At 61.0% G+C, this 115,343-nt stretch carries 94 protein-coding genes (1 of these 94 running past the window's edge); 29 read left to right on the plus strand and 65 right to left on the minus strand.

Features of this window, described 5'->3' with window-relative positions; genetic code table 11:
* The first annotated feature begins 189 nt into the window (after window positions 1-189).
* Window positions 190-843: an ureidoglycolate lyase gene (locus BM438_RS35385; RefSeq protein WP_093644401.1), complete on the plus strand. Its 654-nt coding sequence runs from the start codon at window positions 190-192 to the stop codon at window positions 841-843.
* Between the two features lie 85 nt (window positions 844-928).
* On the opposite strand, the gene BM438_RS35390 is transcribed toward BM438_RS35385, so the two are convergent.
* The gene (locus BM438_RS35390) at window positions 929-1,777 is read right to left on the minus strand and encodes a LysR substrate-binding domain-containing protein (protein WP_093644403.1); all 849 of its coding nucleotides are present in this window, start codon (window positions 1,775-1,777) and stop codon (window positions 929-931) included.
* A gap of 103 nt (window positions 1,778-1,880) precedes the next feature.
* On the opposite strand from BM438_RS35390, the gene BM438_RS35395 reads away from it, so the two are divergent.
* Window positions 1,881-2,528, plus strand: a complete 648-nt coding sequence (locus BM438_RS35395; RefSeq protein ID WP_093644565.1) for a LysE family translocator — start codon at window positions 1,881-1,883, stop codon at window positions 2,526-2,528.
* Between the two features lie 21 nt (window positions 2,529-2,549).
* On the opposite strand, the gene BM438_RS35400 is transcribed toward BM438_RS35395, so the two are convergent.
* Complete coding sequence (locus BM438_RS35400; protein ID WP_093644406.1) at window positions 2,550-3,404, minus strand: helix-turn-helix domain-containing protein; 855 nt, start codon at window positions 3,402-3,404, stop codon at window positions 2,550-2,552.
* A gap of 248 nt (window positions 3,405-3,652) precedes the next feature.
* Here BM438_RS35400 and BM438_RS35405 point away from each other — a divergent pair, with 248 nt between their 5' ends.
* Entirely contained in the window at window positions 3,653-4,033 is a 381-nt protein-coding gene (locus BM438_RS35405; protein ID WP_244179536.1) for a cupin domain-containing protein, read from the plus strand.
* Between the two features lie 94 nt (window positions 4,034-4,127).
* Here the strand turns inward: BM438_RS35405 and BM438_RS35410 are convergent, their stop codons facing one another.
* Entirely contained in the window at window positions 4,128-5,384 is a 1,257-nt protein-coding gene (locus BM438_RS35410; protein ID WP_093644408.1) for an NADH:flavin oxidoreductase/NADH oxidase family protein, read from the minus strand.
* A gap of 212 nt (window positions 5,385-5,596) precedes the next feature.
* Here BM438_RS35410 and BM438_RS35415 point away from each other — a divergent pair, with 212 nt between their 5' ends.
* Window positions 5,597-6,202, plus strand: coding sequence for a TetR/AcrR family transcriptional regulator (locus BM438_RS35415; protein WP_167378510.1), 606 nt, complete (start codon window positions 5,597-5,599; stop codon window positions 6,200-6,202).
* On the opposite strand, the gene BM438_RS35420 is transcribed toward BM438_RS35415, so the two are convergent.
* A complete protein-coding gene (locus tag BM438_RS35420; protein WP_093644412.1) occupies window positions 6,199-6,849 on the minus strand; it encodes a protein-L-isoaspartate(D-aspartate) O-methyltransferase in 651 nt (216 codons plus the stop codon). The two genes, BM438_RS35415 and BM438_RS35420, sit on opposite strands and share 4 nt — an antisense overlap.
* Before the next feature lie 243 nt (window positions 6,850-7,092).
* Between BM438_RS35420 and fusA the strand changes: the two genes are divergently transcribed.
* The gene (gene fusA / locus BM438_RS35425) at window positions 7,093-9,144 is read left to right on the plus strand and encodes an elongation factor G (protein WP_093644415.1); all 2,052 of its coding nucleotides are present in this window, start codon (window positions 7,093-7,095) and stop codon (window positions 9,142-9,144) included.
* A gap of 63 nt (window positions 9,145-9,207) precedes the next feature.
* Here the strand turns inward: fusA and BM438_RS35430 are convergent, their stop codons facing one another.
* From BM438_RS35430 to betC, 3 genes are all read right to left on the minus strand, one after another.
* Window positions 9,208-10,356, minus strand: a complete 1,149-nt coding sequence (locus BM438_RS35430) for a porin (protein WP_093644417.1) — start codon at window positions 10,354-10,356, stop codon at window positions 9,208-9,210.
* Between the two features lie 325 nt (window positions 10,357-10,681).
* Window positions 10,682-11,635 (minus strand): choline ABC transporter substrate-binding protein, encoded by a 954-nt coding sequence (locus BM438_RS35435; RefSeq protein WP_208620741.1) that lies wholly within the window; start codon window positions 11,633-11,635, stop codon window positions 10,682-10,684.
* Between the two features lie 40 nt (window positions 11,636-11,675).
* A complete protein-coding gene (betC, locus tag BM438_RS35440) occupies window positions 11,676-13,214 on the minus strand; it encodes a choline-sulfatase (RefSeq protein WP_093644419.1) in 1,539 nt (512 codons plus the stop codon).
* A gap of 152 nt (window positions 13,215-13,366) precedes the next feature.
* Here betC and BM438_RS35445 point away from each other — a divergent pair, with 152 nt between their 5' ends.
* Both BM438_RS35445 and purU read left to right on the plus strand, forming a co-directional pair.
* Window positions 13,367-14,281, plus strand: coding sequence for a choline sulfate utilization transcriptional regulator (locus BM438_RS35445; protein WP_093644421.1), 915 nt, complete (start codon window positions 13,367-13,369; stop codon window positions 14,279-14,281).
* A gap of 166 nt (window positions 14,282-14,447) precedes the next feature.
* The gene (gene purU, locus BM438_RS35450; protein WP_093644423.1) at window positions 14,448-15,323 is read left to right on the plus strand and encodes a formyltetrahydrofolate deformylase; all 876 of its coding nucleotides are present in this window, start codon (window positions 14,448-14,450) and stop codon (window positions 15,321-15,323) included.
* Window positions 15,324-15,407: 84 nt separating this feature from the next.
* Here purU and BM438_RS35455 read toward each other — a convergent pair whose 3' ends face one another.
* From BM438_RS35455 to BM438_RS35500, 10 genes are all read right to left on the minus strand, one after another.
* On the minus strand, window positions 15,408-16,265 hold the full coding sequence (locus tag BM438_RS35455) for a glycine betaine ABC transporter substrate-binding protein (RefSeq protein ID WP_093644425.1): 858 nt from the start codon (window positions 16,263-16,265) through the stop codon (window positions 15,408-15,410).
* A 136-nt stretch (window positions 16,266-16,401) separates the two neighbouring features.
* Window positions 16,402-17,670 (minus strand): FAD-binding oxidoreductase, encoded by a 1,269-nt coding sequence (locus BM438_RS35460; protein ID WP_093644427.1) that lies wholly within the window; start codon window positions 17,668-17,670, stop codon window positions 16,402-16,404.
* Window positions 17,671-17,703: 33 nt separating this feature from the next.
* Entirely contained in the window at window positions 17,704-19,014 is a 1,311-nt protein-coding gene (locus BM438_RS35465) for an aromatic ring-hydroxylating oxygenase subunit alpha (protein WP_054038716.1), read from the minus strand.
* 73 nt (window positions 19,015-19,087) lie between these two features.
* Entirely contained in the window at window positions 19,088-19,879 is a 792-nt protein-coding gene (locus BM438_RS35470; protein WP_093644429.1) for an adenine nucleotide alpha hydrolase family protein, read from the minus strand.
* Window positions 19,876-21,054, minus strand: a complete 1,179-nt coding sequence (locus BM438_RS35475) for an electron transfer flavoprotein subunit alpha/FixB family protein (RefSeq protein WP_093644431.1) — start codon at window positions 21,052-21,054, stop codon at window positions 19,876-19,878. Before BM438_RS35475 ends, BM438_RS35470 begins: the two co-directional genes overlap by 4 nt.
* A gap of 4 nt (window positions 21,055-21,058) precedes the next feature.
* A complete protein-coding gene (locus tag BM438_RS35480) occupies window positions 21,059-22,972 on the minus strand; it encodes a (Fe-S)-binding protein (protein ID WP_093644433.1) in 1,914 nt (637 codons plus the stop codon).
* A 2-nt stretch (window positions 22,973-22,974) separates the two neighbouring features.
* Window positions 22,975-25,038, minus strand: a complete 2,064-nt coding sequence (locus tag BM438_RS35485) for an NADH:flavin oxidoreductase (protein ID WP_093644435.1) — start codon at window positions 25,036-25,038, stop codon at window positions 22,975-22,977.
* A 37-nt stretch (window positions 25,039-25,075) separates the two neighbouring features.
* Window positions 25,076-25,612, minus strand: a complete 537-nt coding sequence (locus tag BM438_RS35490; protein WP_093644438.1) for a DUF5943 domain-containing protein — start codon at window positions 25,610-25,612, stop codon at window positions 25,076-25,078.
* A gap of 44 nt (window positions 25,613-25,656) precedes the next feature.
* Window positions 25,657-26,628, minus strand: a complete 972-nt coding sequence (locus BM438_RS35495; RefSeq protein WP_007177107.1) for a dipeptidase — start codon at window positions 26,626-26,628, stop codon at window positions 25,657-25,659.
* A gap of 18 nt (window positions 26,629-26,646) precedes the next feature.
* Entirely contained in the window at window positions 26,647-27,921 is a 1,275-nt protein-coding gene (locus tag BM438_RS35500; RefSeq protein ID WP_093644440.1) for a serine hydroxymethyltransferase, read from the minus strand.
* A gap of 432 nt (window positions 27,922-28,353) precedes the next feature.
* Here BM438_RS35500 and BM438_RS35510 point away from each other — a divergent pair, with 432 nt between their 5' ends.
* On the plus strand, window positions 28,354-29,349 hold the full coding sequence (locus BM438_RS35510; RefSeq protein ID WP_093644444.1) for a GlxA family transcriptional regulator: 996 nt from the start codon (window positions 28,354-28,356) through the stop codon (window positions 29,347-29,349).
* 53 nt (window positions 29,350-29,402) lie between these two features.
* Here BM438_RS35510 and fdhA read toward each other — a convergent pair whose 3' ends face one another.
* On the minus strand, window positions 29,403-30,602 hold the full coding sequence (gene fdhA, locus BM438_RS35515; protein ID WP_093644447.1) for a formaldehyde dehydrogenase, glutathione-independent: 1,200 nt from the start codon (window positions 30,600-30,602) through the stop codon (window positions 29,403-29,405).
* Between the two features lie 252 nt (window positions 30,603-30,854).
* Between fdhA and betI the strand changes: the two genes are divergently transcribed.
* Genes betI through betA form a run of 3 tightly spaced genes read left to right on the plus strand, consistent with a single transcriptional unit; the run spans window position 30,855 to window position 34,643 of the window.
* Complete coding sequence (betI, locus tag BM438_RS35520) at window positions 30,855-31,442, plus strand: transcriptional regulator BetI (RefSeq protein WP_093644449.1); 588 nt, start codon at window positions 30,855-30,857, stop codon at window positions 31,440-31,442.
* Between the two features lie 33 nt (window positions 31,443-31,475).
* Window positions 31,476-32,945 (plus strand): betaine-aldehyde dehydrogenase, encoded by a 1,470-nt coding sequence (gene betB / locus BM438_RS35525; RefSeq protein ID WP_093644451.1) that lies wholly within the window; start codon window positions 31,476-31,478, stop codon window positions 32,943-32,945.
* A 12-nt stretch (window positions 32,946-32,957) separates the two neighbouring features.
* Window positions 32,958-34,643, plus strand: coding sequence for a choline dehydrogenase (betA, locus tag BM438_RS35530; RefSeq protein ID WP_093644453.1), 1,686 nt, complete (start codon window positions 32,958-32,960; stop codon window positions 34,641-34,643).
* 125 nt (window positions 34,644-34,768) lie between these two features.
* On the opposite strand, the gene BM438_RS35535 is transcribed toward betA, so the two are convergent.
* The 7 genes from BM438_RS35535 to BM438_RS35565 all read right to left on the minus strand — a co-directional run bounded on the left by BM438_RS35535 (window position 34,769) and on the right by BM438_RS35565 (window position 43,313).
* A complete protein-coding gene (locus BM438_RS35535; RefSeq protein ID WP_093644455.1) occupies window positions 34,769-36,187 on the minus strand; it encodes an MFS transporter in 1,419 nt (472 codons plus the stop codon).
* A 122-nt stretch (window positions 36,188-36,309) separates the two neighbouring features.
* Window positions 36,310-36,573 (minus strand): SET domain-containing protein, encoded by a 264-nt coding sequence (locus BM438_RS35540; protein WP_093644457.1) that lies wholly within the window; start codon window positions 36,571-36,573, stop codon window positions 36,310-36,312.
* Window positions 36,574-36,636: 63 nt separating this feature from the next.
* Window positions 36,637-37,293 (minus strand): sarcosine oxidase subunit gamma, encoded by a 657-nt coding sequence (locus tag BM438_RS35545; protein ID WP_093644458.1) that lies wholly within the window; start codon window positions 37,291-37,293, stop codon window positions 36,637-36,639.
* The gene (locus tag BM438_RS35550) at window positions 37,283-40,285 is read right to left on the minus strand and encodes a sarcosine oxidase subunit alpha family protein (RefSeq protein WP_093644459.1); all 3,003 of its coding nucleotides are present in this window, start codon (window positions 40,283-40,285) and stop codon (window positions 37,283-37,285) included. The genes BM438_RS35545 and BM438_RS35550 overlap by 11 nt, the downstream gene beginning before the upstream one ends.
* Complete coding sequence (locus BM438_RS35555; RefSeq protein ID WP_093644461.1) at window positions 40,282-40,608, minus strand: sarcosine oxidase subunit delta; 327 nt, start codon at window positions 40,606-40,608, stop codon at window positions 40,282-40,284. The genes BM438_RS35550 and BM438_RS35555 overlap by 4 nt, the downstream gene beginning before the upstream one ends.
* A 19-nt stretch (window positions 40,609-40,627) precedes the next feature.
* Window positions 40,628-41,872 carry a sarcosine oxidase subunit beta family protein gene (locus BM438_RS35560; protein ID WP_054038698.1) on the minus strand — a complete coding sequence of 415 codons (1,245 nt, stop codon included), beginning with the start codon at window positions 41,870-41,872 and terminating at the stop codon, window positions 40,628-40,630.
* 46 nt (window positions 41,873-41,918) lie between these two features.
* Entirely contained in the window at window positions 41,919-43,313 is a 1,395-nt protein-coding gene (locus BM438_RS35565; protein WP_093644463.1) for an L-serine ammonia-lyase, read from the minus strand.
* Between the two features lie 252 nt (window positions 43,314-43,565).
* Here BM438_RS35565 and BM438_RS35570 point away from each other — a divergent pair, with 252 nt between their 5' ends.
* Window positions 43,566-44,648 (plus strand): GlxA family transcriptional regulator, encoded by a 1,083-nt coding sequence (locus BM438_RS35570; protein WP_093644465.1) that lies wholly within the window; start codon window positions 43,566-43,568, stop codon window positions 44,646-44,648.
* A gap of 91 nt (window positions 44,649-44,739) precedes the next feature.
* On the opposite strand, the gene BM438_RS35575 is transcribed toward BM438_RS35570, so the two are convergent.
* From BM438_RS35575 to BM438_RS35590, 4 genes are all read right to left on the minus strand, one after another.
* Entirely contained in the window at window positions 44,740-45,675 is a 936-nt protein-coding gene (locus BM438_RS35575) for a choline ABC transporter substrate-binding protein (protein ID WP_093644467.1), read from the minus strand.
* 113 nt (window positions 45,676-45,788) lie between these two features.
* Window positions 45,789-46,790 carry a GlxA family transcriptional regulator gene (locus tag BM438_RS35580; RefSeq protein WP_093644469.1) on the minus strand — a complete coding sequence of 334 codons (1,002 nt, stop codon included), beginning with the start codon at window positions 46,788-46,790 and terminating at the stop codon, window positions 45,789-45,791.
* A 7-nt stretch (window positions 46,791-46,797) separates the two neighbouring features.
* Window positions 46,798-47,700: a choline ABC transporter permease subunit gene (gene choW / locus BM438_RS35585; protein ID WP_093644471.1), complete on the minus strand. Its 903-nt coding sequence runs from the start codon at window positions 47,698-47,700 to the stop codon at window positions 46,798-46,800.
* On the minus strand, window positions 47,693-48,871 hold the full coding sequence (locus BM438_RS35590) for a quaternary amine ABC transporter ATP-binding protein (protein WP_093644473.1): 1,179 nt from the start codon (window positions 48,869-48,871) through the stop codon (window positions 47,693-47,695). The genes choW and BM438_RS35590 overlap by 8 nt, the downstream gene beginning before the upstream one ends.
* Before the next feature lie 553 nt (window positions 48,872-49,424).
* Here BM438_RS35590 and BM438_RS35595 point away from each other — a divergent pair.
* Window positions 49,425-49,745: a hypothetical protein gene (locus BM438_RS35595; RefSeq protein WP_093644475.1), complete on the plus strand. Its 321-nt coding sequence runs from the start codon at window positions 49,425-49,427 to the stop codon at window positions 49,743-49,745.
* A gap of 120 nt (window positions 49,746-49,865) precedes the next feature.
* Window positions 49,866-50,147, plus strand: coding sequence for a hypothetical protein (locus BM438_RS35600; RefSeq protein ID WP_093644477.1), 282 nt, complete (start codon window positions 49,866-49,868; stop codon window positions 50,145-50,147).
* Between the two features lie 122 nt (window positions 50,148-50,269).
* On the opposite strand, the gene BM438_RS35605 is transcribed toward BM438_RS35600, so the two are convergent.
* A complete protein-coding gene (locus BM438_RS35605; protein WP_093644479.1) occupies window positions 50,270-51,565 on the minus strand; it encodes an MFS transporter in 1,296 nt (431 codons plus the stop codon).
* A 99-nt stretch (window positions 51,566-51,664) separates the two neighbouring features.
* Window positions 51,665-52,759 (minus strand): tartrate dehydrogenase, encoded by a 1,095-nt coding sequence (locus BM438_RS35610; protein WP_093644481.1) that lies wholly within the window; start codon window positions 52,757-52,759, stop codon window positions 51,665-51,667.
* 137 nt (window positions 52,760-52,896) lie between these two features.
* Between BM438_RS35610 and BM438_RS35615 the strand changes: the two genes are divergently transcribed.
* From BM438_RS35615 to BM438_RS35645, 7 genes are all read left to right on the plus strand, one after another.
* Window positions 52,897-53,808: a LysR family transcriptional regulator gene (locus BM438_RS35615; RefSeq protein ID WP_093644483.1), complete on the plus strand. Its 912-nt coding sequence runs from the start codon at window positions 52,897-52,899 to the stop codon at window positions 53,806-53,808.
* 475 nt (window positions 53,809-54,283) lie between these two features.
* On the plus strand, window positions 54,284-55,375 hold the full coding sequence (locus BM438_RS35620) for a porin (protein WP_093644485.1): 1,092 nt from the start codon (window positions 54,284-54,286) through the stop codon (window positions 55,373-55,375).
* A 366-nt stretch (window positions 55,376-55,741) separates the two neighbouring features.
* A complete protein-coding gene (locus BM438_RS35625; RefSeq protein WP_372341972.1) occupies window positions 55,742-56,605 on the plus strand; it encodes a branched-chain amino acid ABC transporter permease in 864 nt (287 codons plus the stop codon).
* Between the two features lie 8 nt (window positions 56,606-56,613).
* Window positions 56,614-57,624: a branched-chain amino acid ABC transporter permease gene (locus BM438_RS35630; RefSeq protein ID WP_093644570.1), complete on the plus strand. Its 1,011-nt coding sequence runs from the start codon at window positions 56,614-56,616 to the stop codon at window positions 57,622-57,624.
* Window positions 57,617-58,381, plus strand: a complete 765-nt coding sequence (locus BM438_RS35635; protein WP_093644572.1) for an ABC transporter ATP-binding protein — start codon at window positions 57,617-57,619, stop codon at window positions 58,379-58,381. The genes BM438_RS35630 and BM438_RS35635 overlap by 8 nt, the downstream gene beginning before the upstream one ends.
* Window positions 58,368-59,075, plus strand: coding sequence for an ABC transporter ATP-binding protein (locus BM438_RS35640; protein WP_093644489.1), 708 nt, complete (start codon window positions 58,368-58,370; stop codon window positions 59,073-59,075). Before BM438_RS35635 ends, BM438_RS35640 begins: the two co-directional genes overlap by 14 nt.
* A gap of 86 nt (window positions 59,076-59,161) precedes the next feature.
* Window positions 59,162-60,346 carry an ABC transporter substrate-binding protein gene (locus tag BM438_RS35645; RefSeq protein ID WP_093644491.1) on the plus strand — a complete coding sequence of 395 codons (1,185 nt, stop codon included), beginning with the start codon at window positions 59,162-59,164 and terminating at the stop codon, window positions 60,344-60,346.
* A 74-nt stretch (window positions 60,347-60,420) separates the two neighbouring features.
* Here the strand turns inward: BM438_RS35645 and BM438_RS35650 are convergent, their stop codons facing one another.
* The 5 genes from BM438_RS35650 to BM438_RS35670 form a co-directional block, all read right to left on the minus strand.
* Window positions 60,421-61,326, minus strand: a complete 906-nt coding sequence (locus BM438_RS35650) for an SDR family oxidoreductase (protein ID WP_093644574.1) — start codon at window positions 61,324-61,326, stop codon at window positions 60,421-60,423.
* Between the two features lie 73 nt (window positions 61,327-61,399).
* Window positions 61,400-62,956 carry a class I adenylate-forming enzyme family protein gene (locus tag BM438_RS35655; protein ID WP_093644492.1) on the minus strand — a complete coding sequence of 519 codons (1,557 nt, stop codon included), beginning with the start codon at window positions 62,954-62,956 and terminating at the stop codon, window positions 61,400-61,402.
* Complete coding sequence (locus BM438_RS35660) at window positions 62,953-64,671, minus strand: long-chain fatty acid--CoA ligase (RefSeq protein ID WP_093644493.1); 1,719 nt, start codon at window positions 64,669-64,671, stop codon at window positions 62,953-62,955. Before BM438_RS35660 ends, BM438_RS35655 begins: the two co-directional genes overlap by 4 nt.
* A 113-nt stretch (window positions 64,672-64,784) precedes the next feature.
* Window positions 64,785-66,020 (minus strand): acyl-CoA dehydrogenase family protein, encoded by a 1,236-nt coding sequence (locus tag BM438_RS35665; protein WP_093644495.1) that lies wholly within the window; start codon window positions 66,018-66,020, stop codon window positions 64,785-64,787.
* Between the two features lie 120 nt (window positions 66,021-66,140).
* The gene (locus BM438_RS35670; protein ID WP_093644497.1) at window positions 66,141-66,914 is read right to left on the minus strand and encodes an SDR family oxidoreductase; all 774 of its coding nucleotides are present in this window, start codon (window positions 66,912-66,914) and stop codon (window positions 66,141-66,143) included.
* 265 nt (window positions 66,915-67,179) lie between these two features.
* Here BM438_RS35670 and BM438_RS35675 point away from each other — a divergent pair, with 265 nt between their 5' ends.
* Window positions 67,180-68,985, plus strand: a complete 1,806-nt coding sequence (locus BM438_RS35675) for an acyl-CoA dehydrogenase (protein ID WP_093644499.1) — start codon at window positions 67,180-67,182, stop codon at window positions 68,983-68,985.
* A 75-nt stretch (window positions 68,986-69,060) separates the two neighbouring features.
* On the opposite strand, the gene BM438_RS35680 is transcribed toward BM438_RS35675, so the two are convergent.
* Entirely contained in the window at window positions 69,061-69,954 is an 894-nt protein-coding gene (locus BM438_RS35680) for an IclR family transcriptional regulator (protein WP_093644501.1), read from the minus strand.
* A gap of 103 nt (window positions 69,955-70,057) precedes the next feature.
* Window positions 70,058-71,350, minus strand: coding sequence for an MFS transporter (locus BM438_RS35685; RefSeq protein WP_093644503.1), 1,293 nt, complete (start codon window positions 71,348-71,350; stop codon window positions 70,058-70,060).
* Between the two features lie 203 nt (window positions 71,351-71,553).
* Between BM438_RS35685 and BM438_RS35690 the strand changes: the two genes are divergently transcribed.
* A complete protein-coding gene (locus BM438_RS35690) occupies window positions 71,554-71,922 on the plus strand; it encodes a BON domain-containing protein (protein WP_093644505.1) in 369 nt (122 codons plus the stop codon).
* A gap of 102 nt (window positions 71,923-72,024) precedes the next feature.
* On the opposite strand, the gene BM438_RS35695 is transcribed toward BM438_RS35690, so the two are convergent.
* The 6 genes from BM438_RS35695 to BM438_RS35720 all read right to left on the minus strand — a co-directional run bounded on the left by BM438_RS35695 (window position 72,025) and on the right by BM438_RS35720 (window position 76,672).
* Window positions 72,025-73,173: a DUF1501 domain-containing protein gene (locus BM438_RS35695; protein WP_093644576.1), complete on the minus strand. Its 1,149-nt coding sequence runs from the start codon at window positions 73,171-73,173 to the stop codon at window positions 72,025-72,027.
* Window positions 73,174-73,178: 5 nt separating this feature from the next.
* Entirely contained in the window at window positions 73,179-74,723 is a 1,545-nt protein-coding gene (locus BM438_RS35700) for a DUF1800 domain-containing protein (RefSeq protein ID WP_093644507.1), read from the minus strand.
* A 74-nt stretch (window positions 74,724-74,797) separates the two neighbouring features.
* Window positions 74,798-75,331: a periplasmic heavy metal sensor gene (locus tag BM438_RS35705; RefSeq protein WP_093644509.1), complete on the minus strand. Its 534-nt coding sequence runs from the start codon at window positions 75,329-75,331 to the stop codon at window positions 74,798-74,800.
* Window positions 75,328-75,747 (minus strand): hypothetical protein, encoded by a 420-nt coding sequence (locus tag BM438_RS35710; RefSeq protein WP_093644511.1) that lies wholly within the window; start codon window positions 75,745-75,747, stop codon window positions 75,328-75,330. Before BM438_RS35710 ends, BM438_RS35705 begins: the two co-directional genes overlap by 4 nt.
* Window positions 75,744-76,304 carry an RNA polymerase sigma factor gene (locus tag BM438_RS35715; protein ID WP_093644578.1) on the minus strand — a complete coding sequence of 187 codons (561 nt, stop codon included), beginning with the start codon at window positions 76,302-76,304 and terminating at the stop codon, window positions 75,744-75,746. The genes BM438_RS35710 and BM438_RS35715 overlap by 4 nt, the downstream gene beginning before the upstream one ends.
* A 47-nt stretch (window positions 76,305-76,351) precedes the next feature.
* A complete protein-coding gene (locus BM438_RS35720) occupies window positions 76,352-76,672 on the minus strand; it encodes a YXWGXW repeat-containing protein (RefSeq protein ID WP_093644580.1) in 321 nt (106 codons plus the stop codon).
* A 380-nt stretch (window positions 76,673-77,052) separates the two neighbouring features.
* Between BM438_RS35720 and BM438_RS35725 the strand changes: the two genes are divergently transcribed.
* The 3 genes from BM438_RS35725 (at window position 77,053) to BM438_RS35735 (ending at window position 81,271) form a co-directional block, all read left to right on the plus strand.
* A complete protein-coding gene (locus BM438_RS35725; protein WP_093644513.1) occupies window positions 77,053-78,843 on the plus strand; it encodes a phospholipase C in 1,791 nt (596 codons plus the stop codon).
* 200 nt (window positions 78,844-79,043) lie between these two features.
* A complete protein-coding gene (locus tag BM438_RS35730) occupies window positions 79,044-80,495 on the plus strand; it encodes a cytochrome-c peroxidase (RefSeq protein ID WP_093644515.1) in 1,452 nt (483 codons plus the stop codon).
* Between the two features lie 83 nt (window positions 80,496-80,578).
* Window positions 80,579-81,271, plus strand: a complete 693-nt coding sequence (locus BM438_RS35735; protein WP_093644517.1) for an HAD family hydrolase — start codon at window positions 80,579-80,581, stop codon at window positions 81,269-81,271.
* A 37-nt stretch (window positions 81,272-81,308) separates the two neighbouring features.
* On the opposite strand, the gene BM438_RS35740 is transcribed toward BM438_RS35735, so the two are convergent.
* Window positions 81,309-81,701 carry a carboxymuconolactone decarboxylase family protein gene (locus BM438_RS35740; protein ID WP_093644519.1) on the minus strand — a complete coding sequence of 131 codons (393 nt, stop codon included), beginning with the start codon at window positions 81,699-81,701 and terminating at the stop codon, window positions 81,309-81,311.
* A 275-nt stretch (window positions 81,702-81,976) separates the two neighbouring features.
* Here BM438_RS35740 and BM438_RS35745 point away from each other — a divergent pair, with 275 nt between their 5' ends.
* The gene (locus tag BM438_RS35745) at window positions 81,977-82,225 is read left to right on the plus strand and encodes a hypothetical protein (RefSeq protein WP_093644521.1); all 249 of its coding nucleotides are present in this window, start codon (window positions 81,977-81,979) and stop codon (window positions 82,223-82,225) included.
* A gap of 85 nt (window positions 82,226-82,310) precedes the next feature.
* On the opposite strand, the gene cysS is transcribed toward BM438_RS35745, so the two are convergent.
* The 15 genes from cysS to BM438_RS35820 all read right to left on the minus strand — a co-directional run bounded on the left by cysS (window position 82,311) and on the right by BM438_RS35820 (window position 106,406).
* Entirely contained in the window at window positions 82,311-83,696 is a 1,386-nt protein-coding gene (gene cysS / locus BM438_RS35750) for a cysteine--tRNA ligase (protein ID WP_093644523.1), read from the minus strand.
* 241 nt (window positions 83,697-83,937) lie between these two features.
* On the minus strand, window positions 83,938-85,365 hold the full coding sequence (locus BM438_RS35755) for a mannose-1-phosphate guanylyltransferase/mannose-6-phosphate isomerase (RefSeq protein ID WP_093644525.1): 1,428 nt from the start codon (window positions 85,363-85,365) through the stop codon (window positions 83,938-83,940).
* A gap of 65 nt (window positions 85,366-85,430) precedes the next feature.
* Window positions 85,431-86,114, minus strand: a complete 684-nt coding sequence (locus BM438_RS35760) for a GNAT family N-acetyltransferase (RefSeq protein ID WP_093644527.1) — start codon at window positions 86,112-86,114, stop codon at window positions 85,431-85,433.
* Between the two features lie 15 nt (window positions 86,115-86,129).
* A complete protein-coding gene (locus BM438_RS35765; protein ID WP_093644529.1) occupies window positions 86,130-87,467 on the minus strand; it encodes an aminotransferase class I/II-fold pyridoxal phosphate-dependent enzyme in 1,338 nt (445 codons plus the stop codon).
* A gap of 41 nt (window positions 87,468-87,508) precedes the next feature.
* Window positions 87,509-88,423, minus strand: coding sequence for a UDP-3-O-acyl N-acetylglycosamine deacetylase (locus BM438_RS35770; protein ID WP_093644531.1), 915 nt, complete (start codon window positions 88,421-88,423; stop codon window positions 87,509-87,511).
* A complete protein-coding gene (locus BM438_RS35775; protein ID WP_093644533.1) occupies window positions 88,423-96,096 on the minus strand; it encodes a type I polyketide synthase in 7,674 nt (2,557 codons plus the stop codon). Before BM438_RS35775 ends, BM438_RS35770 begins: the two co-directional genes overlap by 1 nt.
* A complete protein-coding gene (locus tag BM438_RS35780) occupies window positions 96,093-97,628 on the minus strand; it encodes an LTA synthase family protein (protein ID WP_093644535.1) in 1,536 nt (511 codons plus the stop codon). The genes BM438_RS35775 and BM438_RS35780 overlap by 4 nt, the downstream gene beginning before the upstream one ends.
* Complete coding sequence (locus BM438_RS35785; RefSeq protein ID WP_408284013.1) at window positions 97,629-98,414, minus strand: SDR family NAD(P)-dependent oxidoreductase; 786 nt, start codon at window positions 98,412-98,414, stop codon at window positions 97,629-97,631. It lies immediately after the preceding gene.
* Window positions 98,414-99,616 (minus strand): capsule biosynthesis protein, encoded by a 1,203-nt coding sequence (locus BM438_RS35790; RefSeq protein ID WP_093644539.1) that lies wholly within the window; start codon window positions 99,614-99,616, stop codon window positions 98,414-98,416. Before BM438_RS35790 ends, BM438_RS35785 begins: the two co-directional genes overlap by 1 nt.
* 62 nt (window positions 99,617-99,678) lie before the next feature.
* Window positions 99,679-100,728 (minus strand): polysaccharide pyruvyl transferase family protein, encoded by a 1,050-nt coding sequence (locus BM438_RS35795; RefSeq protein ID WP_093644541.1) that lies wholly within the window; start codon window positions 100,726-100,728, stop codon window positions 99,679-99,681.
* Window positions 100,728-102,032 (minus strand): glycosyltransferase, encoded by a 1,305-nt coding sequence (locus BM438_RS35800; RefSeq protein ID WP_167378511.1) that lies wholly within the window; start codon window positions 102,030-102,032, stop codon window positions 100,728-100,730. Before BM438_RS35800 ends, BM438_RS35795 begins: the two co-directional genes overlap by 1 nt.
* Window positions 102,033-102,109: 77 nt before the next feature.
* Entirely contained in the window at window positions 102,110-103,258 is a 1,149-nt protein-coding gene (locus BM438_RS35805) for a KpsE/RkpR family capsule polysaccharide export protein (RefSeq protein ID WP_143131818.1), read from the minus strand.
* A complete protein-coding gene (locus BM438_RS35810; protein ID WP_093644547.1) occupies window positions 103,245-103,913 on the minus strand; it encodes an ABC transporter ATP-binding protein in 669 nt (222 codons plus the stop codon). Before BM438_RS35810 ends, BM438_RS35805 begins: the two co-directional genes overlap by 14 nt.
* A complete protein-coding gene (locus BM438_RS35815) occupies window positions 103,910-105,205 on the minus strand; it encodes an ABC transporter permease (RefSeq protein ID WP_167378512.1) in 1,296 nt (431 codons plus the stop codon). The genes BM438_RS35810 and BM438_RS35815 overlap by 4 nt, the downstream gene beginning before the upstream one ends.
* Window positions 105,206-105,245: 40 nt before the next feature.
* On the minus strand, window positions 105,246-106,406 hold the full coding sequence (locus BM438_RS35820; protein WP_093644551.1) for a polysaccharide biosynthesis/export family protein: 1,161 nt from the start codon (window positions 106,404-106,406) through the stop codon (window positions 105,246-105,248).
* A gap of 176 nt (window positions 106,407-106,582) precedes the next feature.
* On the opposite strand from BM438_RS35820, the gene BM438_RS35825 reads away from it, so the two are divergent.
* Both BM438_RS35825 and BM438_RS35830 read left to right on the plus strand, forming a co-directional pair.
* Window positions 106,583-107,734, plus strand: a complete 1,152-nt coding sequence (locus BM438_RS35825; RefSeq protein WP_093644553.1) for a glycosyltransferase family 4 protein — start codon at window positions 106,583-106,585, stop codon at window positions 107,732-107,734.
* Window positions 107,735-109,693 carry a capsular polysaccharide biosynthesis protein gene (locus tag BM438_RS35830; protein ID WP_093644555.1) on the plus strand — a complete coding sequence of 653 codons (1,959 nt, stop codon included), beginning with the start codon at window positions 107,735-107,737 and terminating at the stop codon, window positions 109,691-109,693.
* Between the two features lie 79 nt (window positions 109,694-109,772).
* Here the strand turns inward: BM438_RS35830 and cyoD are convergent, their stop codons facing one another.
* From cyoD to BM438_RS35855, 5 genes are all read right to left on the minus strand, one after another.
* The gene (gene cyoD, locus BM438_RS35835) at window positions 109,773-110,129 is read right to left on the minus strand and encodes a cytochrome o ubiquinol oxidase subunit IV (protein WP_093644557.1); all 357 of its coding nucleotides are present in this window, start codon (window positions 110,127-110,129) and stop codon (window positions 109,773-109,775) included.
* Window positions 110,130-110,735, minus strand: coding sequence for a cytochrome o ubiquinol oxidase subunit III (cyoC, locus tag BM438_RS35840; protein ID WP_054038616.1), 606 nt, complete (start codon window positions 110,733-110,735; stop codon window positions 110,130-110,132).
* Window positions 110,735-112,723 (minus strand): cytochrome o ubiquinol oxidase subunit I, encoded by a 1,989-nt coding sequence (cyoB, locus tag BM438_RS35845; RefSeq protein ID WP_093644559.1) that lies wholly within the window; start codon window positions 112,721-112,723, stop codon window positions 110,735-110,737. Before cyoB ends, cyoC begins: the two co-directional genes overlap by 1 nt.
* Window positions 112,724-112,726: 3 nt before the next feature.
* Window positions 112,727-113,626 carry a ubiquinol oxidase subunit II gene (cyoA, locus tag BM438_RS35850; RefSeq protein WP_093644561.1) on the minus strand — a complete coding sequence of 300 codons (900 nt, stop codon included), beginning with the start codon at window positions 113,624-113,626 and terminating at the stop codon, window positions 112,727-112,729.
* A 374-nt stretch (window positions 113,627-114,000) separates the two neighbouring features.
* Window positions 114,001-115,343, minus strand: partial view of an NADH-quinone oxidoreductase subunit M gene (locus tag BM438_RS35855; protein WP_093644582.1) — the 3' portion only. Its footprint extends 211 nt past the window's final position; 1,343 of the gene's 1,554 nt are visible here — the last part of the coding sequence; its start codon lies beyond the right edge, outside the window; the stop codon is at window positions 114,001-114,003.

A 115,343-nucleotide genomic window follows, 5' to 3' on the forward strand; every position in this document is an offset into this window, starting at 1 on the left:
CGGGTAAGCTTATGCCGCCTCGAAGCGGACATTTGAACTTGGCTAAAAGCGGACATTACAACTTAGCCTCTACAACTTAATTGTTGATAATTTATCTTATGTCAAATTACGAATATTCCACGACACCGTCAAGCAAGCCTGGTCCGAGTATCCACCATCAGCACCTTCTGACTCATGTAAACTCCCCGCATGCCCCCAGAAATCGACTACCTCAACCCAGCCCTTCCTTCCGGCCTCCGCCGCGTGCCGATGCCCGTGGTCGACGCAACTCCAGAAACCCTCACCGGATTTGGCAGGCTTGTAACGGACCCAAGCGAGTGCGCGATCGAGATTGTGCAGTGGCCGGCGTTGGGGACAAGACCCATAGACCCCGGAACCGGTAATGAAGCCGGCACAACCGAAGGCACATTCGTGAGCGAATGGCGCGGGGACATTCTCTATGGTCGAAACGAGGCTGTAGGTGGCCACTACATCCTTGCGTACGCAAAGGAGCCTGAAGCAGCCCGCGACGACCACGCCAACGCACCAGAATGCATGTTGCTCTGGCACGCGAACTACCACCCGGACGGCGGACAACTGTTCTTCCCACTCGACCATCGCCCTTTCTACGTTCCATTGGCATTGCCCGGTGACGACATCGCGCCGGAGAAGTTCGTGTGCTTTCGCTTCAATGGACAGCAGGGTCTCTACATCCATCCAAACATCTGGCATGAAGGTGTGTTCACGCTCAGAGGGACACAGCGGTTCTTCGACAAGCAAGGCGCCGTCCACGCCCGCGTCTCTGTCGACTTTGCTCGCGAGTTTAGTTGCCTTCTCGAGGCGCCGATTGCCAGCGACGCCTAACCGTTTGGTCAAGACACCGACCTACAGCGATAACGCCTAGACAATTCGGGCTTTTATGCGACGATTCAGCCATCGAGCGACCAGTTCAAACTCTCAAATCAGCCAGAATCTGTTCAGCGAGAAAATCGCAGGGCGGTCGCCCGGACCGCGCACTGCGCGCCAAAACGACTTCGAGGTCATTCAGCGGCGGCAGCCCGTCGTTCTGCGATAGCTGAACGAGGTGCGCCGGTACGCTGCATCTTGCAAGAGGCGCTATCGCGAGCCCTGCTTCGACCATGCTGATAAGGCCCAATAAACTCGGGCTTTCGTAGGACATCCGGTATTTGATATTTTCCCGCTGGAGCGCGCTGATGGCATAGGCACGCGCAGTACTGCCATGTGCGAAAACGGCAATCGAAAGCGGGCGCTCTTTCCACACTTTTCTTGCGGGCGCCCCGACCCACACCATTGGCTCGAATCGAATGAATTCGCCTGCGATGCCCCTTGTTTTCGTGAAGCAAGCCAGGTCAAGCGTGTTGTCTTTAAGCAATGGAACAAGCTCACTGCTTGGCAAACCGATCACCCGAATTTCTACACGCGGATGAGCAATCGCGAATTTTGCCAGAACCTGCGGCAGCAACGATGAAGCGTAGTCATCCGGAACACCGATGGTTACGCGCCCCTTCATCTCCGGGCGAACTACCGACGCCCATGCTTCCTCGCGCATCGCAAGCATTCGACGGCCATAGTCCAGGAGCGTCCTGCCTTCGGCTGTGATTGCTACGTTGCGGGTGCTTCGCACGAAGAGCGGTTTTCCCAGCGCTTCTTCAAGCGTCTTGATCTGCATGCTCACTGCCGACGGCGACCGACGCACGGACTCCGCACCTCGTACAAACGATCCTGTATCAGCGACCGCCACCAACATTTCAAGCGCATCCAGATCGAGCTTTTTCATTTTAGTCAGAAAATCTGATGAATATGTTCAGTTTAATCCGTTTTACTGGAGTATGCATCAAGGCGATACTGCGACCGATGACCACTTGGCGGAGCCCGGGAAAATGCACGGTACGGTTTCGATTTACGGATTTCTGGCGGTCGGCGGAATGCTTGCTGTGACACCGGGGCCGAACATGATCTACGTGATGTCGCGCTCGATTGCGCAAGGACGCACGGCCGGGCTTATCTCGCTTGCGGGCGTCATGCTCGGATACCTCTTCTATATGTTTGGGGCAGCGTTCGGCATCACCGCCTTCTTCCTGAGCGTGCCTTATGCAGGCAGCGTTCTGGGCGCTGGGGGCGCTGCGTATCTGTTCTACCTGGCGTGGCAGGCTGTAAAGCCTGGTGGCCGCTCTCCGCTGGAGGTTCGCGAGTTGCCCCGCGAACACCCTCGCCGGCTTTTCGCGATGGGCGCAACAACTAGTCTGTTGAATCCCAAGCTCGCGATGATCTTTCTGTCACTGCTACCGCAATTCATCAACTACCAGAACGGCAGCGTTCTCAGGCAATCGCTCGTGCTCGGTTCGTCGTTGATTGTTGCGTTCGCGTCCGTCAACGGTTTCGTGGCGGTCTGCTCCGGCAGTATGGCGAAGTTCCTCTCCAGTCGCCCGGGACTTCTACAGGTTCAGCGCTGGACCATGGGAATTGTTCTGGTTGCCCTCGGCGCACATATGACCATCGATGCATTGAAGCTGACAGGCATCAACTGATGCAACCGCTACGCCCTGCCGTCACCGCCCTTCCCCAGGAACATATTGAACGCTGCGTCTGTATTGGCTGGGTGTCACGCCTTGCTGACGAACAAAGAAGCGCGTGAAATTTCCCGGTGAGTCAAAGCCCAGATCGAGCGCGATATCCTGAAGCGCCATTTCCTGCTGCGAAACACTCTCGATCGAAAGGTCCACTCTCAGCATGCTGCTGAAAGTCGCGGGCGTCATGCCTGTCTGCTTGTGGAATAGGTGGAAGAAATGCGGACGCGATAGCCCTACCTTTTGCGCAAGATTGTCGAAGTCGGGTGTAAGGCCCCTCACCTGTTTCATTGCTTCGATCGCGTGACGAATCCTGATGTCATACGCGATACCGCCAACGAGTCCGGCTGCCGAAAGTACGCTCCCTTGGGGCGATCTGCCGACCAGTTCGCCTGTCATGTCGGCGATCAGCCCCTGGACCGCTTCAAGCGACCTCCCCTCACGGTCGGTCAGAATATCGAGCAGGTCAGAATGAAGGCGGCTGAGCTTCCCCTGCAACAGTACGGAAGAACTCGGAAAGAACCGGGGATGAATACTGTACGCGAAACGCCGGTCGACATCCCTCAACCAATCCGGTTCCAGATAAAGTGCGAGCAGCACCGTCGACTGCGATTGTGGGCGATGCTCATAAAAATGCGGCTCCCACGCATTCACGAGCAGCACGTTCTTGTCTGACAAAACGTACTCACGATTGCGGACCCCGAACTGAATGTCGGGACCGCCTTCCTTGAAGATGACGTGGGAAACCCGATGTGCATGGAGGACCATGCTCTTGTCCAGCAGCAGCAACGCCACTCGTCCGAACGGCCCGTGGATGATTCGTAAGGGTTCCGACATGTAATTACCTCCTGCCGTCCTGATGAATTCAAAGCGTTCGCAGTGTCTCGGCCGCACCGCGAAAAAAAGTCACCATACGCAATGATAAATCGGCCTCGTCTGTGACAAGTCTGCATACGGGCGGAGCCACTACAAGTGGGACATTCGCCTACTCTGCGTACAGGCCCTCTTGCACCGCAGCCATCGAAGTACGGCCTCACGGCCGATCAACACGTTTTGAAGTCCGAACGTGAATGGCGCTTGCTGCAATGCAGGATGCCTCTCGCTACATTCGCACACTCAAGGAGACGATCATGGCTGGTGTCGGCAGTGAAAAGGTATTTGAGAATGACAAAGTTATTGTGTGGAACTTCGTTCTCGCACCGGGCGAGGAAACGCCGGTACATACCCACACGCTTTCATACATGTGGTACGCGATCGAAGGCGCACACTTGCATATCTTTGACGAGAACGGCGGAGACCTCGGCATCTTCGAAGTCCCGACGGGCGCGATTTACTCACTCAAATGCGAGCACGGGTATCTGGAAGTGCTGTCCGAAATCGGCAAGGGCGCCAAGGTTCCCGCGACGCACAAGGCACGCAACGAGGGTAGCAATCCATACCGCGAAGTGCTGGTCGAGTACAAATAGCCGCGCGCCTGACTGAGTCAGTCCTGGCACCTTGCCAGTATCCCCGAACGCCCCGTGGTGCGAGGCGGCGTTCGGGCGACCCCGCAACGATGGCTTAAGCGCGATGCTGCAGCAATGCGGTTATGTTGCGAGTCTCGATCTCAGTGAACTGCTCCACGGCATCGGCACCGTCCAGTGACAGATCCGGGTCGAGTCCGTCCGCCAGACGCTCGAGTTGCATGTTATTCCATGGCAGAAGATGAAACGGATGGAGCGCAGCTTCGGGACTAGGCGCACGATCAACTTCACCAGCGAGAATGCGCTTCGGAATCTCAGGATCGGCAATGATCGGACGGCCGAGCCCGATGACATCCAGTTCACCGCGCTCCAGCGATTCGATCATGGCTGTCGTCGTGCGAAATCCACCGACCACCATCACGGGCATCTTCGCTGCGGCACGAACGGAGGCGGCAAAATCCACGAAAAAGGCTTCGCGCTTGACGGTACTTTCGCGCGGTGCATCTTCTCCCTCGTCCATTAGCGTGAGGCCGGCAATCTTCGGCTGCTCGAGCGAACCACCCTCGAGCGAACCACCCGATAGTTCGAGCAGATCGAGCGAAGAATCGTTGAGCGTCTTCACGAGTTCAACGCACTCGGCATTGGTGAACCCGCCCTTCTGAAAATCAGAAGAATTGAGCTTCAGCGCGACCGGGAAGTCCGGACCAACGGCCGAGCGAACCGCAGCCACCACCTCGAGCACGAAACGGGAACGGTTTTCAAGCGAGCCTCCCCAACGGTCCGTGCGCTTGTTGGCGAGCGGGCTAAGGAACTGCGAAATCAGGTAACCGTGCGCCCCATGCAACGAGACACCGGTGAAACCGGCCTCGCGCACTTTCCTGGCCGCGAAGGCGAATTGCCCAATGGCCTGCTGAATCTGCTCTTCCGTCATTTCGCGCGGCGTGGCGAACGAAAAGCCGGCGCCCCTCATCACGTCGATGTCCACTGAAGAAGGCGCAAGGGGTGACGTGTTGATCGCGTCTTGCACCTGCCGTCCGGTATGACTGAGTTGAGCCCAGAAATGCGCGCCTTCCGACGTTCCCGCAGCGGCGAGCCGTGCGAGTTGCTCCTGTCCACTGTCGTCGTCGATCACGATATTGCCCGGGCGCTCGAGATGCCACCGGTCCACCTGGATATTGCCGGAGAGAAGCAGCCCGGCACCAGAACGCGCCCAGCGCCGGTACAACGCTTCGAGGCGCGGCGTCGAATGATTATTAGCGTCGGCCATGCCTTCGCTCATGGCTGCCTTGACGAGGCGGTTTGCGAGAATCGCGCCGCTGGGTAGCCGCAACGATTGTGAAAGAGGATTGCTCATCTGAATGTCCACCAGGAAACGGTCACGTGTAAGCCGAGCCCTTGCCCAGTAAGGCAAAGTCGATTCGGCACAGTAACGACAGCGATCGCTGTCGTTTGTTGTATAGTGATCGCTGTCGTATCATTCGTCAAGCTGATAAAAGAGGGACACTTATGGTCAAGACCTGGTCGGACGACAATCCGAAAGCCGCGTTGATGTCGCGCAAGCGAACGATGATCGTCGACGCCGCGCTGCGGGCCTTCCTTGAAAGCGGCTATGCCGAAAGCTCGGTCAATCGCATCGCGGCGGACGCCGGTGTGTCCATCAAGACGCTGTACCGTCACTTCGAGAGCAAAGACGATCTGTTCAGTGCAGTGATGCAAGCGGCCTGCTCGCCTAGCGGCACAGAGTCGGCTGACGCGTCGGAACCCGCAGAACCGGGCGAACCAGCCTGGTTTAGCGAACCGCCGGCCGTGGCATTGCCAATTGCGGGTAGCGATTATTTACGACACGCTCTTTCGAAAGAGCAGTTGGACCTTTATCGCGTCGTCACACGGGACGCACCTCGCTTCCCCGAACTGGCGCGCCGCTATCGCGACGAAGTGACGGGCACGCGCGACGCACTGTTCACGAGCTACCTTGATCGCTGGCTGCCTGTCACGGGCTGGGAAGTAAGCGATAAATATGGCGCCGGTGCAACCTTCGCGGCACTTCTGAAAGCCAGGCTTTTCGACGATGCGTTGCTTGGTTTAAAGAACCCCAGCGAAGAAGATATCGCCGAATGTGCGGCTGATGCGACCGTCCAGATGATCGCGCTCATGGAAGCCGGTCGGCTCTAATCCGCCCAACCGTCCTCACCAATTAGCGGTACGAAGCTCACTTCGCCCAACCAGCATTCGTGATAATCCTGTTCGCCGTGCCGCACCAGTTTGATCAATTGCTGATGGTGACGCTCGCGCCCTACCGGCATCACGATCCGCCCACCAATCGACAGTTGCGAACGCCATGCCTGCGGGATACGCGGGCCGCCAGCCCCGGCGATAATCGCGTCGTACGGCGCATAGTCGCTCAAACCGACTGTGCCGTCGCCAAGATAAACGGTCACGTTGAATATGCCCACCCGCGCCAGCGTCTCGCGTGCGATGTCGGCGAGCACCGGATCGCGTTCAACGGAATGGACGTGCGCCACGATTGCCGCCGCAATTGCAGCGGCATACCCCGATCCCGTGCCGACATCGAGAACACGGTCGCGCGGACCCAGTTCGGCCGCCTCTATCATCTGCGCGACAATGGCGGGCTGCGAAATCGCTTGCTGGTTCGCGATAGGCAACGCGCCATCGTCGTACGCGAATTCACGCAGTTGCGCAGGCACGAATTCCTCGCGCGGCACACGGCGCATCGCGGATAGCACGTTGACGTCGCGGATACCCCGCGCAACGATTTGCCGTACAACCATCCGCTCCCGGGCTTCCCTGAAATCGATCATTGTGGCCTCCGTCTGAGGGCCGCGCCGGCTTTACAGCAGGCCGCGCATAACTTCCACCGGACAATTCAATTTTGCGCCTCGTTTGACGCTGGCGAACGCGCATCGGCCTTGCCGTCAACACGTCCTGGCGAATCAGGTATTCGATGGCCGGTCGCTTAAGGGTCAGCACTGATGGCGTCGTATGGCACACCGGTCCGTTTTCGCCAATAATGGCCCCACATCCACTACTGGACGAGGGCGGCCATGCATTACAGCCCCGACGCCATCCGCACCATCGCTCTGGTCGGCCATGCAGGATGTGGCAAGACATCGCTTGTCGAAGCCCTACTCCACCAGGGTGGCGAATTACGCGCGCCCGGCAGCGTGGAACGCGGCAACACGGTCTGCGATTTCGACCCGCTAGAACGCAAATATCACCACTCCCTGAACTCCGCGGTCGCCCACCTGCACTACCGGGATACCCGCGTCTATCTGCTGGATACGCCCGGCTATCCGGACTTTTCCGGGCTGTCGATCAGCGCCCTGCCCGCTGTAGAAACCGTCGCCATTGTCATCAATGCACAGACCGGCATCGAAATGACCACTCGGCGGATGATGGCGTGGGCGGAAAAACGCAAGCTCTGCAGAATGATCATCGTGAACGGTATCGATCGCGACAAAGTCGATCTTCCGGAGCTTCTGACGCAAATCCAGGAGGCCTTCGGCAAGGAATGCCTGCCCATCAACTTACCGGCGCAGAACGGCAGCCAGGTGGTGGATTGCTTTTTCAACCCCGCGGGCGACGCCGACTTCCTGTCTGTTGCGGCGGCGCACAATGCGCTGGTCGATCAAGTGGTCGAGATCGATCCCGCTTTGATGGAGCTTTACCTGGAGCAAGGCGAAGCCATCAGCCCGGAGCAGTTGCATGAGCCCTTCGAGCGGGCGCTGCGCGAAGCGCATCTGGTGCCGATCTGCTTCACGTCGGCAGCAAACGGTGCTGGCATCGCGGAATTGCTCGACGTGTTCGTCCGGCTACTGCCCAATCCCATGGAAGGCAACCCGCCCCTCTTCTACCGCGATACCCGCGGCCGCCAGGAAGTCGTGCGTGCCGAACCGGTCGCCGACAAGCATGTATTGGCCCACGCCTTCAAGATCGTCGTGGACCCTTACATCGGCAAGATGGCCGTTTTTCGCGTCCATCAGGGCACGATCAGGCGGGACAGCCAGCTCTATATCGGCGACGCACGCCAGCCGTTCAAGGTCGCCCATCTGATGATGCTGCAGGGCAAGGAACACGTGGATGTCCCACAAGCCGGCCCAGGCGATATCTGCGCCACGGCCAAGATCGACGAGATCGGTTTCGATGCCGTGCTGCACGACGCCCCCGAGGACGGCAACATCCACCTGACTCCGCTCGATTTCCCCACGCCAATCTACGGACTGGCGATCGAGCCTGCGCGCCGCGGCAACGAGCAGCGCCTCTGGGAGATTCTGCAAAAGTTGAGTGCGGAAGATCCATGTCTGCGCATCGACCACCCGGTCGGCACCAACGAGACGGTGGTGCGCGGACTGGGCGAGTTGCACCTGCGCCTTATGCTGGAGCGGCTATCCGAGCAGTACAAGCTGGAGGTCGTGACGCGCCCACCGAAGATCGCCTATAGGGAAACCATCGGCGCAAAAGCCGAGGGGCACCATCGTCACAAGAAGCAAACCGGCGGCGCCGGGCAATTCGGCGAAGTGATGCTGCGCGTGGAGCCACTGCCGCGCGGTACGGGCTTCGAATTTGTCGACGCCGTCAAGGGTGGCGCCATCCCTGGGCAGTTCATGCCCGCCGTGGAAAAAGGCATCCTTCAGGTTATCGATAGCGGGCCGCTGGCCGGCTTCCCGATGCAGGACGTACGAGTCACCGTCTTTGACGGCAAGAGCCATTCAGTCGACTCCAAGGAAGTGGCGTTCGTTTCCGCCGGGCGCAAGGCCTTCATCGATGCGGTGCTGAAAGCTCAACCCGTCCTGCTCGAACCTATCGTGGACATCGAGGTGATGACGCCTGAAGCCGCAATGGGCGACATTATCGGCGACCTCTCCGCCAAGCGCGGACAAGTCCATGGCACACGCTCGGCCGCGGGCAACGCCGTGGTCGTCGCAGGCCAGGTGCCATTGTCCGAACTCAACGACTATCAGTCGCGGCTGAACGCCATCGCAGGCGGGCACGGCAACTACAGCATCCAGCTCAGCCACTACGATCCGGTACCTCCCGCCCAGCAGGAGCGGATGGCGTCGCAGCACAAGAAACAGGGCGACGGCGCGGCGCAGTGAGTGTTGCACCTGTGTCCCAGGCGCGCTGGCTGGCACTCGAGTGCCAGCCCCGTCGCAGATGCCTCAGAACGAATGCCGCATCCCGATCCGTACATCAGACTGCGTATTCGACGACGACGGCGTGAAGCTGTAGCCGATCACCGCATTCACGCCATTCGACGCACGCAGATAGTCGCCGGAAACATACACATCAGTACGTTTGGACAACAGATAGTGCAGTCCGAGCGAGCCCTGGTTCCAGTGATTGCCTTCGAAGGCCGTGTGTTGATAGCCGCCGTACAGCGATAGCGCAGGCGTGAAGTTATACGACGCGCCTCCTTCGTAAACCTGCATGCGCGAGGTCTGCCCGAAGCCCTTGATCGTCGTGTACGTGAAATCGCCGGTGATCATCAGGTTGCCGATCGTATACGCGGCGCCGATCGCGAACGCACCTTGTTTATCCACCGGGAATGCCGATGAGCTATACAGGTCGGTCACCGCGCCAGTGGCCGGATCGACGGAAACGGTCGGCTGGCCGAGGAAGGTGTGCGTGCCGATCATCGCGTACGGGTCGAACGCATAAATGCCGAACGGATTGTTCAACTGCGTATAAGCAACACCCATGTTGAATGGACCGTGGTCATAATGCGCGCCCACACTCCATGCGCTCTTCTGATGGAAGTCGCCGGCGGTGTTACCGAACGAGTACATGCCGCCGAAGGTGAAGCCGGCAAAATCGTTCGACAGGAACTTCACCGAGTTCGGCAGACGGTCGCCGTTCATCCGGTCGAAGTCGCCCTGGTGAATCGCGTAGCCGCTCGCCCACGCGGAGATGTTGTACAGAAAGACAAACTCTTCGGTCATATCGAGCTGATTGCCGAACGAGAAAGTCCCCCACGAGTTCTTGATGCCGACATACGCCTGGCGCCCGAATTCAGCACCACCGAATGCATATTGCCCATTGCCCAGATGAAAACCCGATTCGAGCACGAAGACCGCTTGCAAGCCGCCGCCGAGGTCTTCCACGCCTTTGAAGCCGATCCGGTTGCCGTACGAAATGCCGTCGTCGAATTTGAACTGGTGTGCGCCGCCGGCGTTGTTCACGTAGGTGATACCGGCGTCCAGAATCCCGTACAAGGTGACGCTGCTTTGCGCATGGACCGCCGTCGGTGCGCATACCGCGCTTGCCGCGAGGGCGAGTCCCGAAAGACTAACGGCATTTTTCTTCTTCATCTAGTTCTCCCCTGCTCTTTGCCTGCGTATTTCGTTAGATAAAGCGATCCCTGCTGCAGGTTGTCTTCCAACGCGCGGCGCTTCTCGCATGACGGGCAGTTCGAAATCGGCTGAGACTGATTGAAACGGATTGAAGCTCACTAACACTGACCTGGCCAGCTAACCCTGAATTAGCCGGCCAGGCTGATCGAAGCTATCGGCACTGCGTACGATCACCTGTATGTCTGCATCGACGGGTCAAGAATAAGTGTCCAGATTTAAGATGATTCGACCGGATGCGACATGAATCTGTCGAGTAGCGACCTCGTAGTCAGGAATGCCGGAGTTATTTCACACCGAGTGCGGTTTGCACCGCTTGCAAACCATTGGCGCCGCTGGCGGTGTTGACGCCGTCAAGCCATGACTTCAGCAATTCGGGGTGGCGCTTGAGCGCTTCGGTGGCGGCCGTGGCAACACCCGTCTTCTTCTCGAGTACCTCGGTGATCACGCCGTTTTCCAGATCGACATTGAATGTGAGTTGCCTGAACAGACGGCCGACATTCGGACACTGCTCGGCGTATCCGCTACGCGCAACGGTATTCACCGTGGCGCCGCCGTAGTTCGGCCCGAAGTACTTGTCACCGCCGTCGAGGTAAGTCAGCTTGAACTTCGTGTTCATCAGATGCGGCTCCCATGCAAGGAACACGATCCATTTTTTCTCACGCACCGCGCGGTCGACCTGCGTGAGCATGCCGGTCTCGCTCGATTCGACGAGCTTCCAACTGCCGAGCCCGTATGCCTTGTCGTCGACCATCTTCTTGATGTTCTGATTGGCCGGCGCCCCCGGTTCGATGCCATAGATCTTGCTGTCGAACTTGTCGGCGTTCTTCGCAAGGTCCGCGAATGAATGCACGCCCGCGGCCGCCACGTAGTCGGGCACCGCGAGCGTGAACTTCGCGTTGCTCAGATTCGGATGCACAACCTCGATCGATCTCTCGTCCTCGAACGGCTTCACGACCGGTGCTTGCGCCGGCATCCAGTTGCCGAGAAACACGTCGATCTGGCCTTTCTTCAAGCCTTGGTAGGTGATCGGCACCGACAGGTTCGATACGTTCTGATGGTAGCCGAGCGCCTTCAACAGCACACCGGTCATCGCATTGGTCGCGTCGATGTCGGTCCAGCCGGGCCCCGCCATGTTGACCTGCGTACAGGACTGCGGCTCGGCAGCCACGGCAAAGGTGGCCGCAGCGCACAGCAGTGCAACGCCGGATACAGCCTGTTTGAAGAGCTTTTTCATCATGTCGGCTTCCTGTAGATGGGTTGAATCGTGAGCGGAGACGTCAGCGCGTTACGGCGGGAAAACGCGCCATCGCTTCGAGCGTGTCGAGGTCGATGTGATTGCGCATGTAACGCTGGCTCGCATCGACATGCGGCTGCCAGTCCCATGACGCGACCGTGCCTTGCGTCGTGGCCTCGAAATGAAAACGGCGGCGGCGCTGGCTTTTCAGTACTTCGTTGTGCAGCGCGGCGAGGTCCCAGCGTTGCGCGATCTCCTCACGAAATGCTGAGACCTGTGATGCATATTCGGCGCGCGCGGCGAGGTTCTCGCGTTCGAGCGGGTCCAATGTTACGTCGTACAGCTGATCAGGATCGGCCGGCGTGTGAATGAATTTTAAGCGTCCGCGTCGCAGCATCACAATCGGCGCTATAGCGCCTTCCGCCAGGTATTCGCCGATCGCTTCGTCGTGGCCAGCTTGTGTGCCGTGCAGATGCGGTACGAGACTTTGGCCATCGAGCGAATCCGGCCAGGTCGCAGGCTGCTCGCCGCGCGCCATCTCTACTAACGTGGGCAGCAGATCGAGATGCGACACCGACTCGTGCACACGATGCGCGTCGAACTGCTGCGGCGCATGAACGATCAACGGTACGCGGCAGCCTCCTTCGAAGAACGTCATCTTGTACCAGAGCCCGCGCTCGCCGAGCATCTCACCGTGATCGGACGTCACCACGATAACGGTGTCTTTCGCGAGCCCTGACTGTTCGAGTGCATCAAGGATCGCACCGAACTGGTCATCGACGTAAGAGATCGCGCCGTAATAAGCGCGCCGTGCGTTGCGGATCTGCTGGTCGGTCGGCGGCGTGCGGTCGGTTTCGCACACGTGGCGCAAGCGCTTCGAATGCGGATCGGCTTCATCGAGCGAATCGCGATGCGCGGGCAGATCGATGTCTTCATCCGCATACATGTCCCAGTACTTCCGCGGAATCGCGTACGGGTCGTGTGGATGCGTCAGCGAGGCGACCATGCAGAACGGCCGTGCATCTTTGCCTGCATGCCGCTCACGTGCGATATCGAAGAGCTTCTGGCGCGTGGTGAACGTAACTTCATCGTCGAAGTCCAGTTGGTTCGTGCGCACGCACGGACCCGCGTCGATCACCGAACTCATGTTGTGGTACCACGTGGGGCGCGTTTCGAAATCGTCCCAGTTCGGGGTCCAGCCAAAATCGGCTGGGTAGATGTCGGTCGTGAGCCGTTCTTCAAATCCGTGCAGTTGATCGGCGCCGCAGAAATGCATTTTGCCGGACAGGATCGTGCGATATCCTTCTGCGCGAAGATAGTGCGCGAAAGTCAGCGTTTGCGACGGAAACTCTGCTGCATTGTCATACGCACCGATCGCCGACGGCAGCTTGCCCGATAAAAAAGAAAAGCGCGACGGTGCGCACAATGGACTGGCGCAATACGCGGAATCGAATACCACGCCCTGCTTCGCGAGGCGATCGAGATTGGGGGTTTTCGTTAGACGATGCCCGTATGCAGCGAGCGCAAACGGCGTCATCTGGTCGGCCATCAGAATAAGGATATTCTGTTTCGTGTCATGCATTGGAGCGTGCCTCGAATAGAATCGCAAATAGGGGTGCGGGTGTCGTTGCAAGCGGAATAACCGGTGTGCCGGTCCTCGCGTGAACACCACTATTGCCGTCCAATTCGCCGCTGTGAAGACGGCAAATCGTTATGTGCCTATAAGGGGGCCTTATGTCGAGGCAGGATCGCTTGCCGCCGATGCAGGCGTTGACGATGTTCGAATCCGCAGCGCGTCTCGCGAGCTTCACGGCGGCTGCACGCGAACTGGGCTCGACGCAGCCGGCGGTTAGTCAGCGTGTGGTGCAACTCGAAGAAGCACTCGGTGTGCCGCTGTTCGAACGCGGCCATCGCGGTGTCACGCTGACGGAAGATGGTGTGCGCCTCTTCGAAGCGGTGCGCAACGCCCTCGACACCATCCGCCTCGCCACCGCCGAGATCCGCGCGCGGCGCACGCCGCAAACGCTCACGCTCTCCACTGACTTCGGTTTCGCGACCTACTGGTTGATGCCGCGGCTTTCGCAATTCAAGGCGCTGATGCCGGACGTCGACGTCAAGATCATCACGTCGCAGAGCGTATTCGATCCATCGCACGACCAGGCGGACATTGCGATTGCGTTCGGCGATGAAGATGCGGACCTGAGCGCGCGAGGCGCGCTCAAGCTATTTCCTGAGCGTGTCACGCCGGTGTGCAGTCCGGCTTTTCTCGCGGCGCATCCGGAATTGCACACGCCGTCGGACTTGTTGAGCTTGCCGCTGCTGCATCTAGAACCGACCCAACCGGCACGCTGGCTGTCGTGGGCCGACTGGTTCGCTGCTCAGGGTCTGGATGCGCCGGCAGCACATCGCGGCATCACGTTTAACAGCTTTACGCTCGTGGCCCACGCAGCGATCATGGGCCAGGGCATCGCGCTCGGTTGGGCGCCACTAGTCGACGAGCTTCTTGCCACGGGGCAACTCGTCGAACTGTTCGACACGCCGGTGGTGACGGAACGCGGCTATCTGCTCGTCACGCAGCGCGCGGCGACACCGGCGGTCAGCGCGTTCCGCCGATGGCTGCTTGGCGAATGTGGCCTCGATGCTGAGTGAGCACGGCAAGCCGTCAATGCCGTGCACCACCGCCCCACCCTCCCCTGACGCTCCCATTCCAGCGCGACGGCGGTTAGCTTCTATCCCCTTGTACCGCTGATTTGCTCTACTGCGATGACGCATGCCGCGCCCCGCGGCGTTGCCCTATTGCCTAAGTGGAGAGCGCATGTCCGCCGATTCCCGTCCCGATCAACTGGTTCTCACGGTCGCCTGTCCTAGCGCGGCGGGCCAGGTCGCCGCCGTCGTCGGCTTTCTCGACCGGCATCATTGTTATATCGACGAACTGACCGTTTTCGATGACGACCTAAGCGAGCGCTTTTTTGTACGCTGCGTGTTTCATGGCGTCGATACCAACGAGACCCTGCACATCGCGGCACTCAAGCGAGAATTCCAATCGATCGCCGAGCGCTTTCAGATGACATGGGCGATGCACGACGTCAGCACGCGGCCGAAGGTGCTGATCATGGTGTCGAAACTCGAACACTGTCTCGCCGATTTGCTGTTCCGCTGGCGCATGGGTGAGTTGAAGATGGATATTGTCGGTATCGGCTCGAACCATCGCGATCTCGAACCGCTCGCGCAGCAGCACGGCTTGCCGTTCCATCATCTGCCGATCAGCGCCGATACCAAACCCCAACAGGAGGCACGTTTGCTCGATCTGTTCGAAACCTCAGGCGCCGAGTTGATGATTCTTGCGCGCTACATGCAGATTCTTTCCGGCGAAACGAGCCGTGCGCTCGCGGCACGTGCGATCAACATCCACCATTCGTTTCTGCCTGGCTTCAAAGGCGCCAAGCCTTACCACCAGGCACATACGCGTGGCGTAAAGCTGATTGGCGCAACCGCGCACTTCGTCACCGACGATCTCGACGAAGGTCCGATCATCGAGCAAGTCGTGGAGCGCGTCGATCATTCATACAGCCCGGAGCGGCTGCTGGCGACGGGACGCGACGTCGAATGCATCACGCTCGCGCGGGCCGTGAAGGCGTTTATCGAGCGACGGGTGTTTATCAACGGCGATCGGACTGTCGTTCTGCAATAAAAAAACGCCGCTGAAAAGCGGCGTTCTCTATCGTACGAGTTGCCGCTCTAAACAAGCGGCAACTCACTCACGTGAAATACGAAATCACTTCACCCAGCTATCCACACGATCTCCGTGTGCGCTGATCCACGCATCGGCAGCAGCCGTCGGCTTCTCGCCGTTCTGCGTCGCCAGCATCACGCTGTCGATCTCGCCCGGTTTCCATTGAAACTTCTTGAGGAACGCGACGACCGTCGGCGCCTTCGTCTCCAGTCCAGGATTGACGACGCTATCCACGTGCTCCGCTTCGCCGAACACCTTCTTCGGATCCTCGAGGAATTTGAGCTTGTACTTTGCGAACATCCAGTGCGGCTTCCAGCCAGTCACGATGATCGGCTTGCTCGCCGCTTCCGAGCGCGCCAGTTCAGCGGTCATCGCGCTGCCCGAACTCGGCATCAGCTGATAGTCGAGCCCGTACGCCTTGATCGCTTCGCTGGTTTTCTGCATTACGCCCGCGCCGGCATCGATACCGACGATACGCGAGCCGAATTCCGTTTTCTTCGCTTCCAGATCGCCAACGCTCTTCACGTCGGCGTTATCCGGCACGATCAGGCCGATCTTTGCATCATTGAAATTGGCACCCAGGTCGACGACTTTGTCCTTGAAGTTGTTCCAGTACGCGCCATGCGTGACCGGCAGCCATGCGGACAGCGTCGCGTCGAGGTCGCCGCGCGCCACGCCTTGCCACATCACACCGGCCGCGACCGGCACGAGCTGCACCTGATAGCCGAGGCGCTTTTCGATCACGCGCGCAGCGACATTTGTGGTTGCAACGCTGTCGTCCCAGCCTTCCACATAGCCGATCTTGATGGTCGGCTTGGTATCGGCCGACACACTCACGCTGCTTGCCGCCAGCGCCGCGCTCAACGCGCTCAACACGAATATCTTTTTGATCAGTCTCATCGCCGTTCTCCCGTTTGCCGTCAAACTACCCATTGAGCATTTAGAATCGCCAACCAGAATTGCCGGGTAGCGTTGTTTTCCGACATCCAGTTGTCCGCATGCGACTTCGACCGAAAGTCCAGGCGCCGCTCTTGTCTTACTTATCGACGACGAGATCGCTCAACGGCTTGCTGCAGCACAGCAGCACCATGCCCTGATCGATTTCGCGCTGACGGATTCCACCGGCGTGTTTCATGGCGACTTCACCGGACACCAGCTTCACCTTGCAGGTGCCGCACATACCCTGCGTGCATGAGGATGGGAGCCGTATGCCGGCTTTCTTCGCCGCCTCGAGTACGTGCTGGCCGCTGCCGCATTCGATCTCGCGATTACTTTTGGCGAAGCTCACCTTGAACGTCGTTTCTATTTCCACCGGTGTGATCGGCACCTGCGCGGGTGCAAATCCAGCCGCGTGCTCACGCGCTTCGACAAAGCTCTCCGCGCTTGCCGTGGGCGCCTGCAACGCATCGGCGACATGCGCGGTCGTCAATTGCGCGGCCACTTCGCTGATCGTCTCGAACGAGAAGCTTTCCTCGTGGTAATGGCTGCGATCGAAGCCGCCTTCATCCAGCAGATGACGGACTGCCTGCATGTACGGCGCCGGACCGCAGGTGAAAATCTCACGATCGAGAAAATCCGGCGCGATGAGTTTAAGCAGCGGCAAGGTCAGAAACCCGGTGACACCAGGCCAGTTCGTGCGCGCACCAACCCGCTCGCAGACAAACGCTGTGCGGAAATTGGCCTGATTCGATGCAATCAGATCGAGTTCGCGCGCGAAGATGATGTCGTCCGGCGTGCGGGCGCTGTGCACGAAGACGATGTCGCTATCTTCCCCGAGCTCGTGATGCGCGCGGCTCATCGACATCAGCGGCGTAACACCCGAACCCGCCGACAAGAACAGAAGTTTTCGCGCCGGATGCCGTGCACAGGTGAACTCGCCGGACGGCCCCAGCACACGAACCTGCGTACCCGCGTGCAAATTGTCGTGCAGCCAGTTCGATACCTTGCCACCCGGCACGCGCTTCACGGTGATGGAAATGGTGTGCGGACGCGTGGGCGGCGAGGAGATCGTATAGCAGCGATTCACGGCCTCGCCGTCGATCTCCAACTCCAGCGTGATGAACTGTCCCGGCTCGAACACGAACGCCCGTTCGGACGGTGCGCGAAAGAAAAAGCTCTTGACGTCATGCGTTTCCTGACGGACCTGGCAGCACACCAGCGTCTCGTCGGTATCGCTGTTCCAACGCGCCGGCAACGTCTCCCAGAACCGCGGTTGCGTCACCCGGCTCGAAGTTTCGCGGCTTGACACCTCGCGGTTTGGAGCCGGCTCGGGGCTGAGCTGAAGCGTCGCCTGATCGCGCATCATTATTTTCTCCCGCTCCTGGTTGCGGTATCGCGCTCAGCGCATGAAAGACACGACTTTTTCGCCGTGCGAAACCGGCGTATCGCCGGCATCATGGGTTTGGGGCGCATTGCTGAATTCCGCAATACGGCCGATGTACCACTCGCAGAACTTCTCGACGAGGCCTTCGGTGAACGGCGAGTACGGACCCGGTTCGTAGGCGCTGCTGGTCGCGCCGCGTTGCGAATACTCAACAAGCGCGCGATCCTGGTCATTGGTGGCGCGCCACACGGCCGTGAGATTGTTCACGTCGTAATCGATGCCTTCGCGCGCATCCTTGTGGACGAGCCATTTGGTGCGCACCAGCGTCTTACCCGCCGACAGCGGAATCACCGAGAAGCTGACGATGTGGTCGCTCATGAAGTGATGCCACGAATTCGGTTGCGTCCAGAACGAGAGGCCACCGAGGTCGGCCTGCTCGAAGCCGCCAAGCAACTTCTTCGAGGCCACCTTCGCGTCCATGGTCTGCGATTCGCCGTCGCGATCGAGCGGCAGGCGTTGCGTGCGGAAGCCCGTCACCAGATCCGCCAGGCGGTCGATTTCCGCCGACGGCAGTTTCATCGCCTCCCATTGCGCGGTACGGCGCGCCACGGTCTCTTCGAACGCGGCCATGCCTTCTTCATTGGCGGGCGTGCGCTGATACCCAAAACCGTATTCGTAAAGCGAAATCGTCAGCTCGGGATGGTTCGCAACGCAGTGATAGCACTCGCGATTGTTCTCCATCGTGAGCTTCCAGTTGCCCTCTTCGATGATATCGATCGTCGCTGCGACCTTGCAGCCGGCGAGATCGTGCGGCAGCAGGTACGGCTCCATCGCGGCGCGCATCACCGAGAAATCAGCAGGCGGTTCATCAGCGAGACAGATGAAGATCAGACCGGCAAGATTCTGGAGGTGCACCGCTTTCAGGCTGTGCTTGCAGCGGTCGAACTGGTCGCCCATATGCTCGGCGAACATCAGATCGCCGTTCAGGTTGTAGGTCCAGCTGTGATACGGGCAAACGATATTGCCGAGCGAACCCTTGTCCGTATTGCACAAACGCGCGCCACGATGGCGGCAAACGTTGTGAAACGCCCGCACCTGCATGTCGTCGTCGCGTACGATCAGAATCGAATCGTTACCGATTTCCACCGTGATGTAGTCGCCCGGCTCCGGTACATCCGGTTCCACCGCGACCTGAATCCAGTGCTTGCGGAAAATCGCCTCCATATCGAGCGCGAAAATTTCCTCGCCCGTATAGAACGGCGCTTCCAGCGTGTGATTCTTTTTGCGGCGTTCGATCATTGCGCGAACGTCTGCCGAAACTTTCATTGTGTGCTCCGTTGCATGTCACGTCTGGCGCTGCGCCAGGCCCTCCTGGTCGCATGCTCGCCCGAACCGGAAATCAGTAATCCACGAGTTGATGCTCGCGCAAATACGCGAGAATCACTTGTGCTTTTTCGACGGAACTCCCTTCAATTACGACGCTGCCCCCGCGGCTTTCGGTCGTCGTCGCCGAGAGCATGCGGGCATGGCCCGAGCGCTTTTCGGCTGCGGCGAGGCGCACCGGTTTGGCGGTCGCGGGGCGGATCGTCCAGGCGGGTTCGTCGGGGTTGGCGGCGGGTGGCCTTCCGGGCGTTGTTGTCGCGACCGGACGGATCGTGCCTTCGCGCAGCCTTGCATAGGCGTAGCTCGGCGCCGCGTTGGCCATCGGATGCACGGAGATCAAGGCCGGCAGCCGCACTTCGACGCGGCGGCGCAACCCTTTCGGCATGAATTGCCGGACTTCTGCATGGCCGTCGCGAATCGTCAAATCGACCGCTGCGCCGACCAACGGCATCTCAAGCGCACTCGCTACTTGATACGGCAGCATGCCGCTATCGAAGGCGCCTTCGGCGCGGGTGCCGGTCAATACAAGGTCGTAGCCTTGCAAACGCGTGGCGAGCGGTGCTATCGCATCGCCCTGGAATTCAGGCGTTGCCGGAACCTCCAGCACTTCGACAGTGCGCGCGCCAAGTGCCAGATACTCCTTGAGCGCCGGATTCGACGGATCGCCCGCATGCAACACGTCGAGCGTCGCGCCGTGCGTTTTGGCGAGCGAGAGCGCGATCGTCAGCGCGGCGGCGTCGTTGCGGCTGTAGCGCGCCGTGCCGCTGACCGGGTGCCGCCCCACGGAAACCAGTACGGCGATTTTCATGCAAGCGCTCCTTCCGCAACAGCCGTTGAATTCAATAGCGCAGCACCCGTGCCGCGTGCCGTGCGTGCAGCCTCCGCGGCGTCATTCAGCGCCGCGATGGTTTCCTGCGCGTCGCCGATGACGGTCAGATTGGCGCGTTTGGCGATTGGCGCGCTGGCGTCGAGATTCACGGCGATCACGTGCCGGCAATCCTTGATGCCCTGCAGATGCTGAACCGCGCCGGAAATGCCGAACGCGATATAGACGCTCGCCTCGACCGTCTTGCCGGTGGCGCCAATCTGCTTGTCGCGGGTGAACTTGCCGTCGTCCACGGCGACGCGGCTTGCGCCGATCGCAGCGCCTAACGTGGCCGCAAGACGCTCGAACGCGGGCACATCGCTAACGCCGTTGCCTGCCGAAACGATGAAATCCGCTTCTTCGAGCGCGAGTTGGGCGGCGTCGATCTCCTCGATGCCAAGATCGCGCACGACGCTTTTGGACGATGCCGGTTCGCCGTCGAAACGCCACACCACTCGCTCGCCTGCCCCCAAAAACGGCAGCTTCGGATCGACCGCGTTCGGTGCAAGCAACACGACCTCCGGCAGCGCGCGTACGGCGTATGCCGTATTCGTCTGAATATAAGCAGCGACATGGGTCGCATCGATCTCGACGACATGCGTCGCGACACTTGCGTTCGCGGCGGCCGCGTAACGGCGACCGAGGTCGCCGTCGCCGGTCGCGTTGTCGGGCAGGAAAATATGCGCCGGCGCATAGGCCGCGACGCACGCGGCCAGTGCGTTCAATTCGTCGAGCGGCGCGAAAACGCGGCGGTCGAACATCGGCAACTCGATCAGCTTGTCGGCACCAAGCGCAGCGGCGTCGCTGCTGAACTCACCGAATACGAGCAGTACGACTTCAGTGGTCGCATCCGCGATCAACGCGGCGGCAGCTAAGGTCTGACGCGCGTGATCATCCAGCGCGCCGCGGTCCGCGTGAGCAGCCACCAGCAGCACGCGCTGCGCTGCAGCCGTCGTGCGGCGCGGTTTTGCGTGCTCGCGATGCGCCGACCCCGTCGAGCCATGCGCCGCCAGTTCCGTCGAGCCGGCAACAGCCGTCACGCCGAGCGTAATGCGCCTGAGCCCGTCGGCCGTAATCGTGAACGGCCGGCGCGGATCGATTCGTTTGAGATTGTTCATGGCGTTACTCCAGCGCCGCTGCAACCAGTTCGGCGACGTCCAGCACTTCCGGACGCGGGCCGACCACGCCTTCGAGCATCGCCGTGCAATTCGGGCAACCCACCGCGACGATTTCGGCGCCGATCGTGCGGGCGTCGCCGATACGGATGTCCGGAATGCGTTTTTTCCCGGGGATGTCAGTCAACGGTGCACCACCACCGCCTCCGCAGCAACGTCCGCGCATACCATTTCGTTCCATCTCGACCACCTTGATACCGATGGATTTCAGCAAGCGGCGCGGCGCTTCCGTCTCACCGTTATAGCGGCCCAGATAGCACGGATCGTGGTACGTGATCTTGCGGTCCGCGAACGCAGCGACCGCCTTCGGCGACAGCTTGCCGCTCGAAACCAGTTCTTCGATCAGTGCCGTGTGATGCTGGACCTCGTAGAAACCGCCGAGTGCGCGATATTCGTTGCGCAGGCTGTGCAGCACGTGCGGATCGGCGGTAACGATCTTGCGGAACGAGTACTGCGAGAGCGTGCCGATCAGCCGTTGAGCAAGTTGCTGGAAGGTCGCTTCGTCGCCGAGGCGCCGTGCCGTATCGCCGGTATCGGTTTCGACGCCACCGAGCACCGCGTAGTCGATCCCTGCCCGGTTCAGCACCTTGATCAGCGCACGCAGCGTGCGCTGATAGCGCATGTCGAATGCGCCTTCACCGGCAATCAACAGCACGTCCACCTGCCGACCCGGTTGCGCGACCTGTACCTGCAAATCAACCGCCCAGTCGTAACGCGCGCCGATGTCATAGCCGTTCGAGCTACCGGTTTCGCGCAGATTGGCGAGCGTGATCGGACCTTTGCCCGGTACGCTGCCTTCGACCAAGGTCTGATTGCGGCGCATATCCACGATCGCATCGACATGCTCGATCAACATTGGGCATTCCTGCACGCAAGCGCGGCAAGTGGTGCACGACCACAGCGTATCCGCTTCGATCAGGCTCGACACGAGCGGCTTGCCCGGCGCGCCACCGTGTTTGCCGACCGGAATGCCAGGCGTCGGGCTGCCGGCATAAGCTTCGTCCGTGCCACCGACCATGCCCGTGACAAGATCCTGAATCAGCTTCTTCGGATTGAGTGGCTGCCCGGCGGCAAACGCGGGGCACGCTGCTTCGCACTTGCCGCATTGCACGCAGGCGTCGAAGCTCAGCAACTGGTTCCAGCGGAACTCGACCGGCTTGCCTACGCCGTATTCCTTCGCGTCGAGGAGCGGCACCTTCAGTGCAGTCGGCGGCACGACATCGTTATCGTTGCGCTCGGCAAATCGCTCCTGACGTGGATGAAACGCGAGGTGCAGCAACCCGGCGAGCGCATGCTTCATCGGACCGCCGCGAGCCGCGCCGAAGGTCATCGTGAACGCGCCGACTGCGATCAGCAACGCGACGATAATCGCCAAAGCACCCGACATCGCCGCGGCCGGCAGCGCAATGAAGAGCGCCAACCCGAGCGCGAACGACCCAAGCAGCAGCGGGAGATGATCCCAAGGCCCGCGCGAGAGCCGTGCCGGCACCGCCTTCGCGCCATGCCGCCGACGCCAGACGAACACCGCGCCGACCAGCATCACCAGCGCCGCTAGAAAGATCAGCTTGTCGAGCCACGGCGAGTAGATCGCAAGACCGTAGTTGACGAACACCAGCGCCATCGCGAGGATCGCTCCGCCCGCCGTCGCGACGTGCGTCTTCGCGATGTACGGGTCGCGAGCGACCACATGGTGCAGGTCGACGAAATAGCGCTTCGGGATCGCCAGCAGATTGGTCCAGCCGTACGCACCCGCCGCCGTGGCGCGGCCTTCACGCCAATAGGCAGCGCGTTTGGCGAGCGCGAACGCGAGACCCGCCACCGACAACCACAGCAGGACAGTGATGACAAACACGGGGCTCATCGTCAGAAATCCTTGCAAAGGCGCAGCGCGTCATAGATCGCGCCGTGAATGTTGTGCATGGAAATGCAGTCGCCGACGCGGAACAGCAGGAAGCGGCCGTTGCCGAGTTCTTCGCTGAGCGACGGTTGCGGCTCGGACGCAAAGAGTTTGTGCACGTCCACCTGGCCGCGATTCACCGACTCGGGCTTGAGCGTCCAGTAGAGCTGGTCGTTTGGCGTGCTGCCGTTCTCAATCACCACCTGGTCGACCGCGCGCTCTTCCTGCTCTTCCGTGTACTCGTTGCGGATCACAGCGATCTTCTTGCCGTCTTCCTCGTACACCTTGTCGAGCCAGTAGTTAGGCGTATGAATCACACCTTGCGCGTAGAGGCGGCGATAAAAAATCGGGAACGTGGTACCGCCTACGTCATCGGCAACCTTCACGTCAGGCGTGACGATCTCGACGTTCGACCCGCGGCTCGACATGAAATCCGCGACGCCTGCGCCAGCGTGCGTGCTGACGCCGTCATAAACCAGCACGTTCTTGCCCGGCTCGACCTTGCCCGACAGCACATCCCATGAACTGACCGCGAGCCCTTCTTCGACGCCCCACGCCGCGACTTGCGACGTGAACGACGAACCGCCTGTCGCCAACACGACGATGTCCGGCTTCTCGGCCATGATGGTCTTTTCGTCAGCCGCAACGCCAAGACGCCGATCGACACCGAGGCGTTTCGTTTCCATATCGAACCAACGCACGATGCCCGCCATCTGCTCGCGCTGCGGCGCTTTCGCGGCCAGCATGATCTGACCGCCGACGTAGTCGTTCTTCTCGAACAGCACCACGTCATGACCGCGCGACTTCGCCACGCGCGCCGCTTCCAGTCCAGCCGGGCCTGCGCCGACCACCACCACCTTGCGCTTCGGCCCACGTGTCTTCGCGATCACGTGCGGCATGGTTTCTTCGCGGGATGTCGCGGCGTTCTGCACGCACAGCACGTCCAACCCGTTGTATTGGCGGTCGATGCAATAGTTCGCGCCGACGCATTGCTTGATCTCGTCCTCGCGACCGTCGCGGATCTTGATGACCATATGCGGATCGGCGATCTGTGCGCGTGTCATCCCGACCAGATCGACCATGCCGCTCGCGAGCAAACGTTCTGCCTGGCCCGCATCGCGGATGCTTTGCGCATGCATCACCGGCAGCTTCACCACCGACTTGATCCCGGCCGCGAGATGCACGAACGGCTCGGGTGGCAGCGCCATCGGCGGCATGCAGTTCGCCAGCGTGTTGTGCGTATCCGCACCGGAACCGATCACGCCGAGGTAATCGATCAGGCCGGTTTCGCTCATCGCCTGGGCGATCTCTTTCAGCTGTTCGTGATCGAGACCGTCTTCATGGAATTCATCACCACACATACGCAGACCGACGCAAAAATCCGCGCCTACCGCTTCGCGCACGGCCTTCAATACTTCCGTGCCGAAGCGCAGGCGGTTCTCGAGTGAACCGCCCCATTCGTCGGTACGGAAATTCGTGCGCGGGCTCCAGAACTGATCGATCAGGTGCTGGTGGGCCGCCGAGATTTCGATGCCGTCCATCCCTGCATCCTTCACGCGCTTCGCGGCGGCCGCGAAGTCCGTGATGATGCGGCGGATTTCCTCGACCTCGATGATCTTCGCATTGCCGCGGTGCACCGGCTCACGCACGCCCGACGGCGACATCAGATGCGGCCAGTGTTCGCCATGAAACGCCGAGCGGCGCCCCATATGCGTGGCCTGAATCATGATCTTCGCGCCGTGCTGATGCATCGCTTCGGCGAGCCGCGCGAGCGGATCGATGATCTTGTCGGTCGAGAGATTCACCGACTTCCACCAGCCTTGCGGGCTGTCGATCGACACCGGGCTCGAGCCACCGCACACGGCGAGGCCGACGCCGCCCTTGGCCTTCTCTTCGTAGTAACGGATATAGCGGTCGCCGGGCAGACCACCCGGTTCCGCATACACCTCAGCGTGCGCGGTGCTGACGATGCGGTTACGCAAAGTCAGTTTGTTCAGCGTGAGAGGCTTGAAAAGGTTCGGGTAACGCATCGCGATCGACCTCGGAATAGATAGGCTTTGTGCGTTTTTACGACGCGAGCGGCGACACTTCGAACACGCAGTGATCGTGGCCTTCGGCCGCGCAGCGCGCTTCCTTCGAATGGGACGGCGGACCCTTGCGCTGTCCATCCGGCGCGGTGTCGTTGACCCAGTCCATCGCGCCCGCGAACCAGCCGGCGAACATGTAGCAAAGCTTGCCTTCCTTGCCCGGCTGCGCGAGCACGAACGACGAGTGGTGCAATTCAATGCGGGCATGCGAGCTCGACGGATCGGCTTCCGTGATCGTGAACAGGCCCCAGCCACGCTGCGACAGACGGTTCAGGTAGTGCTCGAACACCGCCATGCCGGCAATACCGTGCTGTTTCGCTTCCTTGTCACACCAGAAATACGCGGACTTGTAGCCGGCTTTGTAGAGAATCTCGGCATACGTGTCGATACCAAGTGCTTCCTCGACAGCCGTGTGGTTGTTCGTGAAGAAATGACGCGGCACGTAGAGCATCGGCAGCGCGTCGGTGGTCCAGACGCCGGTGTTCGGATCGACGTCGATAGGCAGTTGGGGTTGCATGTGCGGGCTCCGTTTTTATAGGTTCAGGTTCGGTGGATGGCGAATCAAACTTTCCAGACTTCGCCGAACACGCGTACCCAGTTTTCACCCATGATCTTCTTGATGCGCGTCTCGCTCCAACCGGCGCGTTCCATCGCGGCCGTCAGGTTCGGAAACTCGCCGATCGTGCGAATGCCTTCCGGATTCACCACCTTGCCGAAGTTCGTCAACTGGCGATAACGGCCCTTGTCGTGTGTGATCCAGTCGAAGAACTCAGTGCTATAGCCTTGCGTGAAGTCCGTGCCAATGCCAACCTGGTCTTCACCGATCAGATTCACCACGTATTCGATCGCTTCGATATAGTCTTCGACGGTCGCGTCCGGGCCGCGCTTCAAGAACGGCGCGAACATCGTCACGCCCACGAAACCGCCCGCGTCAGCGATCTCTTTCAGTTGCTCATCGCTCTTGTTGCGCGGATGCTCTTTCAGCCCCGACGGGCAGCAATGCGAGTAGCACACCGGCTTGTTCGAGGCCGCGATCGCTTCGGACGACGTCTTGCCGCCCACATGCGAAAGATCGACCATGATGCCAACGCGATTCATCTCCTGAATCACTTCGCGGCCATAGCCCGACAGGCCACCGTCGCGTTCATAGCAGCCCGTGCCGACCAGATTCTGCGTGTTGTAGCAAAGCTGGACCACGTTCACGCCGAGGTCCTTGAAGGCCTCGATATAGCCGAGGTTGTCTTCGAACGCATGCGCGTTCTGGAAGCCGAAAATGATGCCAGTCTTGTTCTCTTTCTTCGCGCGCAGGATGTCGTCGGTGGTGCGCACAAGCGTCAGGATCTCGCCGTATTCGCGGATCTGTTGCTTCATCTCGGCGATGTTGTCGACGGTCTTCTGGAAGCTTTCCCAGACCGACACCGTGCAGTTCACCGCGGTTACGCCGCCCTTGCGCATGTCCTCGAACACCGAGCGCTCGAACTTCGAAATGTTCAGACCGTCGATGATGATGCTGTTGTCGTGCAGAGTGCTCATCGTTTGCTCCAGGCGTGCTTAGTAGATGGGAAAGCGTTCGCACAGCGCGAAAATCTCGCGGCGCACGCGTTGTTCGGTTGCGGCATGGCCTTCCGGGTGATCTCGCAGCGCGTCGAGCACCTCGACGATCAGCCGCCCGACTTCACGGAATTCGCTCACGCCGAAGCCGCGCGTCGTGCCTGCGGGTGTGCCGAGGCGAACGCCGGAGGTGACCGTCGGCTTCTCGGTGTCGAAAGGAATGCCGTTCTTATTGCAGGTGATGCCCGCGCGTTCCAGCGCCTGTTCGACCTGGTTGCCTTTGAGGCCCTTTGGACGCAGATCGACCAGCAGCAAATGGTTGTCCGTACCGCCTGTGACCAGATCGACGCCACCCGCTTTCAGCACTTCGCCGAGTGCCTGCGCATTCGCGAGCACGTTATCGATGTAGGTTTTGAAACCCGGTTGCAGCGCCTCGCCGAAGGCAACGGCCTTGCCGGCGATCACATGCATCAGCGGGCCGCCCTGCAAGCCCGGGAACACGGCGGAGTTGATCTTCTTGGCGATGTCTTCGTCATTCGTCAGTACAAAGCCGCCGCGCGGACCGCGCAACGTCTTGTGCGTGGTCGATGTGACGACGTGCGCGTGCTCGACCGGATTCTGATGACGCCCGGCCGCGATAATGCCGGCGATGTGCGCCATATCCACCATCAGCTTCGCGCCCACGCCATCGGCGATTGCGCGCAGCCGTGCGAAGTCCAACGCACGCGGATAAGCCGAGAAGCCGGCGATCAGCAGCGCCGGTTTGTGCTGCTGCGCGAGTTCTTCGATCTGCTCGTAATCGATCAGCATCGTGTCGCGATTCACGCCGTATTGGACCGCGTTGAACCACTTACCCGACATCGCCGGCTTGGCGCCGTGAGTCAGGTGGCCACCCGCGTCGAGCGACATGCCGAGCACCGTGTCGCCCGGCTTCACCAGGGCGAGCATCACCGCGCCGTTGGCCTGCGCGCCGGAATGCGGCTGCACGTTGGCGAACTTCGCGTTGAAGAGCTGCTTGATGCGATCGAGCGCCAGCGTTTCGATCACGTCGGCGTATTCACACCCGCCGTAATAGCGCTTGCCCGGATACCCTTCCGCGTACTTGTTGGTCAGCACCGAGCCTTGCGCTTCGAGCACTGCGCGCGACACGATGTTTTCCGACGCGATCAATTCGACTTGCGACTGCTGGCGCTCCAGCTCTTTCAAAATGGCGCCGCGCACCGCCGCGTCACGCGTGGCCAGCGATTCTTCGAAGAAAGGATTCGGGTTCGACATGGAAGGTCCGTGGGGTGGTTGGCGAAGGACCGGAAGCGGGCTGCTGATCGGGCTGTGAAGCCCTGCTGCCACCGGTCTGCATTGGGTCTATTCTTGACTCTCGCCTCGCGCGCCAATTTACGAATTCAGACGCGTTCTTTGCCTTTTCCGCCATGAGCGACCTTTTTCGACAAGTCGCGATGGCAGGTTTCGAACGATCGTTAGCGGTTGGCGCTTTTGCTGCACTGCAGCTGATCGTTGTGCGCAGTTCGGGTGCGCGTGTGGGCTCGGGTAGCTCCGTTCTGGTGCTGTTCGTTGAGCGATCCGACTGTATTGATGCGCAACCGAGGGTTTAGCCTGATGGCACGTTAGTTGCGCTAGTACTCAAAATTGCAGGAGTCGCTGCTCCCCACGGCGACGCGACATTACAGATTCGAAGGAATCATTTCCCCCATGTCCACCGATCGCACGGCGTCGTTGTCGCACTTTGCATTCATGCCGGTGCCGAACTTCACGATGATCGCGTTCACCAACGCGATCGAAGTTCTCCGCATGGCGAACTACCTGACTGGACAAACGCTTTACCGCTGGTCGATCGTGAGCCCCGAAGGCGGCCCGGTGACGGCGAGCAACGGCCTCTCGGTCGATACGGGTCCGGTCGAGTCTGTCGGTCAGCCGGACATCGTGTTCGTGGTCGGCGGCATCGACGTGCAGCGCGCCACCACCCCTGCCCATCTCGTTGCGCTGCGCCGCTTCGCCCGCATGGGCAGCGTGCTCGGCAGCCTGTGCACCGGCACTTATGCGCTGGCGCGCGCCGGCTTGCTGGCCGGTTACGCGTGCGCGATTCACTGGGAGAACATGTCGGCACTCAAGGAAGAGTTTCCCGACACGCGTTTTCTGAAAGAACTGTTCGTGATCGATCGCGATCGCGTTACGTGCACGGGTGGCGTGGCGCCGCTCGACATGATGCTCAACCTGATCACGCCGCGGGTCGGTACAGCGCGCGTCACGCAGATCGCGGAGCAGTTCATCGTCGAACATGTGCGCGATAACAGCGCACAACAGAAAATGCCGCTGGTGGCGCGGCTCGGTTCGGCCAATAAGTCTCTCTTCGAAGTGATCTCGCTGATGGAGAACAACATCGAAGAGCCGCTTTCGCGCGAAGAACTCGCACGACTCGCCGGCATGTCGCAACGGCAATTGCAGCGCCTGTTCCGCGAACATCTGGGAATGACGCCGACGCATTACTATCTGACGCTGCGCTTGCGGCGCGCCCGCGAGTTGCTGCTGCAGACCGACATGTCGATCATGCACATCACGATGGCTTGCGGTTTCCAGTCGGCTTGCCACTTCTCGAAGAGCTACCGCGATGCGTTCGGCACCGCGCCGACGCGCGAACGGCGCAAGCAGGCGCCGTCGCTGGCCGCAGTGCCGGTGCTCGCGGCTTGAGTCGAATACCTCGCTGATTGAAGGGACCGCGAACGCGGTCCCTTTCCGCGCCATCAAGCCGCTTTCAGCAACCCGTGCGGGTCGATCACAAACTTCTTCGGCGCGCCGCCATCGAACTGCCGGTAACCGTCCGGGGCCTGATCGAGCGAGACGACCGTCACGTTCACGATATCCGCAATCGGCAGCCGGTCCCACAGGATCGCCTGCATCAGATTGTGGTTGTACTTCATCACCGGCGTCTGCCCCGTGTGGAACGAGTGCGACTTGGCCCAGCCGAGGCCGAAGCGGATGCTCAGGCTGCCTTTGCGGGCAGCGGCATCGGTGGCGCCCGGATCGTCCGTTACATACAGGCCCGGAATGCCGATCGCGCCCGCGGCACGCGTGATTTCCATCAGCGAATTAAGCACCGTGGCTGGTGCTTCCTCGTGCGAGCCGCTGCTGCCGTGACCGTGCGCCTCGAAACCGACGCAGTCCACCGCGCAATCCACTTCGGGCTTGCCGAGAATCTGTTCGATCTGCTCGCCGAGCGTCGCGTCCTTCGACAGGTCGATGGTCTGGAAACCCATCTTGCGAGCATGCGCGAGACGCGCCTCATTCATATCGCCAACGATCGTGCAGGCTGCGCCCAGCAAGCGTGCGGATGCAGCCGCCGCCATCCCCACCGGCCCCGCGCCCGCGATATAAACGGTAGCGCCAGGCTTCACGCCTGCCATCACCGCGCCGTGATAGCCGGTCGGCAGAATGTCGGACAGACACGTCAAGTCGCGGATTTTCGACATCGCCTGCGCGTAGTCGGGGAATTTCAGCAGATTGAAGTCGGCGTACGGCACCAGCACATACTCGGCCTGGCCGCCGATCCAGCCACCCATGTCGACGTAGCCATAAGCGCCGCCCGCCCGCGACGGATTCACATTCAAACACACGCCGGTGTGCTGCGCCTTGCAGGTCGGACAGCGTCCGCAAGCGACGTTGAACGGTACCGACACCAGGTCGCCAACCTTCAACGTTTCAACATCGCGGCCCACCTCGATCACCTCGCCGGTGATCTCGTGGCCGAGTACCAGGCCGACCTCGGCGGTCGTGCGGCCACGCACCATGTGCTGATCGGAGCCGCAAATATTTGTGCTTACCACCTTCAGGATCACGCCGTGACCGATTGACCGGCCACGCGGATCGACCATCTTCGGAAAGTCGATCGACTGCACTTCCACCTTGCCCTGCCCTAGATACACGACACCGCGATTGCTGCTCATTTGTCTGTCTCCATATCTCGTGAGCGGCGCGTCTGACTCTACGTGACGCGCCGTTCAACGAGCGTAGCGCCCGCTGAAACAAAGGACATGTACCGAACACGACACCGGTTTGGCAGGAACCGACACGCCGGGCGCAACCCATGCCCACGTTGATGCAACCCGGTTTTTATTGATTGACCGTTCAATATAAAAAAACTAGTATTCCCCATCGAACACTTGGGCGGCTGGCCTGCGCCCGCCGCCTCCAGCCCCATGCCCAAACTTGGAATGCGCGAAATCCGCCGCGCCCAGCTGATCGACGCAACGCTGCTGACCATCGACCAGACTGGTCTCGCCGGTGCGACGCTCGCTTCGGTCGCGCAGCGCGCGAGCATTTCCACCGGCATCGTCAGCCACTATTTTGGCGACAAGGACGGTTTGCTCGAAGCCACCATGCGCCACGTGCTGCGCGATCTGTGGCAAGCCACGTCGAGACGTCGTCGTGCGGCGAAGGCCGATCCACGTTCGAAATTGCGCGCGGTCGTCGCGGCGAATTTCGACGCCGAGCAGACCAGCGGCCCCGTCATGAAAACGTGGCTCGCGTTCTGGTCCGAGAGCATGCACAAGCCGCAATTGCGCCGGCTGCAATACGTAAACACGCGGCGCTTGAACTCGAACCTGTGCGCGGATTTTTCCAAAGCGCTGCCACGTCCGGCGGCGCGCCGTGCGGCGAGCGGCCTCGCGGCACTGATCGATGGGCTATGGCTGCGTGGCGCTTTGTCCGGTGAGCCGTTTGATACCAAGGCTGCACTGCGCATGGCAAACGAATACATCGATCTGGTGCTGGAAGCACGTAACTAGACCAGCGAACATTTCCGAAAAAAGGAGCAACTCATGGCGGTATTCGAAACGCAACGTCTCTATATAGGCGGCGCCTACGTCGACGCGACCAGCGGCGAGACCTTCGACACGCTCGACCCCGCCACGGGAGAAACGCTCGCCGCCGTGCAACAAGCCTCAGCGGCGGACGTGGATCGCGCCGTGCAATCGGCACGTGATGGTCAACGCGAGTGGGCCGCGCTCACGGCGATGCAGCGCTCGCGCATCCTGCGCCGCGCGGTCGAGATCCTGCGTGAACGCAATGACGAACTCGCCGCACTCGAAACACGCGACACCGGCAAGGCGATTGCGGAGACTCGGGCGGTCGATATCGTCACCGGCGCGGACGTGATCGAGTACTACGCAGGGTTGGCGACCGCGATTGAAGGTCAGCAGATTCCGTTGCGGCCCTCTTCGTTTGTTTATACGCGGCGTGAACCGCTGGGCGTGTGCGCAGGTATCGGCGCATGGAATTACCCAATCCAGATCGCATGCTGGAAATCGGCGCCCGCGTTGGCAGCCGGCAATGCGATGATCTTCAAGCCGAGCGAAATCACTCCGCTGTCCGCATTGAAACTCGCCGAGATTTATACCGAAGCCGGTGTACCAGCCGGTGTGTTCAACGTCGTGCAAGGCGACGGCCGCGTGGGGGCGATGCTCGCCGCACATCCCGACATCGAGAAGATCTCGTTCACCGGCGGCGTTGAAACGGGCAAGAAGGTGATGTCGCTGGCAGGCGCCTCGTCGTTGAAAGAAGTGACGATGGAACTGGGCGGCAAGTCCCCCCTGCTCGTATTCGACGACGCCAACCTCGGACGTGCCGCCGACATCGCGATGAGCGCCAACTTCTTCAGCTCCGGCCAGGTCTGCACGAACGGCACACGCGTCTTTGTGCAGCGTAGCGTGCTGGAACGATTCGAAGCGCTGGTGCTGGAACGTGTGAGGCGGATTCGCGTCGGCGCACCCACGGACGCCGACACCAACTTCGGCCCGCTGGTCAGCGCCGCGCAATTGCAGAAAGTGCTCGCCTACATCGAAAGCGGCGTGCAGGACGGCGCGCGGCTCCTCGCAGGCGGCAAGCGGCTGACGGAAGGCCACTTCGGCAACGGCCAGTACGTCGAGCCGACGGTTTTCACCGGCTGCCATGACGACATGCGTATCGTGCGCGAAGAAATCTTCGGCCCGGTGATGAGCATCCTCGTTTTCGATGACGAAGACGAAGCAATCTCGCGCGCCAATAACACCGCTTACGGTCTTGCTGCGGGCGTTGTCACCGAGAACCTGGCGCGTGCGCATCGCGTGATTCATCGGCTCGAAGCGGGTATCTGCTGGATCAACACCTGGGGCGAGTCACCCGCGGAAATGCCGGTAGGTGGCTACAAGCAATCGGGCGTCGGCCGTGAGAACGGCATTACCACGCTCGAACACTACACGCGCATCAAGTCCGTGCAGGTCGAACTCGGCCCGTATCAACCGGTGTTTTAAGGAGGGTTGGCGATGGCTTCGAACGAATACGACTACATCATCGTCGGCGCGGGTTCAGCGGGCAACGTGCTCGCTTCGCGCCTGACCGAAGACGCGGACGTGACCGTGCTGCTCCTCGAAGCAGGCGGCCCCGACTACCGTTTCGATTTCCGCACGCAGATGCCCGCAGCCCTCGCCTATCCGTTGCAGGGTCGGCGTTACAACTGGGCGTACGAAACGGACCCCGAGCCGCATATGAACAACCGACGCATGGAGTGCGGGCGCGGCAAGGGGCTCGGTGGTTCGTCGCTGATCAACGGCATGTGCTATATCCGCGGCAATGCGCTCGACTACGACGGTTGGGCAACGCGTTCTGGGCTGGAAAACTGGACCTATCTGGATTGCCTGCCGTACTTCCGCAAAGCCGAAACACGCGATGTCGGCGCAAACGCGTATCACGGCGGCGACGGCCCGGTCCATGTGACGACGAGCAAGCCGGGCAACAATCCCTTGTTCGCGGCGATGGTCGAGGCCGGCGTGCAGGCGGGTTTCCCGCGTACCGACGACCTGAACGGCTACCAGCAGGAAGGCTTCGGCCCAATGGATCGCACGGTCACGGCAAACGGCCGACGCGCCAGCACCGCACGCGGCTATCTGGATCGCGCGAAGAAACGCCCGAATCTGACCATCGTGACGCATGCCATGACCGATCGCGTGCTGTTCCTCGGCAAGCGCGCGATTGGCGTCACGTATCTGCATCACGGTAATGCCGAAACAGCGCACGCTCGCCGCGAAGTGCTGGTGTGCAGTGGCGCGATTGCCTCGCCGCAATTGTTGCAACGCTCAGGCGTCGGCCGTTCGACGTGGCTGCGCGAGCTTGACGTGCCACTCGTGCACGATCTGCCTGGTGTCGGTGAAAACTTGCAGGACCATCTGGAGATGTACATCCAGTACGAATGCAAGGAGCCGATTTCGCTGTATCCCGCGTTGCAATGGTGGAATCAACCTGCCATCGGGCTTGAATGGATGTTTAACGGCACGGGTATTGGGGCGAGCAATCAGTTCGAAGCGGGCGGCTTCATCCGTACCCGCGATGAGGACCTGTGGCCGAACATCCAGTATCACTTCCTGCCCGTCGCGATCAACTACAACGGTTCCAACGCGATCAAGATGCACGGTTTCCAGGCGCATGTCGGCTCGATGCGTTCGCCAAGCCGTGGACGCGTGAAGCTCACGTCACGCGATCCTGCGGCGCATCCGAGCATCCTGTTCAATTACATGGCCGATCCGCTCGACTGGCGCGAATTCCGTGACGGGATCCGTATTACGCGCGAGATCATGCGGCAGCCTGCGCTCGATCGTTATCGCGGGCGTGAGTTGAATCCGGGCGCGGAGTTGACCACCGATGAGCAACTCGACGCGTTTGTGCGCATGCGTGCGGAGACCGCGTTTCATCCGTCGTGCTCGTGCAAGATGGGTTATGACGATATGGCTGTGGTGGATAGCGAGGGACGCGTGCATGGGCTTGACGCGCTACGCGTCGTCGATGCGTCGATCATGCCGCAGATCACAACCGGCAATCTGAACGCGCCGACGATCATGCTTGCGGAGAAGATCGCCGATCGGATTCGCGGGCGGGAGGCGCTGGAGCGGGTGGAGACGCCGTACTTCGTGGCGAATGGAGCGGTTTCACGGAAGCGGGAAGTAGCGGCGGTCTAATCCGCGTCGACACCGACAGCCGCCCCCACCGGAAGTAAAAAAGCCGCGAACATTTCGCGGCTTTTTTCGTGTTCGCTCAGAGGGTAAGCGGTTATTCTCAGACGAGACTGGACACTCGGTAAGCGTCACTCCCGCGCAGGACTCAACACTCCCTGCGCGTCCGGCTCGACCGCTTCCGACACCAAGGTCTCCAACGCCAGCCCACGCGTCTCGATCCCCATGATCCATACTGCCGCGGCAGCGATCACAAAACACATCGCGCCAAGCGAAAACACGCCGCCTTGCCCGAACATCGGCAACACCACGCCGACTACATAAGGCCCGATCAACGAGCCCACACGTCCAATCGCTGACGCAAACCCAGACCCCGTAGCCCGCGCTCCCGTGCCATAAAGCTCAGGCGTATAGGTGTAAAGCACCGCCCACATCGCAAACATAAAAAACTGCATCGCAAGTCCGGCGCAAATCAGCAGCGTCGGCGTTTGCGCGTGCAGCGCGGTTTGCCCGTAGACATACGCCATCACCGCGCTGCCCGCCAGCGACGCGATACAGGTCGGCTTACGTCCCCAGCGCTCCACGAGCCACGCAGCGCAGATAAAACCCGGAATCCCGCCGAGCGAAATCAGTACCGTATACAGCACCGACTTCGTCACAGCGAAACCCGCTTGTTGCATCAACGCACCGAGCCACGACGTGAGCCCATAAAAACCGAGCAACGCAAAGAACCACAACGTCCACACCATGATCGTGCGACGCCGGTAGGCCACGCTCCAGATCTCGCGGAACGCACTGGTGCCCTTCGCTGCAGGCGGTTCCTGCAGCATCACCGGTGCGCGCAACTGGCTCAGTCCGGCCGCTTTCATCACCTTCACTTCGACCTCGGCGAGGATCTTGTCCGCCTCGGCGAGGCGTCCGCGATGCTCCAGCCAGCGCGGCGATTCCGGCACGACGCGGCGCACGATCAGCACGAACACGGCGGGAATCGCCAGCAACGCGAACTCCGTGCGCCACCCAAACGCCGGCAACACGAAATACGACACCACGCCTGCCGTGATAAACCCGAGCGGCCAGAAGCCATCCATCAACGCGATCAGTCGTCCCCGTGACTTGGCAGGCACAAATTCGGACAGGAGCGTCTGCGCAATGGGAAACTCCATGCCCATGCCAAAACCGAGCAGCACGCGATAGAAAATCAGCGACTCGACGCTCTGCGCGGTCGAGCACAGATACGACGCGAGCCCCCACAGCACCATGCTCCACTGAAATACGGGGCGCCGTCCGAAGCGATCGGCCAGCAATCCGGCAACCGCCGCGCCGATCACCATACCGAAGAAGCTCGCACTCGCAACCAACCCTGCCGTCGCGCTCGACAGATGAAATTCGCTCTTGATCGAACCGAGCACGAAGGTCATCGTGCCGAGATCGACCGAGTCAAAAAAGAACGCGATCGCGATGATGATGAAAATGGTCCGGTGATATCCGGAGAACGGCAGACGTTCGAGTCTGGCGGCTGCGCTCGCGCGAGGCTGAAAAACGGTAGACATGTCATGCCCTCGTTGATGCGGCGGCTGCCGCGTGGACGTTCCGATCAGTGCGTATTCAGTAGACGCCGACATAAATCGGCCACATAGAAGGAATACGTCATCGGGATGGAACGAGGGCGTCGTTAGGGCCGCAACCGCGCCCGCGCAGCGCCGGCAATCCGCGCGAGCGCATCCGCACTCAAACGAGCGGCGATCTTCTCAACGTATTCGTGATGCCGCGACTGCAGCGGCGCGCCCAACTGCTGTGCAAGGAGATAGCGAATCAACGCGATGCGCCGATGCCGCAATACGATGCTCTGATCGAGCAGCGCAAGCGCGGCATGGGCATCGCCCTGTTGGCACACGCGTTCGGTGAGACGCGCGGTGGCTAGACGTGTCGACGTCATGTCAGTCGGCGGTCGGGAAAGCCGCGAGCGGTGCCTCACTAGCAGGACGCCACCCGCCGCGCTTCACGACATCAACGGCTCGGCCGCATCGAGCATGATCTTGACGAAGTAGTCCGCAAAACTGCGGCGCACGATGATATCGAAGCTGTCTGCGCCGGTGGGCAACAACGTCATCGACGCCTTGAAGAAGTGACTCTGTGCGCACTGCCCCTCGCTGAACAGTTTCGGATGCAGATCGAGCGGACAACCGCGCGCCAGCACTTCACGCGTTCGAGTGCCACTGATCTCGAGCACCGTATAGCCGCTGCCGATATCCACCGCCGACGCGAACACGCCCACAAATGCCGCGCCGAGTTTCGCCTGCAACGGCGCGGTACGCGTCGCGTCGTGCGCCATGGCCGAGCGCACCAGCCACTCGTCAGGGCCAAGCCACAGCATGTCGTAGCCATTGCCGCGTGCAATCGTGTTCGCCTTCTCGGGCGGCCGGCAGCCGATCACGCTTTCCACCGCGCTCACGAACGCCGCGTCACGCGTGTCGCCGCGCACGTTCACCAGTTCCAGAAACGGCCGCTCGCTCAAACGGAACGCCGCCGACACCGTCGCCTGATGCTTCTTCAGCAGCGCATCCGCGCCCACCAGCGGCGACTCCTGCCACACGCCCGTTTGCTGGCCGACAGCGCGATCCACCGCCGACACTGTCCCTCTTGTTTCATTCCACATGTTGACGTGCTCCTTCGCTGTCGTAGAACACCGAGCTGGTGACCTTGGCCGCAATCTGTCTACCGCTCGCGAGCGGAATCGTGACCGTTTCGCCGATCTTGTCGAGACCGCCCTTCACTACCGCCATTGCAATCGAGCGCTTCAGGATCGGGCTGTAATAGCTCGACGTGACGTGGCCGAGCATCGGTGCGGTATCGCCCTGGAACGGACCGGCGACGATCTGCGAGCCTTCGGGGATCACGAACGTAGGATCGTCCGCGAGCAGCCCGACCAGTTGCTTACGGCCGGCCTTCGCCGTATCCGAGCGCGTCAATGAACGCTTGCCGAGAAAGTCTTTCGACTTCGCGACCAGCCCGCCCATGCCGAGGTCGTACGGCGTCATCGACCCATCCGTGTCCTGGCCGACGATGATGTAGCCCTTCTCGGCACGCAGCACGTGCATGGTTTCCGTGCCATACGGCGTGATGTCGAATTCCGCGCCCGCAGCCATCAGCGCCTCCCACACCGCGCGGCCGACGTTCGCGGGCACGTTCACTTCATAAGCCAGTTCGCCCGAGAAGCTGATCCGCATCACGCGCGATGCCGCACCCGCCACGGTGCCTTCGCGATAGCTCATGAACGGGAACGCCGCGTTCGCAAAGTCGATGTCGTGGCAAACTTTCTGCAGGACCTTGCGGCTGTTCGGACCGACCACCGCAAACGTCGCCCAATGATCCGTCACGGAAGCGAGACGCACGCGCATATCCGGCCACTCGGTTTGCAGCCAGCGTTCGAGCCACGTCAGCACGCGCGCTGCGCCACCCGTGGTGGTCGTCATCATGTAGTGTTGGTCGGCAAGACGCACGGTCACGCCGTCGTCGAAGATCATGCCGTTTTCGTCGAGCATCAGGCCGTAGCGGCACTTGCCGACTTCCAGCTTGCTCCACGGATTCGTGTAGACCCAATTCAGCAACTTCGCCGCATCGGGGCCCTGGATGTCGATCTTGCCGAGCGTCGAAGCATCGAGAATGCCGACGCTCGTGCGCACCGCGAGCGACTCGCGCGCAACCGCGGCATGCATGTCCTCGCCGGCCTTCGCGAAGTACCAGGGGCGCTTCCAGTTGCCGACGTCCTCGAACGCCGCACCGTTTTCCACGTGCCATTCGTGCACCGCGGTCTTGCGCACCGGATCGAGAAACTCACCCAGCTCGCGGCCGGCAAACGTGCCGAACGTAACCGGCGTGTAGTTCGGGCGGAACGTCGTCGTGCCGGTTTCGGGAATCGTCTTGCCGAGTGCCTGCGCGAGAATCGCCATACCATTGATGTTGCCGAGCTTGCCCTGATCGGTGCCGAAACCCATCGCCGTGTAGCGCTTCACGTGTTCGACCGATTCGAAACCTTCGCGCGCCGCGAGAAAAATATCGGCTGCCGACACGTCGTTCTGGAAGTCGACGAACTGCTTAGGCCCGCGCGTCGCCAGTTCGCGGCCGCCGACCAGCCACAGCGGCTGCATCTTCGTTTCGCTAACCTCGGCCACGTGCACCGGATTCGGTCGCGCAACGATGTACCCCGCTGCACGCGCCGCCTCGACACCGGCATCGACCGCGAAGCGAATCCCCTGTCCTAGCGTGAAATCGCCGGCACACGCACCAACGCTCGTCTCGGCTTGCATCGCCTTGCCCGGCACGAAGCAGGCTTTGTCGTCATGCCAGTGCGCCTTGCCGCCCGATTGCGCGAACAGATGCAGCACCGGGCTCCAGCCGCCGGACATCGCGAGCAGATCGCAGGGTAGATCGCCCTGCTTCGCACCGACCTGTCCGTTCGAATACGACGCCACTTCGACCGAGGCAACCCGCAGCTTGCCGTGCGCCGCTGTCACCGCCACACCGTTCATCACCTTGACGCCATAGCGCCGCGCAAGCGCGGGCAGCGTGCCCTTCGATTCGGCCGCCCGCGGATCGACGACCGTCACCTGGGCACCGGCCGCTTTCAGATCGAGCGCGCATTGATAGCCGTCATCGTTGTTCGTGAACACGACGGCATTGCGGCCCGGTAGCACCGCATAGCGATGCAGATAGGTCGACACGGCCGAGGCCAACATCACGCCCGGTAGATCGTTGTTGCCGAATACGATCGGCCGCTCATGCGCGCCTGTTGCGAGAATCACGCGTTTCGCGCGGATCTTCCACATCAGTTCGCGCGTGCCTTTTCTCTGCGACACCGGCAGATGCTCGGTGAGCCGCTGCGTGACGGTGATGAGGTTATGGTCCTGGTAACCGAATGCGGTGCTGCGGCACAGGATCTTCACATCGGGCATCTGCCGCAACTCGTCTTCGATCTTGTGGACCCATTGCAGCGCCGGTTTGCCGTCGATCTCCGCGCGGCACGACAGCAGCGAGCCGCCGAGTTCCGGCTGATCGTCGATCAGCGTCACGCGTGCGCCGGACAATGCCGCCGCATGCGCGGCCGCCAGCCCCGTCGGGCCACCGCCGACCACCAGCACGTCGCAGTGCGCAAAGCACTTGTCGTAGCGGTCCGCGTCGGTTTGCTCGGGCGCCTTGCCGAGACCGGCCGCATCGCGAATCACTTCCTCATATTTCGGCCAGAATTTGCGCGGCCACATGAAGGTCTTGTAGTAGAAGCCCGCCGGAATGAAGCGTGCGAACTTCTGGTTGATCGCCATGCGGTCTTTTTCGATGCTCGGCTGCGCGTTCACGCTGGTCGCGACGAGTCCCTGATACAACTCCACTTCAGTCGCACGCGCGTTCGGCACCGTGTATGCGCCGGTTTCGAGCTGCACAACCGCATTCGGCTCTTCCACACCCGCCGTCACGATGCCGCGCGGCCGGTGGTACTTCCAGCTGCGCGCCACGAAGTGCTCGCCGTTCGCGAGCAACGCGGACGCGAGCGTGTCGCCCTGATAACCCTGAAGCTTGCGCCCGTTGAACGTGAAGTTCAGTACGATCGCACGGTTGATGCGCCCACCGCTGGGGAGTCGGTCTTTCTGGCTCATGGTGCCTTGCCCTCGTGTGCCTTGTCTTGTGCGTTAGCGTCGGTGCTGTCCATCGCGAGCAGAGGACGTTCGAACGTCTCGTAGCCCTGAATCTCGTAGCTCACGGTGTCGCGCTGGGCCTTGAACCAGCGGCGGCATCCTTGCGCGTGCATCCATTGCTCGCGATGCACGCCGCGCGAATTCTTGCGCATGAACAGGTAGTCACCCCATTCCTTGTCGGTGAGCTTGTCGGTGTCGAGCGGGCGCGCAATATCCGCTTCGCCGCCGCAGGAAAATTCGGTTTCGGCGCGTGGCCCGCACCAAGGGCATTCGATCAGAAGCATCTGGTTTTCCTAATGTGCGTTAGTGGGCAACAGCGGCAGCGCCGTGCTCGTCGATCAGGTGGCCGGTGTAAAAACGATCCAGCGAGAACGGCGCGTTCAGCGGATGCGGCTCGTCCTTCGCGATCGTGTGTGCATAAGCCCACCCCGACCCAGGCGTCGCCTTGAAGCCACCCGTACCCCAGCCGCAATTGAAATAAAGCCCCTTCACGTCGGTCTTGCTGATAATCGGGCACGCATCCGGCGATACATCCACGATGCCGCCCCACTGGCGGTTCATCCGCACGCGCGAAAACACCGGGAACATTTCGACGATCGCTTCGAGCGTGCCTTCGATGATCTGGAAGCTGCCGCGCTGACCGAAGCCCGTGTACTGATCGACGCCCGCGCCAATCACCAGGTCGCCCTTGTCGGACTGGCTGATGTACGCGTGCACCGCGTTCGACATCACCACCGTATTGACGACCGGTTTGATCGGCTCGGAGACCAAAGCCTGCAAAGGATGGCTCTCCAAAGGCAAACGGATACCCGCCATATCGGCGAGCGACGACGTATTGCCCGCCGCGACCACCGCGACCTTCTTCGCCTTGATGAAACCCTTGGTGGTATCCACGCCAACCACCTGGCTACCGTCGCGGCGAATCCCCGTGACCTGGCAGTTCTGCACGATATCGACACCATGCTGATCCGCGCCGCGTGCGAAGCCCCACGCTACTGCATCGTGTCGCGCCACACCGCCGCGACGTTGAATCGACGCCCCGAGCACCGGATAGCGGCTGTTCAGATTGATGGTCGGCTCGATTTCCTTGATCTGCTCCGGCGTGAGGAACTCGGCATCCACGCCATTCAGCCGGTTTGCATTCACGCGGCGCTCAGTATCGCGCACGTCCTGCAGCGTGTGCGCGAGGTTCATCACGCCGCGCTGGCTGAACATCACGTTGTAGTTCAGGTCTTGCGAGAGACCTTCCCACAGCTTCATCGCCTTCTCGTACAGAGCGGCCGATTCGTCCCAAAGATAATTCGAGCGCACGATGGTCGTATTGCGCGCGGTATTGCCGCCGCCGATCCAGCCTTTCTCCAGCACGGCGATATTGCGCACGCCATGCTCCTTCGCGAGGTAATAGGCAGTGGCGAGGCCATGCCCGCCGCCGCCGACGATCACGACGTCGTATTCACGCTTAGGCTCGGGGCTCTTCCACTGACGCTCCCAGTTCTCGTGATACGACATCCCGTTGCGCAACAGGCTGAATATCGAATAGCGGCTCATTGTTGGTCCTTTGGGTCCTGTTGTTACTCTTTGATTCTCAACTTGTTCAACACTCGATGACGTTCACGGCGAGTCCACCGCGCGACGTCTCCTTGTATTTGGTCTTCATATCCGCGCCGGTTTCACGCATCGTCTTGATCACGTTGTCCAGCGACACGTAGTGCTGGCCGTCGCCCTTCATCGCCATGCGCGCCGCGTTGAGCGCCTTGATCGCGCCCATCGCGTTGCGTTCGATGCAGGGAATCTGCACGAGGCCGCCAACCGGGTCGCAAGTCATGCCGAGGTTGTGTTCCATGCCGATCTCGGCGGCGTTTTCCACTTGCGTCGGCGTGCCGCCCATCACGGCGGCAAGCGCCGCGGCAGCCATCGAGCACGCAACGCCGACCTCGCCCTGGCAGCCCACTTCGGCGCCCGAGATCGAGGCGGTTTCCTTGTAGATGATGCCGATCGCCGCGGCCGTCAGCAGGAAGGTGACGATGCCCTCGTCGTTCGACGCATGCATGAACTTCACGTAGTAATGCAGCACCGCCGGAATCACACCGGCCGCGCCGTTGGTCGGCGCCGTGACGACGCGCCCACCCGCTGCGTTCTCTTCGTTCACGGCCATCGCGTAAAGGTTGACCCAGTCGAGCATCGACAGCGGATCGCGCAGCGACTCTTCCGAACGCGAACGCAATTGCGCGCACAGGTCGGCGGCGCGGCGCTTCACATGCATCGGGCCGGGCAACTCGCCACGCACCTTGCAGCCACGCTCGACGCAGGCGGACATGACGCGCCAGATCGTCAGCAGCCCTTCGCGCACTTCCTGTTCGGTACGCGACGCGCATTCGTTGCGCAGCGTCACCTGCGCGATCGACAAACCGGTTTCGCGGCACACACGCATCAGATCGTCGCCGGTCCGAAACGGAAACGGCACCTCCGCCCCAGCGCGCAAGCCATTGACGCGGTCGCCCTCGCGATTGATCACAAAGCCGCCGCCGATCGAGTAATACTCCTTCTCCACCAGCAACTGGCCGTTCTCGTCGAAGGCCTGAAAACGCATGCCGTTCGGATGCACGATGCTCGAGCCCGGCGCGCCCGGCATCAACTTGCGGAAGAAGCCGAGTTGCTCGCGCTCGTCGAATTTGACCGGATGCTTGCCGAGCAGCACCAGTTGCTTCGTTTCGCGAATCGCCTGCAGGCGCGGTTCGATCACGTCCGGGTCGATCAGGTCGGGTAGATTGCCTTCAAGGCCGAGCAGGACCGCCTTGTCCGTGCCATGCCCTTTCCCGGTCGCGCCGAGCGAGCCGAACAGCTCGACCTTGACGCGCCGCACGAAGCTCAGCAGATTGGCGTCTTCGATATGCGAGGCAAAACGGCAAGCAGCAATCATCGGCCCGACGGTGTGCGAGCTTGAGGGACCGATGCCGATCTTGAACAGATCGAAGACGCTGACGTTCATGACGTGCCTTATACGTTGCGATACCTTGGGTGCCGGGTTTGGCTTGAACTAGCCCCTATTGCACCGCACGTCAAATTGGACCGATAGAATAAAAACGGCATGACAGTGGGATAGTGGCGTCAAGCGGGCCGCCGGCCAAGCGCTGCGGCGGATTTGCGATGACTTCTGACGCATTTGCGACATGAGCCGCTTAAGCGTCCCTGTCCCCGGTGCTATGCTTGTTTCAACCCCTTTCCCTTGCTGGCTGCATGCATGAATTCCGCTGAACCGCTTCCCCTTCAATCGATCGACGGCACCTCGAAGCAACGCATCCGCTTCGGCATCATCCTGCTGCCGAACTTCACGCTGACGGCGTTCTCGGGTTTCGTCGACCTGTTGCGCCTGTCCGCGGACGAAGGCGACTTCAGCAAGCCCGTGCGCTGCTCGTGGAGCGTGATAGGGGAAACCCTCGCTCCGGTGCGTGCCAGTTGCGGGATCCAGATCACGCCGTGGGAAACATTCGACAACGCCGAGCCCTTCGATTACGTCGTTGTGGTGGGCGGCCTGCTGCATTCAGGGCCGGCTGCGAACGATGCGACGCTGGCCTTCATCCGCCGCGCCGCCGCCACGGATGCAACCCTCGTCGGCATGTGCACCGGCGTGTTCTCGCTGATGCGCGCGGGCGTGCTGGAAGGCCACCGCATCTGCGTGAGCTGGTTTCACTACTGGGATTTTATCGAGCGCTTTCCGGCGGTCAACGAGGAGGCGTTGGTGGCGGATCGGCTATTTGTGATCGACCGCCGACGCATTACGTGTTCCGGTGGGCGGGCGTCGATCGACGTGGCGGCCGCGATTCTGCTGCGCCACTTCGAAACGGCCACGGTGCAGAAGGCGCTGCGGATTCTGCTGGTGGACGATATGCAGAAGGGCAACGCACCGCAGCCGCATCCACCTGGGTTGGCACCTGCCGCGCATCCAAAGGTGAAGCGCGCGATTCTGCTGATGGAACAGCATGTGGGGCGATCGCTATCGCTCGATGAACTGGCGCGCAAACTCGATCTGTCGCCGCGGCAGCTCGAAAGGCTCTTCAAGGCGCAAACCGGTAAGGCGCCTCAGGCCTACGCGAAGCAGGTGCGTTTGCGCACTGCCGCCTGGCTGTTGACGAGTTCGGATAAAACGGTAGCGGATATCGCGTCGAGTTGCGGCTTTTCCGATGCCTCGCATCTGGGCCGCGAATTCCGCAAGCAGTTCGGTTTGCCGCCGATGATGTACCGCGAGCAACGCGGTACGGCGGCTGAAGTCGATGACGGTTCAGGCTATGACGAAACCTTTCCCGGACGGGCTCAGGCGATTTGAGCGAGCCATTCGTTGATTTGTTGTCCGGGTTTTTCAGTCCCGCTTTCGCGCCGCCGGAACGGCGCGAAAGCTAAACCCAAACTCTCAAACTTCATTTCCCAGCAACATAAGCCTTCACCGCCGGCAACCCATCCTTCCCATCAAAGGTCTTCACACCGGCAAGCCACTTGTCGAGCACAGCCGGATTCGCCTTCAGCCAGTCCTTCGCCGCTTTGTTCGGATCCGTCTTGTTCATGATCGGCAGCATCACGTGGTTTTCGATATCCGTCGTGAACTGCAGGTTCGACACGAGCTTCGCGACGTTCGGGCAACGCGTCGAGTAATCGCTCGGCGTGACCGTCAGCACTCTGGCTTCGCCGTAGTTCGGGCCGAACACGTCGTCACCGCCGGACAGATAATCGATCTTCATCTGCACGTTCATCGGATGCGGTTCCCAACCGAGGAACACGATCGGCTTCCTGGCGCGAACTGCGCGATTCACTTCGACCAGCATGCCTGCCTCGCTCGACTCCACCAGCTTGAACTTGCCAAGACCGTACTGGTTGCTGTCGATCATCTTCTTGATCAGCGCATTGCCGTCGTTACCCGGCTCGATACCATAGATTTTGCCGTCGAGCTTGTCGTAGTTCTTCGCAATGTCGGTGAAGGTTTTGATGCCCGCCTGATACGCGTAATCCGGCACGGCCAGCGTGTATTTCGCTCCGGTCAGGTTCGGCGTCGGCAGCACGGTAAGCTGGCCGGCCTTCTTGAACGGATCGATCATCGGGTCCATGGTCGGCGACCAGTAGCCGAGGAACACGTCGATCTGCTTGCTCTTCACACCCGCAAAGGTGATCGGCACCGAAGCGATCGTTTTGGTCGGCTTATAGCCGAGCCCTTCAAGCACGGTCGAAGCGAGACCGGTCGTCGCCGCGATATCGGTCCAGCCGACGTCGGCGAACCGGACGTCCCGGCAGGTGGCAGGTTCCGCGGCAAGGACAGATGACACCGACAGCGCGCACAACGACGCAGCCCACAAACGTTTCATGGCGTTCCCTTTGGGTGATTGATGCTTTACTGGTTTTAATAATCGAATCGGATTTTCAAAGTGCGACTTCTTGCGTCGACTTTATTGACGTCAACTTACTTATGCAGACTCGTCTACGCCGACAAGCGTCGCTCCACACTCGGCGCGTGACCGAACTGCGCGCGATAGGCCTTGCTGAAATGACACGGCGAATGAAAGCCGCATACTGCCGTTACCCGCGCAATCGATGCATCAGTATTGCGCAGCAGTTCACGCGCACGACGCAAACGCAAGGTCAGGTAATAATGCGTCGGCGATACGCTCAGAAACATCTTGAACATCCGCTGCAAATGACGTTGCGACAGATGCACGAGCCGCGCGAGCTCGTCGAGCGACAACGGCTCTTCGATATTCGCTTCCATCAAGCGCACGACTTCGATTAATTCCGCTCGCGAGAAACCGACCCGTGCATCGACGGGAATATGCTGATAATCCGTCGAGCCACGAATCCGCTCGACGATGAACTGTTCGGACACTTGCGCCGCGACTGCATGGCCGAGGCGCATGCCGACCAGGTTCAGCATCAGATCGAGTGGCGCGGTGCCGCCGGTGCAGGTCATCCGGTCACGGTCGATCACGAACAGTTCGCCGGCAAAACGTACGTGCGGGTAACTCTTGTGCAACGGCGACATGTCTTCCCAATGCACGGTACAGCGATAACCGTCGAGCAGATTCGCGGCCAGCAGTGCGTACGGTCCCGTGCAAATGCCGCCAAGCGGAATGCCCTTCGACGCAACATCTTGCAGCAACGCGATGATCGTCTCGTCCACGTAGTCGCGCACATGCCAGCCGGCGCAGACGATCAGCACATCCGGCATGCCCGCTTCGGCCAGCGTCGTGGTCGGCTTCACGGTGATGCCGTTACTCGCTCGCGCCGGCTCGCCGTCCGGTGTAATCACCGACCATGTGTAGTGCTGCGCGCGGCCCACGTAGTTGGCCATGCGCAGCACCTCGACCGCGCTCGTGAACGCGATCATCGAAAAGTTCGGCAGCGTCAGAAAGCCGAAGTGCGCGAGCCCGGACAGCGGCGAATCGGATGGGGCCTCAACAACTGGAGAGATCGCGTCGCGCTTCATAGGCGGCTCAGCCGTGCTGGGCCGCCGGCGCCCGGCGCACCTTCATGACGCTGCGCAAGCCCGACAACAGAGGCGCCCGCGCCGTACCCGGCGAGCGGCCGAAACTTTCCGTGATGCGGTCGAGAATGATCGCCAGCATCACCACCGAGAGGCCGCTTTCAAAACCCAAGCCGATATCGAGCCGTTGAATACTCGCCAGCACGTCGTTGCCGAGACCGCCCGCGCCGACCATCGAGGCGATGATCACCATCGAGAGCGCCATCATGATGGTCTGGTTCACGCCGGTCATGATCGACGGCAGCGCATTCGGAAACTGCACCTTGTAGAGCAATTGCAAGGGCGTGCAGCCGAACGCCTGCCCAGCTTCGACGATTTCGCGATTCACATGCTTGATGCCGAGCGACGTGAGACGCACAGCAGGCGGCATCGCGAAGATCACCGTGGAAAGAATCCCCGGCACGCGGCCGAGACCGAACAGCATCGCCGCCGGAATCAGGTAGACGAACGCGGGCATGGTCTGCATCAGATCGAGCACGGGACGCACCATCATTTCGACGGTGCGGCTCTTCGCGGTCCAGATGCCGAGCGGCACGCCGAGCAGCAGACTGATCAAGGTCGACGACAGCGTGAGACCGAGCGTGATCACCATCTGATCCCAGAAGCCGGTGCCGTAGATCAGCAGCATCGCCAGCAAGGTGAACAGCGCGAAACGCCAGCCCACCCGCCACAAACCGACACCGACGAAAAACGCCATCAGCGCCCACATCGGTACCGCTTGCAGGCCGTGCTCGATCAGCGCGGCAAAACTCTCGATGACCTTGCCGATCGAGTCGAAGGTTTTAGCGTCGTGGTCGAGCAGGTAATGAACGCCGTGATCGACCCAGGCGCCAAGTGGAATGACTTCAGACATGGGAACCTCGATGGCGCGTGAGAACGTTCAGCACGTTCGTCTTGTTGACCGAACCGCAGTAGGAGCCGTCCGCTTCGACGACCGGCAGCGGCGCACGGCTCGCCACCACGCGCTCGACGACGTCGTCCAGCGGCGTAGTGCGGCGGATGCACTCGATGTGATTGAGCTGCGGCGACGCGCTGCCCATCGCATCGCGGCACACGAAGCCGCGGAACTTGCGCTCGCTGTCGAGTACGAACGCGTATTCGGCGCTGCCGTTAAGCGTGGCGGCCACGCTCGAGGCGTCGATCTGCGGCGAATGCTGCATGAGCGGCACGGCGTCCGTCTGCATCAGGTCGCCGGCCGTCAGATAGCGGCTGGTGTCGATGCCTTCGAAGAACGCGCGCACGTAGTCGTCGGCGGGATTGGTGATGATTTGCTGGGGCGTGCCGACCTGGACGACCTTGCCGCCTTCCATGATCGCGATCCGGGTGCCGATGCGCATCGCCTCTTCCAGATCGTGCGACACGAACAGGATGGTGCGCTGCTGCTCGCGTTGCAGATCGAGCAGCACGTTCTGCATTTCCTTGCGTTTGAGCGGATCGAGCGCGGAGAACGCCTCGTCCATGATCATCAACGACGGGTTGACCGCCAGCGCCCGTGCCAGACCCACACGTTGCTGCATACCGCCGGACAACTGGGCCGGCAGTTTTTGCGCGAACGGCGCGAGGCCGACCTGCTCGAGCACGGTCATGGCGCGCTTCTCGCGCTCCTTCTTGCCGATGCCCGCCACTTCCAGCCCGAACGCGGCGTTGGACAGCACCGTGCGTTGCGGCATCAGCGCGAAGGACTGGAACACCATGCTCATGTCCTTGCGGCGCAGCGCCGTCAATTCCGCGCGCGGCACGCTGGCCACATCGCGGCCGTCGATCAGCACCTTGCCGGCCGTCGGCTCGACGAGACGGTTGATCAGGCGAATCAGCGTCGACTTGCCGGAGCCCGAGAGGCCCATCAGCACGAAGATCTCGCCTTCCTTGACTTCGAACGACACGTTATGGACACCGACTATCTGACCGGTGCGCGCAAAGACCTCTTCTTTGGTTGCGCCGCCTGCCAGCATGCCGATCGCCTGTTTCGGGTTGGTGCCGAACACCTTGCACAACCCTTCGACCACGACCTTGGGGGAATTCATTGAATGCTCTCCTCGCGTGGCGGACGTCCGTCCGCGCTGTGCATACATAGTTGCCAGAAAAAAGTACGCCTAGCCGACTATTTGCGACAAGCACATGTGGAAATGCGACACCGCCAGTGCGCGGGCGCTGGCTGGTGGCGGGCGAAGCCCTTCTGGTAAAGGGTTTGCGGGGTGTTGGAGTGGGTGGCCGTCCGTGTCGCGCCAGAGCAAGTGAGGGCCGCCTGGAGGGGAAAAAAGTCTGTGCGGATGACGTGGCAGGCGCATTTTGCCGCAACGCAGCAAGCGCACCGCTCCTCAGCGGGCGTTGTTGCGCGTCCGCGAGCTGGACCCCATGATCAATGATCGAGGCCCCATGACGGGCGCGAACCACCTGCAGCAGACGGTCTGTCCGCGAAAAATACCAGATCGCAAGATTAGGGCAACCTTAAGGCTGCGCGCCGTTACTCCGTGTTACCAATCTCGCATCCCTCTTGCACCTGCAAACCGCGGCCCTGCCTAAACTGCGCACCATCTTCACTGTCATCGCCCGCCACCATCGGGCGAAAAGAAAAACATGCGCAAGAACCTATTATCAGTGATTCTCGGCGGCGCGATATTAATGGCTTCCACAGCCGCTTCCGCGCACGTCGATGTGGGCATCGGCATCGGCATTCCCGGGCCGGTTTTCGTGCCTGCCCAGCCGGCCTACATTGCGCCTCCGCCGGTCGTTTATGCGCCCCCGCCCGTGGTGGAATATGGCTACGGCTACGGCGACGACTGGCGTGCCCGTGAATGGCATGAGCGGCAGGAGTGGCGCGAACGGCGGTGGCGCCACCATGAGCATGAGGAGCACGAACGTGAATGGCGTGAACGCCATGGTTGGGATGGGGATTGAAAATGCGGAAGAAAGTTGTTTGAGCGCCCCTAAGGAGAAGTTAAGGAAAGCTTCTTATTCTGTGGGTACGCGTCGACCGGAATGGTCGACGTGGCACCATCACACTATTGGAGAGCCTTCATGAAAGCACTCAAACACGTCATGCTCATTGCTTCGATCGTCGCCATCCCTACCCTGTCGTTTGCGCAGCAGATGAACGCACCGATGAACGATACGACACCCGCACCGACCGTCTCGATGCACGACACACAGAACAATCAGGCAGGTACGCAATATCAGCAGCCCTCGCACAAGATGTCGGGCTACGGTGACAGCTCAGGTTACGGCGCACCCCCAACAAGCTTTTCGCAATCTTCGACGATGCATTTCGCGGGTAAGGACTCGCGACTGTTCAAGCATTGAATACGCGCGATGATGCCTTGCCCTTCCGCGCTAATCATTATTCGCACCGGGTCATTGGACAACAACTGGCGCGGGAGCGAGGCACATCGTCAATCAGGAAGCCAATCAGAAACCTGGCGAGATCATTGCGGCGCAGGCGCCGCCCGATATCCTCGCCGGCCGACAGCCAACGCGAGCATGGCTGATACCGCAAGACTTGCCGCTACGACATAAAGTCCGGCGGCATATCCCCCCGTCACACTCTTCAGCCAGCCGATCGCAAACGGACCGACGAAGCCGCCGAGGTTGCCGATCGAGTTGATCATGGCGATACCGGCTGCCGCACCGGCGCCAGAGAGAAAGGTACTCGGCATGGCCCACAGCGGCGCCTTGGCCGCGCTGATGCCCACGTTCACGAGGATCAGTGCGAGCACCACCCCAAGGACGGTATCCGCAAAGCCTGCCCATGCGAGCCCGATGCCGGCAGCGACGCACGGAATCACGACATGCCACGTGCGCTCGCCAGTGCGATCCGAATGGCGCGCCCACATCACCATGCCGATCACAGCCAGCACGCTGGGAATCGCGTTCAACGCACCGGTACCTAGTGCGCTAAAGCCGAATTGACGAATGATCAACGGCGCCCACAGCCCGAGCGTATAAAGTCCCGCGGAGGTGCCGAAGTAGATCATCGACATGATCCACACCCGCGGGTCGCGCAGCGCGGCGAGTGCACCCGCAGCGTGGCCTGCCTGCGACTCTCGTCCCGCGCGTTCTTCGCGCAGCGTTGCGACGAGCCACGCTTTCTCATCGGCGGCAAGCCACTTCGCCTTTTCCGGCGAATCGGTGAGCGCTTTCAGAACCACGAACCCGAGTACGACGGCTGGAATTGCTTCGATGAGGAAGAGCCATTGCCAGTCTTTCAAGCCGAACAGGGCCGGCATCTGCATGATGGCGCCTGAAATGGGCGATCCGATTGCGGTCGACAAAGGTGCGGCCGCCATGAACGCGGCCGCCGCGACTGCGCGCTGCCGTGCAGGAAACCACTGGCTGAGATAAAGAATGATGCCGGGGAAGAAACCGGCTTCGGCCACACCGAGCAAAAAGCGCAGCGTATAGAACGAATTCGGCCCGACGACAAACGCGGAGGCCGCCGACACCAGCCCCCACGTCACCATCACGCGTGCAATCCAGATGCGTGCACCGACCTTGTTCAGAATGAGGTTCGAGGGCACTTCGAACAGAAAATACCCCAGAAAGAAGATGCCGCCGCCGAGCCCGAACATGGTCGGCGAGAGGCCGAGGTCCTTGTTCATCGTGAGCGCGGCAAAGCCGACGTTCACGCGATCGAGAAAGCTCACAAAATAAAGCAGCATGACGAAGGGCAAAATGCGCCACGTCAGCTTGCGAACCACACGGGCTTGCAATTCATTGGCCATGCCAGTCTCCAGTCTTTGAATCGCCCGTGACGTAGTCGTCCGGGCGTTTTGTTTTTGTCTAATGCGGGCGTTGTGTATCGCGTACTACGTCTCGCGTGCTCAGGCGGCCTTGAACTCCGTCGCTGGTTTCGCGGCGAGGATGGCGCAGACGGCATCGGTCACCTGCACGGTCGTGGCCGTTCCGCCGAGGTCGCCCGTGTGCAACGACGGGTCGGCCGTGATGCGTTCGATCGCGCTCATCAATTGCTGGGCAGCGGCCATCTCGCCGAGATGCTCGAGCATCATCACAACCGACCAGAACGTGCCGACCGGATTGGCGAGACCCTTACCCATGATGTCGAAAGCGGAACCGTGAATGGGTTCGAACATCGAGGGATAGCGGCGCTCGGGGTCGAGATTCGCGGTCGGTGCGATGCCGAGGCTGCCGGCCAGTGCCGCTGCCAGATCGCTGAGAATGTCCGCGTGAAGGTTCGTGGCGACGATCGTGTCCAGCGTGGCCGAACGGTTGACCATGCGCGCGGTGGCCGCGTCGACGAGTTCCTTGTCCCATTTGACGTCAGGAAATTCCTTTGAGACTTCCAGGGCAATCTCGTCCCACATCACCATCGCGTGGCGTTGCGCATTGCTCTTGGTGATTACCGTCAGCAGCTTGCGCGGCCGCGATTGGGCGAGGCGGAACGCGAATCGAAGAATGCGCTCGACGCCCGCGCGGGTCATCATCGAAACATCGGTGGCGACTTCGATCGGATGGCCTTGGTGTGCACGTCCGCCTACGCCGGAATACTCACCCTCCGAGTTCTCGCGAACGATGACCCAATCGAGATCCTTCGGCCCACAACGTTTCAACGGCGCGTCGATGCCGGGCAGGATGCGGGTGGGACGCACGTTCGCATACTGATCGAAGCCCTGACAGATCTTCAGGCGCAAACCCCAAAGCGTCACGTGATCGGGAATATGCGGGTCGCCTGCCGAGCCGAACAGAATCGCATCCTTGTTGCGGATGGCATCCAGCCCATCGGCCGGCATCATCACACCGTGCTGGCGGTAGAAATCGCCGCCCCAGTCGAAATTCTCGAACTCGAACTGGAAGGCGTCGCTTCGCGCAGCGATGGCTTCGAGAACCTGTTGGCCCGCGGGCACGACTTCCTTGCCGATGCCGTCGCCGGGAATGGTTGCGATGCGATAGGTTTTCACGGGCGTCTCCTTGGTGTTGAACGTATGGCTGCATCCTAGAATGACAACCGCACGCGAAAACGCTGCTAGACTCAAAGCATCCTTAACCTGAAGTTAATAATGGGCTGCTCGACGGCCCGCTCGTTGGCCCACTCAACATGACTTCGTCAATACAACCGGAAGACCTCGCCTTCTTCTCCACGCTCGCTGCAAGCGGCAGCCTGACCGCGACTGCACGCGAACTCGGCTTGAGCACGGCGGCCGTGAGTAAGCATCTGGCACAGATGGAATCGCGCGCGGGCGTGTCGCTGGTCAACCGCACAACGCGGCGCATGAGTCTCACGCCGGAAGGCGAGCTATATCTCACCCGGGCACGGCGCATCCTGAGCGAAATGGACGACCTGGCCCAGTTGCTCGGCGGCTCGCAAGCAGCCCCGAAAGGCCTGTTGCGCGTGAACGCGACGCTCGGTTTCGGCCGCAGTCACGTGGCGCCGCTCATTTCCCGATTCGTGCGGCGCTTTCCCGAGGTGGACGTGCAACTGCAACTCTCCGTTGACCCGCCACCGATTAGCGACGACGCCTTCGACGTGTGCGTGCGTTTCGGCGAACCACCGGATGCGCGCGTGATTGCGCGCAGGGTCGCGTCCAACCGTCGGCTGCTGTGCGCATCGCCAACGTATTTCACCAAACGACGCGCACCGCGCAGTCCGGCGGAGTTATCGCAACACAACTGCATCGGCATTCGTCAAGGCGACGATGGCTACGGGTTATGGCGTTTGACCAGCGGACGCGGCGCGGCCGAAAAGACCGAGACCGTGCGAGTGCGCGGCAACCTCACCACCAATGACGGCGAGATCGCGGTGAAGTGGGCGCTCGACGGTCACGGCATTCTGATGCGGGCGGAATGGGACATCGCGGAGTACCTCGCCGATGGCCGTCTGATCCATGTATTGCCGGAATACCGCACGCCGGATGCCGACATCTATGCGGTGTACCCGCAACAGTTGCAGATGACGGCACGGGTGAAGGCATTCGTCGACATGCTGATAGAAACGTTCGGCGCGCGCTGAGTCTGTTGTTTGATAGTTCTGCAATGCAGAACTACCGCATCAACCATCTCTATCGCAATTCAAACCGGATAATTCCGGCAATCCCCTTGTATTACATAGCCTTACGGCACACTTCAAGCGCACCTTCAGCGCCAGGTGTTTTCCCTATTTTGGCCTGCATTGCAGTCCAAACGAGCGATTTCCCCCGTTGACACAGAACGAACGGTCGTGCCAAATTGCGCCTGCATCCTGTGCGCAAGCATGCGATCAATGAGCTCTTAGCAGCGCCGAGCCGCCCCGCACTCAGGAGACAAGCCAGCCGGCAACCGGACTCGAGACGCCTACCAGCAAATTCAAAATTTCGCATCCCTTATCAGATCGCGAGGGCTCTTTATCGCCTGTAGAAATCGTATCGCGCACCAGATCGCCAGAATCTTGCAGCACAAGCATTACTTCGCCAGTTCAATTGATTCCAATAAACAAGGAGACACGAAGCATGCCGGCAAGTCATCGCAATCGAATTGGAGCCATTCTTGGATTAGTGGGCGCATGCGCCCTGGGCACGGCCCAGAGCACCCATGCGCAAAGCAGTGTCACGCTGTACGGTATCGTCGACGGCTCGATCCTCTACACCAACAAAACGCTTAACGCGACCACCGGTCAGAACGCCGGCCGTCAATACTCGTTCACCGACAGCGGCCTCTCCGGTTCGCGCTTCGGCTTGCGTGGCGCGGAAGATCTTGGCGGCAGCATGCGTGCGATCTTCGAACTCGAAAGCGGTATCAGCATCGCCAACGGCGCGTTCAGCAATTCGAACGGCAACGCGTTCGGGCGCCAGGCGTGGGTCGGCCTGGACAGCCGCTACGGTACGGTCAAGGCCGGTTTGCAGTTCTCGCCCTTCTTCCTCGCGGTGTACGACTTCGATCCGCGCGAAATGTCGTACTTCGGCAGCGGTCTCGTCACCTATCTCAACAACGTCTTTGTGACCGGGCTGTTCAACCCGAACGGCATTTCGTACACGTCGCCGGAAATCGCTGGTTTGCAAGCCAGCGCAATGATGGCGCTGGGTGGCACGGCCGGGGACTTTCAGGCGGGCCGCCAGTACTCAGCGAGCCTGCGCTACCACCTGGGCACGCTGACCGTCGATGCCGCGCTCTATAGCGGCAACGCCGGCGGCAGCGCTGCATCGATCGCGATTCCGAGCGTGGTCGAATTCGACGGCCGTGCAATCGGCGCAAGCTACGTGTTCAACAACCTGACCGTGAAGGCGTCCTACGTGCAGTACAAGGTGGCCGGCTCGTTCAACGATCGCGTCTATTCGGGCGGCGCCAGCTATCGCATCACACCGGCGCTGAACGTCGACGCGGGCGTCTGGGTCACGCGCGATGGCAACAACTCGTCGAACAATTCGATCCTGGCGTCCACCGGGATCGACTATTCCCTCTCGAAGGCTACTGTGGTGTATGGGCAGGCCGGCTTCGTGACCAATCACGGCGCCATGCACACTGGACTGTCCGTCAACAATGCACTGAACGAAGTAACCGGCACAACGGCCGGCGTAAATATCGGCATGCGGCACATGTTCTAACCGCCGCAGAACGCGAGATACCGGCGCGCCGCACAAGCGGCGCGTCGGATCATGCGAATGGGCGACTTGATGCGCGCTATCTAAGTGACTTCCCTAATAATCTGCAATGCAGAACAATCAAATGGAAAAACTTATTGACGCAAAGCGAACGCCCGTGCCAAATTTCTCTAACGCCGCCACACATCACCATTTCCAGTTTGCGCCGATGCGCGCGTGTTTTAAGCGTCGACAACCGTCGATAACGGTCGCCGGATTCGAGAAAGCGGCTGTTGTCCCGTCCGTAGTCAGGCGTGCGGCGATGCGTTCCCGGCAGCAAGGGTAACGATTGCACAGCGCGCCTCCGTTGGAGGATGTCAAAGCGTGGACATGTTTTTGCAGCAGCTTCTCAACGGCTTGACGCTGGGCGGCATCTACAGCCTCGTCGCACTCGGGCTCACGCTGGTCTACGGCATTCTCGCCGTGCCGAATTTCGCTCACGGCGCGTTCTACATGGTCGGCGCGTTCGTCTCGTTCTACCTGATGAGCCGGCTCGGCTGGAACTACTGGCTCGCGATGATCGGCTCCGGCCTCGCGGTCGCGCTACTCGCGATCCTCGCCGAGCGGCTGGTGTTTCATCCGCTGCGCAAATCTTCCGAATTGCATCCCATGATCGCCGCGATCGGCCTCCTGCTGTTTCTCGAAGCCGGTGCGCAGGCGATCTGGGGCGCGGACTTTCATCGTATGGCGACGCCCTACGCGGGGATCGTCGATCTGGGCGGTGTGACCGCGCCCGTGCAGCGCCTGCTGATCATCGGCGCCGCGTTCGCGTTGGTGGTGCTGTTGCAACTCTTCCTCAAATACACGGTAATCGGCTCGAGCATCATCGCGATGGCGCAGGACCGCGAAGGCGCCTCGCTAATGGGCATCGACGCCAACAAGGTGACGATGCTGACCTTCGGCATCTCCGGCCTTCTCGCCGCCGTGGCCGCGACGCTGTACGCGCCGATCAACCTCGTCTATCCGGCCATGGGCCAACTGGTGATCCTGAAGGCCTTCGTGATCATCATTCTCGGCGGCATGGGCAGCGTGCCGGGTGCGATCGTCGGCGGGCTGATCATCGGCATGGCGGAGAGTTTCGGCGCCTTCTACATTTCGACCGACTACAAGGACATCATCGCCTTCGTGCTTCTGGTGGTGATTCTGTCGGTTCGTCCCCAAGGACTGTTCACCAGGGAACTGCGCGCATCGTGAAACCGGTCATGAAATTATTCGAGGGCAAGCTGGGCTGGACACTGCTGTTCGTGCTCGGTCTCGTGTTTCCGTTTCTGGCCACCAATGACTACATGCTCACCGTGATGTCCACCGCGTACGTCTTCGCGCTGGCCACCGTCGGACTGAATCTGATCACGGGCTACACGGGGCAATTCAATCTCGCGCACGGCAGCTTCATGGCGGTAGGCGCGTACACGGTGGGCATTCTCACGGTCGATCATCAGGTGCCGTTCTGGATCGCGTTCATTGCGTCGGGCGTCGTCGTCGCGATACTGGGTGCGCTGGTCGGACTTGTTTCGCTGCGTCTGCGCGGCCACTACTTTTCTATTTTTACTTTGTGCGTGGGCTACATCATGTTTCTCGTCATCGAGAAATGGGACAGCCTTACGCATGGTGTCTCGGATATTGTCGGTATCCCGGCGCCTTCGGGCTTCGGCATCATCTCGTTTGAAAATCCACGGCCGCTCTATTACCTGGTGTTCGCCTTTCTGGTGCTCGGCGTGTGGCTGATGCATCGCATCGTCGACTCGCTGCTCGGCCGGACCTTCATGGCGATCCGCAATAGCGACGGTCTCGCGCAGTCGCTCGGTATCAACCTGATGCGTAACAAGGTGCTGGCCTTCGTGCTGTCGGTCGTCTATGCCGGGCTTGCGGGTGGACTCTATGCGGGTTCCGTACGCTTTCTCGGACCTGATCTGGCCGGCGTCGAACATACCTTCGACATGACCATGTACATGCTGGTGGGCGGCATCGGCACCCTCGCCGGCCCGCTGCTCGGCGCGCTCGCCATACCCTGGCTCACGCAGTATCTGCAGTTTTTGCAGGCGTACCGCTTCGTCGTGTTCGGCCCGATCCTCATTTTGCTGGTGATCTTTTTGCCGAATGGGATCGTCGGTTTGTATAGGGCGAGAAAGAGCCAGCGCGCGAAACTGGCAACGCCGAAGAGCGGCGGTGTTGCGCGTCAATCGCAACCCACACGCGGAGATCGTCATGCTTGAAATCGACTCGCTCAGCAAACGCTTCGGCGGTCTCGTCGCGGTCGACGACGTCAGCACGCATATCGAAGCCGGCAAGATCAATGCAATCATCGGGCCGAACGGCGCGGGTAAGACCACCTTCTTCAATCTGATCAGCGGCACCCATCTGCCGAGTTCGGGACGCATCCGCTTCAAAGGCCAGGACGTGACAAAGCTGGCCGCCGATCAGATGGCGCGCCTCGGCATTGCGCGCACATTTCAATCCACTGCGCTGTTCGACCGGGCCAGCGTCCTCGACAACCTGATCGTTGGCCACCGGCTGCGCACGCGCTCGGGGCTGTGGGACGTGCTGACGCATTCAGCGCGGCTCAAGCAGGAAGAACGCATCTGCCGCGAGAAAGCGCGCGAGGCCCTGGATTTCGTCGGACTGTCGGCGATTGCGGAACGGATGGCCGGCGACATCTCGCAGGAAGAGCGCAAGCGTGCCGCTGTGGCGCTCGCACTGGCCACCGAACCGAGCCTGATGCTGCTCGACGAACCCGCCGGCGGCGTCAATCCCGAAGAGACCGAAGGCCTCTCTGAACTGATCCGCAAGCTGGTGAAACACGGCGTGACGGTGTGCCTGGTGGAACACAAGATGAACATGATCATGAAGCTCGCCGATCGCATCATGGTGCTGAACTACGGCAAGAAAATCGCCGAGGGCACGCCTGCCGAGATTCGCGCCAACCCGGCCGTGATCGATGCCTATCTGGGGAGCGAACATGCTGAAGTTTGAGAACGTCGCGCTCGATTACGGCAGTTTCCGCGCGCTGGACGGCATCACGCTGCACGCGGACGACGGCGAACTGGTCGTGCTGCTCGGCGCCAACGGCGCGGGCAAGAGCTCGATCTTTCTCGCGACGAGCGGCCTGCGCCGCGCCACGAGCGGCAGCCTGCGCCTCGGAACGCGCGAGCTGCTCGGCATGACGCCCGCACAGATCGTGCGCAACGGCGTGATTCAGTGCCCTGAGGGCCGCAAGCTGTTCCCGGGCATGTCGGTGCTGAAGAACCTCACGCTCGGCGCCTATGTGCATCGCGGCGACAAGGCCGGCAATCAACGCAATCTCGATCAGGTGTTCGCGCTCTTTCCGCTTCTCGCCGAGCGCAAGGATCATGCGGCCGGCTCGTTGTCCGGCGGGCAGCAGCAGATGGTGGCGATCGGCCGCGCGATGATGGCCCGCCCCAAGGTGTTGCTGCTCGACGAACCGTCGCTCGGTCTCGCGCCGCTGGTGGTCAAGCAGGTGTTCGAGGTGATCCAGCAGATCAATCGCGCGGGCACGACAGTATTGCTCGCCGAACAGAACGCGTTTGCGGCGTTGAAGATCGCACACCGTGCCTACGTGATCGAGAACGGCCGCATCGTGCTCGAAGGCGATCACGCGAGTCTGATGAACAACGAAGCGATCCGGCGCGCTTACGTCGGCGGCTGAACGGATTTGATGCACCGCCTGACGCATGGCCATAAATGTGACCATGAGCGTCGGGCCATATTCGAACAATCCCAAAGGAGACACGTATGACGATCAAACGCTTGTGCGGACGCGCTGGAGTAGTTGCGGCGGTCGCCACGACTGCGCTGCTGGGCACGGGCGCCGCGATGGCGCAGCAGGTGGTGCATATCGGCTACTCCGGTCCGTTGAGCGGGGGCGCGGCGAAGTACGGCCAGGAAGTGCTCGAAGGCATGCAGATGGCCGCCGCCGACGTCAATCAGGCCGGCATCGAAGTAGCCGGCAAGAAGATCAAGTTCGAAATCGTGCCGCTCGACGACAAGTACAACCCCGCCGAAACCGCGATCAACGCCCGGCGTCTTGCGCAGGAACAGCAGGCGGCTGTGGTGCTCGTGCCGCATTCGGGCGGTGGCTTCGCCGTGCAAACCAGCAATGAGCAACAGAAACTACTGCTGCTCTCGTACACCAGCGTGCCGCAGATCAGCGAGCACGGCAACAAGCTCACGGTGCGCATTCCGCCCGCGTTCACGTCGTATCTGAACGCGTTCATCAAGTACGAAATGGCGACGTACGGCAAGAAGGTCGCACTCGCCGCCACCGATACCGACTACGGCAAGGTCTGGGTCGCCGCATTCAAGCCCGCATGGGAAGCAGCCGGCGGCACGATCGTCGCGGACAATTCGATGTCGTATAACCGCGCCACCGATTTCTACAGCGGTGTGAGCCGTGTGCTGGCCGCCAAACCGGATGTGATGTTTATCGGCGGCCCGTCCGAGCCGACCGGCTTGATTGCGCAGCAGGCACGCGAACTGGGTTTCAAGGGCGGCTTCATTGTGATGGATCAGGCCAAGCTCGACGAAGTGGCCAAGGTGACCGGCGGCTATGCACCGTTGAACGGCGCGATCGGGGTGTTGCCGCTGGCCAACGACGATACGCCGAACGCTAAAGCGTTTGTGGAGCGCTTCCGCAAGACCCACGCTGGGCGTGATCCGAGCCAGGAAGTATCGCTGAACTACACCGCGGTCTACGCAACGGCACTCGCGATGAAGCTGGCCGGCAGCGTCAGTGATGCAACCGCGATCCGCAATCAGTTCGATAAAGCCGTGAAGGCGTTGCCGCCACAGGCCAATCCGCAGAGTGTGACGGGTGTCGACGACCACGGTGGCTTTGTGATCGGTAATCCGGTTGCGGCAGTGGTTCAGGGTGGACAGTTGAAGTCGGCGGTGTTGAGTTCGCTGACAGCGGCGAAGTGACGACGTGACGGCCTGATATGGGCGTAAAAAAAGCGCCGTGGTTTCCACGGCGCTTTGCGCATTTCCAGTTCGGATTACCCCTTCAACGCCTCGATAATCTGAACACGCACATCTGGCCGCTCGGCAAACGGATCGGTCGGATTGCGCGGCGTCACGATATCCTCGGCGCGCGTTTTCACAGCAGCTAGCGCGTGCGGATGCGAGAAGATATAGAACTGCTCCTCGCGAATCGCATCGAACACCATGCCCGCGACGGTTTCGGCACTCACCTTCCCCGAACTCACCGCCTTCTCGCTCATCGCACGCGACACACGTTGCGATAAGGTCGGCGGCGTGTCGTTGTCCAGTTCGGACGGACGATTGCGATGCGCCTTCGCGATACCCGTCGGCACGAAGTAAGGGCACAGCACCGAGCACGCCACCTGCTGCGTGACCAGCGAAAGATCCTGATACAGCGACTCGGTCAACGACACCACCGCATGTTTCGACACGTTGTATGGACCCATCATGGGCGGATTAAGCATGCCCGCCATCGACGCCGTGTTGACGATATGCCCGCGATAGCCCGGATCGCGTTTGGCGGCCTCGAGCATCAGCGGTGTGAACGCCCGCACGCCGTGAATGACGCCCCACAGGTTGACACCGAGCAGCCATTGCCAGTCACGCTCGGTGTTCTCCCACACGAGGCCGCCGCTGCCGCCTACGCCCGCATTGTTGAACACCAGATGCACGCCACCGAAGGCGTCGAGCGTGGCGCGGGCCAGCGCATCGATTTCCTCGCCCTTCGCGACATCGACGCGACGCGCGATGGCTTGCGCGCCGGCCGCGCTCACCTCGGCGAGGGTTTCGTCGAGTGCGTCCTGTTGTACGTCGGCGAGTACGAGACGCATGCCCAGCTTCGTGCCGAGCCGTGCGAACTCACGGCCGAATCCGGAGCCCGCGCCGGTGATTACCGCTACCTTGCCTTCAAAATTGTTCATGCCTTGTCCCATTGCCAGTTGGTGAGAGTTGGTCTATCCAGCCAGGTGTATTCAGATGTCTCTATACGCTGTGCTAACGCGCGGCGGGATAGTACTGCTCGCGCAATTCCCGTTTCAGCACCTTGCCGATCGGGCTGCGCGGCAACGCGTCGACAAAGGTCAATGCGGAGAGCCGCTGCATCTTGCCGAGCCGCGCGTTGACCCAGGCCAGCAGCGTGTCGGCGTCGCTCGGCGCACCCGGGCGAAGCACCACGAACGCAACCGGCGTCTCGCCCCATTGCTCCGACTGCGCGCCCACCACGGCCACATCCGCGACATCCGGGTGCGAGCACAGTTCAGCCTCGAGGTCACTCGGATAAACGTTGAAGCCGCCCGAAATGATCATGTCCTTCTTGCGATCGAGCAGCGTCAAGAATCCGTCTGCGTCGAAGCGGCCCATGTCGCCTGTGCGGATGAAGCGCTTGCCACTCGGGTCGTACCACTCCGCCTCGGCAGTCTTCTCCGGTTGACGGTAGTAGCCGGTCATCATTGCGGGCGAATGGCCGACGATCTCGCCCACCTCGCCCGCTGCGACCTCGTTGCCGAGCTCGTCGATCAGACGGATGTCGTGACCTTCGATCGGTTTGCCGACCGTATGCAGCTTGGTGGGACATTCGTTGGCCTCCAACTGACACGAGCCACCGCCTTCGGTCATGCCGTAGTACTCAGTGAGCTTGCCCGGCCAGCGGCGCACCACGTCCGCCTTCACGCTCGCCGCGAACGGCGCGCTGGTGCAGAACTTGGCCTGGAAGCTGGATAGGTCGTAACGGTCGAAGTCCGGATGTGCCATCAAACGTTGATACTGGACCGGCACCAGCATGGTGTGTGTGACGCGGTACTGTTGTGCCAACTCAAGATAGCGTGTGGCGCCGAATTTCGGCATCAACACGACTGTGCCGCCGAATGTCAGCGTCGGCATGAAACTTACGAGCGTCGTGTTCGAATACAACGGCGTGGAGATGAGCGTCGTGGCATCAGGGCCATAGCCGCGTTCGATGCTGCGCACCGCATAAGCCCAGCGCATGCCGTGCGACTGCACGATGCCTTTCGGCGTACCCGTGGTGCCAGACGAATAGATGATGTTGAATGGCCACGCCGGATTGATCGTGACCGCTTCAGGCGTTGCGCCCTTGGGCGCGAGCCACGCTTCAAGCGGGGTGCTGCCTGCGTGCGCATCTAGCGCGATGGGGATTGCGCTGATCTCTGCAGCCACCGGTTCGAGCAAACGCTTGACGTCGGCATCGAGAAACAACAGCCGCGCACCCGAGTTGCCGATCATGCTGACGAGACTCGCCGCGCTCGACGACGGCGCGAGCGGCGCGACCGCCGCCCCTGCCCGCAGGCCGCCGAGAAACACCACAGCGTATTCCACCGAGGCGGCCGCGCATAACGCAATCGCGTCGCAAGGCTTGATACCGTCGCGCTGCAATGCGGCGGCAAAACGATCGACTCGTGCGTCAAGCGCGGCATAAGTCACGACCTCGCCGTCGCAGATCAATGCCGCGTGCTCACCGCGTTCTTTGGCGAAGCGGCGCAGCATGTCGGTGATGCAGACGAACGGTTCGTCCACTAACGCTTCGAGCCATGTCATGACGAGGCGCCTCCTTTGCCACCGTTGTTTTCACTCGCCGCGGCCGTGCGTGCCGCGTCCTCTTCCTGCAACTTGCGCCACAGAATTTTGCCGCTGCCCGACTTGGGCAGCGACGTCACGAACTCGACAATGCGCGGCGCCTTGTAAGAGGCCATCTGATCGTGCGCCCAGTCGATAATCGCCTGCTCGGTGATCGTGCCGGCTTCCGCCGCGGCGGGCACCACCAGCGCCTTGACCGTTTCGCCGCGCTTCGCGTCCTTCACGCCGATCACGCACACCTCCTGGATCGCGGGATGCCGGTACATAAGCGCCTCGACTTCCGCTGGCCACACCTTATAGCCCGAAGCATTGATCATGCGCTTGAGGCGATCGGTCATAAAGAAATAGCCGTCCTCGTCGATATGACCGAGGTCGCCAGTACGCAGAAAGCGCTTGCCGTCGAGTTCGATAAACGCTTCTTCAGTCGCCTTGGGATTGCGCCAGTAGCCTTGCATCACCTGCGGCGCGTTCACGATGATCTCGCCGGTTTCGCCTTGCGGTAGTTCCTGCAGCGTGACCGGATCAATCACGCGCGAGTCCACGTCGAATACGGGAATGCCCAGGCACTGCGGCTTCGGCCGATGCGGGGGGTTGATGTGCGTGCCGGCAATCGTCTCCGACATGCCATAGCCTTCGACATAATCGAGCCCTGTCAGCGACTTGAGCTTTCTGGCAATCGCGTCCGGCATTGCCGCGCCGCCGCCGCGTGCGCCCGTCAGGCTCGACAGATCGTATTCGCCAAGCTTCGGGTTCGACAGAAAATCGACCATCATCGCCGTGATCGACTGCCATGCGGTCACGCGATATTTCTGCATGCATAGCGCCGCAGCTTCGCGATCCCAGCGCGGCAACACGATAATTGTTGCCCCGGAGAAGACCGCGCTGTTCATGCCGCCTTGCATGCCGGTCACGTGAAAGAACGGCAATATCGATAGATACACACCGTCCGGCGGCGCCGAGAACCAGACGCAGCCGCCGAGCAGCGTGCTCATCACGCTGCGGTGCGTATGCATGCAGCCCTTCGGCTTGCCGGTGGTGCCGGACGTGTATGGCATCACGCACAGATCGTCCGGACCGGTGGTAAGCGGACCCGGCGCGATATGCCGTTCGAGCGCCTCGCGCCAGGACGTGACGCCGGGAATATTGAAGGTCTTGCGCGGCGCGGCCACGAACTCCGGCACGGGAATCGGCGATGGCCGCTTCAGATAATCGCTATACGTCGCGACGATCACGTGCTCGATGCCCTTCCCCGGCCCCTTGCCGATCAGCGGCTCGACGTTCGCGAACAGGCATTGCGGCGCAATGATCGTGGTCGCCTCGCTGTCCTCGACGTAATGCGCCAGCTCACCGCTCATGTTCATCGGATTGACCGGCACCACGACGGCGTTCGCACGCAGGATCCCATAGTAAGCGATGATCCATTGCGGGCTGTTCTGCATGTAAAGCAGCACGCGGTCGCCCGCCTTGACGTGGCATTCCTGCTGAAGGAATCCCGCGATACGCTCGGTTTCGTCCTTGAACTCGCCGAACGTAACCGCCGTGTCGTAGAAGACGATGAACGGTTTGTTGGGAAAACGCGCCGCCGACACCTCGGCGTTATAGAAAATATTGGTCTCGGGCAGCGTCAGATGCAATGGCACTTGCGGCGGCCAATTCGGGTGATGGCGTTCGTTCATAGGCGTCTCCTGCCTTTACTGTCTGTGCGCGTTTCACACGGATGGTGCGCGCTTCGTTCACATCCGCCGCGTGAAGGACGCGGCGGGTTAATGCGTCATGGCAATCAAGGGACTCAGTTGCTTGATGAATGCCCGAGATGACGTCCAAGCTCCATCTTCGCAATGGCGTTACGGTGCACTTCGTCAGGGCCGTCCGCGAAACGCAGCGTGCGCGAACTCGCATACGCGCGAGCGAGGCCGAAGTCGTCGCTGACCGCGCCGCCACCATGCACCTGCATCGCCCAGTCGATCACCTGGCATGCCATGCTGGGCGCAGCCACCTTGATCATGGCGATCTCCTGACGCGCGTCCTTGTTGCCGACCGTGTCCATCTTGTGCGCGGCGTTCAGCACCAGAAACCGCGTCTGGTCGATCATGATGCGTGCGTTCGCGATCCGCTCGCGGGTGACGCCCTGGTCCGCGATCGGTTTGCCAAACGCTACGCGTTCCAGCGAGCGGCGGCACATCGCTTCGAGCGCGCGCTCGGCGCGTCCGATCAAACGCATGCAGTGGTGAATACGGCCGGGTCCGAGCCGCCCTTGCGCGATCTCGAAGCCGCGGCCCTCGCCGAGCAGCATGTTGCTGGCCGGCACACGTACATTTTCAAAGGAGATTTCGGCGTGACCATGCGGGGCGTCGTCATAGCCGAATACCGGCAGATGACGCAGTACTCTCACGCCCGGCGTGTCGATCGGCACCAGAATCATCGACTGCTGCTGATGCCGGTTGGTGTGGTCCGGGCTGGACTTGCCCATAAAGATGAGAACCTTGCAGCGCGGATCGTTCGCGCCCGAGGTCCACCATTTGCGGCCGTTCAGAATGTAATCGTTCCCGTCGCGTTCAATGCGCGCCTCGATATTGGTTGCGTCTGACGACGCCACTTCCGGCTCCGTCATCGCAAAGGCCGAGCGGATCGAGCCGTCGAGCAGTGGCAGCAGCCATTGTTGTTGCTGCTCCGGTGTTGCGTAACGCACCAGCGTTTCCATGTTGCCGGTGTCCGGCGCCGAGCAGTTGAACGGCTCCGCGCCGATATGCGAGCGCCCCATGATTTCGCACAGCGGTGCGTATTCGAGGTTGGTGAGCCCCGCGCCGTATTTCGACTCGGGCAGGAACAGGTTCCACAAACCCACGGCTTTCGCTTTCTGTTTCAATTCCTCGATGACCGGTGCGGGCTTCCACCGGTTGCCGGATTCACGCGCGGCGTCCATCTGCGCTTCGAAGACCGCCTCCGCTGGATAGACGTGCTCGTCCATGAAAGCGTTCAGGCGCTGCTGCAAACTCTTGACCTTGTCCGAGTGCTGAAAATTCATGCGGCGTCTCCTGTCGACCGGAGTTGGCGCTTTAGCGCTTACTCCGGTCCCATGCAAAGCTGTTTCTATACGTAGACGCAGCGCGCCGTTGCCTGCGCGCTGCGTCTGAAGGCCACTCAATCAGACAATGATCGAGCCGCCATCCACCGCAAAATACTGGCCCGTGATATGACGCGACGCTTCACTCGCGAGGAACACGACCGGGCCTTTGAGATCCTCATCACCGCCGAGGCGCTGCAACGGCGTGTGCGAAATGACGGTGTCTTCGAGTTTGTCGAGCAAGCCCGCCGACATCTTCGACGGGAAAAATCCCGGGCAGATTGCGTTGACGTTGATGTTGTACTTGCCCCATTCCGCCGCAAGCGCCCGCGTGAAATTGATCGCCGCAGCCTTGGAGGTGTTGTACGCAATCGTGTTCATGCCCGGCGGCGAACCCTTCAACCCCGCCACCGACGCGATGTTGATAATCTTGCCCGCACGCTGCGGAATCATGCTCCGCTTGCCGACTTCACGAGCGACGAAAAACGGCGCATGAACATTCAGGTTCATCACCTTGTGCCACGCTTCATCGGGGTAATCTTCGGCCGGTGCGCCCCACGTCGCGCCTGCGTTGTTCACTAGAATGTCGATGCTGCCATGCAGGCCGAGCACTTCATCCACGAGACCGGGGATACCCTCGAAGCGCTGCAAATCGTTGACGATGGTCTGCACCTCGATACCCCGGCTTTGCAGATGCGTTTTCGCTTCGGCGAGCTCATTGGCCTTACGCGCGGTGATCGCCACGCGGCAGCCCATCTCTCCCAATGCCTCGGCCATTTGCAGGCCCAGCCCGCGCGAGCCTCCGGTGATCAGTGCAACCTTGCCGTCCAGTTGAAACAGGTCTTTCACAGACATTACGACGCTCCTCCAAGTTGTTCTGCTATGCAGACTTCTATTCCAGATTTGCTGACCATCATACGTGCCGAAATTCAGCCTGTAAATAAAAGCACGCTCATTCACTTTTGATTTAAACTGACACGCATCGTCGATGGGCCGGTCATCGGGACTTACCCGAATACCGCACTTTTCAATCGAGCCGCGTCTATGCGATTTCGTGGGTTTCCGCGCTTGTCGCGTAGTTGTTCTGCATAGCGGCTCACCTTTGGACGGGTCTTCTCCCATGCAAGATGCGCTGATCATCAACTCGCGTGATCTGGAATTCCAGTTGTTCGAAGTGCTCGAGGCCGAGACGCTCACGCAGCGCGCACGCCACGCCGACCACACTCGCGAGACCTTCAATGCGGCGCTCGAAACCGCTCATGCGGTCGCCGCCGAAAAGTTCGCGCCGCACAACCGTCTTTCGGACGAGCAAGAACCGCAATTCGACGGTCAACGCGTCACGATCCTCACCGAGGTCAAAGACGCACTCGACGCGTTCCGCTCTGCCGGTTTTCTTGCTGCAGGCAAAGATTACGAATGGGGCGGCATGCAGTTGCCCTCGGTGATTTCCTTTGCATGCCTGTCGCTCTTCAAGAGCGCCAACATCGCCACCTCGTCTTACGCGATGCTGACCACGGCGAATGCGAACGTGATCGAGCGCTTCGGCAGCGCGGCGCAAAAGCGCAAGTATCTGCAGGCCCTATTCGAAGGCCGCGCGTTCGGCACCATGGCGCTGACCGAGCCGCAAGCGGGCTCGAGCCTCTCGGACCTCGTCACCAGTGCGACGCCTAACGAAGACGGCACCTATTCGATCCGCGGCAACAAGATTTTCATTTCGGGCGGCGATCACGAGCTGAGCGAGAACATCGTTCACCTGGTGCTGGCGCGCATTCCCGGCGGCCCCCCAGGCGTCAAAGGCATCTCGCTCTTCACAGTGCCGAAATTCCATGTGAATGACGACGGCAGCCGCGGTGCGCGCAACGACGTCGCGCTCGCGGGCTTGATTCACAAGATGGGCTGGCGTGGCACGACGTCGACGATGCTCTCGTTCGGCGAACGCGGCGAATGCATTGGTGAACTGGTGGGCGAACCGCATCACGGCCTCGCGTATATGTTCCACATGATGAACGAGGCACGCATCGGCGTCGGTCTCGGCGCGGTCATGCTCGGCTATCGCGGCTATCTGGCGTCGCTCGATTACGCACGCGAACGGCCGCAAGGACGTCGCCCGGATAACAAGAATCCGCTCGATCCGCAATTGCCGTTGATCGAACACGCCGACGTCCGCCGCATGCTCCTCGCACAAAAAGCCTATGTGGAAGGCGCGTACGCGCTGTGCCTGTACGCGGCGCGCCTCGTCGACGAACAGAACACCGGTGAGAACGACACTGCACGCACCGAAGCGGGCCTGCTGCTCGATCTGCTGACGCCGGTGGTGAAGTCGTGGCCCTCGCAGTGGTGCCTCGAAGCGAATAGTCTGGCGATCCAGATTCACGGCGGTTACGGCTATACGCGCGAATATCCGGTCGAACAGTTCTATCGCGACAATCGCCTGAACATGATTCACGAAGGCACACACGGTATTCAGGCCATCGATCTACTCGGCCGCAAAGTCGTGATGAAACAGGGTGCGGCGCTTAAGCTGTTAGGGCGTGAAATACAGCGCAGCGTCGAATCGGCTCGCGCTCATCCGGCACTGCAAGCGTATGCCGATTCACTCGTCCAGGCATGGAGCGAATTGACCGGCACGGTTGAAGCGTTATTGCCCACGCTCGTCAGCGAAAGCGAACGTGCGCTCGCCAACGCGAATGCTTTTCTCGAAGCGTTCGGGCATATCGTGATTGCGTGGACGTGGTTGCGGCAGGCGATCGTTGCGAGCGCCGCGTTACCTGAAGCGAAGAGTGAAGCCGACCGTGACTTCTATCGCGGCAAGCTGCATGCGTGCCAGTGGTTCTTCCATTGGGAATTGCCGCGCGTCTCGCTGATGCTTGCCACGCTGCGCAGTCTCGACGATACGACGCTCAGCATGGCGCCTCAGTGGTTCTAAACGCTGCCGCTCAGTGCGGCTTCAACGCGGCGTTCGATGCGGCTATCGACGCCGCTTGATACCGCCTGACTCCGCTCAATGCGACAACGCGACTTCCAGCTGCGTCACCACGTCGATCAGACGCGGCCGCACTTCTTCGAGCAGGAACTCTTTGGAGAGTTTGAACGAAGGTCCGCCGACATTGATCGCCATGATCGGCAGCTCGCCACCCGGCTGGAAAGCACGCGCGATGCCGTTCACCTCTTTCTGCCAGTCCCCGAACGAAGTCGTCACGCCGAGCGTGCGGTAATCTTCGAGCGCATTCTCGATGCCGCGGCGGGTTTTCGGCCACTGGACGTGATCGAGCTCACGCACCTGCTCCATAAAGCTGAGACGGTCGTGTTCAGGGATCGCCGCGAGCCACGCGCGGCCAATCGCCGACGTGGCGACCGGAATACGCGAACCGACTTCCAGCGTCAGCGTGAGCGCCACCGAGGCCCGGCAATTTTCCACGTAGATCATCGAGAGCCGGTCGCGCGTACCCAACGACACAGTTGCGCCGACGATATCGGCCAATTCCTGCATCACCGGCCGGGCAATCTTGCGGACATCGAGCCGCGCCAGCATCGCGCTGCCCAGCGCGAGCGAAGCCGTGCCGAGCCGGTACTTGCCGCTCTCTTTCAAATGAATCAGATAGCCGAGCAGCGTCAGCGTGTGAGTCAGACGCGATACGGTCGATTTCGGCAGCTTGCAGCGCAATGCGAGTTCCTGATTGCTCAGCGATTTGTCGCCTGAGCGAAAACACGCCAGCACCTCGAGCCCGCGCGCGAGTGCCGTGACAAAATGCCGGTCGTCCTTGTGCGCCTCGTGCGCCGTCCGGCTCGCGAGAACCGAATTCGCGCCGGCGGATGTAGCGGGTGTCTGCTCACCGTCTCCCGCGCTCGGGTCCTCGACCGGATGATCGACCGGGCTGTGATTGGTTTTGCTCAAAATGAAACGCGCTCCCGCGAAACGGCACCATCTGAAGGACAAACCATAGTCCGGAACGGGGGTGATCCGGGCTGCGGAATTATAGACAAATGCAAAAAACCGCTCAGACTTCTTCTTTCGGCGCAGCAACCACCGGGCTGAAGAAATAAATGACGGCGCCGATCGCAAGCGGCACGACGGTCACGGAGAACAGCCCCGAATAGATCCCCGCGTTCGATAGATGCGCCTGTTTTGCGACACCCGCGATCCAGCCGAAACAACTGCTGGTCAGCGCCACGCCGAGAAAAACGAGGCTATTGAGCAGGCCCAGACCGAGACCGAGCCGGCGCGGTGCAATGATGGCGCGCGCTTGCGACATCACGAGCGGATGGATCGAGCCGACCGAGAACAACACGCAGATCAACGCGACACTGACGCCCCAGTTGCCGTCCGGGCTGACCGCGAGCACCAGTGCCGCCAGCACGCCGGCAATCAGCCACAGCAACGAGATAAGCTTGGGCGCGCAGAACCGCACGACCACCGGAATACAGAAAGATGCGGCGATCCCGATCACGCTGGTGACGGTCATCGCATTGCCGCGCGCGAGGACGTCGAAGCCGTACACGTCGGCGAGATACGGCCCACCCCATGACGTACGGAACGTGCTGCCGACCGAAAGCGCGAGGCAGGCCGGCATCAAGGTCCAGAAACCGGTGCGCCGTTTGACCCCGCCTGCCGCGTGTTGCGATGCAGCGAGGCTTTGCTCATGCGCGGCCGCATCGCGCCGGCGCACGAAACATACGACGCCAAGCGTCGCGCATAGCATAGCCAGCGCAGCGGTAACCATGACCGGCCGCCAGCCGAAGCTGGCCGTCGCTCGGCTCAGCGGAAACGCGGCCAGCAATGCGCCCGCCATGCCGATCGCACTCGCCGTCGTGACAGCACGCACATTGCGCGTGCCGTGGCCGGAATGCAGCACGTAGTTGAGCAACCCCATAAAGATCGGCGCGCAACCCAGTCCGATGCCGGCTTGCGCGACGAGCGCCACGGTTGCGTTCGTCGTCATCGAAAGAATGCCGGCGCATGCAGCGCCGATGCCCATCAACAACGCGGTCGGGCCGCGCACGCCGTAGCGGTCGAACATGACACCGACCGGCAGTTGCGCGATGGCGAACACGAGGAAGAACGAGCCCGCGAACCAGCCGAACATCTGCGGCGAGAAATGATAATCGCCGATCAGCTGGGTGGAAATCACGGCGATATAACTACGGAAAAACTGACTCAGTACATAGCTGAAGGTCAGTGCCCACAAGCCATAATCGATCGACGATGCAGCGGCTTCCGTGCGTGTTTCGTGTAGTTGTTCCTGTACGCCATCAGACATCTGCAGTACGCCCTGGATGATCGAAGCCGTCATGATAGGCGAATCGGGCGACAGGCGGCCAGGTCAGTTTTTTCAACGCTCGCGCGTTTGCTGGAGTATTGTTTAAGCGCGCCGGGAGCTTCACGACGTCACTCTTCTACAAGACCGGAGGCCCCACGCGGGCGGAAAAGTGCTTGCAGGCGCATGTTTTTTGCATGCAACGATGCGAAATCAACTTTTCGAGGAATGGAGAAAACGTGAAAACAGTCAATCTATTGAAGGCGCTCGGCATCGCATTGTGTGTGGCGACTGCGTCCAGCGCCTATGCCCAATCGAGCGACGCGATGGCGTCTGGCACCATGGCGGCGCCGGCTCCGAATTCGAAAGCGATGAAGAGCACGGACCGCAAGTTGGGTCTGGCCGTGCGCAAGGCTTTGGGCAAGGCACAGGGTTTTGACGTGTCGAACGTGTTTGTCCGGGCGCGCGGCGGCGCGGTGACGTTGACTGGCACGGTGCCCGATGGCGCGCAAATCCCACAAGCTGAGGAAATAGCCAAGGGTGTTTCAGGCGTGACCTCGGTGAACAACAAGCTGACGCTCGGCACGCAGGGCGGCGGCGGGGGTTGATCGCGTCTGACGATTGACGATTAACGAAAGCCGGGTAGTGACGATGGGTAGCGCCGCAAGAGCCAATTTGCGGCGCTGTCTGTCGTTCTGGCGGTTTTCGGCTTATGCACGCACGAGCCCTGTCATTGGGTGCATGCCTGCGGTCTGGCCAAACAATCTAGCGGCGGTACGCTGCGGATCGAGTCCGAGGCTTTCGCTTGCGGCGCCGGCGAGCAACGCATCCAGCGACATCGTCGGCTTGAGGTCGCGCGCTTCGTAAAGGTCGCCCGGTTTCAGGCCAGGCCAGTCGGCGAGCACACGTCCGCCCGCCACCGCGCCACCCAGCATCATCGCCACCGAGCCGGTGCCATGATCGGTGCCGCCCGTGCCATTGGCGGCGACGGTTCTGCCGAACTCGGTTGCCACTACCACGGTAGTCTTGCTCCACAACGGCCCCATGCCGTCACGCAACGCGGCCAGCATCGTGTCAAGCGCTTTCAGCTGATTGGCGAGGCGTGCGTTTTGCGCCGTGTGGGTGTCCCAGCCACCGGTTTCGATCATCGCAATTCGCGGACCATCGTCGCGTGACAGAAAACCGGCGGCGAGCTTGCCGAGGCTCGCCGGGTCCTGACGCGCTCCGGCGTCGCCCGCGAGTCCGCGCGCGGTCATGGCCGACTCCCATAGCGGGCGCAATTGCGCATCCTGGTCGTACAACTGCGAGACCCGCATGAGCAGATCGTCGGGCGCCTGCGGCAACCCCGAGGGCGCGTACGAGGTCACCGCCGCGCCGCCGCGCAGCGCCATCGGCACGGTCGGCGCGAAGGCGATCGCGTTCTCGCGCGTGGCGGGCATCGATGCGACCAGCCGGTTAAGCCAGCCGTCCTTCATCTGATACGGCGAGGTGCCACCGGTCTCCAGCACGTTCTGCCCGTCGAAGTGCGAGCGGTCGCGATACGGTGAGGCTACTGCGTGCACGAACAGCGCCTGGTGATCCGCATACATCGCGGCGGTCTGCACCATTGAAGGATGCAGCGCGAACGTGCCGTCGAGGCGGGTCGCTTTGGACGCATCGATCGCAAGCGCACCGCGCAATGTCGCGTAGGCGGGTTCGGCGTACGGCACGACGATGTTCAGGCCATCGGCTGCACCGCGCTGGATCACGAACACGAAGCGACGATCCGTTGCGACGCTGGCAAACGCGATCCGTGACGACACGAGAATCGCGCCCGCGCCGGCAGCGGCAATGCTGAGAAATTTGCGGCGTGAAAACATGGCGTTCATCTCCGTTGAAAATCCGGCGAGACCAGCAGCAGCGCGATCGCGGTCGATGCGCTTTCGGCACGCGATACGGCGGTGGCAGTCGGCGCACTGAGCGAGCCGGCCAGCAAGGTCTGGCCGAGCGAGCGCGCATCGAGCCGGTCGCCGACCCGCGACGCGAAACGCTGCGCCACTTCGACACGGCGCACGAGCGCATCGGGCGCCGCCCAGCTCGCGGCAATGTCGTCGTAGCCGGCGGGCGAACCTGGGCGCCATACAGGCTGACCGAGTTGCGTCAGGATGGGGGCGGTCTGCATGGTGCCGATGTCCTGCCAGCCGAGTCCGCGCATCGAAGAAATGGTCCATTCCCACGGCGTTTTGAACTTCACCGCAGCCGGGGACCATGCCTGCGGCATGTCGAGCAGCGTCCGGTACACGGTCGGCAGATCGCCGCCGCTGCGCGCGAATGCACTCGCCAATCGCTCGCTCACCGCCGGTGGCGGATTGTCCGCGACGAAGTGACGGGCAAGCTTGCCGCCAATGTGCTGCGCCGTCGCGGGCGAGCTTGCGAGGTCGTGCAGTATCGCCAGCGCCTGCTCTTCTCCCGGCTGGTCGTAGCGGCGGCCCATGATGGTGCGCGAACCCGGCTCGTGCAGCGCGACGCGAAACACGAAAGTGCCTGGCGCGGCGTTCGTCTGCAGCCCCTGCCCGCGCGGGTTGCCGGGATTGCCGGGGTTGCCGGCGAGGCTCCAGCCGGTCAGCGCACGGGCGAATTCCGTGACGTCGCCCTGGCTATAGCCGCTGCGCACGCCGAGCGTGTGCAGCTCCATGATTTCGCGCGCCAGGTTCTCATTCAGACCGCGTTTGACGTTCGGATTGCGCTCCGCTGCGCGCATGGCTGCCATGCTGTCCGGTCCAACCGAACGCGTCTGATCGAGAAACAACTGCATGGCCGGATGACGTTCGACGGCGACCAGCATGTCTTCGAAACGGCCAAGCACGTGCGGGCGGATCGCTTCCGCTTCGAATGAACCGGCCAGCGCCGCGACGGCGGGCTTTTCCGTCGACACCGCGAAGTGGTTCGCCCAGAAATGAACCAGCCGCTCGACGAAAGGCGTCTGCGTAGTCAGCGCGCTTGCGACCCGCGCGTTCACCGCGGAACGGTACATGTCGAGAATTTCGCCTCGCAGCGCTTTTCGTTCGGCTTGCTTAGCAGTTTGTGCAGCGGGTTCTGATGCGCCCTGCCCGATGGTTTGCGGGTTGGCCGGCCCATTGGTTTGCATGCTGACCTGCGCGTTCGTCTGACTGGCGGCCACGCCTTCGCTGACGTTCTGCTGGGTCTGCCGATTCAGTTGATTCAGCTGCATGCGCTGTTGTACGAGCTCGCCCGACAGCGCCACCGAATCAGGCTGGCTCGCCCACGCGGCAGGCCGCGGCTGATACTGCTCGAACTGCGCGAGCAGCCATCCCTTCGGGTCGGCGGGCGGCGTATCGTCGGCCCGCGCGCCGAGGCCGAAGCGATTCAGCGCAATCGCCGCGGCATTCAGGTTCGGTGATGTGGCCATACCATCCTCTTCGGCGTTGGATATTTCTTTAAACGACCGTCACGCTCTGATCCGTCGCGGCCGTTCAGAATTTTTTATTCTCCCGACGCTTCACTCGAAGGTTCACTTGCGGCCGGCTTCGGTGGCTTGTTCGCATTGGCGGCCGGCTGCGGTTCACGCCATTGTCCGCGCAGCTTCAGGCTGTCGGCGAATGCCACGCGCTCCTCAGGCGACAGCGTCGCCGCAAAGTCCGCCACACTGCCTTCCACTTGCGCGCGCAAGCTGCTGTCGGCCTCACGCGTGCGGGCCAGCGCTGCGTCCAGTGCCGCGCGATCGAACTGCGGCGCGGCGAGCAGGCGCAATACTTCATGACGCCCTTCGCGGCCATCGCGGGCATATTGCCGGCCCTCGCGGCGCGCATTCTTCAGGCCGTCGATGAAAGCCTTCTGACGCTCGGCCGGCAGCGTTTCGGCGGCAAAGCGCAGCGCCGTGCGCTGCTGCGCCAGCACCGTGGTGGTCGCGCCATGCGCCGCAAACCATTGATAAGCACCTCCGACAATCGCGCCCAGCAGAAATACGTTGAGCACCAGCGAAGCCACCAGCACGATTTTCCATGACCGGCCGTTCATTCGCCGCTCCAATCGGCGGACGAACCACCGAAGCTCGAAGTTAGATAAGAAGACTCGTGTACTTGCGGAACCGTCCCCGTCAAAACGAAGAACGAGACCGCAAAGGCGCCGGCCACGCCGCCCAGCACGCCGACGCCTGCCACCGCCGCACCCGACCACCACAATTTCCGGCGTGGTGCGCTCGGCCGCCGTCCCGGCGCGCTGCCGATGATGCGCCGCTGCAAGGCCGCGCGAGGCGGATCGACCTTGTCGGCGGCCAGCAAGGCATCGATGCCGGCCGCGTCGGCCAGCAACACGTCGGCCTCGGCACGATGCGTTGCGGCCCATGCCTCTGCCGCTGCGCGTTCCTGTTGCGGCCAGCGGCGCGGATCGGCGCCGTAGGCTTCGACGATCTGATGGAATCTTTCGGGCGTCATGACTTGTCCTTGCTAAGGCCGCTGCCGGCCAGTTGGGCGCGCAGATTGCGGCGCGCACGTGCCAGCAGACTTTCCAGCGCATCGACCGTGATGCCCATCAGGGCGGCAGCGTCGATGTTCGACATCTCCTGGTAGTAATTCAGCACCAGCGCCTCGCGCTGTCGTGCCGGCAATGCGGCGAGCGCCTCGCGAACGCGCTCGTCCTGGGCGCGCGCTTCGAGCGCGGCGTCGGGCAGCGCAGCGGGGTCGATCTCGTCAGGCATGTCGTCTTGCGGGACTTCGCGGCGGCCGCGCAGACGGTCGTAGCAAAGATTGAGCGCGACACGATGGACCCAGGTATCGACCTTCGCCTCGCCTTCGCGCCAGCGCGAAGCCTGTTTCCAGATTCGCACGAAGACCTCCTGCGCCACGTCTTCCGCTTCCATGCGGTCTCCCAGCATGCGCGTGGCGAGCGCGAGCAGACGCGGCAGCTTGCGCGCGACGAGCGAGCGGACGGCGGCCGGGTCTTGCCGGGCCACCCCCTCGAGCAATTCCGCATCGGGATCGCGTTCGCTCAAGGCATGCGGCTCCAAAGCGAGCCAAAGAGCACCATGGCGCTCAACGTTCAGGCCCAATGCCCTTCGACCCAACGCCAGTTTGGTCCGCGCTGCACCCAATGCCCCGGCACCCAGCGATAGCCGACACGCACCGGCTGCCAGTGGCCGGGCACCCACACATAACGGCCGTGCTCCCAACGCCAGCGGCCCTGATCCCAGACGTAACCCGAACGCGGCGCTGGCATCACTTCGACGCGCGGCGGTGGCGGCGCCATCGGCGCGACGATCACCGCCTGCGCAAAGGCAGGCGCCGCCGTCAAAGCGGCAGCGCACGTAATCGCCGCAGCGAGCACGGAAGTCAGAGGGCGGACCGGTTTGGTCGATGTCATGTTGGATTTCTCCCATAAGAGCCGAAGCCAGAAGCGGCTGCGTTTCTTCTTGAACGCCGCAGCCGCGAAAATCCGTCGTTCTCCGTCGCTCTGAATGGCGCTGAAAGAAACGCGCCGCTGCACGCGAATCATGGAGACCGCAACAGCCTTCCCATCCAGGGCCCGCGCAAGCGGAACGACAGCAAAAGTTATCGAAATGAATGGCAACCGATAGGTGGCGTAATGTTCGCGCCCTCAAATCTTAATCAGCGGGTGTTTCAATGCGGCCAGTTTCTAGCGGTAAGACCCTCAGCTGTATTTCTAACAATATCCCCAGCGAACATCCACACGTGCATTACCTGGAAACGCTGAACGGCGAAGTCGAATCTGGAGCCAGTCACATGTTCCGTAGAACCCTCTTACCCATCCCGTTGGCCGCGATGCTTACGCTCGCTGCTTGCGGCAACAATAGCGTGAGTTCGACGGCGTCCGCGCCGCCGGCTGCATCGACACCGACAGTCACGGTGTCCGCGCAGGATGCCGTCACGACAGCCACGCCGATCAAACACGTGGTGGTGATCTTCGGCGAGAACGTCTCGTTCGACCACTACTTCGCAACCTACCCGCAGGCCAACAACCCGGTCGGCGAGCCGCAATTCACCGCAGCCGCAGGCACGCCGTCGGTCAACAACCTCAGCACCAACAACCTGATCACCGCGAACCCGAACGCGCTGTCGACCTCGCCGAACACGGCGGGCCGCACGGTGGGTTCCGTGACGATCGCGGGTCTCGGCCTGCCGGCCGCCGACCTGCTGCCGTTCCGTCTCGATCGTTCGCAAGCCAATACGTCGAGCCAGAACCACGCGTATGCCGCGGAACAGCTCGCGTATAACAACGGTGCGATGGACTCGTTCCCGCTGTTCACGGCGGCAGGTTCGACGATCGCCGGCAGCACCGGCGCGTTCGCCACGAAGGGCCAGGTGCTCGGTTACTTCGACGGCAACACGGTCACGGCGATGTGGAACTACGCTCAGAACTTTGCGATGAACCAGAATGCGTACACGGACACGTACGGTCCGTCGACGCCTGGCGCACTTGAAGTCGTCTCCGGCCAGAACAACGGTGTCGTGGTGACGGGTGGAACCTCGGCCAATGCGATTCCTGACTCGGCCGGCGGCTTCACGATGATCGGCGACCTGGATCCGACCGGCGACGTCTGCACGATCGCGGCAGGCAGCACGGTGACGGGCGCGATGACGTCCAGGAACATCGGCGACCTGCTCAACGCGAAGGGCCTGACGTGGGGCGGCTTCATGGGCGGCTTCAACCTGACGACCACCAATGCCAACGGCACGACCGGTTGCGCACGCTCGACGTTCTCGCAAGTCCTGAACGCGACCAAGACCGACTACGTGCAGCATCACGCGTGGTTCCAGTACTACGCCAGCACGGCCAACCTGAAGCACACGCGTCCGACGTCGACGGCGCTGATCGGCGCGACCGACCCGCTCGACAACACGGCAACGCCGGTTCACCACCAGTACGACACCGACGACTTCTTCACTGCGGTGAAGGCGGGCAACTATCCGTCGGTGAGCTTCCTGAAGGCGCCGGCAGTCGGCGACGGCCACCCGGGCAACTCGGATCCGATCGACGAGCAGGCTTTCGTCACGAAGGTGATCAACTTCCTGCAGCAACAGCCTGACTGGAAGAACACCGCCGTGATCATCGCCTACGACGATTCGGACGGTTGGTACGACCACCGCTACAAGGCGCCGACGAGCGCGTCGTTCGACTCGACCACGGCGCAATCCGCTGGCGGCGCAACGATCGCCGGCAGCGACAACCTGAGCGGCACGGGTCAGTGCACGGCAACGGGCGCGGTGCAACCGCAGGGCGTGAATGGCGGCGCAGTGAACGGCCGTTGCGGCCCGGGTACGCGTACGCCGTTTATCGTGGTGTCGCCGTGGGCGAAGGTCAACTTCGTCGACGATACGCCGATCACCCAGGCGTCTGTGGTCAGGTTCATCGAAGACAACTGGCTCGGCGGTCAACGCATTGGCAGTGGTTCGTTTGATGCAACGGCAGGCAGCATCATGAACATGTTCAACTTCTCGGGCTCGGGCAACAATCCGACAGTGTTCCTGGACGAGAACCTGGGCACGAAGCTGTCGGCGGCGCCGGCTAGCTGACCCGCAAACGTGCGGACTGCCCTTCCGGTGCGACTGCCGTCACGTCATGTACGAGCGCGGCTCGTGCATGACGACGCGACACGCAGCACGAGGAAGAGCACGAAACACATCAAGCTGTAGTTGGGCGTCGAGCCAGTGCAAACGTGCTGGCTCGATTTGCTTTTTGGTCGCACCTGATCGAATCACTTGTCACTACCGCCATGAATCATCCTTCAGACGCCGTGCTGCCCCCGCATCTGCCTGCCGGCGGTGAGCCGGGTCCCGTCATTACCCGTCGCGCCTGGCTCAGGCTGCTCGTGTGGAGCGCCGTCGGCATCGTGCTCGCGCTCGCCGTGGTTTGCGCGTACGCGCTCGTCTACCCGGAACGGATGCCGCCCGCAGTGGGTTCGATCGTCGAGGAAATCACCGGCGCGAATCCCAATCCGGTTCATTTGATGCGTCCGCAAGACGCGCCGCTAAGCGCGGTTGCGCTGCTCGGCAAACAGATTTTCTACGACCAGACGTTGTCGGCCTCGGGTACGCAGTCGTGTGCGTCGTGCCACTCGGCACAGCATTCGTACGCGCCGGATAACGCGTTTCCGGTTCAACTCGGCGGCGCGCACATGAATCAGGCCGGCTATCGGCCGCCGCCGTCGCTGACGTATCTGTACCGTCAGGCGCCATTCAGCATCGGGCCGGATCAGGGCGATACGGACGTGCCCGTCGATATGACCCAACTGGCCTCACAGGCCGCCGGCGTGCAGCGCGCACAGAAGACGGCGCTTGCCGCACCCGCCGCGCCGGCGATGGTGCCGCAGGGCGGCCTGTTCTGGGACGGCCGCGCCGATACGCTGCAAATCCAGGCAATCGGTCCGCTGATGAATCCAGTGGAGATGGCCAACGCGACGCAAGAGGATGTCGCGCGCAAGCTGCTGCAAACCAAATATCTGGACCAGTTCAAACAGATCTTCGGAGCGGGCATCGTCAACAATCCGAGCCTGCTGATCTCGGAAGCCATGTTCGCAGTGGGACGGTATCAAACCGAAGATCAGTCGTTTCATGCTTTTACCAGCAAGTACGATTACTGGCTCGAAGGTAAAGCGCGGCTGACCCACGCCGAATTGCATGGCTTGCAGTTGTTCAACGATAAGGACAAGGCTAATTGCGCGGGTTGCCACTTGAGCCAGCCCAGCAAGGATGGCTTGCCGCCGGTGTTCACCGACACGCAGTACGAGGCGCTTGGCGTGCCGCGGAATCCGGCCATTCCGGCCAACAAGGATCCGAAGTTCTTCGATATGGGCGTGTGCGGGCCGTTCCGTGACGACATGAAGAAGGAGACGCAGTACTGCGGGATGTTCCTGACGCCAACCCTGCGCAATGTTGCCGAGCGCAAGGTGTACTTCCACAACGGCGTGTATCACGACCTCAAGCAGGTCATGGACTTCTACAACCTGCGCAACACGGCGCCCGAGAAAATCTATCCGCGCGATGCTTCGGGCAAGGTACAGAAGTACAACGATCTGCCGGCGCAGTATCACGCCAATGTCGACGTTGCCGATGCGCCGTTCGATCGCAAGTTCGGGGATCAGCCGGCCATGACGGATCAGGACATTCAGGACATCATCTCGTTCATGAAAACGCTGAGTGACGGGTATAAGGCTGCAGGGTCCTGATTCCATTGGGGCCGTTGCGCAGCGTCGCGCGAGCCGGTGAGGTATGCTTGCCGGTTCCGCGACCACTTTCCGTACCCTGCCCGATGGCCGATTTTCCTTTCGACGCCGTACTTTTCGACTGCGACGGCGTGCTCGTCGACTCCGAACCCATCACTAGCCGCGTCCTCACCGAAATGCTCGGCGAGTTAGGCTGGCAATTGAGCGTTGAAGAGGCGATGCAAATTTTTGTCGGCAAGGCCGTCAGGGATGAAGCCGCACTCATCGAAGCGCGCACCGGCTTCGCGATTACAACGGATTGGCTCATGCAATTTCGTGCGCGCCGCAATGAGGCCCTCGACCGCGAGCTGGTGGCGATCGACGGCGCGGCGTCGGCAGTGCGCGCGCTTTATGCGTCGCTCAACGGACGCATTGCTGTCGCGTCCGGCGCCGATCGCATCAAAGTGGAATTGCAACTGGTGAAGGCCGGTATTCTCGACTGCTTCGAAGGGCGCATCTCCAGCGGTCATGAAACACCGCGCAACAAGCCGTATCCCGATGTCTATCTCGCCGCGGCCGCAAGCCTCGGCGTGGAACCGCAACGTTGCGCCGTGGTTGACGATACCGTCACGGGCGTCACGGCAGGCGTAGCCGCCGGCGCCACAGTGTTCGGCTACTGTCCGAAAGAACTGAGCCACAGCAGCGCTACCGCCTTGCATGGCGCGGGCGCGGTTCACGTCTTCCGCGACATGGCCGACCTGCCCGCGCTGCTCGCCGGATGGCGCGGCGTACAGAGTTAAGCGCGGGGTTAAGCGCGCTCGCCCTTACTCGACGACCTTACTCGAAGGCCGGGTCGATCGGCACGCGATACCCCACCGCGAGGCGGTTGGTCTCGTTCGCCATACCGACCACCGCCAGCAGTTCGCCAAACATCTCATCGGTCATACCCGCGCGGCGGGCCGCAGCCGTATGGCTCGCGACGCAGTACCCGCAGTTGTTTGTCACGCTCACCGCGACGTAAAGCAATTCCTTGATCAGCGGATCGAGCGCCCCCGGCGCCATCACGTCCTTCAGGCTGTCCCAGGTGCGCGCGAGCGTAGGCGGATGCTGGGCGATGTATTTCCAGAAGTTATTGACGTCGTCGACCTGGCGGGTCTGCTTGATGTCGTCATAGACGGCTTTGACTTCAGGCGAAGCTGCGGAATATTCGATGGCTTTCTGCTGGCTCATACATCCTCCTTTGCTTGCTAATGGAAATCGGCGATTCGTGCGCGAGTGGCGCGAGGTTACTTATTGTGCCCGCAATTCCGGCGGGCGTAGCTGTTGGTAGTGCACCAACACCATAGCGTCACGAGTCGGTGTATCTCAACCATCTTGCGCGCGCGAGATCGGTTGATGTGGACGCCATGCCGCTTTGCGGCGGATGGCATGGTGTGTGCAAAGGGAATCAATGAGCGCGGCGATACCCGGGCTCACTGTTAATCCAACCCTACCGGAGATCCACCATGAAAACGCTAGTTCTCAAAGATTTGCCCCGCGCCGATGAACTCGACCGCGCGGCTTCGCAATCCGTCCGCGGCGGCATCGCCTACCTCACGCGGGAAGCACCGTCTGCTTGCCCCGGCGGGATGATGCCGCCCATTGTCGTTCGGCGCGGCTGGGAGTGTCCGCCGATTCATTGGGGCTGTGGGCCTGTCCATGTCCCATACGGCAAGCCGCCTTGCCACTCCGAGCCTGTCGTGGTGCCGCTTTAGGCATCGCGAGAAACCGCGTGAAGCGTGAGGATAGACGGGCCAGCATGGCGGCCCGTCTACTTCTCATTGCCACGCCAGGATATCGTTACTTCCCTGTATCGCGCGGACGCAGCACCTGCCCACCCGGACCGTCGTCCACGAGCCAGCCCTCGGCTCTTAATTGCTCACGCAGACGATCAGCCTCGGTCCAGTCCTTGGCCGCGCGGGCCTTGTCACGCGCATCGAAGATAAGCGCGATATCGGCGGGAACATCAGGCACATCTTCCTTCCAGTCGGCGAGCCGGAGTCCTAGCACGGCGTCGAATCGATCGACCGTCGCCCGTCGCGTCGCCGCCGGGAGATCGCTTCTCACCACATCCCACAGCACGGCGAGCGCGCGCGGCAGATTCAGATCCTGGTCGACCTCGGCCTTGAAACGTTCGACGCTGTTCGCATCGGGCGCGCCTCCTTCGGGCCATTGCACATAGGCTCGACGCAAACGGTCCAACGCAGATTGCGCGGCATCGAGCGCTTCGAGATTGAAGCGCAGCGTGCTCCGATAATGCGCGCTGAGGCACAAGTAGCGATACGCGAGCGGATCGACGCCTCGATCGATCAACGTCTGCAACCGCACGAAATCGCCGCCCGACTTCGACATCTTGCCGGCGTCCAGCGTGAGGAAATGGCCGTGCATCCAGAAGTTCGCGAGACGGGTTCCATGGCGTGCCTGAGTCTGCGCGATTTCATTGCTGTGATGCACGGCGATGTGATCCTCTCCGCCGCAATGAATGTCGAACCACGGGCCGAGGTATTTCGCCGACATCGCCGAGCACTCGATATGCCAACCGGGGAAACCCCGGCCCCACGGGCTATCCCACTCCATTTGCCGCATGGTGTCCGGCGGACTGAATTTCCATAGCGCGAAATCCGTTGCGTGCTGTTTCTCTCCTAACGCCACACGCTTGCCGGCCTGCAGGCCGGCGACATCGAGACGTGCGAGAAAGCCGTAATCGTCCTGTTTGCTCGTGTCGAAGTAGACGCCGTCGGCCGTGCGGTACGTATAGCCGTTGCGTTCGAGGCCGGCAATGAAATCGATCTGCTCGACGATGTGATCGGTTGCGCGGCACCAGAGGGCAGGCTCGAGCAGGTTCAACGCGTGCCAGTCGCTCATGAAGGCTTCGGTATATCGCTCGGCGATCGCCCACGCCGATTCGCCGGTGCGGCGGCTGCCCTTCTCCATTTTGTCTTCGCCTTCGTCGGCATCGGAAACCAGATGGCCGACGTCGGTGATATTGACGACGTGCCGCACGGTGTAGCCGTTCAATGTCATCACGCGGCGCAGCACGTCTTCGAATACGTAGGTGCGAAGGTTGCCGATATGCGCGTGGTCGTACACGGTTGGACCGCAGCAATACAGCCCAACGTGGTCCGCTTGAATCGGCGTGAAAGCGCGTAAGGTGCGCGACCAGGTGTCGTACAGGACGAGTGGCATGTGAATTCCTGTGGTGTTGAGCGCGTTAGTGAACGTAAGTGCGTGAGAGCGAAAACGAAAAGATCAAAACAAAAAGCCACCGGTCTTGTGACGGGTGGCCTCAGGAATACGGACGTGTACAGATCGACTCTCTAGACGCAAGCTCCCCTTGGCAGGCTGCAACAGCATGCGTGCAAAGAATGCGAACGGGAATGGATAGATGCGATCATGGAAACGATGCTAACGTGTGTTTCGAGGCAGGTCAATCTCGAACACGCCCATAGGTGTCTTCGAAACGCACGATGTCGTCCTCGCCGAGATAGGCGCCGGACTGCACCTCGATCAACTCGAGCGGAATCTTGCCCGGATTCAGCAACCGGTGCGTCACCCCAAGCGGAATGTACGTCGATTGGTTTTCGGTCAGGATGATCTCTTTGTCGCCGTTGGTAACGAGCGCGGTGCCCTTGACGACGATCCAATGCTCCGCACGATGGTGATGCATCTGCAAACTCAATTGCGCGCCGGGGCTGACGACGATGCGCTTGACCTGGAACCGGTCGCCGCTATCGATGCCTTCGTACGATCCCCATGGCCGCACCACGCGACGGTGCGTGACCGACTCGTGACGTCCCATGGCATTCAACTGCGCGACGATCTTTTTGACGTCCTGCGCCTGGTCGCGATGCGCCACGAGCACGGCATCAGCGGTCTCGACGATCACGACGTTATCCAGCCCGATCGCAGCCACCAGCCGGTGTTCAGCGCGGATGTACGAATTGGTCACGGCGTCGGTCAGCACATCGCCGATCAGCGCGTTGTACTGTGCATCGCGCTCCGCAATGTCGGCGAGCGCCGTCCACGAGCCGATGTCGTTCCAGCCGAGATCCGCCACCGCGACCACGGCGGCGCGCTTCGTTTTTTCCATTACGGCATGGTCGACCGAGATGTTGGGACAGGCCGAGAAGCTTTGTGCTTCGAGACGGACGAAATCGTTGTCGCGCTGCGCACTCTCGAGCGAAAGCTCCGCCTGCTTCGCGATTTCAGGCTCGTAGCGCCGCAGCTCCTCCATGTAGGTGGACGCTTTCAGCATGAACATGCCGCTATTCCAGTAGTAGCTGCCATCCTCAAGAAAACGTTGCGCCGTCGCGGCGTCCGGCTTCTCGACGAAGGAATCTACCGCGAAGGTTGGCTCGCCTTCGACAAGGCTCGCGCCTGAACGGATGTAGCCGTAGCCAGTGTGCGGTTCGGTTGGCGTAATACCGAACGTGACCAGATAGCCGTCTTTGGCAATCTGCGCTGCGGCTTCGGCCGCTTTAATGAAAGCCGCTTCGCCTTTAATCACGTGATCGGACGGCAGAACGAGCAGCAGCGCGTCCGGGCTTTCACGCATGGCCAGCAACGCCGCTACCGCGATAGCAGGCGCCGTGTTGCGGCTGGCCGGCTCGAGCACGATCGCCGACGAGACGACATCGACCTGGCGCAACTGCTCGGCCACAAGAAAGCGCTGCTCATTGTTTGTGACGACGATCGGCGATGCGACGTCGGCGATACCTCGCAGGCGCAGGGCGGTTTGCTGAACCAGGGTGTTTTCGCCCGTCAACTTGAGGTACTGCTTCGGATATCCACCGCGCGACATTGGCCACAGCCGCGTGCCGCTTCCACCGCAAAGAATGACTGGATAAATATGCATGGTCTTTTTCTCTTTTCTCTCTAGATATTGTTTGAATGTGCGCGCCCTGCTCCCCCGGCCCCTATTCAAGCCCGGCGCATAAGCTGCATTCGTACCGATTCCAGTTCCTGCGGCAAACGGCGCGAGATTGGCGCCCGGCGTGGCAGTTCGACAAAGCCCAGGCGTTGATACAGATCGTACGCACGCCGATTGCTGACCAATACGTCCAGTACGATCTGCCGATCGGGCTCGACGTGTATCAGGTCCGCGCGCAATACGCTGGTAAATAGCGCACTGAACACACCCATACCCCGCATCTGTTCATCCGTCGCGCAATGTGCAATCAGCGTTTGTGACGACTTCGGTGCGGGCAATTCACTCTCCAGCACGAGCCCACGCAACAGCATGCCCACGGTGCTGCGCACGCCAAAAAACACCATCAGCATCAGCGCAACATGAGGATCGTCAAACCAGATGGTCCTGCCGTCATGCATGGCAAGCACAGCCAATACGTTATCGTCGCCCGTCACGGCGACGCGGTGCCGCCGGTAGGAGAAACGGCCGTGTTTCGACGTGAACGCGAATTGCAGAAACTCGATGCACCGATGGTCGGGTTCGCCGAGAAAGAACCCGAACTCACGCACACCCGAGGCGAAGATCAACCGCGCGCACGCCTCTGCGTCTTCTGCTCGCGCCGGGCGGAACTGCAAAGCACCCGCTTCCTGCCCCTGCTTTGATGTGCGAGCGCGCTCTGATTCAACGGCGTACATGGCGAGTGTCCCTCTTTAACGCGGCAGGCGCTTGAGCGCCGCGATGGTTCGACTGATCTGTTCCGGCTCATGCGTCGAACAGATAAAAAACCGCAGACGCGCCGCCTTTTCTTCGACGGCGGGATAGAAAATCGGCTGTACGTTGATGCCTTCAGCAAACATCGCGTTGGCCCACTGCGCGGCTTTCAAGGTGCTGCCGGTAATGATCGGCACGACTGCATAACCGGCGCTCTTGCCCGTGTCGAGACCCGCGGCGCGCGCTTCGTCGAGGAACTGCTTGCCGCGCGCACGCAGCAGCGCCACCCGCGCCGGTTCAGCAATCAGCCGTTCGAGCGCTGCAAGCGACGCGGCCGCCAGTGCAGGCGCGAGGCCGACGCTATACAGAAAGCCGGGCGCGAGATGCCGCAAGATATCGATCAGTGCCTGCGAGCCGGCGATAAACCCGCCGCATCCCGCAAGTGTTTTGCTGAGCGTGCCCATCCAGATATCGACGTCGCCGCTCGCCACGCCGCAATGCTCGCGAACGCCCCGGCCTCGCTCGCCCAGCACGCCGAGCGAGTGCGCCTCGTCAACCATCAGAAACGCGGCATGCCGGCGCTTGATGTCGACGAATTGAGCCAGATCGGGTATGTCCCCATCCATGCTGTACAGGCCTTCGATCGCGATCAGCACACGCCGGTAGTCGTGCCGCACGCGTGCGAGCAGCGCATCAAGCGCCTGCCAGTCGTTGTGCGGAAAACTCAGCCGTTTCGCACCGCTCAATTGCGCGCCCTGCACGATACTGTTGTGCGCGAGTGAGTCATGCACGATCAGATCGCCGGGACCGAACAGCGAGCCGATCACTGTCACGTTGGTGGCATGGCCGCTCACGAACACGACGCAATCGTCCACCTCGTACAACGAGGCAAGCGCCGCTTCGAGTTCGCGCTGCACGGGCCGCTCGCCCGCCACCATCCGGCTCGCGGATGCCGACGTACCGTAGCGATCAATCGCTTCTTTCGCTCGCGCGGATACGAGCGGATCGCCGGCAAGGCCGAGATAGTTATAGTTCGCGTAGTTCAGATATTGCGCGCCGCCAATCTGGGTGGTCGCGCCCGCAATACCTTCATGCACGCGAAAAAACGGCGACTCCACCTGCAGCTTCTCGCCCATCTGCCGCAATATTTCGACCTGCTGATAACCCGGCATGGTCTCGAAGCTGCACAGAGCAGCGCGCGAAACGTCTTGCGCCGCGCGTGTGCCACCGGCGGGCAACGGCGCGCCAGGGGTCTGCGCCTCTTCGGAGACGCGCTCCAGTTGCCGCATCAACGCCTTCGCGGCGAGTTGCTGACGGATATGATCACCCAATCCCATGCTGTTCAGATAACCCTGTGAGGTGCGGCCTGATGTCGATATCAAGCCGGAAATTCAGCCCATTCCCATGCGTCACGCGTGGCGAGCAGTTCGGCAACCAGCCGGTAGTTCATTTCATGACTCGGCCGCAATGCGGTGACGCGACCGAGCAGCGGCGCGCCGGCCATCGCCATGTCGCCGACCAGATCCAGCACGCGGTGCCGCACGAACTCATCCGGCACACGCATTCCACCCAGCACGCGGTTGCCGACGATCGCAGCAGTACACGACAGGCGTGCGCCGCGCAGAATCGGCATGCCGCGCACATAACCGGCGAGAATTGCGGGGATGGCCCATTTGACGCGTCCGTATGAACGCGAGGGTGCGATCTCCTCGGCAAAACTCTTAGGCGTCACCGCGCCGTCCCAACGCAATGCACCGAAGCCTTTGAGGTCGTTGCGCACGGCCATTTCATAAGCGGCCGACGGTTCGATCGAGATACTGCGCTCATCGCGGGTGCCCTCGCCGTCGGCTATCTTCACTGGACGCAGCACGCGAATAAAACGCTTGGCGTGCGGCAATTCGCTTCGTCCGCACGCATGGATCGCCTCGATCCACGGCTGGGCGCTGCCATCGAGAATCGGTACTTCTTCGGCATCCAGTTCGACAGTCGCACGATCAATTTCGCAGGTCAGCAGCGACGCCAGCAGGTGCTCGATGGTGCGCACACGAACGCCATTGGCGCTTTCGAGCATCGTGCAAAGCGGCTGGCCGCGTCGTAACGACGGGCTCACCGCGAGCTCAGCCAGGACACCTGCGCCCTGCATGCGGCGAAACACGATGCCACGCGGACCATCGGCATCGACGGGAAGAATCCGCACGTTCACGCGTCGTCCGGTATGCAGACCGTGACCGCTTAACGCCAGCGGCCGCGCGAGCGTCCCTTCACGGCGGCGCCAGCCTGTGGGTGCGTTCATCAGACGAGCTCCGTCGCGGCTGGTGTCGGGACAGGTGTTGCCGTATCCGCTTGCCCCGACAACGCATCGGCGACATCGGCCAGCGCGTGAGCGCCGACATCGAGCGCATGTTGCGCGGCGACCGCCGCCACCTGCGCCGCGACACCGTTTGGCTCCGCCACATCGTCCTGCGTCTGGATCGATTCGACGATCCGCTGCGCCAATGAACGCACCGTCGCGCCTTCGGCCATCGTCATGATCGACAGCTTGACCTGGAAACTCTCTTCGACCGCCATGCCGAGTTCCATCCCCATCAGCGAATCCATGCCCATATCGAGGATCGAGCGGCCGGTTTCGATTTTTTCCGGCGACATGTGCAGGATGCGTGCGATCTGTGCCTGCAAGGTTTCTTCGACCAGCTGCAAGGCATCCGCGAATGCCAGGCCGAGAATCTGGTCGCGCATCTGCGCGCCGCCCTGGCGTGCCGGTTCGTGACTGCCGCGTGCATGCAGTTCCGTGTAGCGGCGAGCGCGCGCGGCCGGCATGCCGAGCGAAAGCGCCTGCCAGTCGAGCCGAACTACCGCTTCGCCGGCGTTCATATCGACGATCGCACGCTCCAGCGCCGCGAGCGCTTCGGCCGACGTAATCGACAAGCCGCCGATGCGCGCCTGCAGCGCCTCACGGGTCTCTGCGTTGCGCGCGAGGAAGCCAACGTCGTCCAGCGGGCCCCATGCCATGTACGTGCCCGGCAAGCCGGCCGCGCGGCGCTGGGCGATCAGCGCCTCGAGGAAGCTGTTGGCCGCGACGTAACTCGACTGCCCTGGATTGCCAAGGAAAGTCGTCGCCGATGAATAGACCACGAAGAAATCGAGTTTCGCAGCGCGCGTGGCACGGTGCAGGTTCCATGCGCCGGCCAGCTTCGGCGCGAGCACTGCGGCGAAACGTGCGTCGTCGAGATTGCGTACGAGACCGTCGTCAATCACCATCGCCGAATGGAGCACACCCTTGAGTGGCGTTCCGCGCGCGGCGATATCGGAGAGCAGCGCGTCGAGCGCGGCTGCGTTCGTGACGTCGCAGGCCGCCGTGTGCACCTGTGTGCCGTTTTCTTCGCGCCAACGCGCAGCCTCTGCGGTCAGCTCCGGTACGAGCACGCCTGAACGGCTCGCGAGCGTCAGATGTCGTGCGCCGCGCGACATCATCCAGCGGGCAGTGGCAAAACCAAGCCCGCCCGTGCCGCCGACGATCAAATACGCTGCTGCCGGATCGAGTTGCAGCGCTTCAGCGCCGGCCGTCGCGCGCGACGGACTCGGCGTACCCGCCGGATACGTCACGAGGATCTTGCCAATCTGACGTGCCTGCTGCATGTGACGGAATGCTTCCTCGACGCGTTCCGCCGGAAACGCGCGATAAGGCAGCGGATGCAACACGCCGCGCGTGAACAGTTGCATGACCTCTTTGAACAGACACGAGGTCAGATCCGGCAATGCGTTCATCAACTGGTCGGCATCGATGCCGAAATAGCTGATGTTGTTGCGGAACGGCCGCAAGCCGATACGGCTGTTTTCGTAGAAGTCGCGCTTGCCGAGTTCGAGGAAACGGCCGAACGGACGCAGCGTGTCGATGCTGCGCACCATCGCTTCACCGGCAAGCGAATTGAGCACGATATCGACGCCTGCACCTCGCGTGCGCTCACGGATTTCATCGGCAAACGCCAGGCTGCGCGAATCGAACACGTGATCAGCGCCGAGCAGACGCACGAATTCGCGCTTCTCGCGGCTGCCCGCCGTTGCAAACACTTCCGCACCCAGGTGGCGCGCGAGCTGGATCGCCGCGATCCCTACTCCGCCCGCCGCACCGTGCACCAGCACGCGCTCGCCGCGGCGCAGTCGCGCCAACTCGCTCAGCGCGTAGTACGCCGTGAAAAAGGTGGTCGGTACCGTCGCTGCTTCTTCAAAAGTGAGACGTTCGGGCTTGCGGGCGATGGCCTCGGCCTTCGTACGCACGTGGCTCGCGAAGGACGCCGGTGCGAAACCGAGTACCGCATCGCCCGGTGCGAATCGCTGCACGTCCCGACCGACGCGTGAGACGCGCCCCGACAGTTCCATACCGATCGTCGCGCCGGCAAAACCGTTTTCAACGGCTTCGTCGGACAGCAAGCCCATCGCGTACATCACGTCACGGAAATTCAGACCCGTTGCAACCGGTTCGATTTCGACTTCATCCGCCGCGAGTTCGCGTTGCGGCAGTGCGAACCATTCCAGGTTGCGCAACGAGCCAGGCGACGCAAAACCGAGCACCGCCCCTTCGCTCTGCGGACGTACCGAGGCAGTCGATTTGCTGCGCAGTGCAGCGCTCGCCGCAGACAGCATGCGTGGCACATAGCGGCCGTGCGCGGTGAGCAGCACTTCTTCTTCACCGTCGGACGCGAGCAGCTCACGCGCCAACTGGACGCCAGCATCGCGGCACGCCGGCGATACGTCGATCAAACGGCACGACAGCTCCGGATGCTCGTTGGCCAGCACACGGCCGAGCCCCCACATCGCCGCCTGCTCGGGACGCAACGTCGCGGCATCGGTAAACGGTGTGGCGACAGGCGCACCGCCGCGCGTCACGATCCACAATTGCGGCTGTATGACGCCAGCAACCGCGGTGAGATCGCGCACAAGTTGCGCTAGCGCGAGCGTGGTCTGCTGCTGGACGTGCATCACTTCTGCGCCATCCGCATCGGCGGACAGCGTGTGATCCGGCGCGATAAATACGATGTGATGCGCACGCTCTGCCGGCACGGCCAGCTTGCTCATGTCGTGACACAACGCCTTGAGCGTATTGCTCGACGTCGTGTGGCCGGCTGCCCGCAAGGCAGCAGCCAGGGTCTCGTCGACGCCGGTTTCCGCTGCGTACAGCAGGGACCAATGCGCCGACGGCGTCTGTGCTTCGCCCTCGTTGCCAGGCGTAGCGCCGCTATGCGGCTCGCGTGCGACGATCAGCGTCGGTGCGCCTTCGAGATCCAGACCCTGCTCTGTATGCCGTGTGACCTGTTCGAAGCCCACTTCTTCAAGGTGTTTCGTCAAGGCTACCGGCGACAACCATGCCGCACGGCGCGCGTTGGCGTGCGCGGCATCCGCATCGAGATCGAACACGATATCGGCGAAGCGGCTATTGCGTGGCTCCGCGATCACGACCAGCGCGCCCGGCGCGAGCCAGCCGCGCAGCGCGTTGAGTAGTGCACGTGGTTCCGCCTGTGCGGCAAGCACGTGGCTCGCCACAACGATGTCATAACGCTCGCCGGCTTCGATGCCTGACAGGCGCGGTGCATCACCGAACTCAAAGTTGGCGATCCGCACGGACGGATGCTCGCTCGCGTCGAAGCCGCTCAACTGCTCATGCGTGCCTGCAATCGTGTAGTCGCAGCGCGACACCGGCACGTGAATCGCGAGCGGCTGCAGCACATCGCTCGATGGCGAATCGAGTTCGAGCACGCGCAAGCGGCGCGATTCGCTCCACCCTTCGATCGCCCGATGCAGGCAGGCGCCGGTCAGCGCATTGACGTGGGTCCACGTCGGCGAAGCTTCGAAGAAGTGCTCGACCAGACTGCTGCGCGACGGCGGCAGAATCTGCGCGCCGCTCACTTCGCCGCGCAACACGGCAGGCAGCGCTGCGCCGCAATGCGCAAGCAGCGTCAGTTCGGCCACGTGCGCGGGCGACTGCGCAAGCAGGTCGCGCCACAGTTCATCGATGCCCGGCAGATTCTCGCAGGCCACGGCGTCTCGCACGAGACGTGTACCGTCGCGCTGCGCGAGGCCGTCTTCAACGACGATCTGCACGAGACGCGCCAGCAGGGCCGGATGCGCACAGTCCGGCAACGACGGTTGCGCAAACACGTCAATCGCATCGAGTGCATTCAATGCGTAAGCGCTAGCGAGCACGTCGAGCAGCGGCAGCATTTCAGTCAGATGCGCCTGTCTGCGCGGCTGATCTTCCTGCGCAGCCAATGCTGCAGCGGCAGCTTCCAGCAACGCGGCTGGCTCCGGCAACATGCGTGCATCGAGGTCAGCGGCAAGCGGTTTGGCCTCGACGATATAGGCGTAACGTGCAGGCGCATGCTGACGGCGCCCCATCAGATCGACGCGGCGGAAGCGGCATGCGCCGAGCCGCGCGACGATCGCGCCATGCGCGTCGGCGAATTCGAACGACGCCACGACCGAATGCGGACTACGCCGTTCGATCCGTGCGACCACGTAGCGGATCGCGTCGCCGCGCAGATAGTCGATGCGTCCGATTTGCACCGGCACATAGGCCGCGTGTTCGACCTCAGCTTGATCCGCCGATGCGAGCAAGGCGAACAGCGGATGGAACCCGCTGTCCATCAGGGCCGGATGAAGCGCATAGGCACTCGGTTCCGAGCCGGACTCGGCTTGCGCGAGGACAGCGGGGACTTCCACTTCCGCCAGCGCCACGCCGGCGTTCGCGTCGACGTGCACCGTGCGCACCCATTGAAACGCCGGACCGTAGCTCAAGCCAATCGCGGTGGTGTTCGCATACAGCGTTGTGCCGGACATGGCCGGTTGCGCGAACAGCTCGGTGAGCGTGGTGGCCGGCAGCGCGTCCGCCTCGCCTTCCGTACTCAGCGCACAGCCGCTCGCCAGCAAGCGGCCGGTGACGTTGAGCGACCACGCTTCGTCTGACATGCGATCGCGTGTTTCGATCGTGAAACTCGCGGTACGCACGTCGACGGTGAAGCGGAACAGCTTCGAATGCTGCGGCTGGAACACCACCGGTAGACGGATTTCGAGGTTCTCGACAGCGCAGCTTTGCGTGCCGAAATGCGCACGCGCGGCGGCGAGCGCCATTTCGACGTAGCCTGCGCCGGGGAACGCCACGCCGCCATCGACCACGTGGTCGGCCAGCATCGGCAGACCGGCCGGATCGAGCTGATTTTCCCAGGCGAGCGCGTGCTCGCGCAGACGGTAACCGAGCAGCGGATGTTCGCGGCGGCGATTGACCAGGTTGTAAGCCTCAGCGGTCGGGCCAAGCCAATAGCGTTCGTGTTGCCAAGGGTAGGACGGTAGCGCCACGCGTGCGCTCGTCGGCGCGAAGCGTTCGACGTCGACACGCGCGCCATTCGCAAGCATCGCGTAGATCGCGTGGTGCAGCATCTGCGCGCTGTCGTGGTTGCGCTTGAGCGTCGGCAACGAGCGGCCGGTGATCCGAGAATCGTCTAGCGTCTGCGTCACATAGGTGCGCAGAATCGAATGCGGGCCGACTTCGAGGAACAGGCGCACGCCCGTCTGGGCGACCTGAGCCACGGCATCGCCGAAACGCACCGGCTCGCGGATATTGCGCCACCAGTATTGCGCGTCGAGTTCGTTGCCCGCGAGCTCGGTACCCGTCACCGTCGAGACGAAGCTACGCGATGCAGCATTCGGCACGAGATCCGCGAGGCCCTGCAGCACGCTCGGCTCGATCGGATCCATCTGACGGCTGTGGAATGCATAGTCCAGATCCAGCATCTGGAAGAAACGACCACTTTCCTTCACCGCGGCTTCGAGCACCTGCAACGCACCGAGTGGGCCGGCCAGCGTGACCGCATGCGGGCTGTTAACCCCCGCGACTTCCACCGCGGTGTCCACGCCGAGTTGCGCCATCAGCGCACGCATGGCCGCTTCGCCAAGCCCGGCAGCAGCCATTCGACCCGTGCCGCGCGTGCTTGCCTGAGCGCGACTGCGAATCTTGATCACGTGTACGGCTTGTGCCAGCGTCAGCGCACCCGACGCCCACGCCGCAGCGACTTCGCCGACGCTGTGGCCGAGGCACACGTCATAGCCGACGCCACGCGCTTCGATGACGCGCACGACCCCAACCTGAATCGCAAATAGCAGCGGTTGCGCGTGCTCGGTGGCTTCCAGCGTGGCGGCGGAGACACCTTCACGCAGCACCTCGACCAGCGAGGCACTGCCGTCGGCACGCCACAACGCGTCGAGCTCGTCGAGCGCGGCGCGGAACACCGGCTCCTGTTCGAGCAATTGCTTGCCCATGCCGGCCCACTGCGAACCGTTGCCGGAAAACACCAGCGCAAGACGTGTATCGTCGCCCGGGGTTTCGCCCTGCACGAGCGCCGCTTCTGTCTGATCCGGCACCGGCGTGGCTAGTGCGGCGAGCGCCGCACGCGCTTCGGCCGGGGTCGACGGAGCGATGACCGCGCGATGCTTGAGCCACTGGCGATGATGCGCCGCGTTCGATGCCAGTGTGCTCCAGGGCGCGCCGTTATCCAGCATCGACAGATAGCGTGCCGCCAGCGCCGGCAGTGCGGCTGCGGTGCGAGTCGAGAGGATCAACGGCGACAGGGCCTTTGAGTCGAATTCGGCTCGTACGGTGGTATCCGCCACAGGTGCTGCCGGTGCTTTCGGTGCTTCCCGCAGAACGATGTGTGCGTTGGTGCCGCCGAACCCGAACGAATTGACGCCGATCACCAGCGGTTCCGCACCACTACCGAGCGGTGTCAAACGATCCACGACGCGCAACCGGCCGCCGACAAAATCAATCGCCGGATTCGGCGTTTCGAAGTGCAGCGTCTTCGGCACCGCACGGTGCTTCAGGCACAGAATTGCCTTCATCAAACCGGCCATCCCCGAAGCTGTTTCGAGGTGGCCAACGTTGGTCTTCACGGAGCCGATCAACAAGGGCCGATCGACCGGCCGTCCCGCCGACGCGACTTCGATCAGGGCGCGCGCTTCAATCGGATCGCCGACCGCCGTTCCCGTGCCGTGCGCCTCGACATAGGCAAGCGAGCGCGGATCGACACCCGCGCGTTCGTAGACCGTGCGTAGCAATGCCGCTTGCGTCGCGGCGCCCGGCACGCTGATACCGCCTTGCGAATAGCCGTCCGAGTTGACGCCCGAACCGGCGATCACCGCGTGGATCGTGTCGCCGTCGGCCAGCGCACGGTCGAGCGTCTTGAGCATCACCAGCGCGCCGCCTTCCGAGCGCACGTAACCGTCGCCGGTCGCGTCGAATGCGCGGCAGCGTCCGCGGGGCGACAACATCGACGCTTTCGAGAACGTCACAAAGCCGAACGGATGCAGCAGAAGATTGACGCCGCCCGCGAGCGCCATCTCGGCGTCGCCCGATTGCAATGCCTGACATGCCTGATGCAAGGCGACCAGCGAAGACGAACACGCCGTATCGACCGACACGCTCGGCCCGCGCAGATCGAACAGATAGGACAGACGGTTGGACGCGATGCTGAGTGTATTGCCGGTCGCCGAATACGGATCGACCGCGTTCAGGTCGTCGACGAAACGATTGCCATAGTCCGGACTCGCCACGCCGATGTAGACCGCGCAGTTGCTGCCTTCCATGTCGCGCGGACGCACGCCCGCATCCTCGAAGGTTTCCCATGCGAGCTCGAGCAACAGGCGTTGCTGCGGATCCATCTGCTGCGCTTCGCGCGGCGAAATGCCGAAGAAGGCTGCGTCGAAACCGGCGACGTCGTCGAGCACGCCGGCCGAGAACGTGTAGCTCTTGCCTGCTTCGCGCTTGGACGGGTGCTGATAGAACTCCGTGCCGAAACGGTCTGCCGGTACTTGCGTGACCGCGTCTTTTTCATCGCGCAGCAGCGCCCAGAAATCATCGGGGCTCTCGACATGGCCGGGGAAACGGCAGGCCATCCCCACAATTGCAATCTGTTTGGTCATTGTTCCGTCATTGGGTGCAACGTGCGCGCCGGTGCCCCGCCCGGCAGGCCTAGTTCGAGTGCTCGAATCAGGGTGAGGCCGAGTTGTTCGGCGCACAAAGCTTCATTCGTGGCGGGCGCTTCGCCGTAATTGCGCCAGATAAAGTAGTCGCTTCGAACCGGTTCGCGACCGAGTTCGCCAAATACGTGGGGCAGCGCGGGCACGTGATCGCCGTAAAAGCACAGCACCGTGTCGCGGCGCCGTGCGCGTAGCGCTGAAAGCAGGCGGCCGAGCATCGCATCGGCGTTGGCGAGGTGGCGCAGATAGGCGGTCAGATCGCGCCAGCGCGCATCGTCGCCGAGCGTGTGGAAGGCTGCGCCCTCGCCTGCGTGTACCGGTTCGAGATGCAGCGGCCCGTGGTTTTCCATCGTCATCACGAAGATGAACGCAGGCTTGTCGCGCGGTTCGTCGAGCGTGCTGAGAATCGATTCGGCAACCGCCATATCACCGACGTACGGGCCGGCACGCGGCGCATCCTTGAACGATGCGATGTCCAGAAAGCGGTCGATCTGGAGATGTCTGAAGGCTCGTTCGCGGCCGAAAAAATCCGCGTAGTACGGGTGAATCGCCCTGGTTTGATAGCCGCCACGCTTGAACCACGAGGCGAGCGATGCGCACGCACTGCGCACGAATGCGTACGGATAGAAACGCGCATAGCCGAGTTGCGCGCCTTCGACACCGGTCAGGACCGCGAACTCCGTGCGCATTGTGTTGGCGCCCCACGCAGGGACCGTCAACTCACCGTACTGGACCGACTCGCGGCGTGCGGTGTCGAAGTGATGCAGGATGGCTGGTGCGATCGATTCAGTGAGGCGGCGCGCGTCGAAGAACGACTCGCTCTGGATCAGGATCACGTCGGGCGTCGACCGAGGCGCGCCCGTGGCAAATGGACCCGTGGCCAGCGCGTCGCGTAAATGGCGTGGCGTGGCCGGCTTCATGCCGTTCAGCAGATAGGCGATGAAAACGGCGAAGAAACCGTGACGCTTCTGGTCGTCGGACGGATTCAATGTGAGGGGCAAGCGTGCGGAGAGCAGATAGGCCGCGGCGAGGCAGACGGCAGCAGCGATCACAATTGCACCGAACGGCCTGTTGCCCATTGGCGTGTCTGCTACGAAACCACCGATCACCACTGCGATGCCAACGATGATCGCTGCCACCGTCCCTGCGCTGAGAAACGGCAAGTACAAACGCGGATGCGCAAACAGCTGACTGAAGAGACTGAGATCGGTAAAGACAAACGGCTCGCGCAGGGACGCATATTTTGCGTTGCTCACGCCGGCAAGCAATGCGACTAGCGCGATTGCGACAAACGCGGAAAACCTCACGCGCCCTGTGATCAGCAACAGGCACAGGCAAATAAAAACAATTGCGACGACATGCAAAGCAAAGGCGATCGGCGAGCGGCGCAGCGACGCGCGCGGCACCGCGATCGCTTCGGGCAGAAACGCGAGACCGGCGGCCGCCGCAAAGCTGAGCACGAGCGTCGTATCCACTCAGCGCTCCTCACGTGGTAAATAGGACAACCCACCCAGAATCGCATCGGCCATTACCGCGGGCAGCAATGGCAAAAGGCGCATGCCGAACGCGAGCAGACCGGGGAAAGCGATTTCGGCGCGCCCTGCTTTCAGTTTGTGCTGGATATGCTGGGCGGCTTTGTCGGCCGACCAGAGGAACCGCTTGTCGCCAGGGAAGACGTCGCTCATTGCCGTCTTTACGAAGCCGGGCAAGACGATCGACATGCGGACACCGTCACGCGACAGGATCGGGCGGACTGAATCACCGTAGGCTTTGATTGCTGCCTTGCTGGCGCAGTAGGCCGGTGAGATTGCCATGCCGCGCAATGCGGCAAGCGAGCTGATCAGCGCGATCTGGCCGCCACGGCGCGGGCGCATGCGGGCGATGACCGGCAGGACCGCGTGCATCACGCCGTAGAAGTTAGTGTCGACGATAGCGGCCGTGCGTTCGAGTTCTTCCCAGTCATGCACGGAAGCGAGCGTGCTGGCCGCGCCGGCGTTGGCGATTAGCAGGTCGATGGGGTGAGCGTCGTCGAATTGGTGCAGCCAGGCTTGCATGGCGGCGGAGTCGCGGACGTCGATCAGGCCGGTTTCCACTCTTGCGCCATTTGCGCGGCAGGCGCCGGCCGATTCTTCGAGTCTTTTCTCGTCACGGCCAATGAGACCGAGAACGACGCCTGGCGCCGCATATGCCTGAGCGAGCGCGCGGCCGAGCCCTGCGCTCGCGCCGGTGATCACGATGTGGCGAACAGGCAGGTCAAGCATCATGCGCAAGGCTCCAGCCGATCAATCACACCCGTAACTGCCATGGCTATACCACTTCGCGTATAGAAATCACCATTAATCTGAGTCTGATCAATTACATAGTTCAGGAAAGTCTGGTAGACCTCCCGGTCCGGCGAGGATGCGCTACACCAGAAATCGTCAAGTGTGCCTTGCCAAGTCATTCCCGGCATGTCATAGACTGCCGTACCCAAAGCGATCAATGCCCGGCCATGGTGAAGTGCCGAAAGCCCGACGGTACTATTGATCACGGCTACACCTCGGGCATAGCTCAACAAGGTTGGTAAATGACCACCCTTGATAAAATAAACGCGGTTATCAACGCCTAGATCGCGTGCAAGATCCAACAGATTCCGTCGATGATCGATCAGTCCCGTATCGAGAGGGTGACTCTTGAATACCAGCGACGCGTCTTGCGGCGCATTCAATGCGAAGGATCTCAGAATCGCTTGAGCGAAGTCGCTGATGCCGCCGAAAGGCGAATGGTGCACCACCTGCGCGTCGGAATTCAATTGAAGCGGGACTAGGTAATAGTCGTTCCCGCCGCCTAACAACCTCGCGGTAACCTCAGCAGCATATCGCTCGCGTTTCTTTGTCAGTGCAAGGCCAATCGCCAAGCCAGCGTATTCCACTGCGCCGTTACGCGGACGGTGACTGACGTAGTGTGGAAAACGGCGCGCGTAAAGAGTGTTTGCCAGTCGATAGCGAATGTCGTGGTAGGCACGCTCACGCAAATTGTATCCAGTGTGCCGACTCTCTGGAACCGGAGGGATAATGTGACGATGCTCTTTCAGCCAATCTGCATCACAACGCAGTTGGGAACGCCCGTTGACACCGAAACGCTCCAGAGTGATCCAATTCGGCCGAACGTATCCTTCCTCGAAAACGTGCACGCGAGCGCCGTGCGAGGCAGCGATCGAATGAATTGGCATATGGACCGGACGGCAATCACCGAAGAGCACGATATCGGTTGCACCGCTTTGCGTGAGAAGCTGTGAATACCACGACTCAAGTTCTTCCGCGGTTCCTGCGTAGTTATACTGGTCGCGCAATCCAGAGTAGACCAAATCTCCGCCGCAAAAATTTACCTTCTGAACCACGTGCCCGCGCGTCTGCAAAGCCCGAGCTAGTTCTGGGAAGAAGAACGATGCGGTGCCTTGGAGCAATATAAAGGATGATGACATAGGCGCGTTGCGAAGGTAAATCGAAACAAAAAGCAAAGCACACCTTATGAGGTGCACTGAATCTATAAATATGAGTTCAATTTCTGCATATATCGGTACTTCATATCCTCCAACCGCTCAGAATAGAAGGATCGATCTAGTGACGCGCGCGCGTCCGCTTCGCGTATCAGTCGCCACGGCTGATCGAGAGCGTCTGCCAAAGAAAACAACGGCAGGTGAAGGTCGTCGCAGATAGTCACGATTTTCAATTGCCACGGTATCCGTGGTGTCTCGATGTATGCGACAGGTCTTCCTAGCGCTGCCCCAAAAATTAGCGGGTGATAACGCCCAACCGACAGCACAAGGCGACTTTTTGCCAAAACAGCTTTGGTGGCTTGCGGATTCCACCAACACTCGCACATCTGCGCAATCCGTTCGCTTGACGCATACGCCCTCATTTCGCGCGCATCTTCCGGAGAAAAAGGCAAAAACAGGCATTGAAATCCCAAGCTTTCAAGCTTGCGCGCAAGCAGTTCAATGCGCCCACCGTCGGGTGCGAACTCTGCGCCGTTTTCTTCCCGCACAACGATCGTGACTGTGTTTTCCGCGACATTCCAATCTTCCGGAACATCACCGGTTGGTAAATCCCAAGCCCAATCGGCTCCTAGATGTGCTTTGCTCGACATCATCGAGTAGCGCTCAAAACTCCACCGAGTTCGGAAGCTCACAAACGCCAGATGGCGGGTCAGCAATTCCGCTCGTGATCGATCACGCAAATACGCGTCTCCAGCTGCTGAAGGAAAATCAACACCTGCGATCAAAACCGGCACATTGCCGAGGATTGCATGAAGTAACTGCGCGCCATTAAAGCTGAAACTTAATCCTCCACCTCCAATATGCAAAGCCGCTGCGCGATCGGGCTCTACCGGCCCAACATCAAGTTGATGCACGCTTTCGCAGCAATGATATGGGTACCAGTTCCAAAAGCCATCATGAGCCCCGTGCTTGTCTAGCGACAGCTTGACCGGAAACTTAGGCGAAAGGAACCGGTAGAGCTGCTGCAGCATCGCTTCGTCACCGGTATTCCCTCTACCCCAAAAACCGGAAACGACAATGGATTTTGTGGGTGTCATTAGTATCCAAGCGCTCGACGATAGACGCCGGCATTGCTCTCAGTATCATAGGTAGTCGCGTCACATTTGTGCCCTCCTGACGCGACGGCTGAGACAACTTGAGATAGTTCCAGAAAATTTCCGACCTCGAACAGAGATATGCGGTCAGGGTGATAGCGCTCAATTTGCATAAAGGCCCTAGTTCGAGATGCCACGACAGGTTTGCCCATTTCGAGCGCGATGGACATTGGCCCGGAAGAAGACTGACCAACTTCCATGTACGGCAACAATGCGATGTCGCTGATATGCATTGCCTTGGGAAAGTCCTCGTCTTTCAAGGCGCCCATGAAATGGACGCGCGAAGAAAGATCCGCGGGATGCTTAGACGTGCTCAATCGCTCGTAATCGCTTGCACCGAGTGTCAAGTTCAGCTTTGCATCCTCCTCACCTTCAATGTCAAGCCACTTTCGCCCCGGCTCGATCTGGTCCACCAGATCAGATAGATAGCTGTCTAGCGCAACGCCTTTTTTAATCTCGTTCGGGTGTAAGCCGCCGAATATGGCCAAATGAAAATTAGGAGGTAACAGCCGAAGAGCTCGCAGCGCTACGTCGATGCCCTTGTACTTGCTGACAAAGCCGAAGCAGCCAAGCACAATCGCATCGTCTGGAAGCTTGCCAAGCCGTGGAAAATCACTTCGACGCGCCGTGCGCTTGACTTCGTCGACGACTCGCTGGGGATAAAAAGCCAAGGGATGGTCAAACACCTTGTCGATCTGATGCACGTACTTCAACATCCGCATGTCGCGGCGCGTATGAACGATCACCGACGCCTTGCTCGCCTTGAGTCTTTTGTACAGCTCCGTTGATAGCAAATTGTTGCCAACATGAGCACGCCAGACACCGACGGCTTTACCGAAACGAAATTTCAAGGCCGAGCCTGCAATGTCCTGCCAGGGAAATGGCAAGGACTGAAGGATGGTATGGAAAGTCACGCACAATCGCGGTGAAGCTTTGACGATTTTCTCAAATCGACGAAAGATCGCCTTTTTGGTACGCCCTAGCGTACCGTGCTCTAGTTGGATATTGACAACATCGAAATCACGAAGCTCTTCGCAGATCCTGCTAATTTCTATATCGGCGAGCTTCTGAACCGACTTAGCCTCGCTGCGAAAGAAAAACTGATCAAGATCAAAAACTGTGACATCAAAATAATCGTCAAGCTGTGGCACCAACGCCTTTGTGTAGCCAGCAATCCCACACAGTTCGTCGAAAGTGCTAATGATCGCCAACCTAGGCTTCCCGTTAGTGTTGAACTTAGAGGTCATTTTCATTCTTGAAATAGTAAATTGACAGCGCGCTCCAAATCGAGTGGCTGCTTCCTGCTTTCAAATTGAATCAATATTTAGGTAAGGTGATCTCGCGTCGCCTGAACAGCAAGCACAACGATTGCCCAAGCGAGGAAACTTGCCACCAACGCAAAAAATACTATTCGCCAACCGTGAGGCCAAGTCGCGCTGTCTGGCTTGACAGCATCGACAAACTTGATGAGATACAAAGATTGCCGCTCCGCATTTGTGATTTGCCGCTGCTGAGCATCCGACGCATTCGCATACTGCTTCTCGAGCACACTAATATCTGACTTTAGATTCTCGAACTGCTCAAGTTGCGGCGCGTAGCTTTGCGCGCTCGCCCCTAAGCCGGATGTGTTATTGAGTTGACGCAACTCAGCCGCCACCACCCCTATTTTTCCATTCAGATTTTTCATGATGGGAGAGTCGGCGCTCAGATCCGTGCCCATCGCATCTCGTTGTGCCTGTAACGTGATGAGATCCTCCTTGAGCTTATTGGCGAGCTGCAGATTATTCAGGGCTAGCGCTGAAGGATCAACGAGGCCGTACTGCTTACGTGCACGCGCCAACTCAAACCGCTTCTCGTTGAGTTGTTGCAAGACGCGCCCCACATCTCGATTCGAACTTTCAACAGCGTCGTGCCGTACGCGCTCAGAGATAGCGTTAATCAGCCCTTCCGATATCGCCAGTACATGGCGCGACAAATCATATGAATCCTGGGCGCTAAATGCCTTCAACTCAACGGTGACAAGACCAGTCGTGATGTCAAAGTACGGTTTGACCTTGCCTCGGAGAAAGCGCTGCTTCTGATTAGTGTCGGCGTCAAGCGGCAAATGATCCAGTAGGTCTCCGCGTGTTGGGCCAAAGAGATCATTGAGATTCACCCGTCCGCCAAGATCACGTACAAATGCTTCGCTATCGAGATATTGCACCACCCCGTAAGATGTGATTCCAACTTCTGAAGAGAAGGGCACAGCTTGCGCAATGCCGGCCCCTTCATTCTTGGTCTGCGCCGGCTCTGCTGGGCGCACTCCGAACGTGACAGTCGTGACGTATTCGGGCCTTGCCACGAGCCCGTAATAGATCGCCGTGAGAATCGTAGGTAGCACACATATAAGCAAAAACAGCAAAGCTTTGCCGCGTGGCAACGCAATGCCAAGGGGACGATTGTGCGGAAGGCTTAATGGATCAGTAGTGGCCATTGAATTGAACAATTTCTGTATAGGCTTGGATGGCAGTCTCTATGTCGTCGTACAGTACAGCCGCACCACTATCGAGTACTAAACCGCAGTCACATGAGTCTCGAAGGACATCATTATTGTGCGAAACCAAAATTACATTCGCTTCGCGAATTCGTTCGTCGAGTGCTGCCTGCGCTTTCTGGCGAAACGCAGCGTCTCCAACGGCAGTTACTTCGTCGATAAGATAAGTATCAAATCGAAATGCGAGACTTAGGCCAAACGCCAAGCGGGCGCGCATGCCCGATGAGAACGTTTTAATCGGCATATCGAAATACGCGCCGATCTCGCAGAAGTCCTCCACGTACTCCATCACCTCATGCGGAGCATAGCCATAGACGCGCGACGCAAAGATCACATTCTGGCGCGCGCTTAGGCCGCTAATGAAAAAACTGCTTAGAGCCATCGGAAATGAAATCGCACCACTCCGTCGAATTACACCGCTGCTGGGCTTCTCTGCACCAGCAATGAGCCGAATCAACGTCGACTTCCCCGCTCCGTTGCGACCGAGGATAGCTAGATTACGTCCCTTCGGAACGACAAAACTAACGTCGTCCAGAATCACTTTACTGCCGCGCGTGGTTCGGAATGCCTTCGAAACCCGAGAAAACTCGATCATTCCTCGGCTCCAATGTGGCGGGAAAACAGATGCAGGAGCGCCCCACCTCCTGCCAGCAAAACCATAGCCGCCAGCAGCACGTACCCGGGCTGTAGCCACGGCGGAGCAAAACCGCTATAAAAGCCTGAACGCAATAACTCAATGCATTGCAATACAGGGTTCCAAATGAGCACTGCGCGAATCTGAGGGGGCATCTTTTCAGCGACGTAGAAGATACCGCTGCAAAAGTACATTACCCGCGTGATCTGAGACCAAATCATCTCCCACGACTCAAAGAGTTCACCCAGCATTGCCATAAAGATGCCGAGCGATACACCGAAGAACCACGCAAGCAGCAATGCACCCAAGGTGAGCAAACTATCCTGCGGTACAGCGGAAATGCCAAGCAGATTGAAGATGCCCAGTATCAGGATCGCCACCAGCAATTCGGTAAGCAGAGAAAGAAGACCACGCGCAAGTAAAATGTCGAGAGCTTTGATTGGTGGAAGTAGCAACAGCGATCGGTTTGCTGAAAGCCCGTGCATGACTTTCGAACCGGTGTGAATGATCATGAAAAACGGCAGAAGTCCCGTTAGATAAAACAGGTACAGGTTGTGACCAAGCGGCGCGGTAGCATGATTGAGCAGCGAAAAGAACAGACCGAGCACCATCAGGTGCACAATTGGTTCAATGATTGCCCAGAGGTATCCTAGGCGCGATCGCTCATATTGCCCTGCGATTTCACGCAAAACGAGAGCATACAAAACCCTGCCTTGCATACGCAAAGCTGATGCTGGGGGCCTGACGGTGGGCGCCACAACGCTGGCCGCCCGTCGCACAACCTGCATCTGTCGACCGATTTGTCGTTGGAGTCCATCGCGGTGCGCGCGGAATTCGCTATGACGCGGCTGCCGCTCGAGCGCGATTTCCGCATAGTGCAATGCACGCCGAAACTCACCAGAAGCGGCGCATGCGCCACTCAATACTCGCTCAGCAGAGCCGTCTCCCATATCGCCAATTCGATCTTTCAGCAATCCAATCGCTTCGTGTGGGCGTCCGACCTCGACTGCCAGAGATGCAGCATGAATCACGTAATCGAGATTGTCCGGCTCCAATTCAAGGCAGCGCGCAGCGTCATTCCTAGCCTCAGCCATCCGCCCCGCACTTGCCAGTGCCCCACTTCGCGCACGGAAAACCGCCGCATGCTCTTCCGAATGCTGGATCAGTTGCGTCGCGAGGTTAACGGCGGAGTCATACGCACGCGCCTGAACCATCGAGTGAATTTCGGCCAACACATTAGCTACATCTTTCATACCCGACATATCTAGTGAATTAAATTTTCTTGAAAAAAATTCATTTAAATGAATTCACTGAATTTACAATCGGGTAAGCAACCGAGAACAATACATTGAGAAACTTTTGGAGATCGGCGATAGGCGCATTGGCCACATAGACGATATCCTTGTCGTCGATCATAAAACTGCGCGCGATGAAATAGCTACCCGGATCCGTTAGATCGATTCGATAAATAACGGGCACTTTTTCGTCCGTGGATTGTACGCGCGACGCATCCGGCATGCCGAAGGGCAAACGCTCCTCCATGCGAAACACGAAAACACCGCGAGGGTCAGCCCGATTATCATTCAAGCCACCCGTTCTCGCCAAGGCTTGCGCAAGGGAAATACCCGGAGCCTCGAAGCTGATTTCATCGTTCTTACCCGTGGCACCAAGCGCCGTAAATGTATTCGGCTGATAGAGGACTGCAATAGTGTCGCCCGGAAACAGCGGTATGTTTTGGTGCGGATCATCAATGATCCGCGCAAACGGCATGCGCGCAATTTGATTTCCGCGGACGATTTGGACAGTAAGCTTATCCAACGACTGGTGAGCCGCGCCCGCACTTGTCAATGCGTCGAGCAGCCGTTCCGCCTTTGGCGTGAAAGGAACCCGAACGGCGCCCCCACCATCGCTTACCACGGTAATAAACGATGTCTGGTTTTGCGCAAGGCGAACCAGAACCTGAGGTTGATTGGCTTTGCCCCTCAAACGCCGGGCGATCTCGGCCCCCAGTTGCTCAGTGGAAAGTCCCGCAGCCTGAATACGGCCAACAAAGGGTACCGAGATGCCACCAGAGCTATCAACGACCTGACTCGGCAGCGCAATTGATTGCCCGCCTGCCGGCGCTAGGCCCTCAGCCTGAAGCCCACCAAACAACGCAGCCGGCGGGGCCTCCCATACCGTCACGTCAAGCACATCGCCAGGCCCCAGACCTTTTTGAGCAGGCGCTTGATTTCCGAAAGCCTCAGAAAAAGTTGAAGAAGCGCGCCGCGAAGCCAGCTGCTTTACTACCTGGGCATTTATGTCGATTAATTCAATACCTTTTGCACTTAGTTCAGCCCGGGTTGACTCAACCTGACTTGCGCGCGGGCCTGCCGAAGGAATGTTAGAGCACGCGCCAAGGAATGCCGCAGCTACGACCAATGCAGTCGATTTCAGAACGAGACAAATGCGCATCTTAGTTAAGCAACATGCAATCGAGGATTGCCTTTATTGTTTTCGGAGACCTTGGCGAGGAAGGAAACCGCGGGGATAAATTGCGCTTTGCAGGCATCGGCAACGCTAATACAATGCGCGACTTACGCGATGTTACATTTTGACACAGTTCCCAAGACCTCGAAAGAATTTTCCGTATGAACCCCGCGATTTTTCTGGACGTTACTCGCCTCGTGAGTCGCCTCAATAATGGGCTGCTGCCCACCGGGATCGACCGTGTCGGACTTGCTTACATTCAAAAGTATGGCGCTCGAGCGCGCGCAATCCTTAGCGAGCGCGGCTTTGCCACGGTTTTAACCGAGAGAGATTCACAGCAAACGTTTGCAATGCTGCTCTCATCGATCCGCAATAGAAACGCTATTCGTGCCTTAGTCGTACGCGCGTGCCTTAATCGCTTGCGAGAAACAAGAATTAATGGTGTGTTGTTGCATACGAGTCACAACGGGATGGAATTCGGGCGTTATTACCGGGCCATGACACAGCGTCAAGTTCGCCCCGTATTCATGGTTCACGATTTAATTCCGTTAACCCACGCCGAATATTGCCGCCCGGGAGTAGATGCAACTCACCGGCATCGCATGCACACAGCGCTGATGCACGCGAGCGGCCTGATCGCCAATTCGCAAGCCACGCTCGACTCGCTCGCGGTCGAAGCCGAGCGCGCCGGTCTCAAGCTCCCGCCGAGCGTAGTCGCACGCCTCGCCTCAGGCGTCACCCAACGCCCACTCGTAGAGCGCCCACTGCCCTCACCCTACTTCGTGATGCTCGGCACGATCGAGCCGCGCAAGAACCACTGGTTCATCCTGCATGTATGGCGGCGTATCGCCGAACAACTCGGCGCAGCCGCACCGAAGCTGGTTGTAATCGGCCGGCGCGGCTGGGAATGCGAAAACGTTGTGGATATGCTGGAGCGCTGCGAAAGCCTCAAAGGCGTCGTGATAGAAGAAGCACACTGCTCCGACGAGCAGCTTCACGCTTATCTGCAGCACGCTCAGGCGCTACTGTTCCCATCATTTGTCGAGGGATACGGCATGCCGCTCGCCGAAGCGCTCGCCCTCAAGGTGCCGGTGCTCGCCAGCGACCTCGACGTTTTCCATGAAATCGCCGACGACATTCCGGACTATCTCGACCCACTCGACGGTCCCGGCTGGCTCGCCAGCATCCAGGCCTATGCCCAAGCCAGCAGCCCGGCGCGCGACGCACAATTGGCACGCATCAAACGCTTTCGCGAACCGACATGGGCGGAGCATTTCGAGCATGTCGACGGCTTTCTTGAGACGTTGCGTTAGATGAGAGAGCGTTCGGAACATCTGTGGATCGATCGATGGTTCGGGCGCCTCGCATTGCGCCTCGCCCGCGTCTGCGGCAAGGGCGTCAGCGTCGCGTGGCCTGGGCCGGTCTGGTCGCGAGGCGTATCCGGTACGCCCCTGTTGTCGTGGTTCACGGCACCGGTGACCGATGCTAGCGCCGATGCTTTCGCTCTCGCGATCAATTCGGCACTCACCGTCGCGCTCGAACACGATCGGAACGCCGGCGTCCCCCCCGAAGTCGAGCGACTGATGCAAAGGTTCGTGCACAGCCATGCCTCGACAAAGCGTCGGACGCAATACGGCTGCCCCGCCGCATTGCTCGAGACCAAACGCCTAACTCGCGTCATGCTGATTGACGAGCGTGCCCGTTCTTATGGACTCGGCGTAATAGCGGCTCGCAACACTCGTCGCGCCTTCTTGCGGATGGTGCAAGCCGCACGGTCAGCCCATCCGCAAGCCGAATTCTGGATCGCCCGATCGGATGACAAAGGTGCGGGGCGCTGGCTTTCTTCGTCGATTGACGGTATGCCGCCAGACGTTCGCCCCCTTGCCGATCACGAATCGCTGTGCGCCGCATTGCCTCATGTCGATCACGTCTACACGCTGGGCGCCTCGGAGGGCATGCATGCGCTGATGGCCGGCGCGCCCGTACATGTATTCGGCGCGCCCTATTACGCAGGCTGGGGATTGACCGACGACGATCTGCACTTGCCGAACCGCAGCGCACGGCCCACGCTCGCCGCCCTATTCGACGTGGTCTTCCTGCGCTTCACACGCTATCTGAATCCGTTCACGCACACGCCTGGCACGCTCGACGATCTGCTCGACAGCATCGAGCTGCAGCGGACCGTCCAGCATCGATTCGCGGATTTGCGGCACGTAGCAGGGATACGCTTCCAATGGTGGAAGCGCCCGTTTGCGACGCCATACGTAAGCGCCGGCGGCGCTACGTTACGCTGGACGCGCAAGCCGCAGTCCGTGCAAACGAACGAATGCGCAGTATTGTGGGGCGCGCGCAGCGCGGAAGGTCTTGCGCCCGGGGTTCGCCACGTCAGAATCGAAGACGGTTTCTTTCATTCGACAGGTCTCGGCTCCGACATGATCGCGCCGCGCAGTCAGGTGATCGACCGGCGCGGCCTCTATTTCGACGCGAGCCAGCCGAGCGATCTCAGCGTGCTGCTCAACGAAAGCGAGTTCAGCGCAACCGAACTGGCACGCGCCGCGGCACTGCGCGATCAGGTTGTCAGGCTCGGTGTCACCAAATACAACCTGGGCCGACGTCGCCCTGCGTGGACCGCACCGAAAGGCAAACAAGTCGTACTGGTCCCGGGCCAGGTCGCCGACGACGCATCGATCCGGCTCGGCACACGCGCCATCGGCACGGCCGACGCGCTACTACGCGAAGTACGCAGGCTGCGTCCCGACGCTTTCGTGGTCTACAAACCGCATCCGGATGTGCTGTCGGGTAATCGCAATGGACTGATCGATGCGCAGCAACTCGCGGACATGGTCGATACGGAAGCCGACTTGCTGTCGCTCGTCGACGTGGCGGACGAAGTGCACACACTCTCATCGCTCGCAGGCTTCGATGCATTGTTGCGCGGCAAAGCGGTCTTCACGTACGGGCTGCCTTTCTATGCGGGCTGGGGACTAACGCACGACGCACTCGCACCGGTGCCATGGCGGCATCGCACGCTAACGCTGGACATGTTATGCGCGGGCGTGCTGCTACGTTACCCGCTCTACTGGGACTGGCACACGCGTCTTTTCACAACGCCGGAAGCGGTAATCGAACAGCTCGCGCCGCAGGCCGCACGACCGCTCGAACAGGTTCGTGGCAACCGCATGCGGCCGCTGCTCAAAGCAATCCGCTGGACCCGCAACGGAATCCACCATACGTCATGGCGTTTCCGGCAGAGACTCACACCCCGTACATAACCGTCGCGCCGGAAAACGTAAAAAGCCCCGCAAAGTTTTCACCTTGCGGGGCTTTTTCTCAAGTGGCTACGTTTTCCGCCTAGCGGGACATCATATGCATGCTGACGTTATGCATGATCCACAATGACCCGACGATCAGAATCACGGCCGTGAGCACAGTGAAGCCGAACGCCATGACGTTCCAGCGCTGTGCCGACGACGCGTTCATGTGCAGGAAGAAAATCAGATGCACGACGATCTGCACGAACGCGAGGCCTGCGATTGCGAGCAGAGCGTTCTCGCCGGTCAACGTCCCGTTGAGGACGAGACCGAAAGCCGCGGCAGTCAGGATGACGGAGAGAATGAAACCCACCGTATAGCTGCCGAAGCTGCCGTGACTTTCTCCGCCGTGTCCTTCGTCCGGGTGCGCCAGATGTGAGTGATGGCTATGGTCCATTTAGATCACGCTCGCAAGATAGACAAAGGTGAAGACGCCAATCCACACGACGTCCAGAAAGTGCCAGAACAGGCTCAGGCACGTCAGGCGAATCATGTCGCGTTCGGTCAGATCGCGATGACGCATCACCTGCACGGCGAGCACCACCATCCAGATCAGGCCGCACGTCACGTGCAAACCGTGCGTGCCGACCAGCGTAAAGAACGACGACAGGAACGCGCTGCGGCTCGGGCCCGCACCCTGGGCGATCAGGTGCGAGAACTCACGCATTTCCAGCACGAGGAACGCGAGACCCAGCAGGAAGGTCACGCCGAGCCAGAAGAGCAGCACGCCCTTCCGGTTCTTGTGCGCGCCCAGCATCGCGAAGCCGTACGTGATACTGCTCAACAGCAGCATCGACGTTTCAAGCGCGACGCCCGGGATCTCGAACAGATCTTTACCGGTCGGGCCACCCGCGAACTGATGGCCCATCACCGCGAATACGGCGAAGAGCGCGGCAAAGATGATGCAGTCGGTCATCAGGTACAGCCAGAAACCGAATACCGATTGCGACGGCACATGGTCCGGCGCGAGATGCGGTTGAACCGCAATAGTCTTCTGTAGCATCAGTCCACCTCAACCGCAATGTGGGCACCAGCGCCGGAGCGTTTTTCTTCAATCAACGCGACCGTGTCGGCCGGGATGTAATAGCCGTCGTTGTCCTGGAAGCTATAGATGATCACCGCGCCGATTGCACCGACCAGGCCGACGATCGCCAGCCACCAGATGTGCCACACACCGGCAAAGCCGAGCGCCAGCGAAAACAGGCCAACCAGCAGACCCGCTGACGTATTCGACGGCATATGAATGTCGCGATACACCGGCTCTGCTTGCGGCGCTTTACGCGACTTCATGTCGGTGAACGCATCCAGCTTGCGCACTGTCGGGATGATCGCGAAGTTGTACACCGGCGGCGGCGAGCTCATCGCCCATTCCAGCGTATGACCGTTCCACGGATCGCCTGTGACGTCGCGATTTTCCGGCAGATTACGGTCGCGGATACTGACGTACAGCTGCGCCAGCTGGCAGGCAATGCCGATAGCGATCAGCCCCGCGCCGAATGCAGCGAGGATCAGCCACGGGTGCCATGCCGGATTGTCGTAATGGTTCAGACGGCGCGTCATGCCCATGAAGCCGAGCACATACAGCGGCATGAACGCGACATAGAAACCGACCAGCCAGAACCAGAACGCAGCCTTGCCGAGTTTTTCGTTCAGCTTGAAACCGAACGCTTTCGGGAACCAGTAGTTGAAACCGGCCAGATAACCGAACAGCACGCCACCGATGATCACATTGTGGAAGTGAGCGATCAGGAACAGGCTGTTGTGCAGCACGAAGTCCGCGCCCGGGATCGCCATCATCACGCCGGTCATCCCGCCGATCGTGAACGTGATCATGAAGCCGATCGTCCACAGTACAGGCGTGGTGAATTCCAGACGGCCCTTGTAGATCGTGAACAACCAGTTGAACACCTTCACGCCGGTCGGAATCGCAATCACCATCGTCGCAATGCCGAAGAACGCATTGACGTCGGCGCCCGAACCCATCGTGAAGAAGTGGTGCAGCCACACGAGGAACGACAGCACCATGATCGCGCAGGTTGCCCACACCATCGTCTTGTAGCCAAACAGCGGCTTCTTGGCGAAGGTAGCGACGACTTCCGAGAAAATACCGAACGCCGGCAGGATCAGGATGTACACCTCAGGGTGACCCCATGCCCAGATCAGGTTCAGGTACAGCATGGCGTTGCCGCCACCGTCGTTCGTGAAGAAGTGCATGCCGAGGTAGCGGTCCAGACCGAGCAACGCAAGCGTCACGGTCAGGATCGGGAACGAGGCCATGATCAGCACGTTGGTGCAGAGCGCGGTCCACGTGAACACCGGCATCTTCATCCAGGTCATGCCCGGGGCACGCATCTTCACGATCGTCGCGAAGAAGTTCACGCCGGTAAGCAAGGTGCCGATACCGGAGAGCTGCAAACTCCACAGGTAATAGTCGACCCCGACACCCGGACTGAACTGCAACTCCGACAGCGGCGGATAAGCCAACCAACCTGTTTGCGCGAACTCACCGATCACCAGCGACACGTTGATCAGAATCGCGCTGACCGCGGTCATCCAGAAGCTCAACGAGTTGATGAAGGGGAACGCAACGTCGCGCGCACCGATCTGCAGCGGCACGATCAGGTTCATCAGGCCGATCATGAATGCCATCGCCATGAAGAAAATCATGATGACGCCGTGGGCCGTGAACACCTGGTCATAGTGGTGCGGCGGCAGATAGCCGGGGCTCATATAGCCGAGCGCCTGTTGCAGACGCATCATGATCGCGTCCGAGAAGCCGCGCAGCAGCATGATCATCGCCACGATGATGTACATGATGCCGAGCTTCTTATGGTCGACGGAGGTCAGCCATTCCGTCCACAGGTAGCGCCATTTGCCGAGATAGGTGACCGTGCCGAGCACAGCCAACCCGACGAGCGCCATGAAGATGCCCGCGCCCACGATGATTGGCTCGTGGTACGGAATCGCATCGAGCGTAAGTTTTCCGAACATGCGTTACCCCTTACCCTTAGGCGCACAGTTAGCGTCGTTCATGTTGTCGAGGACGTTACCGTTGTTGTATCGGGCAATGATGTTGTGAAAGAGCTTCGGATCGACCGACGAGAAGTAGCGCACCGGCTCCTTCTCGGTAGGCGCCGACATCGCGTGATAGCGGTCCATGTCGAGACGGTCGGACGAGGCGCGGACCTTGCTGACCCACGCGTTGAATTCGTCGGGCGACGTGGCGAGCGCGCGGAACTTCATGTCCGAGAAGCCCTTGCCGCTGAAGTTCGCCGCGGTGCCTGCGTAGTTGCCGGCCTCGTCGGCGATCAGATGCAGACGCGTTTGCATGCCCGCCATCGCGTATATCTGGCCGCCGAGTTGCGGAATGAAGAAGGAGTTCATCACCGTGTCGGACGTGATGAGGAAGTTCACCGGCGTGCCGACCGGGAACGCCAGCTGGTTCACCGATGCAATGCCGAGGTCGGGATAGATGAAGAGCCACTTCCAGTCGAGTGCGACGACTTCGACGTTGATCGGCTTGACCTGCGACTCGAGCGGTTTATACGGATCGAGCTCGTGTGTGCTCTTCCACGTCAGCACGGCGAGGAACAGAATGATCAGCGTCGGAATCGTCCAGATGGCGATTTCAATGCCGGTGGAATGCACCCAACCCGGCTTGTACTCGGCATTCCTGTTCGACTCGCGATAGCGCCATGCGAACAGCAGCGTGAGCGCGATAACCGGAACGACCACGATCAGCATGGCCCAGAGCGACGTGGCAATCAGCTCACGTTCAGCCAGACCCACACTCCCCTTCGGATTCAAAACATCGAGGTTGCTGCAACCCGAGAGCAACAACACAAGGCCGGCGGAAAGGAAACCTGCCGACCCTCGCAGCGTTTTTCCTTTCATATCCATTGCCTTTCTTCTACGACTTCAACGAACGTCATTCGACCGCTCTCCATTAGTAAGCGATCGCATAATAGGGGGTCGTCAAGGGGATATAAACACTCGTTTTCGCAACGATCTATTGCGCCGCAACACCGTGTGACATGTTGCCGCACTGCTGTGCGCACGTGAGGGTTTGCAATGCGCTATTGCGAAGTGCCGGCGGGATCGCCGGATCACAAAAGTCCCTTCAAACAAGCATTAAAACGCAGCGTGACCTGAGCGATTAGGCTGCGCGGATGCCCAGAAAGGACGTATGTATGGGTGCGAAAAAGCGCGTCCGCCCTGGCAACATCCTGGCGACGGATGTTGCACCTGCGACACGCGCCTTGTTTTGATCAGCCCGGTGTGCGTGCCGCGACAGTAGCGGGCGCCGCAGCCTGCAGGTGCTCGCCACCGTCAGCCGGTACGGAGTCTGACGGATGCAGGCTACGTTCCGATTGCGCCAGCAGCGTGCCGACCGACGGGTCGATCGCATCGGTGAACGGCTTCGGATTGATACCGATGGCCAGCACCAGCAAAGCCATCGCGCCGAGCAGCACGAACTCGCGCTTGCCGAGGTCCTGAAGCTTCGCGACGCGTGCATTGGCAATCGCGCCGAAAATCACGCGCTTGTACATCCACAGCGTGTAGGCCGCGCTCAGGACCAGCGTGGAGGCCGCGATGGCGCCGATCCAGAAATTGAAGCGGATCGCGCCCATCAACACCATAAACTCGCCGACAAAACCCGAGGTACCCGGCAGACCGATATTGGCCATCGAGAACAGCATCACGAACGCGGCGAAGCGCGGCATCGTGTTGGCAACGCCGCCGTATTCAGCGATCGAAGCCGTCTTCGTGCGGTCGAAGAGCATGCCCGTGCACAGCAGCATCGCACCGGACACCACGCCGTACGACAGCATCTGCACGATCGCACCGGCCTGGCCGATACGGTTGAAGACGAACAGGCCGAGCGTCACGAGGCCCATGTGCGCGATCGTCGAATACGCGAGCAGGCGGCGCATGTCGGTCTGCACGAGTGCCAGCAGGCTCGAATAGATCACCGCGACCAGCGACAGCGTGATCATCATCGGCGCGAAGAAATGACTGGCTTGCGGGGCGATCGGCAACGCGAAACGCAGCAGACCGTAGCCGCCCAGCTTGAGCATGCCGATCATCACCGCGGCGCCGGTCGGGCCGTCAAGGTGGACGTCAGGCAGCCACGTGTGCAGCGGCCACATCGGCACCTTCACACCGAACGCAGCAAGGAAGCCGAGAAAGATCAGAACCTGCGGCCATGTGCCGAGGCGCGTTTCACGCCACAGCGCGAGGTCGAAGCTGTGCGTCTGCGCATACAGGTACAGCATCGACATCAGCATCATCAAAGAGCCGAGGAACGAGACGAAGAAGAACTTCACCGCAGCATACGAGCGGTTCGAATTGCCCCACGTCCCGATCAGCAGGTACAGCGGAATCAGCGTCGCTTCGAACGAGATGAAGAACAGCATGCCGTCCATCGACGTGAACACGCCCTGCATGAAACCCGACAGCATCAGGAAGGCGCCGAAGTACTGCGCGGTGCGCTCGGTGATCGACTCCCACGAGGCGACCACGATGATGATCGTGGTCAGCGCGGTCAACGCGACGAGCCACAGCGAAATGCCATCCACCCCCACGTGCCACGCGATATCGAATGTGGGCG

Origin of the sequence: Paraburkholderia aspalathi, assembly GCF_900116445.1 — a bacterium.
Taxonomy (GTDB): Bacteria; Pseudomonadota; Gammaproteobacteria; order Burkholderiales; family Burkholderiaceae; genus Paraburkholderia; species Paraburkholderia aspalathi.

Coding starts and splice junctions, on each gene's coding strand:
- BM438_RS35385 (WP_093644401.1), top strand. CDS start 190: ATGCCCCCAGAAATCGACTACCTCAACCCAGCCCTTCCTTCCGGCCTC.
- BM438_RS35555 (WP_093644461.1), bottom strand. CDS start 40,608: ATGCTTCTGATCGAATGCCCTTGGTGCGGGCCACGCGCCGAAACCGAA.
- BM438_RS35535 (WP_093644455.1), bottom strand. CDS start 36,187: ATGTCTACCGTTTTTCAGCCTCGCGCGAGCGCAGCCGCCAGACTCGAA.
- BM438_RS35815 (WP_167378512.1), bottom strand. CDS start 105,205: ATGAAAGATGTAGCTAATGTGTTGGCCGAAATTCACTCGATGGTTCAG.
- BM438_RS35825 (WP_093644553.1), top strand. CDS start 106,583: ATGAACCCCGCGATTTTTCTGGACGTTACTCGCCTCGTGAGTCGCCTC.
- BM438_RS35740 (WP_093644519.1), bottom strand. CDS start 81,701: ATGAGCCAGCAGAAAGCCATCGAATATTCCGCAGCTTCGCCTGAAGTC.
- BM438_RS35600 (WP_093644477.1), top strand. CDS start 49,866: ATGAAAGCACTCAAACACGTCATGCTCATTGCTTCGATCGTCGCCATC.
- BM438_RS35605 (WP_093644479.1), bottom strand. CDS start 51,565: ATGGCCAATGAATTGCAAGCCCGTGTGGTTCGCAAGCTGACGTGGCGC.
- fusA (WP_093644415.1), top strand. CDS start 7,093: ATGCATTACAGCCCCGACGCCATCCGCACCATCGCTCTGGTCGGCCAT.
- BM438_RS35820 (WP_093644551.1), bottom strand. CDS start 106,406: ATGCGCATTTGTCTCGTTCTGAAATCGACTGCATTGGTCGTAGCTGCG.
- BM438_RS35625 (WP_372341972.1), top strand. CDS start 55,742: ATGTTTTTGCAGCAGCTTCTCAACGGCTTGACGCTGGGCGGCATCTAC.
- purU (WP_093644423.1), top strand. CDS start 14,448: ATGTCCGCCGATTCCCGTCCCGATCAACTGGTTCTCACGGTCGCCTGT.
- BM438_RS35700 (WP_093644507.1), bottom strand. CDS start 74,723: ATGGCCACATCACCGAACCTGAATGCCGCGGCGATTGCGCTGAATCGC.
- cyoB (WP_093644559.1), bottom strand. CDS start 112,723: ATGTTCGGAAAACTTACGCTCGATGCGATTCCGTACCACGAGCCAATC.
- BM438_RS35470 (WP_093644429.1), bottom strand. CDS start 19,879: ATGAAAATCGCCGTACTGGTTTCCGTGGGGCGGCACCCGGTCAGCGGC.
- BM438_RS35595 (WP_093644475.1), top strand. CDS start 49,425: ATGCGCAAGAACCTATTATCAGTGATTCTCGGCGGCGCGATATTAATG.
- BM438_RS35455 (WP_093644425.1), bottom strand. CDS start 16,265: ATGAGACTGATCAAAAAGATATTCGTGTTGAGCGCGTTGAGCGCGGCG.
- BM438_RS35575 (WP_093644467.1), bottom strand. CDS start 45,675: ATGAAACGTTTGTGGGCTGCGTCGTTGTGCGCGCTGTCGGTGTCATCT.
- BM438_RS35725 (WP_093644513.1), top strand. CDS start 77,053: ATGTTCCGTAGAACCCTCTTACCCATCCCGTTGGCCGCGATGCTTACG.
- BM438_RS35655 (WP_093644492.1), bottom strand. CDS start 62,956: ATGACATGGCTCGAAGCGTTAGTGGACGAACCGTTCGTCTGCATCACC.
- BM438_RS35710 (WP_093644511.1), bottom strand. CDS start 75,747: ATGACGCCCGAAAGATTCCATCAGATCGTCGAAGCCTACGGCGCCGAT.
- BM438_RS35720 (WP_093644580.1), bottom strand. CDS start 76,672: ATGACATCGACCAAACCGGTCCGCCCTCTGACTTCCGTGCTCGCTGCG.
- BM438_RS35790 (WP_093644539.1), bottom strand. CDS start 99,616: ATGTCATCATCCTTTATATTGCTCCAAGGCACCGCATCGTTCTTCTTC.
- cyoA (WP_093644561.1), bottom strand. CDS start 113,626: ATGAAAGGAAAAACGCTGCGAGGGTCGGCAGGTTTCCTTTCCGCCGGC.
- BM438_RS35405 (WP_244179536.1), top strand. CDS start 3,653: ATGCAGGATGCCTCTCGCTACATTCGCACACTCAAGGAGACGATCATG.
- BM438_RS35665 (WP_093644495.1), bottom strand. CDS start 66,020: ATGAATTTTCAGCACTCGGACAAGGTCAAGAGTTTGCAGCAGCGCCTG.
- cyoC (WP_054038616.1), bottom strand. CDS start 110,735: ATGCTACAGAAGACTATTGCGGTTCAACCGCATCTCGCGCCGGACCAT.
- betI (WP_093644449.1), top strand. CDS start 30,855: ATGCCCAAACTTGGAATGCGCGAAATCCGCCGCGCCCAGCTGATCGAC.
- BM438_RS35460 (WP_093644427.1), bottom strand. CDS start 17,670: ATGATGCGCGATCAGGCGACGCTTCAGCTCAGCCCCGAGCCGGCTCCA.
- BM438_RS35695 (WP_093644576.1), bottom strand. CDS start 73,173: ATGTTTTCACGCCGCAAATTTCTCAGCATTGCCGCTGCCGGCGCGGGC.
- fdhA (WP_093644447.1), bottom strand. CDS start 30,602: ATGAGCAGCAATCGCGGTGTCGTGTATCTAGGGCAGGGCAAGGTGGAA.
- betB (WP_093644451.1), top strand. CDS start 31,476: ATGGCGGTATTCGAAACGCAACGTCTCTATATAGGCGGCGCCTACGTC.
- BM438_RS35635 (WP_093644572.1), top strand. CDS start 57,617: ATGCTTGAAATCGACTCGCTCAGCAAACGCTTCGGCGGTCTCGTCGCG.
- BM438_RS35630 (WP_093644570.1), top strand. CDS start 56,614: ATGAAATTATTCGAGGGCAAGCTGGGCTGGACACTGCTGTTCGTGCTC.
- BM438_RS35550 (WP_093644459.1), bottom strand. CDS start 40,285: ATGAGCCAGAAAGACCGACTCCCCAGCGGTGGGCGCATCAACCGTGCG.
- BM438_RS35420 (WP_093644412.1), bottom strand. CDS start 6,849: ATGATCGATTTCAGGGAAGCCCGGGAGCGGATGGTTGTACGGCAAATC.
- BM438_RS35705 (WP_093644509.1), bottom strand. CDS start 75,331: ATGAACGGCCGGTCATGGAAAATCGTGCTGGTGGCTTCGCTGGTGCTC.
- BM438_RS35490 (WP_093644438.1), bottom strand. CDS start 25,612: ATGCAACCCCAACTGCCTATCGACGTCGATCCGAACACCGGCGTCTGG.
- cyoD (WP_093644557.1), bottom strand. CDS start 110,129: ATGGACCATAGCCATCACTCACATCTGGCGCACCCGGACGAAGGACAC.
- BM438_RS35510 (WP_093644444.1), top strand. CDS start 28,354: ATGTCCACCGATCGCACGGCGTCGTTGTCGCACTTTGCATTCATGCCG.
- BM438_RS35660 (WP_093644493.1), bottom strand. CDS start 64,671: ATGAACGAACGCCATCACCCGAATTGGCCGCCGCAAGTGCCATTGCAT.
- BM438_RS35445 (WP_093644421.1), top strand. CDS start 13,367: ATGTCGAGGCAGGATCGCTTGCCGCCGATGCAGGCGTTGACGATGTTC.
- BM438_RS35545 (WP_093644458.1), bottom strand. CDS start 37,293: ATGTGGAATGAAACAAGAGGGACAGTGTCGGCGGTGGATCGCGCTGTC.
- BM438_RS35675 (WP_093644499.1), top strand. CDS start 67,180: ATGCAAGATGCGCTGATCATCAACTCGCGTGATCTGGAATTCCAGTTG.
- BM438_RS35410 (WP_093644408.1), bottom strand. CDS start 5,384: ATGAGCAATCCTCTTTCACAATCGTTGCGGCTACCCAGCGGCGCGATT.
- BM438_RS35480 (WP_093644433.1), bottom strand. CDS start 22,972: ATGAGCCCCGTGTTTGTCATCACTGTCCTGCTGTGGTTGTCGGTGGCG.
- choW (WP_093644471.1), bottom strand. CDS start 47,700: ATGTCTGAAGTCATTCCACTTGGCGCCTGGGTCGATCACGGCGTTCAT.
- BM438_RS35560 (WP_054038698.1), bottom strand. CDS start 41,872: ATGAGCCGCTATTCGATATTCAGCCTGTTGCGCAACGGGATGTCGTAT.
- BM438_RS35390 (WP_093644403.1), bottom strand. CDS start 1,777: ATGAAAAAGCTCGATCTGGATGCGCTTGAAATGTTGGTGGCGGTCGCT.
- BM438_RS35465 (WP_054038716.1), bottom strand. CDS start 19,014: ATGAAAGTTTCGGCAGACGTTCGCGCAATGATCGAACGCCGCAAAAAG.
- BM438_RS35805 (WP_143131818.1), bottom strand. CDS start 103,258: ATGGCCACTACTGATCCATTAAGCCTTCCGCACAATCGTCCCCTTGGC.
- BM438_RS35735 (WP_093644517.1), top strand. CDS start 80,579: ATGGCCGATTTTCCTTTCGACGCCGTACTTTTCGACTGCGACGGCGTG.
- BM438_RS35770 (WP_093644531.1), bottom strand. CDS start 88,423: ATGAACGCACCCACAGGCTGGCGCCGCCGTGAAGGGACGCTCGCGCGG.
- BM438_RS35795 (WP_093644541.1), bottom strand. CDS start 100,728: ATGACACCCACAAAATCCATTGTCGTTTCCGGTTTTTGGGGTAGAGGG.
- BM438_RS35620 (WP_093644485.1), top strand. CDS start 54,284: ATGCCGGCAAGTCATCGCAATCGAATTGGAGCCATTCTTGGATTAGTG.
- BM438_RS35580 (WP_093644469.1), bottom strand. CDS start 46,790: ATGAAGCGCGACGCGATCTCTCCAGTTGTTGAGGCCCCATCCGATTCG.
- BM438_RS35685 (WP_093644503.1), bottom strand. CDS start 71,350: ATGACGGCTTCGATCATCCAGGGCGTACTGCAGATGTCTGATGGCGTA.
- BM438_RS35670 (WP_093644497.1), bottom strand. CDS start 66,914: ATGTCTGTGAAAGACCTGTTTCAACTGGACGGCAAGGTTGCACTGATC.
- BM438_RS35785 (WP_408284013.1), bottom strand. CDS start 98,414: ATGCTTGACCTGCCTGTTCGCCACATCGTGATCACCGGCGCGAGCGCA.
- BM438_RS35775 (WP_093644533.1), bottom strand. CDS start 96,096: ATGACCAAACAGATTGCAATTGTGGGGATGGCCTGCCGTTTCCCCGGC.
- BM438_RS35485 (WP_093644435.1), bottom strand. CDS start 25,038: ATGCGTTACCCGAACCTTTTCAAGCCTCTCACGCTGAACAAACTGACT.
- BM438_RS35645 (WP_093644491.1), top strand. CDS start 59,162: ATGACGATCAAACGCTTGTGCGGACGCGCTGGAGTAGTTGCGGCGGTC.
- BM438_RS35745 (WP_093644521.1), top strand. CDS start 81,977: ATGAAAACGCTAGTTCTCAAAGATTTGCCCCGCGCCGATGAACTCGAC.
- BM438_RS35765 (WP_093644529.1), bottom strand. CDS start 87,467: ATGGGATTGGGTGATCATATCCGTCAGCAACTCGCCGCGAAGGCGTTG.
- BM438_RS35830 (WP_093644555.1), top strand. CDS start 107,735: ATGAGAGAGCGTTCGGAACATCTGTGGATCGATCGATGGTTCGGGCGC.
- BM438_RS35755 (WP_093644525.1), bottom strand. CDS start 85,365: ATGCATATTTATCCAGTCATTCTTTGCGGTGGAAGCGGCACGCGGCTG.
- BM438_RS35500 (WP_093644440.1), bottom strand. CDS start 27,921: ATGTCGAACCCGAATCCTTTCTTCGAAGAATCGCTGGCCACGCGTGAC.
- BM438_RS35430 (WP_093644417.1), bottom strand. CDS start 10,356: ATGAAGAAGAAAAATGCCGTTAGTCTTTCGGGACTCGCCCTCGCGGCA.
- BM438_RS35730 (WP_093644515.1), top strand. CDS start 79,044: ATGAATCATCCTTCAGACGCCGTGCTGCCCCCGCATCTGCCTGCCGGC.
- BM438_RS35495 (WP_007177107.1), bottom strand. CDS start 26,628: ATGAGCACTCTGCACGACAACAGCATCATCATCGACGGTCTGAACATT.
- BM438_RS35400 (WP_093644406.1), bottom strand. CDS start 3,404: ATGTCGGAACCCTTACGAATCATCCACGGGCCGTTCGGACGAGTGGCG.
- BM438_RS35570 (WP_093644465.1), top strand. CDS start 43,566: ATGAATTCCGCTGAACCGCTTCCCCTTCAATCGATCGACGGCACCTCG.
- cysS (WP_093644523.1), bottom strand. CDS start 83,696: ATGCCACTCGTCCTGTACGACACCTGGTCGCGCACCTTACGCGCTTTC.
- BM438_RS35565 (WP_093644463.1), bottom strand. CDS start 43,313: ATGAACGTCAGCGTCTTCGATCTGTTCAAGATCGGCATCGGTCCCTCA.
- BM438_RS35615 (WP_093644483.1), top strand. CDS start 52,897: ATGACTTCGTCAATACAACCGGAAGACCTCGCCTTCTTCTCCACGCTC.
- BM438_RS35540 (WP_093644457.1), bottom strand. CDS start 36,573: ATGACGTCGACACGTCTAGCCACCGCGCGTCTCACCGAACGCGTGTGC.
- BM438_RS35810 (WP_093644547.1), bottom strand. CDS start 103,913: ATGATCGAGTTTTCTCGGGTTTCGAAGGCATTCCGAACCACGCGCGGC.
- BM438_RS35800 (WP_167378511.1), bottom strand. CDS start 102,032: ATGACCTCTAAGTTCAACACTAACGGGAAGCCTAGGTTGGCGATCATT.
- BM438_RS35395 (WP_093644565.1), top strand. CDS start 1,881: ATGCACGGTACGGTTTCGATTTACGGATTTCTGGCGGTCGGCGGAATG.
- BM438_RS35650 (WP_093644574.1), bottom strand. CDS start 61,326: ATGAACAATTTTGAAGGCAAGGTAGCGGTAATCACCGGCGCGGGCTCC.
- BM438_RS35640 (WP_093644489.1), top strand. CDS start 58,368: ATGCTGAAGTTTGAGAACGTCGCGCTCGATTACGGCAGTTTCCGCGCG.
- BM438_RS35590 (WP_093644473.1), bottom strand. CDS start 48,871: ATGAATTCCCCCAAGGTCGTGGTCGAAGGGTTGTGCAAGGTGTTCGGC.
- betA (WP_093644453.1), top strand. CDS start 32,958: ATGGCTTCGAACGAATACGACTACATCATCGTCGGCGCGGGTTCAGCG.
- BM438_RS35475 (WP_093644431.1), bottom strand. CDS start 21,054: ATGAACAATCTCAAACGAATCGATCCGCGCCGGCCGTTCACGATTACG.
- BM438_RS35435 (WP_208620741.1), bottom strand. CDS start 11,635: ATGATGAAAAAGCTCTTCAAACAGGCTGTATCCGGCGTTGCACTGCTG.
- BM438_RS35760 (WP_093644527.1), bottom strand. CDS start 86,114: ATGTACGCCGTTGAATCAGAGCGCGCTCGCACATCAAAGCAGGGGCAG.
- BM438_RS35415 (WP_167378510.1), top strand. CDS start 5,597: ATGATCGTCGACGCCGCGCTGCGGGCCTTCCTTGAAAGCGGCTATGCC.
- betC (WP_093644419.1), bottom strand. CDS start 13,214: ATGCATGACACGAAACAGAATATCCTTATTCTGATGGCCGACCAGATG.